The organism is Bacillus sp. AY18-3 (genome assembly GCF_008042305.1).
Lineage (GTDB): Bacteria > Bacillota > Bacilli > Bacillales > Bacillaceae_G > Bacillus_A > Bacillus_A wiedmannii.
Window position 1 is genome coordinate 1 of sequence record NZ_QKQR01000040.1, and the last position, 92127, is coordinate 92127.

The 92127-nt window shown below is 33.8% G+C and carries 84 protein-coding genes, 3 pseudogenes, 1 riboswitch and 2 other annotated features; of the genes and pseudogenes, 20 read left to right on the plus strand and 67 right to left on the minus strand.

The window, feature by feature from the left end:
• Window positions 1-48 precede the first annotated feature (48 nt).
• The 5 genes and pseudogenes from DM800_RS27305 to DM800_RS27325 form a co-directional block, all read right to left on the minus strand.
• Window positions 49-1449 carry a protoporphyrinogen oxidase gene (locus DM800_RS27305; RefSeq protein WP_147788035.1) on the minus strand — a complete coding sequence of 467 codons (1401 nt, stop codon included), beginning with the start codon at window positions 1447-1449 and terminating at the stop codon, window positions 49-51.
• Window positions 1450-1509: 60 nt separating this feature from the next.
• Entirely contained in the window at window positions 1510-2238 is a 729-nt protein-coding gene (locus tag DM800_RS27310) for an alpha/beta fold hydrolase (protein WP_147788036.1), read from the minus strand.
• A 115-nt stretch (window positions 2239-2353) separates the two neighbouring features.
• Window positions 2354-2503 (minus strand): aspartyl-phosphate phosphatase Spo0E family protein, encoded by a 150-nt coding sequence (locus DM800_RS27315; protein WP_000424361.1) that lies wholly within the window; start codon window positions 2501-2503, stop codon window positions 2354-2356.
• Window positions 2504-2669: 166 nt separating this feature from the next.
• Window positions 2670-3597: pseudogene (locus tag DM800_RS27320) on the minus strand (hypothetical protein).
• A 34-nt stretch (window positions 3598-3631) separates the two neighbouring features.
• Window positions 3632-4192: a helix-turn-helix domain-containing protein gene (locus DM800_RS27325; protein ID WP_000581036.1), complete on the minus strand. Its 561-nt coding sequence runs from the start codon at window positions 4190-4192 to the stop codon at window positions 3632-3634.
• A gap of 171 nt (window positions 4193-4363) precedes the next feature.
• On the opposite strand from DM800_RS27325, the gene DM800_RS27330 reads away from it, so the two are divergent.
• Window positions 4364-5251, plus strand: coding sequence for a DMT family transporter (locus DM800_RS27330; protein WP_147788037.1), 888 nt, complete (start codon window positions 4364-4366; stop codon window positions 5249-5251).
• Window positions 5252-5290: 39 nt separating this feature from the next.
• Here the strand turns inward: DM800_RS27330 and DM800_RS27335 are convergent, their stop codons facing one another.
• The 3 genes from DM800_RS27335 to DM800_RS27345 form a co-directional block, all read right to left on the minus strand.
• The gene (locus DM800_RS27335) at window positions 5291-5803 is read right to left on the minus strand and encodes a GNAT family N-acetyltransferase (RefSeq protein ID WP_088063334.1); all 513 of its coding nucleotides are present in this window, start codon (window positions 5801-5803) and stop codon (window positions 5291-5293) included.
• Between the two features lie 152 nt (window positions 5804-5955).
• Entirely contained in the window at window positions 5956-6882 is a 927-nt protein-coding gene (locus DM800_RS27340) for a GNAT family N-acetyltransferase (protein WP_147788038.1), read from the minus strand.
• A 52-nt stretch (window positions 6883-6934) separates the two neighbouring features.
• On the minus strand, window positions 6935-7462 hold the full coding sequence (locus DM800_RS27345) for a GNAT family N-acetyltransferase (RefSeq protein ID WP_098191264.1): 528 nt from the start codon (window positions 7460-7462) through the stop codon (window positions 6935-6937).
• 287 nt (window positions 7463-7749) lie between these two features.
• Between DM800_RS27345 and DM800_RS27350 the strand changes: the two genes are divergently transcribed.
• Window positions 7750-7932 (plus strand): DUF4021 family protein, encoded by a 183-nt coding sequence (locus DM800_RS27350; RefSeq protein WP_088081732.1) that lies wholly within the window; start codon window positions 7750-7752, stop codon window positions 7930-7932.
• Between the two features lie 47 nt (window positions 7933-7979).
• Here the strand turns inward: DM800_RS27350 and DM800_RS27355 are convergent, their stop codons facing one another.
• A complete protein-coding gene (locus DM800_RS27355; RefSeq protein ID WP_147788039.1) occupies window positions 7980-10211 on the minus strand; it encodes an MMPL family transporter in 2232 nt (743 codons plus the stop codon).
• Between the two features lie 116 nt (window positions 10212-10327).
• Here DM800_RS27355 and DM800_RS27360 point away from each other — a divergent pair, with 116 nt between their 5' ends.
• A complete protein-coding gene (locus DM800_RS27360; RefSeq protein WP_147788080.1) occupies window positions 10328-10951 on the plus strand; it encodes a TetR/AcrR family transcriptional regulator in 624 nt (207 codons plus the stop codon).
• A gap of 123 nt (window positions 10952-11074) precedes the next feature.
• Here the strand turns inward: DM800_RS27360 and DM800_RS27365 are convergent, their stop codons facing one another.
• The 6 genes from DM800_RS27365 to DM800_RS27390 all read right to left on the minus strand — a co-directional run bounded on the left by DM800_RS27365 (window position 11075) and on the right by DM800_RS27390 (window position 15095).
• Entirely contained in the window at window positions 11075-11728 is a 654-nt protein-coding gene (locus DM800_RS27365; protein WP_147788040.1) for an MBL fold metallo-hydrolase, read from the minus strand.
• A gap of 66 nt (window positions 11729-11794) precedes the next feature.
• Window positions 11795-12202, minus strand: a complete 408-nt coding sequence (locus DM800_RS27370; RefSeq protein ID WP_147788041.1) for a GNAT family N-acetyltransferase — start codon at window positions 12200-12202, stop codon at window positions 11795-11797.
• A gap of 601 nt (window positions 12203-12803) precedes the next feature.
• Window positions 12804-13274 (minus strand): DMT family transporter, encoded by a 471-nt coding sequence (locus DM800_RS27375; protein WP_147788042.1) that lies wholly within the window; start codon window positions 13272-13274, stop codon window positions 12804-12806.
• 19 nt (window positions 13275-13293) lie between these two features.
• The gene (locus tag DM800_RS27380; protein WP_370512879.1) at window positions 13294-13992 is read right to left on the minus strand and encodes a Crp/Fnr family transcriptional regulator; all 699 of its coding nucleotides are present in this window, start codon (window positions 13990-13992) and stop codon (window positions 13294-13296) included.
• A gap of 13 nt (window positions 13993-14005) precedes the next feature.
• Entirely contained in the window at window positions 14006-14431 is a 426-nt protein-coding gene (locus DM800_RS27385) for a DMT family transporter (protein ID WP_147788044.1), read from the minus strand.
• A gap of 178 nt (window positions 14432-14609) precedes the next feature.
• Window positions 14610-15095, minus strand: coding sequence for a DUF2798 domain-containing protein (locus DM800_RS27390; protein WP_147788045.1), 486 nt, complete (start codon window positions 15093-15095; stop codon window positions 14610-14612).
• A 212-nt stretch (window positions 15096-15307) separates the two neighbouring features.
• On the opposite strand from DM800_RS27390, the gene DM800_RS27395 reads away from it, so the two are divergent.
• Window positions 15308-15910 (plus strand): DUF2441 domain-containing protein, encoded by a 603-nt coding sequence (locus DM800_RS27395; RefSeq protein ID WP_147788046.1) that lies wholly within the window; start codon window positions 15308-15310, stop codon window positions 15908-15910.
• A gap of 33 nt (window positions 15911-15943) precedes the next feature.
• Window positions 15944-16885 carry a nucleoside hydrolase gene (locus DM800_RS27400; protein ID WP_147788047.1) on the plus strand — a complete coding sequence of 314 codons (942 nt, stop codon included), beginning with the start codon at window positions 15944-15946 and terminating at the stop codon, window positions 16883-16885.
• Between the two features lie 166 nt (window positions 16886-17051).
• On the opposite strand, the gene DM800_RS27405 is transcribed toward DM800_RS27400, so the two are convergent.
• The 4 genes from DM800_RS27405 to DM800_RS27420 form a co-directional block, all read right to left on the minus strand.
• A complete protein-coding gene (locus DM800_RS27405) occupies window positions 17052-17915 on the minus strand; it encodes an MBL fold metallo-hydrolase (RefSeq protein ID WP_147788048.1) in 864 nt (287 codons plus the stop codon).
• A gap of 136 nt (window positions 17916-18051) precedes the next feature.
• Window positions 18052-18867 (minus strand): Imm26 family immunity protein, encoded by an 816-nt coding sequence (locus tag DM800_RS27410; RefSeq protein WP_106383287.1) that lies wholly within the window; start codon window positions 18865-18867, stop codon window positions 18052-18054.
• 28 nt (window positions 18868-18895) lie between these two features.
• On the minus strand, window positions 18896-19558 hold the full coding sequence (locus DM800_RS27415) for an immunity protein Imm33 domain-containing protein (protein ID WP_147788049.1): 663 nt from the start codon (window positions 19556-19558) through the stop codon (window positions 18896-18898).
• 48 nt (window positions 19559-19606) lie between these two features.
• A complete protein-coding gene (locus DM800_RS27420) occupies window positions 19607-20395 on the minus strand; it encodes a class I SAM-dependent DNA methyltransferase (protein WP_147788050.1) in 789 nt (262 codons plus the stop codon).
• A 135-nt stretch (window positions 20396-20530) separates the two neighbouring features.
• On the opposite strand from DM800_RS27420, the gene DM800_RS27425 reads away from it, so the two are divergent.
• A complete protein-coding gene (locus DM800_RS27425) occupies window positions 20531-21268 on the plus strand; it encodes a ZIP family metal transporter (RefSeq protein WP_147788051.1) in 738 nt (245 codons plus the stop codon).
• Window positions 21269-21350: 82 nt separating this feature from the next.
• Window positions 21351-23051 carry a pyruvate oxidase gene (locus DM800_RS27430; protein WP_147788052.1) on the plus strand — a complete coding sequence of 567 codons (1701 nt, stop codon included), beginning with the start codon at window positions 21351-21353 and terminating at the stop codon, window positions 23049-23051.
• A gap of 408 nt (window positions 23052-23459) precedes the next feature.
• Here the strand turns inward: DM800_RS27430 and DM800_RS27435 are convergent, their stop codons facing one another.
• The 7 genes and pseudogenes from DM800_RS27435 to DM800_RS27465 form a co-directional block, all read right to left on the minus strand.
• Window positions 23460-24305, minus strand: a complete 846-nt coding sequence (locus DM800_RS27435; RefSeq protein ID WP_098134188.1) for a DUF2785 domain-containing protein — start codon at window positions 24303-24305, stop codon at window positions 23460-23462.
• Window positions 24302-25060 carry an alpha/beta fold hydrolase gene (locus tag DM800_RS27440; RefSeq protein ID WP_046955760.1) on the minus strand — a complete coding sequence of 253 codons (759 nt, stop codon included), beginning with the start codon at window positions 25058-25060 and terminating at the stop codon, window positions 24302-24304. Before DM800_RS27440 ends, DM800_RS27435 begins: the two co-directional genes overlap by 4 nt.
• A 108-nt stretch (window positions 25061-25168) precedes the next feature.
• Window positions 25169-26172, minus strand: a pseudogene (locus DM800_RS27445) (ABC transporter permease subunit).
• Window position 26173: 1 nt separating this feature from the next.
• On the minus strand, window positions 26174-27040 hold the full coding sequence (locus DM800_RS27450; RefSeq protein WP_147788053.1) for an ABC transporter permease subunit: 867 nt from the start codon (window positions 27038-27040) through the stop codon (window positions 26174-26176).
• 52 nt (window positions 27041-27092) lie between these two features.
• Window positions 27093-28364, minus strand: a complete 1272-nt coding sequence (locus DM800_RS27455) for an MFS transporter (protein WP_255447096.1) — start codon at window positions 28362-28364, stop codon at window positions 27093-27095.
• A 146-nt stretch (window positions 28365-28510) separates the two neighbouring features.
• Window positions 28511-30394: an FtsX-like permease family protein gene (locus DM800_RS27460; RefSeq protein WP_147788055.1), complete on the minus strand. Its 1884-nt coding sequence runs from the start codon at window positions 30392-30394 to the stop codon at window positions 28511-28513.
• Between the two features lie 11 nt (window positions 30395-30405).
• On the minus strand, window positions 30406-31173 hold the full coding sequence (locus DM800_RS27465) for an ABC transporter ATP-binding protein (protein ID WP_147788056.1): 768 nt from the start codon (window positions 31171-31173) through the stop codon (window positions 30406-30408).
• 387 nt (window positions 31174-31560) lie between these two features.
• On the opposite strand from DM800_RS27465, the gene DM800_RS27470 reads away from it, so the two are divergent.
• Complete coding sequence (locus tag DM800_RS27470; protein ID WP_147788057.1) at window positions 31561-32043, plus strand: DUF2975 domain-containing protein; 483 nt, start codon at window positions 31561-31563, stop codon at window positions 32041-32043.
• Window positions 32044-32146: 103 nt separating this feature from the next.
• On the opposite strand, the gene thrS is transcribed toward DM800_RS27470, so the two are convergent.
• The 4 genes from thrS to DM800_RS27490 all read right to left on the minus strand — a co-directional run bounded on the left by thrS (window position 32147) and on the right by DM800_RS27490 (window position 36801).
• Entirely contained in the window at window positions 32147-34066 is a 1920-nt protein-coding gene (thrS, locus tag DM800_RS27475) for a threonine--tRNA ligase (RefSeq protein ID WP_147788058.1), read from the minus strand.
• 44 nt (window positions 34067-34110) lie between these two features.
• Window positions 34111-34333, minus strand: a binding site (T-box leader).
• A 35-nt stretch (window positions 34334-34368) separates the two neighbouring features.
• Window positions 34369-34592, minus strand: a binding site (T-box leader).
• Between the two features lie 125 nt (window positions 34593-34717).
• Window positions 34718-35425, minus strand: coding sequence for a 23S rRNA pseudouridine(2604) synthase RluF (rluF, locus tag DM800_RS27480; RefSeq protein WP_001222161.1), 708 nt, complete (start codon window positions 35423-35425; stop codon window positions 34718-34720).
• Window positions 35426-35608: 183 nt separating this feature from the next.
• Complete coding sequence (locus tag DM800_RS27485; RefSeq protein WP_147788059.1) at window positions 35609-36229, minus strand: YdbC family protein; 621 nt, start codon at window positions 36227-36229, stop codon at window positions 35609-35611.
• A gap of 206 nt (window positions 36230-36435) precedes the next feature.
• A complete protein-coding gene (locus tag DM800_RS27490; protein WP_147788060.1) occupies window positions 36436-36801 on the minus strand; it encodes a hypothetical protein in 366 nt (121 codons plus the stop codon).
• Between the two features lie 132 nt (window positions 36802-36933).
• Here DM800_RS27490 and DM800_RS27495 point away from each other — a divergent pair, with 132 nt between their 5' ends.
• From DM800_RS27495 to DM800_RS27505, 3 genes are all read left to right on the plus strand, one after another.
• Window positions 36934-37509: a hypothetical protein gene (locus DM800_RS27495; RefSeq protein WP_088081789.1), complete on the plus strand. Its 576-nt coding sequence runs from the start codon at window positions 36934-36936 to the stop codon at window positions 37507-37509.
• Between the two features lie 208 nt (window positions 37510-37717).
• A riboswitch (glycine riboswitch) is annotated at window positions 37718-37838 on the plus strand.
• Between the two features lie 107 nt (window positions 37839-37945).
• Window positions 37946-39313 (plus strand): alanine/glycine:cation symporter family protein, encoded by a 1368-nt coding sequence (locus DM800_RS27500; RefSeq protein ID WP_000451054.1) that lies wholly within the window; start codon window positions 37946-37948, stop codon window positions 39311-39313.
• A 225-nt stretch (window positions 39314-39538) separates the two neighbouring features.
• Window positions 39539-40732 carry a S8 family peptidase gene (locus DM800_RS27505; RefSeq protein WP_046955748.1) on the plus strand — a complete coding sequence of 398 codons (1194 nt, stop codon included), beginning with the start codon at window positions 39539-39541 and terminating at the stop codon, window positions 40730-40732.
• Between the two features lie 99 nt (window positions 40733-40831).
• Here the strand turns inward: DM800_RS27505 and DM800_RS27510 are convergent, their stop codons facing one another.
• Window positions 40832-41356, minus strand: coding sequence for a DinB family protein (locus DM800_RS27510; protein ID WP_046955747.1), 525 nt, complete (start codon window positions 41354-41356; stop codon window positions 40832-40834).
• Window positions 41357-41370: 14 nt separating this feature from the next.
• On the minus strand, window positions 41371-42138 hold the full coding sequence (locus tag DM800_RS27515; RefSeq protein ID WP_060488696.1) for a DUF3891 family protein: 768 nt from the start codon (window positions 42136-42138) through the stop codon (window positions 41371-41373).
• Window positions 42139-42342: 204 nt separating this feature from the next.
• On the opposite strand from DM800_RS27515, the gene DM800_RS27520 reads away from it, so the two are divergent.
• Window positions 42343-42615 carry an HU family DNA-binding protein gene (locus DM800_RS27520; protein ID WP_001043960.1) on the plus strand — a complete coding sequence of 91 codons (273 nt, stop codon included), beginning with the start codon at window positions 42343-42345 and terminating at the stop codon, window positions 42613-42615.
• 39 nt (window positions 42616-42654) lie between these two features.
• Here the strand turns inward: DM800_RS27520 and DM800_RS27525 are convergent, their stop codons facing one another.
• The 10 genes from DM800_RS27525 to DM800_RS27570 form a co-directional block, all read right to left on the minus strand.
• Window positions 42655-43197, minus strand: a complete 543-nt coding sequence (locus DM800_RS27525) for a cold-shock protein (protein ID WP_147788061.1) — start codon at window positions 43195-43197, stop codon at window positions 42655-42657.
• A gap of 35 nt (window positions 43198-43232) precedes the next feature.
• Window positions 43233-43982 (minus strand): 4'-phosphopantetheinyl transferase Sfp, encoded by a 750-nt coding sequence (gene sfp, locus DM800_RS27530; protein ID WP_147788062.1) that lies wholly within the window; start codon window positions 43980-43982, stop codon window positions 43233-43235.
• Window positions 43983-44046: 64 nt separating this feature from the next.
• Window positions 44047-45486: an MDR family MFS transporter gene (locus tag DM800_RS27535; RefSeq protein ID WP_147788063.1), complete on the minus strand. Its 1440-nt coding sequence runs from the start codon at window positions 45484-45486 to the stop codon at window positions 44047-44049.
• Window positions 45486-45710, minus strand: a complete 225-nt coding sequence (locus tag DM800_RS27540; protein ID WP_147788064.1) for an MbtH family protein — start codon at window positions 45708-45710, stop codon at window positions 45486-45488. The genes DM800_RS27535 and DM800_RS27540 overlap by 1 nt, the downstream gene beginning before the upstream one ends.
• Window positions 45707-52864 carry an amino acid adenylation domain-containing protein gene (locus DM800_RS27545; protein WP_147788065.1) on the minus strand — a complete coding sequence of 2386 codons (7158 nt, stop codon included), beginning with the start codon at window positions 52862-52864 and terminating at the stop codon, window positions 45707-45709. Before DM800_RS27545 ends, DM800_RS27540 begins: the two co-directional genes overlap by 4 nt.
• A 33-nt stretch (window positions 52865-52897) precedes the next feature.
• The gene (locus DM800_RS27550; RefSeq protein ID WP_147788066.1) at window positions 52898-53791 is read right to left on the minus strand and encodes an isochorismatase family protein; all 894 of its coding nucleotides are present in this window, start codon (window positions 53789-53791) and stop codon (window positions 52898-52900) included.
• A gap of 29 nt (window positions 53792-53820) precedes the next feature.
• Entirely contained in the window at window positions 53821-55437 is a 1617-nt protein-coding gene (locus DM800_RS27555) for a (2,3-dihydroxybenzoyl)adenylate synthase (protein ID WP_147788067.1), read from the minus strand.
• Window positions 55438-55449: 12 nt separating this feature from the next.
• On the minus strand, window positions 55450-56649 hold the full coding sequence (gene dhbC / locus DM800_RS27560) for an isochorismate synthase DhbC (RefSeq protein ID WP_147788068.1): 1200 nt from the start codon (window positions 56647-56649) through the stop codon (window positions 55450-55452).
• A 26-nt stretch (window positions 56650-56675) separates the two neighbouring features.
• On the minus strand, window positions 56676-57461 hold the full coding sequence (dhbA, locus tag DM800_RS27565) for a 2,3-dihydro-2,3-dihydroxybenzoate dehydrogenase (RefSeq protein WP_001020440.1): 786 nt from the start codon (window positions 57459-57461) through the stop codon (window positions 56676-56678).
• 645 nt (window positions 57462-58106) lie between these two features.
• Complete coding sequence (locus tag DM800_RS27570; RefSeq protein WP_060488686.1) at window positions 58107-59309, minus strand: L-lactate MFS transporter; 1203 nt, start codon at window positions 59307-59309, stop codon at window positions 58107-58109.
• A 478-nt stretch (window positions 59310-59787) separates the two neighbouring features.
• Between DM800_RS27570 and DM800_RS27580 the strand changes: the two genes are divergently transcribed.
• Complete coding sequence (locus DM800_RS27580) at window positions 59788-59973, plus strand: YkvS family protein (protein WP_000646791.1); 186 nt, start codon at window positions 59788-59790, stop codon at window positions 59971-59973.
• Between the two features lie 58 nt (window positions 59974-60031).
• On the opposite strand, the gene DM800_RS27585 is transcribed toward DM800_RS27580, so the two are convergent.
• Window positions 60032-60331 carry an ArsR/SmtB family transcription factor gene (locus DM800_RS27585; protein ID WP_000214798.1) on the minus strand — a complete coding sequence of 100 codons (300 nt, stop codon included), beginning with the start codon at window positions 60329-60331 and terminating at the stop codon, window positions 60032-60034.
• Window positions 60332-60661: 330 nt separating this feature from the next.
• Here DM800_RS27585 and DM800_RS29420 point away from each other — a divergent pair, with 330 nt between their 5' ends.
• Window positions 60662-60835, plus strand: a complete 174-nt coding sequence (locus DM800_RS29420) for a hypothetical protein (protein WP_001142749.1) — start codon at window positions 60662-60664, stop codon at window positions 60833-60835.
• Between the two features lie 123 nt (window positions 60836-60958).
• On the opposite strand, the gene DM800_RS27590 is transcribed toward DM800_RS29420, so the two are convergent.
• The 4 genes from DM800_RS27590 to DM800_RS27605 form a co-directional block, all read right to left on the minus strand.
• On the minus strand, window positions 60959-64048 hold the full coding sequence (locus DM800_RS27590; RefSeq protein ID WP_147788070.1) for an AAA family ATPase: 3090 nt from the start codon (window positions 64046-64048) through the stop codon (window positions 60959-60961).
• Entirely contained in the window at window positions 64045-65202 is a 1158-nt protein-coding gene (locus DM800_RS27595; protein WP_060488683.1) for an exonuclease SbcCD subunit D, read from the minus strand. The genes DM800_RS27590 and DM800_RS27595 overlap by 4 nt, the downstream gene beginning before the upstream one ends.
• Before the next feature lie 15 nt (window positions 65203-65217).
• Entirely contained in the window at window positions 65218-65457 is a 240-nt protein-coding gene (locus DM800_RS27600) for a DUF2584 family protein (protein WP_000667347.1), read from the minus strand.
• Between the two features lie 183 nt (window positions 65458-65640).
• The gene (locus DM800_RS27605; RefSeq protein ID WP_046955733.1) at window positions 65641-65898 is read right to left on the minus strand and encodes a hypothetical protein; all 258 of its coding nucleotides are present in this window, start codon (window positions 65896-65898) and stop codon (window positions 65641-65643) included.
• A 316-nt stretch (window positions 65899-66214) separates the two neighbouring features.
• Between DM800_RS27605 and DM800_RS27610 the strand changes: the two genes are divergently transcribed.
• Both DM800_RS27610 and DM800_RS27615 read left to right on the plus strand, forming a co-directional pair.
• Window positions 66215-67270 (plus strand): enoyl-CoA hydratase/isomerase family protein, encoded by a 1056-nt coding sequence (locus tag DM800_RS27610; RefSeq protein ID WP_147788071.1) that lies wholly within the window; start codon window positions 66215-66217, stop codon window positions 67268-67270.
• Between the two features lie 177 nt (window positions 67271-67447).
• Complete coding sequence (locus DM800_RS27615) at window positions 67448-68080, plus strand: LysE family translocator (protein ID WP_000572331.1); 633 nt, start codon at window positions 67448-67450, stop codon at window positions 68078-68080.
• Window positions 68081-68151: 71 nt separating this feature from the next.
• On the opposite strand, the gene DM800_RS27620 is transcribed toward DM800_RS27615, so the two are convergent.
• The 7 genes from DM800_RS27620 to DM800_RS27655 form a co-directional block, all read right to left on the minus strand.
• Window positions 68152-69612, minus strand: coding sequence for a CoA-acylating methylmalonate-semialdehyde dehydrogenase (locus DM800_RS27620; RefSeq protein WP_060488680.1), 1461 nt, complete (start codon window positions 69610-69612; stop codon window positions 68152-68154).
• 36 nt (window positions 69613-69648) lie between these two features.
• Window positions 69649-70539: an NAD(P)-dependent oxidoreductase gene (locus DM800_RS27625; RefSeq protein ID WP_000719430.1), complete on the minus strand. Its 891-nt coding sequence runs from the start codon at window positions 70537-70539 to the stop codon at window positions 69649-69651.
• A 16-nt stretch (window positions 70540-70555) separates the two neighbouring features.
• Entirely contained in the window at window positions 70556-72265 is a 1710-nt protein-coding gene (locus tag DM800_RS27630) for an acyl-CoA dehydrogenase family protein (protein WP_088609407.1), read from the minus strand.
• Between the two features lie 154 nt (window positions 72266-72419).
• The gene (gene prpB / locus DM800_RS27635; protein ID WP_147788072.1) at window positions 72420-73328 is read right to left on the minus strand and encodes a methylisocitrate lyase; all 909 of its coding nucleotides are present in this window, start codon (window positions 73326-73328) and stop codon (window positions 72420-72422) included.
• Between the two features lie 18 nt (window positions 73329-73346).
• Window positions 73347-74783, minus strand: coding sequence for a 2-methylcitrate dehydratase (gene prpD, locus DM800_RS27640; RefSeq protein WP_097907488.1), 1437 nt, complete (start codon window positions 74781-74783; stop codon window positions 73347-73349).
• A 98-nt stretch (window positions 74784-74881) separates the two neighbouring features.
• On the minus strand, window positions 74882-76003 hold the full coding sequence (gene mmgD, locus DM800_RS27645) for a citrate synthase (RefSeq protein WP_147788073.1): 1122 nt from the start codon (window positions 76001-76003) through the stop codon (window positions 74882-74884).
• A gap of 675 nt (window positions 76004-76678) precedes the next feature.
• Window positions 76679-77824 carry an MFS transporter gene (locus DM800_RS27655; RefSeq protein WP_147788074.1) on the minus strand — a complete coding sequence of 382 codons (1146 nt, stop codon included), beginning with the start codon at window positions 77822-77824 and terminating at the stop codon, window positions 76679-76681.
• Between the two features lie 237 nt (window positions 77825-78061).
• Between DM800_RS27655 and DM800_RS27660 the strand changes: the two genes are divergently transcribed.
• On the plus strand, window positions 78062-78343 hold the full coding sequence (locus DM800_RS27660) for a hypothetical protein (RefSeq protein WP_060488674.1): 282 nt from the start codon (window positions 78062-78064) through the stop codon (window positions 78341-78343).
• A 79-nt stretch (window positions 78344-78422) separates the two neighbouring features.
• On the opposite strand, the gene DM800_RS27665 is transcribed toward DM800_RS27660, so the two are convergent.
• Complete coding sequence (locus DM800_RS27665; RefSeq protein ID WP_147788075.1) at window positions 78423-80954, minus strand: PBP1A family penicillin-binding protein; 2532 nt, start codon at window positions 80952-80954, stop codon at window positions 78423-78425.
• Window positions 80955-81423: 469 nt separating this feature from the next.
• Between DM800_RS27665 and DM800_RS27670 the strand changes: the two genes are divergently transcribed.
• The gene (locus DM800_RS27670; RefSeq protein WP_179955714.1) at window positions 81424-81630 is read left to right on the plus strand and encodes a KTSC domain-containing protein; all 207 of its coding nucleotides are present in this window, start codon (window positions 81424-81426) and stop codon (window positions 81628-81630) included.
• 63 nt (window positions 81631-81693) lie between these two features.
• Here DM800_RS27670 and DM800_RS27675 read toward each other — a convergent pair whose 3' ends face one another.
• The 5 genes and pseudogenes from DM800_RS27675 to DM800_RS27695 all read right to left on the minus strand — a co-directional run bounded on the left by DM800_RS27675 (window position 81694) and on the right by DM800_RS27695 (window position 84395).
• Complete coding sequence (locus DM800_RS27675) at window positions 81694-81906, minus strand: YqaE/Pmp3 family membrane protein (protein WP_078418528.1); 213 nt, start codon at window positions 81904-81906, stop codon at window positions 81694-81696.
• 208 nt (window positions 81907-82114) lie between these two features.
• Window positions 82115-82774 (minus strand): DUF6944 family repetitive protein, encoded by a 660-nt coding sequence (locus DM800_RS27680; RefSeq protein ID WP_088063293.1) that lies wholly within the window; start codon window positions 82772-82774, stop codon window positions 82115-82117.
• A gap of 210 nt (window positions 82775-82984) precedes the next feature.
• Window positions 82985-83692, minus strand: a complete 708-nt coding sequence (locus tag DM800_RS27685) for an SDR family oxidoreductase (protein ID WP_147788077.1) — start codon at window positions 83690-83692, stop codon at window positions 82985-82987.
• Between the two features lie 132 nt (window positions 83693-83824).
• Window positions 83825-84018 (minus strand): annotated as a pseudogene (locus tag DM800_RS27690) (hypothetical protein).
• A 41-nt stretch (window positions 84019-84059) separates the two neighbouring features.
• Window positions 84060-84395: a hypothetical protein gene (locus DM800_RS27695; RefSeq protein WP_001066867.1), complete on the minus strand. Its 336-nt coding sequence runs from the start codon at window positions 84393-84395 to the stop codon at window positions 84060-84062.
• A gap of 209 nt (window positions 84396-84604) precedes the next feature.
• Here DM800_RS27695 and gerPF point away from each other — a divergent pair, with 209 nt between their 5' ends.
• Entirely contained in the window at window positions 84605-84820 is a 216-nt protein-coding gene (gene gerPF, locus DM800_RS27700; protein WP_001141565.1) for a spore germination protein GerPF, read from the plus strand.
• Window positions 84821-85037: 217 nt separating this feature from the next.
• Here the strand turns inward: gerPF and DM800_RS27705 are convergent, their stop codons facing one another.
• The 6 genes from DM800_RS27705 to DM800_RS27730 all read right to left on the minus strand — a co-directional run bounded on the left by DM800_RS27705 (window position 85038) and on the right by DM800_RS27730 (window position 90380).
• On the minus strand, window positions 85038-85373 hold the full coding sequence (locus DM800_RS27705) for a YolD-like family protein (protein ID WP_088063291.1): 336 nt from the start codon (window positions 85371-85373) through the stop codon (window positions 85038-85040).
• 457 nt (window positions 85374-85830) lie between these two features.
• A complete protein-coding gene (locus DM800_RS27710) occupies window positions 85831-86238 on the minus strand; it encodes a hypothetical protein (RefSeq protein ID WP_087980344.1) in 408 nt (135 codons plus the stop codon).
• A gap of 277 nt (window positions 86239-86515) precedes the next feature.
• Entirely contained in the window at window positions 86516-86734 is a 219-nt protein-coding gene (locus DM800_RS27715; protein WP_087980343.1) for a hypothetical protein, read from the minus strand.
• Between the two features lie 457 nt (window positions 86735-87191).
• Window positions 87192-88043, minus strand: coding sequence for a peptidylprolyl isomerase PrsA (locus DM800_RS27720; RefSeq protein ID WP_088063290.1), 852 nt, complete (start codon window positions 88041-88043; stop codon window positions 87192-87194).
• A gap of 177 nt (window positions 88044-88220) precedes the next feature.
• A complete protein-coding gene (locus tag DM800_RS27725) occupies window positions 88221-89234 on the minus strand; it encodes a glycoside hydrolase family 25 protein (RefSeq protein ID WP_147788078.1) in 1014 nt (337 codons plus the stop codon).
• Between the two features lie 555 nt (window positions 89235-89789).
• Complete coding sequence (locus DM800_RS27730) at window positions 89790-90380, minus strand: hypothetical protein (RefSeq protein WP_087982465.1); 591 nt, start codon at window positions 90378-90380, stop codon at window positions 89790-89792.
• Between the two features lie 275 nt (window positions 90381-90655).
• Here DM800_RS27730 and DM800_RS27735 point away from each other — a divergent pair, with 275 nt between their 5' ends.
• Window positions 90656-90850, plus strand: coding sequence for a hypothetical protein (locus DM800_RS27735; RefSeq protein WP_060488666.1), 195 nt, complete (start codon window positions 90656-90658; stop codon window positions 90848-90850).
• A 907-nt stretch (window positions 90851-91757) separates the two neighbouring features.
• Here the strand turns inward: DM800_RS27735 and DM800_RS27740 are convergent.
• On the minus strand, window positions 91758-92127 hold a 370-nt coding region (locus tag DM800_RS27740), incomplete at its 5' end, for an ABC transporter permease (RefSeq protein ID WP_147788079.1).

Sequence of the window (92127 nt, forward strand, 5' to 3'; positions counted from 1 at the left end):
GAGGGACGTTTTATTTATTTATTTATTTATTTATTTATGTATTCTATGTTAGTTTGACGATTCATTTAATGTTGCAATTATTTCATTTGCAGTGTTCTTCCCATTTCCAATACACGCACCAATTCCGACACCGTAATATGAAGCTCCAGCTAAGTATACATTAGGATAAAGATCCGTCATTTTTTCTTGTAATATTTGAACAGCTTGATTATGTTCTAAATGATATTTCGGCATTAAATCTTTCCAATTTGTAACTTCAACTACTTCTGGTTTCCCTTTAATCCCCAGGCTCTTTTCAATATCATATAAAGCGACTTGTACCAATTCTTCTTCACTATAATTTTTAATCGTTGCATATACTGGATTTGTACTCTTATAAAACATTCTTACTAATAGCTTTTGTTTTCCCGATGTATGCTTCCACTTCCGGCTTGTCCATGTACACGCATCACAATGTAAATCACTGTTTTCCGTTACGATAAATCCTGTGCCGTCCGCCGGTAATTGTTCATCAAGTATATCAAATCCTAAGTAAATACTTATAAGAGATGAGTTTTTAAATGTATGAAACTGCTCGTTTAACTCATTAGACCGTAATAAAGTTTCTGCGATATCATGCGGAGCTGCTAAAACAACATAATCAGCTTGGATTGATTCATGATTTGCAAAGGAGATTTCATAGCGATCACCTTGTTTCCTTACAGCAGTCGTTACAGCGCCTTTCTTAACGACTGTCTCAGTCAGCATTTCTTCTAAACGATCAATAATCGTAGATAGTCCACCTTTAAATGATACGAACTTTTTGTTTCCTGCTGATTGAAACTGTTTTTTATTCTCTTCAAAACCTTTAATAATACTTCCATATTTATTTTTATAATCCAGTAAATACGGTAATGTCGATGCCATAGTAAGTTCATTCAATTTACCGGAATATACTCCTGAAAGCACCGGAGCAATTTGTCTTTCCACTAACTCTTTCCCTAAAAAGCTTTCTAAAAATACAGCAAGTGAAGTATCTTTTGTAAACTCTTTATTTTTCGTTATAAAATCTTTTAAAGCAACAATTTTCCCTTTCGTTGATACTAGCGTACTGCTAAACAATGACTCCACACTCATCGGTATCCCAAATATAGTGTCAGATGGAATTGGGTGTAAAGTATTATCAGAATGTATGTAAGAAATACCCGTTTCGTTATATACCATTTCTTCTTCTAAATTCAAATCTTTTACAAGCGGCATAACATGTTCATTACGAGCAACGATAGAATCCGCTCCTGATTCCATAATAAAATCCTTTTCTTCTACACTATGGATTTTACCACCTAAGTACTCTTCTTTTTCTACAAGGATTAAATTTAAATCGATATTATTATCCTTTTTTAATTTTTCTAAATAAAACATAGTAGAAAGTCCCGTTATACCTCCACCGATAACAACAACTGTTTTCATATGTGCTGCGCTCCTAACCGATACAATTAATAATTCCTTTATTATTATACCCAAAAGTCCTTATATTCGACTAGCAGCTTGTGCATTCTGTAAGAAATTAGACAATATATTCGAATATATTTCTGGTTGATCGTTATGCACTAAATGACCAGCAAACGGAATAACAGCAATATGAATATTATCGTTTAATTGTTTGAACGTTGTAGTAGCTGTAACTTCATCTTCTGCATCTCCCCCAGCAATACAAAGTGTAGGTATTTGAAGATTAGCTACATCACCTGTTTCATCAAATGGGTACCAATCTTTAACTTGCCACGATTCAAGTAATGCTTTCCAATCACTTTTCTCATGAATTTCATTCATATACGTTATAACTTCTTTATTTTCCATCAATTCCTGATGACACTTTGCTTCATACTCCTGAGACTCTTCCCAATTTTCTCTCTTAACCGGAAAAATACCTGAAAAAGTTAATGTTCTCACTTTATCTGGATATTTTTTTGCAAATAATAAAGCGACTAATCCTCCTAGTGAAACACCAGCTATATGACATCTATCAATTTGTAAATGTACTAACGTATCATGTAAATCCTTTACAGATCGTAGGAAATAATTCTCCAACGTCCCCCCTGATCTTCCATGTCCTCTTAAATCAGGACGAATGACTTGATAGTTTTTTTCTCGAAAAAATGTTACCTGCTCTTCATACTCTACTAAACCTGTCATACCACCAGAGTGTAAAAGCACAATTGGTTCCCCTTCGCCTGAAATGTGCGTATGTAATATCATATATCTCCCTCCTTCAAAAACAGAATATTCTATCTGTTATTAGTATATAGAATATACATCTGAATTTCCAAATAAAAAAGAACTATAACATTTTCAAATCATGCCATAGTTCTTTTTATTTTAAAAACATAAAGTAATTAATCAATTTGTCTATTTCTTGACTTAATGCCAATACTTTTTCATGTTGAATTCCGTAATCCGATACTAAATATAAAAGTTCTTCTTTCTTTATTTCAATGACTTTTTCCAATTTCACTAATTCCATGTCGTTTTACTTCTCTCTCCAATACTAAAATATATGTATTTTAGTATAGCCTATTTACATAATTAGTAAAAGTAAAATAAGCATGTAAAATCTTACAAATAAAAAAATAATATACTATCAACAAAAAATTTTAAATTTAACCCTTTATACAGATCATTAGACTTCATTATGTATTAATAACAAATCGGAATTTCTCTAATGTAATATCTTTATATTCTGGAGCTCTCTTTATATGATCAAAATAACTATATGAGAATTTAAAAACATGCCCGAAATCCCATTCAAACGCACTATAGTCTTTTAGCCAAAATTGATTTTCTGTTGGTAATAATTAAAGGTAAACGATCTATAGGTGAGTGCAAGTTAATTTCAGTATTCGGCATAAGATATTGACTAGCACGTAACACGTATACTAGTTTTAACAGTGGACGTATCCCTCGTTGGAATATATCTCTATGCCCTAAATCATACATAATATTAATTGCATGAGAAAAAGTAAGCAAATGACCAATTAAATCATGATGCGCTTCCGCTCTATAAATAATATTAAATTGCGAGAGCTCCTTTAAAATAAACTTAGATAATTGTTTCGGATTTTTGAATTCACTTTCTATCTCATCGTTTATACTTAATTGTTTTACTTCCTTCGTCGTAAAACCAATCCACGATCTACCAGGAATTGTTTTTCGAAACGATAATATAAGGTTAGTAATCCCTTCAATTGCTTGATTATTCCCCCATTTTTGTAACTCTTTCATAGCTAATAAACTTAATGCAGCATAAATGACATTATGCCCCACCCAATGAAGTTCATCAATTGTATGCTCCATTGATTTTATAATCAGTTTTTCAGCACTTTGAAAATCAATTTCTTTTTTACTATCGATGATTTCACCTAAGTTTTGATTGTTCAACATCATTTTTGTTTGAGAATACATACTACGATTTATCTCTTCTTCCATATTGTTATCTTTCATAAAAAAATAACTAGCAATTGCAGCTGCTCCGAAATGCGCATGCCAAATATCATTTGTTTGTTTTTTACACTGAGAAATAATTGAAAGACCATCTCTTAAAACCGTTTTATTTTCCATCTATTTTTCCCTCGTAATAAAAATCACTTAATACTCATCCTAAAGATGGTGTCAATACAAATAAAATATGATTGGATTCATCACTTTTATTCAAAAAGCGATGTTTCACATTTGGTGGAATACGTACAACATCGCCTTCTTCTAAAAAATATTCTTTTCCTTCTAACTCCACATACACTTCTCCTTTCATAACAACAGCAATCTCTTCTTTATCTTCATGTGAATAGTGGCTTTCCGTTGTGTTTGCTTGTTTATTTAAATCCATTATTAACATTTCAATTCGTGCTTTCATAAAATCCGGTGTTAATACATCATATACAATGTGATCATTGTTCTCCCGATACACTTTTTTTCGATCTTTTTTCTTAGAAATGAGTGAATCTGTATCAATCTCATTAATAAAAAGTGTAAATAGCGGTACATTTAATGCTTTCGCAATTAATTCCAATACACTTAAAGAAGGATTCGCATATCCTCGTTCAATTTGACTAATTAGTGAAGTACTAATTCCTGCATAATCAGCAAATTCACGAATTGTCATATTATTTTTCTTACGATAACTTAATACAGTTTGTCCGAGTCTATCATGTATCATAGTAAAACCTTCCTTTCGTTCATCATATTGCATGTTTCGTTGTCTTTGTGCTGACATAGTAAACAAAGGCAAATAATCCTTTCCTATCGCCTTAAGGACTTATATACTTACCTTTGTACATTATATCGTATTTAGTTCATTATAATAAACGAACTATCGGAGGGACAAACTGTGAAATCACCTATTCTTTCATATTGCATCTTATTTTTCGGCGTATTCGCCCTATCAACTTCAGCAATTTTCGTAAAATTGGCAGATGCTCCTGCAGCTATCATTGCTTTTTACCGTTTATTTTTTGCTGCACTGATTCTATTACCGTTATTACTATTTAATAAAAATAATCGAAACGAGCTAAAAACAGTAACAAGAAGACAATGGGGATTCGGATTCATATCCGGGCTATTTTTAGCTGCACATTATGTACTATGGTTTGAATCATTACAATATACTTCTGTAGCGAGTTCTACAGTTATCGTAACGTTACAACCTTTATTTTCAATGATTGGTGGTTACTTTCTATTTAAAGAGAGATTTACGAAAGGAGCGGTCATTGGTTGCCTCATCGCTATTTCAGGAAGTATCGTCATCGGATGGCAAGACTTCCAAATTAGTGGAGAAGCATTATACGGAGATATTTTAGCCTTTATTGCGGCCGGAATTATTACCACTTACTTTTTCATTAGCCAACATGTTCGTAAAGATTTATCACTTATACCGTATTCGGTAATTAGTTATGGAAGTAGCGCCTGTTTTCTCGGTATATTTTCCTACATGCAGCAAGAATCTTTCATCCATTACTCTACACAAACTTGGTTGTGTTTTATCGGCTTAGCATTTATTGCTACAATTTTAGGGCAAACAGTTTTTAATTGGTTATTAAAATGGATGAGTGCTACTGTAATCTCTATGAGTATTTTAGGAGAAACGATTGGAACTTGTATACTAGCGTACTTTATATTAAATGAGACTATTTCTTTACAACAAGGGCTAGGCATTACATTTATTTTTATTGGTTTAGCATTATTCTTATTACAACCAAAACTACCGAATCACAACTAACAAATAAAAAAGCATGACATTAATTTGTCATGCTTTTCACTATTCATTATGTACAATTAAACCATCAGGTCTAAAACGACTCATCATAATTTCATTAATAAACTTTCCGTGAGCCTTCAAATTCCCTACTTTTATTCCCTCTTCTACAAATCCAAACTTTTCATATAGCGATTTCGCTTTCGGATTCGTTTCTAAAACACCAAGCTCTACTCGCTCTAACATTAACCAATTATCAGCTAAATCAAGCATTTTTGTAAGAAGTGTTTTCCCAATGCCTTTATTATGATATTCACTATCTACCCCCATAAACAAATCCCCCGAATGAGATCTACGTCCTGGGCTTTGGGTTAATCCAACAAATCCAACAACTTTTCCATCATACTCTGCAACAAATTCAAATTGATTTGGCGCTAAATTACGAATTCTATTTTCCATCGCATCTACACGCATACTAGGTAAGAAAACCATATAAGGTAATACATCATCTTGTATGCATATACGATGAATTGCTCTAGCATCTTGTATTTCTACCGCTCTTAGTTTGATCTCCATATTTTCTCCCCTCCATATTCATAACAATACATTATTCATTCTAGACCCCTGGGTGAAACCCCTTCTCTTCTATATTTCTTTATGTTATTTTTACATAATCATTTCAGTATAACATCCAATTTTTGAACAGCTTATCCTTATCTACAATTTGGTTAACTTTTTACTCTATTATATAACTCCAGCAGATTTTCAATTGGAATACCATTTATTTTCATACCAGTTATATCACAATTTTCTATTTCCATATTTTTCAGATTACTATTACTTATCGCACTACCTTCCAAATCACATCTATTAAATGAAATAGGATGTTTACCTTTTCCAAGGTTTGTATCTTTAAAATGAACTCCACCTAAAGTCACAAAAGAAAATTTACTACCGGAAAGATTTAAATCGGCATATAAAGAACTTTTAAAATTTATATTTCTAAACTTTGATTGACTCACATTACAATTACTCATCTTCAGATTCATCATATTGCTACCAACAAAGGAACTGTTTTTTAAATTCACTTGATAATACTCTGTATTTGCTAGATTACAGTTTTCATATTGGCTATTTTTCATATCATTATTTTTAATCAGGTTCTCTTTAGCTGACTCTACAGTTATTCTTTTTACATAACAATACTCATCTTCAGATTTAAAAATTATTTCATAGCCCATTTTTTCATAAAAATGATGATTATTAAGTTGTCTACTGGATGTTTCGAGATCCCAAACCCTTATGCTTGGATATTCCACTTCAATTGATTTAATAACATGTGATCCAATTCCTTTTCCTTGATAATCAGGATCTACAAAAATACGATCAATTCGACCGTATGACTTACCAGAAATCGTAACTATAATTCCTCCGATTATTTTGTCATCCACTATTACCTTAAAAGAATCCAGTTCTTCGATTGAATATCTCATCATTTCAACTGAAGAATAGCCTGGTGGTTGGATGTTATAGTCAATGACATCACCTTGACCGCATAGCCATCGTTTTGCTTCTTCATCAAATGTTCTTGTCATTATTTCTGTTAACTTTTCAGCATCTAAAATTGTAGCTTTTTCTATAGATATTATTATCATTTTTGTTTTCTCCTTCATTGTTACAAACCATTAACTTTTGTGAACGAAATAGTTATCCATTTACTTTCATTTTTAAATTTTTTCCCATTATTACATATGGAACATCATTTTTACTTGGATGAAATGGCTCTAATACATCAACCCAATCTAATCTTTCATATAAAGAACGTGCCTTTTTATTGTTTATTTGTGTTGTTAAAATACTCGTTCTATTTGAAATACCTTCTAATAACTCATTATGTAATGTTGTTCCAAGTCCGTCATTTCGGTATTGCGGGTGAACTGCTAACTCTACAAATTCAAAACAATCTTCTAACCATTGCTCTACTTGTCCAAAATTTAATGATTTTCTCATTAATTGATTATAGTACTGACCTTCTAATGAGCGATAACCATAAGTAAAACCAACGACTTCATTTACCTCATTCATTGCTACTATACCTTTAAAACCTGTATATTCTATATGCCTATTTATTCGTTCGATCATTTCATTGAAACTTGTTTTCTCAAATGCTCTACAATACAATTTTGCTATATTACGAATTAGGATCTCATCTTTTTCAATGCTCACGAAATTCACCTTATTCCGCCCCCTACTAAAATATTTGAACTCTTCATCAGTTATAAAATAAAGAAAATTAAAACTTTCATATCTATTTACTATTAAACTACAAATGAACCTATATTTTCCACAAATACTTATTTTTATTTTTGAAGGCTAACTTCCTGGTTTTTATCTTAACTTCTATTCCTTGTCGTTTAAGGTTTTTATTTTACATATTACATCTACAAAATATCCATTTACATATTTCTAGAAATACAACCACATACTATACATAAATCAAATGAAATTTGGAGGATGCCTACATGAATAATAAAAATGTAAATAAAAAAGAAAATGTTACCGAAAACGCTACACCTATTCAAAATGATAATACTGCAAATCTTAATATCGAAGAACAAGCAATGAACGGCTTATATGGAATGCCAGAAACTGCTATTGAAGATGCTGATCATGCTGTAACTGATGATTTGACTTCAAAAAATTAATAAAATACATAGAAGAAAGCCAAGGAAAATATCCTTGGCTTTCTTAACTATGCATCCACCTTTTGTACTTCTTCACTCTTTCTTGAAAGCTTTCCTGGCCAAAAAGCAAAGCGACCTAGAACAACTGTAATTGCTGGTACAAGTAATGGTCTAACAATAAATGTATCTAGTAGTACACCAATTGCAGTTACAATACCAAATTGAACAAGAACTTGAATTGGAAGTGTACCTAACACTGCAAAAGTTCCTGCTAAAATTAAACCTGCGGATGTAATGACACTACCTGTTTGTATAACGCCATTTTTTATAGCATCCAAGTGATTTTGTGTCTTTCTGTTTTTCCATATTTCTGAAACCATAAAGATATTATAATCTTCACCTAAAGCAACTAGAAATACGAATGCATACAACGGTATCGCACCTTGAATGGCCGGCGCTCCCATACCATAATGAAGCAATAGCCACCCTGCTCCTAGTGCCGAGAAGAACGATAATACAACAGTTACAATTAAATAAATCATCGCGACAATTGATCGTAAGTAAACAAGTAATAATAAAGCTATAATACTAATCATTACTGGAATGATAACTGCTTCATCACGTTCCGTAATTTGCTTTGTATCATATAATGATGCTGTTTCTCCGCCAATCCATAGTTGATCTTCTGCATTACTAATCCCAGCATCTTTTAATACTTTTTCTACACTACTTTTCAATTTAGGGATTTGATCTAACGCTTCAATTGAGTATGGATTTTCAGCTAAAGAAACCTCATACATTTGTATTTGCTTATTTTCTTTACCCTCTTTTGGGTCTTTTACTGTATTTACAAAAGAAAATCCCTCTAGTTCTTCTTTAATAGGAAGCTCTTTTCCTTTCGTATCAACAACAACTTTTACTGGTGCTAGTTCTCCAGCTGAAAAATGATCACTAATTAACGTAAACCCTTCACGTGAAGGCATATCTTTTGGAAACGATTCTAATAAGTCATATGTGTATTGAATACGTGGTACAAATGAAGCCAATCCACCTAAAACAAATACAGTGAGCATAATTATTGTCCACGGTCTTCGTACTACAACATCTCCAAGTTTTTCACTAAAGGCACCTTTTGATTTTTTAACTTTTACAACTTTCTTTTTCTTTCTAACCCATTCCTCATTCATTGAAGTTGTTCTCGGTATAAATGGGAAGAATGCAGTTCTACCGAAAATTAATAATAACGCTGGTAAAATTGTTAAAGCAGCAATTCCCATTATGAATACAGCAACACTAAATGGTACCGCAAATCGATGAAAGGCACCGTAATGAGCGAGTAATAATGTTCCTAATCCAAGTACAACAGTTAACGCACTCATTATAATTGCTCCGCCAGAAGCTTTAATTGCACGTTGCAATGCTTTATATTTACTTTCTTCCTCTAACAAGTACTCTCTATATCTCGAAATTAAAAATAAACAATAGTCCGTTCCAGCACCAAACAATAATACTGTCATAATGGATATCGCTTGGGCATCTACTTTAATCCATCCGTGATCAGCTAAAAAACCGAGTGTAGGACTAATAATACCGTATGCAAAGCCCACAACAAGTAAAGGTAAAATTGCCAAAATTGGTGAACGATACAGTAAAATTAATAAGACTAATACGAGTAGTACAGTAGCAACTAACAGCTTCACATCAGCTTGACTAAATAAGCTAACCGCATCAGTTTGAATACCTACAGGTCCAGATAATCGAACATGTAAACCAGATTCACTTATTTTTTGTTTAAATGGATCTTCCTTCACCTTACTATTTACTATCTTTCTTAAATCTTCAAGATTTCCTTTTAATATATCTGTTCCGGCAGATTTATTAAAGAATACCGGTGTGACAAATGATGTACCATCTTTTGATGCGCTTTTTGATAATACTTGTTCTGGTATTGTATCAAATGGTGGTAACGTTGATTGTTCTTTTAAAGGACTGGCCTTTAATTCTTTATAAACGTCTTGTATGAGTTTATAATCCTGTGACTGTAATCCACCATCTCTATACCATACTACTAATAAAGGATTCCCTGCATTATTCGGAAACTCTTTTTTCATAAGTGCTTCCGCTTGCTGCGACATAGCTGTTTCAGGTAAATTTTTCGGATTCGGTTCTTTTGTACTATTTACTTGTGGTAACGTAAATGAAAGTAATAATGTAATAAGAATCCATACTGATAAAGTTATCCATTGTGTATGCTTCCCTGCTACAAGCCTCCCTAACATATGTAACGGGTGCTTTTTCATAAAAACCCACCTTCCTTTTCTCTTCCACTATTAATTATATATACCGGTCGGTTAATTAATCAAGAATGAATAAAACTTTGTGTTATAATTATCTCAACAATACATGTCAGGAGCGAATAGATTTGGAACAAAAACAACGTCCTCTCGGAAGGCCTCGTCAAAATAAAAATACAAAATCTACAAAAGAAACCATTTTGGAAGTGGCAACTCGGCTATTTCTTACTCAAAATTATCAAGTCGTTTCCATGGATGAAGTCGCAAAAGTTTGTGGTGTTACGAAAGCAACCGTCTACTATTACTATTCAACAAAAGCAGATTTATTTACCGCTACTATGATTCAAATGATGATACGTATACGCGAGAATATGTCTCAAATCCTTTCTACAAATAAGACTTTAAAAGAAAGATTATTGGACTTCGCTAAAGTCTACTTACACGCAACGATGGATATTGATATGAAGAATTTTATGAAAGATGCAAAACTATCATTATCTGAAGAACAATTGAAAGAATTAAAAGACGCTGAAGACAACATGTATGAAGTATTAGAAAAAGCACTCGATAACGCAATGCAAATTGGAGAAATCCCAAAAGGAAATGCTACATTTGCTGCTTACGCTTTCGTTTCTTTATTATCAATGGGAAATTTTAAGGATGAGAACCATAATGATATTCCTTCAAATATAGATAACTTAGCAAAAGAAATCGTTTCTTTTTATTGGAACGGGTTAGGTCATTAATATTAAATAGATTTTCTTGAATAAAAGAGCATGTTTGAATTTTTTCAAACATGCTCTTTTATTTATTTACTATTAATTAGATTATACTTCAGCTCAGTTTAATAAAAAATTCCTCTTCAACTTTTACAAATTTTGAATTTGAATCTTTATATTCTCCTTACTTAATCCCCCATGGTAACAAACTACCGATTCAATATCAAGATTTGAATACCTCTTCAAAGACTGCTGTGCTTCCTTAACATTTAAAGTTGTTGGGACGTGAATTCCTCCTAACTGTCCATTCACACTATACATAGAATCTCCTGCAATAAGGGTTTTACTTTGTTTCAAATATAAACTAATATGACCTGGAGTGTGTCCTGGGGTATATAGAATTAGTATCCCACCGCAATACGGAAGTTCTTGCCCATCAATCACAATATCACTCACTTTTCCTTTTGGTGGATTCTTTACTTGTTCATCCTTCAGTAAAGGAAACTCCCCTTCAATATAAGGTTTATCTAGCTCGTGCGCATAAACTTTAATATCACTTACACCATTCTCCAATAAATCAGGAAGGCTACCTATATGATCTATATCCTGATGTGTCAAAATCACAACTTTTAGCTTATCAAAAGATACTCCAACTCTCTCCATCTCTATTTGTATATCTTCAAATTGTCCAGGGAAACCAGTATCTATTAACACTGCCATTTCATCATCCCATAAAAGAATTGGGTGAATAATAAATTCTTGAAACTCAAGTTGTAACATTTCTACCCCTTTAGCAATCTCCATATAGTCAGTCTCCTTTATGATGAAGTTTGAAAATATGCACAAGTACATCGGAAATATAAAGCCACACTATCTTTTAATAGGTTTTGTCATCCCAATAGAGAATGCCTCAAACCCTTTAGATTCATAATAGGATTGCAATTTTCCCACACACATAAGTTGAGGAATAACCTTATTTAGTTCACAGTGCTGGATTAATCGTTCTACGATTTCTTTTCCAATACCAATGGACTGATAATCTTGCAATACACATATACCACAAATAACGCCTGTTATTACACCATCTGATATAATACGCCCCATCCCTACTAATTTCTTATCATCAAAAGCATAAATTGCATACCAACTTTGTTTACACATTTGTTCCAATTCATTGAGCGTTAATTTAAGAGAATTCCATCCTAAAGATTCATATAACGCTAATAATCCATTGAAATCTGTTGGGTGTTCAATTGTGTAATTTATACTATTATTCATGTAAATACTCCTTATCCTATCGTTTGTTTGTATTTCATAAAATTACCCTAATATGAAATTACCTTTAACAAACTTCCATAAGAACAAAATAACTCCTTCTCAACATAAAATAAAAAGAAGTTAACCTCACATCAGTTAACTTCTTTTATATAAATCTATCATTATTTTATCAACCAAAAATCATACAACTACAGACGATAAGAACAAACAAAACTAATAAACTATTTGAGAAATAACCCATAGAATACTACCCCTTTATTTCATTATGTAAAAGATTTTAACATAAAATTATTTACAACATAATAACTGAAAAAGACATTGCATGCGTTAGTTATATATGTTTAGTAATATTTTATTTTTGGTCATATTCTTCTTGCCTAAAGCGACTTCTTATACTCCAATACTTAAGTTCATATAACCTCAAAACAATATAAATAAAGAAGACCTCGACATATCGATGTCTTCTTTTCAACTATGCTAATTGCTAACTCATGTTTTTTATTGAATAGATATAAAACCTTTACAAACAGGGCATATAAGTAAGGCATTCTCTACTACATAAATATTTAATCAGATCATTAACACCTTTCCTTTATATTCTTTAAATCTCATCCTCAGTTATTTTAATAGATTTCTTATTCGAAAAAAGATTTTTAAAAATTCCTATCCCTATAATTAATAGACCTATACCAACTAATTTATTTATTTGTAATGGAATGCTCTCCATTCCAAATAATCCAAATATATCAATGCATAACGCAACTACTAATTGAGTTATTAGACTAATGAGCACCGTATATGCTGGACCTAAGCTCTTTATTGCACCCATTATACAAATAATTAATCCGATACCAAACAACCCACTTACATAAAACAAATAATTTGTAGTGTAAAAATTAACGCTTATACTTTTCTCTGTAATGATATAAAATAGCACTGAACTTATAAGGCCTATTCCAAGAACACATGTAGTTGTTAACCACTGCCCTACATTTTCATTCACTTTCGTATTAAAAACAGATTGTAAGCTAATTAATATTCCTGCTAATATAGCTAAACTAAATCCAATCAAAATCTTCCTCTCCCTTTCATTACTCATAAATATTATCTTTAGCAACTTCCTTCATTTTAAAAAAGTCTTTAATTACAATAACTCCATTTCTCTTTTCAATTAATTTTTCTTTATAAAATTTTTGTAACACCCGAATTACGTGCCGATAACTTACTCCTATAAAATCCGCAATACTTGATATCGAAGTTGCATCCAAATCTTTTTTATACATATTCCCGTTACTATCAGTAGAAATAGAAAGTAAATAACTAGCTACACGTACTTCTACTGGATAAAGTAAATTAAGTGCTGTAAAACGAGTCGATATTTTTAATGTGTTTGCAATGTTTTCAAGCAAGAAGTTCATAAATATAGGATCATGTAATAACTTATTTCTAATTACAGCATGAGAAATAGAGATGGCTATAACATCTGAACAAGCTTCAACGACATTATGCGCTTTGCTATTTTGTATTAATTCAATATCACCAACAACTGCCAATGGATTGATAAAACGAAGGATCAGTTTCTTTCCCTCTGGTGTAATCGTATAAACTTTTACTTTACCTTTAACAACAAAATATAAACGATCCATTGCGTCATCTATATTGCAAATAAGCTCGCCTTTTTCAAAATGATTTACTTGCAAATAAGCTGTATCTATTTCTGAAAAAATTTCAAGCATTTTATTAGTTTTCAAATAATGGATAATTAACTCTGATCTATTCCCCACTTTCATTTCCTCCTTTCATTTACATATTAAATACAACAATACCTATAATCATTACTATTGTTCCCACAATATGATATCTCTCCATCTGTATCTTTTTTATTTGAAATAATCCTTTCATCTCAATAAGAGTTGCTGTTAATAATTGAGCAACCATAAGTGTTCCCGCTGTTAATGTAACTCCCATTGCATGTATCGCTACTGTTTCTGCACAAATGATTAACCCACCGAGTGCACCAGCTACTAAATATATTTTTTTCACATCCTTCAAATCCGCTATTTTCTCTTCTTTCTTTAACAATAATATTGTTGTTGCAATAATGAATCCAATTAAATGCGTAATAATACTTGTCGACCATATACCGATATGTGAACTAAGTTTCGCATTAAATGTGCCTTGAAGTGTAATAAATACGCCAGCAAATACAGCAAATACAATACCTTTCAAAAAATCATCTCCTAACCTTCTATTTCTGACTTAATTAAACGCTATAATCCTATAAAAGCAAAAGGACAAATGTCACATCAGTATGAAAATAGCTACAAATGAACAATAAAAAACACAACTCAAAATATTTGAGATGTGTTTTTTACTTTATCGTTATATAATATTTTAATAATTATAACTACGCTATATTAACAGGTTTATTCTTCATAACAAACTTTCCAAATAAGAAGCGCACAAGTGGCCCCATAATAATTAATTGTAATGGATACGCCAAAATGAAATTTTTAATGAAAATTGAAAAATACATCGATACAAATGAGTTTCCTTGTAATCCACCATGTAAATACATCATAGCCATTCCGTAAAAAGACATAAAGAAAACCATTCCGATTACCATAGCTGTCGCCATCGCAACTATAATATTTATTTTCTTCGATTTATCAAACGGTAACATGAATACAAGTTTTTTCGCACAAGGTCCAACGATACATATTTCAATTAATAATGCAATAATGAATCCAATTATTAGTTCTAATGCGATCTCCTTAATATGAATTGGCCCTCCTGCTCCATTCAGTAATAAATTATAAAACGTCATTACAATAACCATCCCAAGGCACATCATCATACCAAATTGGAGGTTTTCCTTTCTTGTTGTTGGCAATTTCTATCATCCTTTCTGTTTAAGTCATTGTCATTATATCGATTATGGAAACCTCTTCGTAAGTGAACATTTTGTGAACAAATTTAAAGCGTTATCATATATTCACTATACTTTCTGATCAAATTCTCACTCTTACTTATAAAGGTTTTATATATTTCAATGTTGAATTACTAAATTTAACATTAAAATACATTACTACTAGGAGGATAACCATGAATGACATAGAATTTTACGTATACCACATCGTTACAAGGGAAAAAATGAATATTGGACAAATCATTCATTTCGATAAAAATCAAACGAATACCCTCTTTCATTTCTTTTTTGAAAGGGAACATTTGAATTCTAACGGTGAAGATCCCATGCAAATTTTAAAAGAACATTATACAAATGAAGAATTACATATAAATAATGAAAATGCTAAAGTAGTTATGAATTATATGGATCAAACAATTAGAGCCGTTAGAGAAACGATTGTAGAAATGGTAAGACTACAAGAATTCCCTGAATACCCTTCAAGAATATCTTGTTTATATGCTGCAAAGAGCTATGAAGATGCTTTAAAATGGAAAGCATTATTTGATTCTTACAATCGAGAAGTTTTGCAGATTGTTAAACTACGAGTAATTGGAAATTGTTTTGAAGGTGACGGAAATCTTTTACCGAAAGAAGATGGTATTCCTTTCTCTCAAAAAATTGAACAAGCAAGAGAGTATTGGAAAGGAACTGTAAATAATGAACTTCCGGAATTACTAATAAACGGAAAAAGTGAAGTGGTGGAAATCATTGATGATTTTTCCACAATTCATATTTAATTCCTTACTAAATCATATAGGATGGGGATTACAATGAGGGAAAAAGTGTACTTCAATCATGATGGTGGTGTAGATGATTTAATTTCACTATTTTTATTACTCCAGATGGATAATGTCAAGCTTACAGGTGTTTCAGTTATCCCTGCAGATTGCTATTTAGAACCAGCAATGTCTGCAAGTCGCAAAATTATTGATCGCTTCGGCAAAGGAAATATTGAAGTAGCTGCATCAAATTCCCGTGCAAAAAACCCATTTCCAAAAGATTGGCGGATGCATGCATTTTATGTAGATGCTTTACCCATTTTAAATGAGTCTGGAAAAGTTGTAACACCCGTAGCAGAAAAACCTGCACATCATCATTTAATTGAAACTCTACTACAAACTGAAGAGAAAACAACTTTATTATTTACAGGGCCTCTTACCGATTTAGCGCGTGCACTATATGAAGCACCTGTAATCGAGGGGAAAATTGAGCGCCTTGTTTGGATGGGAGGAACATTTCGTACTGCCGGCAATGTACATGAACCAGAACATGATGGAACGGCTGAGTGGAATTCGTTTTGGGATCCTGAAGCAGTAGCTCGTGTGTGGGAATCAAAAATTAAAATCGACTTAGTAACGCTAGAAAGTACAAACCAAGTTCCATTAACTATAGACATACGTGAAAGTTGGGCAAAAGAGCGTAAATATATTGGTGTTGATTTTCTTGGTCAATGCTATGCAATGGTACCTCCTCTCGTTCACTTCTCAACGAACTCAACTTACTATTTGTGGGATGTATTAACTGCTGCGTTTGTCGGAAACACTAGCCTTGCAAAATCACAAACGATTAATAGTATTGTTCATACATATGGACCTAGCCAGGGGCGTACGGTGGAAACTGTTGCTGGACGACCTGTAAATGTAGTATATGATGTAAACCACAATGGATTTTTTAACTATATAACTGAATTAGCGAAGAAAGCTTCCACTTGAACCACTATCTATATGAAAAATAAATAGAATGGCATTATTTCAGACGATAAACCCCATATTTAGAATTTGTTTGAAACTACATATTTAACTATTGAAAAGAGTATTGAATTAACTTTCAATACTCTTTTTATGCAGTTTAATTATATTTGATTAGTGTAGTGTCTTACTAATTATTCATTTCATAACCATTTACAAAAAACGTAATTGTTTCTAATTCATCTTCATTTAATTCTCTATTTACGTCTCGTTTATACGCTTCCTTTATGTTTTCTTCATCGCCTTTATGAATTTCTGTATAAGTTCCTACTGTTTTTAACAAATGCATTTCTTGTAAAAACTCATCCCGACTTATAGCTGTCCCATGAGAAAGAATATAAGTTTCAGCATCAAATGACTCCAATTCTTCGATTAATTTGAACGTTCGTTTCGTCGTATAGTTCCATTTTGAAGAAAAGATATCTGCATATATACAGTCTCCTAAAAATAAAATCTTTTCTTCTTTCACGTAAATAACAACTGAATCATGTGCATGATCTCCGCCGACATGTTTTAACACGCATGTCACTTCACCAAGGTCTAATTCAATTTGATCCTGGAACGTTAAGGTCGGAGGAATAATTTTAATATTTCTCGCTTTTTCTTCAAACTCTTTTTTAATACAATCTGCACAAAATGCAATTTCAGTACCATCTTTTACGCGTGCGTCCAACGCTTCATCTGTCCATTCATAAGATACTAGTGGCTGCATTTCTTTCTTCGTTTCTGCATGCGCAATAGTTAATGCATCTTGTAGTACAGGCAACCCAAAAATATGATCCCAGTGCCAATGCGTTAATGCTACGAAATCAGGACTTGATACATTCTGTTCTTTTAGCATTTCTAAAAATAATTGTGCATGTTCTTCTGAATTCCCTGCATCAATCATTAAATTTTTTTCTTGTCCAACGACCATTCCTAATATAGGTCTATCTGTTTCAGAAACAGGTGTCATATACCAAAATGAGTTTCCTATTTTTTTAATTTGCTGCATAATTAGCTCCTCCATTTATTAATAATCAGTTTAAACAAATATATGTATGCCACTTGATAGATTATAGCTAGTGTTATTGAAATCTTTATCCAGCGAAAAACGGGATAATTATCAAAGGACAGAATAGATTATCGTTTTAGTTCCAATTTTTTTCGTTTCTATAATGTTCTCTTTCTATTGGTGATAACATTTTTGCAATGTTAGGACGTTTGAATGGAGATAATAAAATTTCATCAAAATAATCTTCTTTATAATATACATTCCAAGGTATAAGTCCATAATATGCATTTGCTAACTCAAGAAGAGTACCATCACTATAACTCATCGAGCCAGCAACACCAAGTCCGCTATGTTGCCAAGGAATTTCGTCTATATTAATCCTAATATCTATATTCCCTACTACCTTCCAATCACCCTTGTCTAATGAACTTGAAAGCAATGTTAGTATAGAGATAAAAGGATGATTTGAAATCTTTTCTACAGCTGGGATAGTCTCAGTATTCAAATTAAATAATCCACAAACCGGACTACCATATGACTTCCGTAATACCTGCCCAAATACATATGTATCATCTCTAAGATTCAGTAAAAATATGTCTCCCGCTTTCCACTTTTGCTTTTTAGGACGTTTGTGAGAAAGGAGTTTGTGTCCTGCTTCTGTAATTTCTACTTCTGAAATCGTTTCATTTATTAATCCATTAATAATTACAGCAATCTTAAGTATAGTAAATGCATTCGTTGTACGAATTACTACCTCACTAGAATCTTGACTAAAATCAATACGCTTGTATAAATCTTTTTCTATTTCGTTTCTAAGTATTTTACGAAACTGTTTTAATGCATCATAGTTTGTTTCAACTTTTAATATCTCTGCCAAGTCCTCCGTAATAAAAAAGTATGAGGTTGTAGCATCTGGAAGAAAAATATCTATTTTACCTAATGAGACAATCATGTATAATTCACCCACTCAAAAATAATAATTACTGATTTTCTTTAACACGTAGTACCTTCTCCTTTCCATTTAAATATACATCCCAATCATAGTCTTCAATTTTATAGAATCTACCTTCATCATTTCTTTCATATGCACATAAAGGTGGTTCCTCAAGAAAGTTTAAAATAGAATCATCCATATTCAAAATGACTCCAATTGAAATAATTTGAAAGTTTTTAGGATTATTGACATAGTCATCACTTTCATAGCCACTTAATATTGACCAACCAGAGTCACCTTCTTCTCTTGAACCCTCATTAAGAATAAAGTTAAATTCTCTTTTTTCAAGTACATCATCACTAACAATTACCTTCGTATCAAAATAAAAATCCCAATCTTTTGAAGCTGGATCATTATATTCCGTATCACATATATTTTCAATTCCAAATGAAATTTTATCACCTATTTTTAAATCTAAACGATATGGCTCATTGATCAGTTCCCCTACAAACTTTTTCTCATTTCTTTCAGTGATTTCCACCCACATTCGTTCACCATGAAACCCATCTTCGTCTTCGATTTTAGTTACAAAAATTAACTTTACCAAATCTCCAACCTTTAATTTCTCCAAAACTTCTGAGCTAGGAAGATAGAATGTATAGGGCGCTTCTTTATTTATTTCATAAACATTATCTAAGTACCAAGTCATCTTTTTCTCTCCTTAAAAGCTTTTCACACTCATATTTTAAAAATAACACTATTTTTTCTTCCGGCAAACTACTACCATAGAATAGCAGTCTTCCCCTAACTCATTTCCTTCCCAATCATTATATATATGTAATAATTCAAAACCATTCACTACTAATAATCTTTCTAACTCCTGTGGATACGTATAGCGAAGATCAATCGTTGTTTTCAGTTCTTCTACTTGCATATCACCCTCATAAAATCTTCTTGTTGTTATGTAATGCTGTATTTGCTGAATTGAATCGTATGTCATTTCAATATATAGATCGCATTTTCTTTCCTTTTCATCACTAATAGTTGTCCAATATTCTTCTGTAGATGGTTGTATTAATTCTTCTTTTGAAGGAAAACGTGTATCGAATATAAATATACCATTATCAGCTAACACATGATGAATAGATGTTAATAACTTATTTTGATCTGTATTCGTAAGAAAGTGTTGAAATCCATGACCAACCATAAATGCTAACAGAATTGTTTCTTCAATCTTTAATTGTAAACAGTCTTGTTGTAACCATTTTACTTTTTTACAATCCATAGATTTTCTCTTTGCTTCAGCAAGCATACCTTCATGTATATCTACACCAATCATTTGATATCCGTTTTCTATAAATGGAATTGTAACCCTTCCTGTTCCGCAGGCAATATCTAGAATCCATTCATTTTGTATATTTAGTTTTTGTGCCCATGATAGTAAGAACGGAAAATCTGACAGACTTTTATTTTCTATATCATATCGTTTTGGATTTTCGTATTCAGATAGACTCCATTTTGTTTGCAAACGTATTCCCCATTTCATATTTCCACTTAAGTTTAATATATAAATTATAACGAATTATTAGTTTTTTCTCTATAATCAAACATAATTACTTGGACTAATCTAACTTTCCTTTTCGTAAGCTAAAAATAAGTGGAAGAATCGGAGTGTGATACGATGGAACGATTATGGATTCCAATGATTGTTACGTTTTTTTCATTTGGTGGATTACTATTAGGCGGTGCTGTCGGCATTGCTACGCGCCAACTAATTGAAGAAAAAATGCATCGTTTATATGCATTATGTGGCGGAATTTTGCTTGGCCTTTTATCCCTTGAAATTATTCCTGAAACATTTGCAAGCTATGAAATAATTGGGCCTATACTTGGTATAGCTATCGGTATTTTAGTTATGAGCTTATTAGATAACTATTGTCACCATCCAATGATACATAAAAAAGATCAACAAGCGTGGCAAACTTTCCTTTTTCTTTCTTTTGCTATATTTATTCATAATTTGCCAAGTGGATTTGCTTTAGGTACAGCTTTTATTAATCATGCTGAATCTGCAGTTCCTTTTTTAATAGCAATCGTTGTTCACCATATTCCTGAAGGATTAGCTTTAATTATCCCCTTTCTCTTTACAAAGCATAAATATATTTCATTTTTACTAACAACTTTATTACTTTCACTTATTCTCGGTACCGGTACTGTTTTTGGTATTTTGATGGAAGGAAAAGCTCTTCATCTACAAGGGCTCATTATGGGAAGTGCTATCGGTTCCCTTGGCTATGTTACAATTCATGAAATGCTTTGGAAAGCAAAGAGACAGCTCTCTTTCCTGACATTTTTAACATGGGCAACTAGTGGATTTTTACTAATAACAGTATTTACACTATTCGCTGGTCATCATTAAAGATAATAATATAATCATTTGTATATTTTTCCTTTTTCTCCAAAACATAATAGTATCTACCTAATTATAAGGAGGAAAAATTATGTTTGGGAAAACAGCGGGTGAAGCTCTAGTTGACCTTTTAATTGACTGGGGAGTAGAACATATATACGGAATGCCTGGAGATTCCATCAATTCTATAATTGAAGCTTTACGAAAAAAACAAGATAAAATCAAATTTATTCAAGTGCGCCATGAAGAAGCTGGTGCACTTGCAGCAGCTGCCTATGCGAAATTAACAGGGAAACTCGGCGTTTGTATGGCAATCGCAGGGCCCGGTGCTATTCATTTATTAAATGGTTTATATGATGCTAAACTCGATAAAGCCCCTGTTCTAGCAATTTCAGGTCAAGTAGAAACAGATTTACTCGGGACGGATTTTTTCCAAGAAGTAAACTTAGAAAGATTATTCGATGATGTTGCGGTATATAACCAGCGCATTATGTCAGCAGAACAGTTGCCTGCTGTCGTGAATCAAGCGATTCGAATGGCTTATACGAAAAAAGGTGTATCTGTTCTTACGATTCCAGATGATGTTCCGAAATTCGAAGTAAAAAGTGGTGCTCGTGTTACAAATACTTCTTTTACATTACCTGAATTATTTCCGCAAGAAGAAGATTTACATGCTGCAAAACTCGCAATAAATGAAGCGAAAAAGCCTGTAATTTTAGCTGGAAAAGGTGCGAAACATGCGAGAGAATCTTTACTTACTTTCGCAGAACACATCGGTGCTCCAATCGTACTTACATTACCAGCTAAAGGAATTATTCCTGATGAACATCCACTTTGTATCGGTGGATTAGGATTAATTGGAACGAAACCTTCTTATGAAGCAATGAAACATGCGGATACTTTAATTATGATTGGTACATCCTATCCGTTCACAGGTTTCTTGCCCGAAAAAGCAAAAACAATTCATATCGATACTGATCCTGCCCAAATAGGAAAACGTTACGTAACAGATATTGGCTTAGCTGGTGATGCTGATAAAACATTAAAATGGTTAATTGAAAATGTAGAAAAACACGAGGACCATTCCTTCTTAGAGCATCATCAAGAAATGATGAAAAAGTGGGAAGAAAAATTACACAATCAAGAAGAAGATTCTTCTACTCCAATTAAACCACAACGCGTTATGCATGCACTGCAACAAGTAGCTCATGATGATGCAATATTATCAGTCGATGTCGGAAATGTAACAGTATGGACAGCAAGGCACTTTCGTATGACAAATCAGCAATTTATTATTTCTAGCTGGCTCGCAACACTTGGCTGCGGTTTACCTGGTGCACTTGCTGGAAAAATTGCTTTCCCGGATAAACAAGTATTTGCGGTTTGTGGTGACGGTGGTTTTGGAATGACAATGAACGATTTCGTAACAGCTGTTAAATATAAACTACCAATCGTTGTCGTCGTTTTAAACAATAATAAAATCGCCATGATTAAATTCGAACAAGAAGTTATGGGGAATATCGAATTTGGTACAGACTTAACAAACCCTGATTTTGCAAAATACGCAGAGGCGTGCGGAGGTATTGGATACCGTGTTGAGAATGTAGATGAACTACTTCCTGCTTTCGAAAGTGCGGTAAAACAAAATAGTCCGTGTATTATTGATGTAGTTGTAGATGTAAATGAAGCACCAATGCCAGCAAAAATCACCTTTGGTCAAGCCGCTGGTTATACGAAGCATATGATAAAAGAATTATTTGAAGAAGGTAAGATTGATTTACCACCACTTTAAACAAAAAAAGATAGCTGAAAACGATTTGTTTTATTTAGAACCAAGAAATAGGTATTTAGCATATGTATATCAATAATAGTTATATAATGTTGCACATTGTATAGACGAAAAAGAAGAGGATAGACAAAGCAGAAAGTATATGCATTATCTATCCTTTTTGTACTACATATGACCTCATTTACTAAAACAACATTTTTAGACCTTATTGAACTAACGCATGCGTTAGTTCAATAAGCATTTTTTCACAATCTTTACAGAAATGCTACCCTTTAGTTCAATGAGGAAAAACTGCCTTAATTGCAGCCCTTGCCTCTCCTTTTGTGCGTGGTGGGTGGTACTTCCATTTTACCAATGGATGGTTTCTTCTTGTTTTTCTTGACATAAAAAGGGGCCGGCCCCTCTAACCCTTTAACTGAAAGAAAACCTGTTCAAAATTGCCTCAGTACTAAGTATGACAGTGTTAAGCTCATTCCCTCGGCTATCTTTTCCCCTTCTGAAATAGAGACTGCGTAAAAAATTTTTGCTGTTCACGCGAGCAATCACCTGACTGCGACTTCTCGGCAAATTGCAGCATTGCGCTAAGCCGCTAATCCAATCAGCGATTTCTTGATGTGGAAGTAACTCTTTGTCAATCATCGTATCCACGATGTTTACCAACCGCTCATCATCCTCATCGCTAAAAATGTGTCTACCATTATGAAGCATGCCAGAAATAGCGACAAGAACCTCACGCAGCATTGCGACGCTGCTCTCCTCGCACTGCACCAGCTCGACAAAAACATCCGCACCATGAGACGCGCTGTGAGCCCAGCCTCCTACTGAAATGTAACCTCGCAGATCCTTCTCCTCTTTATAATAACGGAGCATCGCATGTATTAATTGCTCAATTTCCGCTTGATTAAAAAATGGATTCTGTCTGTGACGTTGCACAATCAAAGCGATAGGTAAAGCAGAGAACGTCCTTGTAAAAACTGACTGATCATCCTCGCTACCAATACTATAGAACAAATGGTTCTCATCAGTCAGAACAGTTAAGAGGCTTCGTAACTCCTCTTCACTGAATCTATTCTCTTCTCTAATCCACATATAAAACATCGAATAAATCAGGTTATCCCGTAATTCTGGCTGAGGATCGCCAATATATTGAAGTAACAAAGGTAAGAAATCTTGATGCTGCTCACCTTCGCGTAACTGATACTCATCCTTCTCAATTCTTTGCAAATCCAGCATCAATTTAGTCCTTGTATCGCTCATTTCCCCATCTCCTTCAACATTAACATAATCTCCTCTATAACAACTTCTGGCTCATCATGATGAATATAATGTCCACTTCGACTAGCAATCCGGTACTTGCTTGACGTTGATAGCCATTGGAATTCTGCTTGGAGTCTTTGCTCAATTTCCAATATTTCTTGAGATGGCCATCCCTCTTCAACATTGTCAGGTAAACCTCTTGTAATAATTACAAGAGGGAGGTTACTTTGCTTTGAATGATCAACGATTTGCTTATAACTTTGTATTTTATCAATCTTCTCACTATTCAACATAGGATTCTCGTAATATTCCCTATTTCTTGCAAGCAGATTTTCGGGTAGAACCTTTTCATAGGCAAGTTCTTTATATTCCGGTGCAGCGTCAACCAAAATCATACCGCAGATGTTCAGTGGATAAAGGCTGGCATATAATCTAGCGACCAAACCACCAAAAGAATGTCCTACCAATATATAGGGCTTCTCCACTTCAAGCGCTAGCAACAATTCGTTTAGCTCCTCGACTAGATTATAGCAAGTCGTCGGGACGGATGCGACTTGACTCCTGCCAATACCCGACCTGTTATAGGAAAAGGTTGATGTTTCTTGCGATATTCGGTCTTGGACTTTTTTCCATGTCTCATAACTATCGCCTAACCCTGCTATGAAGATTACGCTTGGAATACTGTTACGTGAATATTTATTTAATAGTCTGTGGTTATCACATATATCAATTATCTTTTTATTTTGTATAGTCACTTTTAATCACCCAGTTCAATTATAGGATTTACACTATCGATATTCCCATAATAATTCGATTATTATTTCTTTTAAAACTTTACTGTTTTTTAACTTCAGCTATCTTTTTTATTTTTGTACCTCTCTATAGAAAGAAAAATCATTCACATTAGTTTGTATTCGTTTCTCTTCCTTTACTTCTTTATCCTTGCTCTTAAGTATTTTTATATTTCCTAGTTTAATCGCATCTTGCATACTATTACTAACTAGATTTCCCGCTAAAATTGTCATACTATAAAAAGCAATTGGTATAAGTACAATCCATGTATGTGTAGTTAAATGGCGGAAGTTTTGACCAATTAGGCCAGTCCATTCTTTTGTTACACTATCTGGATCCATTCCACTGAAGGTTATTGTTCCACCAAAAAATAATTGCAACAAACCAAGGTGTAAAAGAAGCAATAAAGTACTCACAAATTGTTGGGCTACTAATAAAAGAAATGGTGGTAACATATGCGGCCATATATGGCGCTTCAACCTCTGCCATTTACTCCCGCCGAGAACAGTAGCTGCCAACATAAATTCCTCTTTCTTAATACGTTTTACTTCTTGCGCTACATATAGCATAACTGTTGGTACAGCAAAAAATACAAGAACTATAATTTGAAATGCCACCCGCAAATACAACGGCACAACTTCCGCTCCACTGTCAAACGTTAAAACTTCATTTAACATAAAATAAGAAATCATGACCATTGGTACAATACTAAAAGGATCAAAAAATGATGAAATAACTGGAAAAGAACGTTTACCATACATACCAAGAAGTAAACCAACTCCCCTCCAACTATAACTCGTAAAATCGCTATAATTATACTCGCTCCAACTGTCCATTTCGCGCCTTCTATTATTAATTGAACAATGTCGCGGCCTTTCACATCACTTCCAAACCAAAATTTACTTGATGGCGAAAATGGAGCTGCCTCTAGTTCTCCTTTTTCGTTATACATCATCGTAAGTTCGCGAATATTCCCATCAAAAAACACCGTATATCCAATACTAACAATCATTAGTACACTTAAAAAAGTAATACCTATCCAAAATCTCACATCTCTTTTTACAACTTGCCACATACTACACACGCTCCTTTATCACATTTTGCAAGAGTGTATGTAATATACGAAATAGTATAAAAAGCGGTACGTATAATATTACTAGACTCACTGTAAATATTTCTAATTTAGAATTTTCTTTTACAAAAACAAACATACCATATGTATTAAATATCCATTCAATAATATATAAATTGGAAAGCATAAATAATATATTTGTTTTCGCATAATAAATTGTCGTCAATAAAACATTTCTTGAAATATGATGTGTCAAAATATGCTGTAAGCTTAATCCTTTACTCTTGGCAAACAAACTATAATCTTTCTCTAACTCTTCTTTAAATCGTAATAACAACAGTTTAATAAACAATAAAGTTGTTGGTATTGTAAGACATATGATCGGTAACAAACGTATTCTTTCTTCCCCTAATCCAGCCAGTTTGACCGACATAAATCCTGTTTTTTGAAAAAGAATTACGACAAGAAGTTTTGATACTAATATAAGTAATATATCCGGTATACTCTCCAGCGTAAGAAAAACCCCGTTCCATATTCTTTGCTTCATATGAGAACGCTGCAATACCCAAACGACAAGTACATACGCTATAAGCAAAGATAGTAAAAACGCTGAGAGAAATACAGTCATTGTTTCAATATAATGAATCCATATTTGCGGAAATAATTTTCTTGAGTCCCGAAATCCATATGTTATTTCACCCGGTTGAAGTAACTTCCCTCCAAGAAATACAATCGTGTTCCAAAAAACAATTAAATCAATTTGCAATCCCTTAAATAAACGTGGCAGTGCACCTAGGCAGATTATGCATAAAATAGCAGCTACTAGCTGTAAACAAGTAACCCCCCACCATTTAACAATTCGCATCAACATAACGATTTCTCCTTACTATCCGATAGAATATTCAGAAATAAAAAACCAGATATTACATCTCTTCAGCTATACTTTGCATCCGCTTCTTCCCACTAGGTAAAATAGCTTGATATAAACACGTAACTAAAAATAATAAACCAAATAAAATAATATACAATGTATCTGCACGAATCCATTTCGGGAACAGCATCGCTATCGCACCAAGAGATAAAAGTTGAAATCCTGTCGTTAATGGGCTAAGTAAACTTTGAACGCGTCCCATAAATGATTCTTCTACAATTTCATACATCCAGCCCATGATTGCAACATTAATAAATGGTAAAAAGAAAGTCGCAAAAGCGATACATACATAAAAAGACCATACGTAGTTTACAAAGTAACACATACCGAAAAAGACCCCTGAGCCCGCCATACCAAATACAATAATAGGTTTGGGTGCATATTTCTTACCTACACTTGTTGCTATTATACTTCCAATTAGTAATGAAACCCCTCCAACTACACCGCCTACCATCGCTAAACTTTCATACGTTGCTGGTGCTAATTTATATTTTAATATGTAAGTTGTTGATACGCTTAAAATACCATTCAATAATCCAAAAACGATAAATCCTAGAAGTAATTTTTTTAAAGTTTCATTTTGGTATATATACTTGATCCCTTCTTGAAACTCTGTTATTAACATCTTCAAATTAACTTCTTTCCATTTTGTTCTCCCATTTGGCAAACGAACTTTTTCTGGAATGGATATCGTTTGAATCAAAATACCACTCATAATAAAGGTGAGCGTATTTACTAAAACACTCCCATAAACTCCAAAAGTCCAGTACACCATCGTTGCAATTCCTACACCAAATAAAGCATACAAACTATTTATCATTTGATTAATCCCTGCTGCTGCGCCATATTGGTCTGATTCAACTACTCCCTGTATCATCGACTGTTCTGATGGAGAGAAAAATTGTATACATGCATTTTCCAAAAATAAAAATATAAAGACGAGTATAATCATTCCGTAATAAAGCGAAATTAGAATTCCGATATTACAGAGCGAACAACATATGTTACTTACCATACAAATACGCTGTCTATCAAAGCGATCCACTACTGTCCCTACTAATAGAAAAAAGATTAATGCAGGTAATGCAATCATAATTTGTGTCATCGTTGCGTAAACTGGTTGCTTTCCGTATTGATCTAACAAGTAAAACATTAAAGAAATTCCAGCAATCATAGAACCGAGTCGCTCTAAAATATTTGCTAGAAAAAAACGTGCGTACACTTTGTTGCGAAATAACTGTAACATTTCTTTCATACTTCTTATCCTTTCTCTCGACAAAATAGTATTATTTTAGTCATTTCTTGGAAGTTACATTATATTTTTCGACCATTATCCAATCTTTTCCTTCTTTATAAAAAACAAAAAAAGAGCCCTTGTTTTCTAAACAAAGACTCTTTTCATATCATAAACTATTTAGCTACCTCTTCTTTCGGCATTACCATACCTTTGTAAAGTTGAACAGTTATCCAGTAATAGATGAAATAAATGACTAAGAAAATCCCTATCGGCACCCACACCTTTACAAACGGGTCAACTAATATAAAGCTAAATAAGTTAAGCCCTACTAACACGTGGGAAATTCCAATAATCGCTGGGAAGATAAATAAATATGAAATTTCTTTATATATACTTTTTGTTAACATACTACGTCTCACACCGATTTTTCGTAACATTTCATAACGGCGTACGTCACGAGAAGCACCTGTTAAAATTTTGAACATAAGAGAACTTGCCATCATCGCTAAAAAGGCAATCCCGAGGAAAAACCCCATAAACATTGTTCCGCTCATGAAACTGTTCATAAACTGATAAATTGTCATTTTCGTAAATAAGTCTACTTTTGCACCTGTTGTTTTTTCAATTTGTTCTTTTTGTCTCTTGTCTATTTCAATTAACAACGGTTTATATTTTTTCATATCATCTACTTTTGCTAATGTTACACTATGTTCCGTTCCTTGAACTGCTTTGTAGTGTTCTTCATCAGCAATTCTTACAGGTTTTCCGTTAAATTGATTATGTGTAATTTGTATTTCTCTTACAACCGCATCTTCCCAATCCCTTGGCATACGAGGAAGTTTATTGGCTGCTTCAGGAGCTTCCAAAGCAGAATAAACAGGTTCAGTTAAAGGTTCAGCCACACGTTTACGAGCAGGTTCTTTTAAAGTTTTTGTATCAAAGTGGTCTGAAACAAGTGGTGGTTTCTCAGTTAAGTCGTTACGTAAATAATAAACCGCTTCTCCATCTACTTTATACTTATACTTGCTTTCTTCCACAATTTCCATTTCTTTTAAGGCTGCTTTATCTTGATCATTTGGATCATGAATTACGACATCATATACACGAGAGAAGTCTGTCATAATACCTACATTTTTTTGGAACGCCATCCCTGCCGTCATCGCACCTGCACCTAATGCAATTAACATCGCTACGGTACCTAATACTCTCGATAAACTATTTACTCGAAAGCGTAGCTGTGCATATGTAAAACTATTTAAGCCCGTTTCATTTCGTTTTTTATTCCCTTTAATTTTCATCACAAAAAATGGAAGCAATGAACTAAAGATAAAATATGTTCCGAGTGTTGTAACGATTGTCGCTATTATAAAACCAAGTTCAGCAAACATTTTTATATTTACCATAAAATAATATCCTGTACTTACTAGTAATACACCAAGTACAGTCATTATAATAATGCGAGTTTTACTTTTCTTCACTTCATCTAGTGTTTCATCTTCACGTATTAATTCTAATTCTGTTTTACGTAATAAACGGATGCTATTCATTAAACCAGTAATAAAAAATAGTATTAAGAAGAAAATAGCTGTAACTAAGATTGCTGGTGTATATACAGATGAATAACTACCTTTTGCTGAAATTTCCATACCATTCATTAAAAAGTTTCCTGCTACACTTGCAAGTAACATCCCTACTAAGATCCCGATAATAATACTGACAATACCCATACCGAATGTTTCAATAAATAATAACTGTGCTACTTTTTTCTTTTTCGCACCGAGCATCATGTACATACCGAGTTCTTTTCTTCTTAATGTGAGTAAGAAAGAATTGGCATATATAATATAAAATACAGTAATGAAAGATAATAGTATGGCACCTACCCAAAATACGAGTCTAATACTACCAATAAGACTATTATCCTTCGTAAATTCACTATTCATCGCCATCGTTTGGAACATGTAGAAAATACTAATACTAATAACGAGACCAATAAGTAACACCATATAATCTTTTAACATCTTTTTCATACTATGACGTGATAATTTGAATAACATAGTCTCGCCCCCTACTTAGACTCAGCAGCTGAGCCCATATGAGCGAGCACACCTAAAATGTCTTGATAGAAATTTTCTCGTGTTCCTTGACGCTTTAACTCTTTATAAAGAAGACCGTCTTGAATAAATAAAATACGCTCACAATAACTCGCACTAAATGCATCGTGTGTAACCATCAAAATACTTACATTGTGATTTTCATGTAAATCTTGCATCGCTTCTAATAAGCTTTTTGCATTTTTACTATCAAGCGCACCAGTCGGTTCATCTGCTAATACGATTGCTGGATTATGTACTAAAGCTCGTGCTGCCGCCGTTCTTTGCTTTTGTCCACCAGAAACAGCAGTTGGATATTTCGTTAAAATTTCAATAATCCCTAATTTCTTTGCAACCTCATTTACCTTCCCCGTAATCTCACTTGAAGGTACGCCTTGCAGAGAAAGTGGTAAAGCGATATTTTCATAAATTGATAAGTTTTCAAGTAAGTTAAAATCTTGAAAAATGAATCCTAATTTTTGAGATCGAAAATCAGATAATGCATTCCCCTTCATAGAAGTAATATTTGTACCAGCTATTGTCACGCTACCACCTGTCGCTTGATCCAGCGTACTAATCACATTAAGTAGTGTCGTTTTGCCAGATCCAGAAGGACCCATAATCCCGACGAATTCTCCTTCTTTAATACTTAATGACACACCCCTTAACGCTTTTGACTGATTCTCATTTCTTTTCCCATACGTTTTTTCTACACTTTCTACAGTAACTACATTTGTTGACATCTCTTTCACTCCATCCCTTTTGTATAAAATTAATTTCTCACATATTTCTTATCTTTTTCTCATGTAAATCCTTAATAATTTTTAAATTTTTCAATCAGAAAGGATTACACGAGTTACGTAAACCTTTTTCCTATTCCATATTCTCACTTTTCTAAAACTCGTTCCTTCGATTTCGCTTACATTTACCTTACATTTTTGTAAGGTAAAAATATTACAGACCACTTTATAAGGGAATTTTCTTTGTAATGAAAAAGGCTTTTATTTTCATCAAAATTAATAGGATACATAAATAACAATAATAATAAGTTAAAAAACAATATAATTTTTTTTAAAACGATAAATTATATGATAAAATCATGTTGTCATTAAATAAACGAGGTGCTTTTTATGAAACAAGTTACAACACTCTTTTTAAAACTAGCTATTGTTTTTATAGGTATAGTAGTACTTGCATTGTGCATATTTTTAGTTCCTAAAATCGGGAATTTCGCTGGAGAATTGTATCCAGCTATTGCTTATATGAAATCTCTCGTTTTAATCGATATGTACGTAGCGACCATACCTTTTTACTTCGCTCTGTATCAAGTTTTTAAACTTTTAAGTTATATTGATAAGAACAAAGCGTTCTCGGTATTATCAGTAAAGGCTTTAAAAAATATAAAATACTGTGCCCTCACTATCGGTATCATATACATACTAGGTATGCCACTCTACTATCTAATGGCAAAAAAAATTGATCCTCCAAGTTTTATACCAATTGGATTGATCATTATTTTCTCCTCTATCGTGATTGCTGTTTTTGCTGCAGTTCTCCAAAAACTCTTACAAGAAGCCATTAATATAAAATCAGAAAATGATTTAACGGTATGAAGTGAAATATATGGCAATAAATGATGAAGGGATAGCGATTAAGCTATCCCTTCATCATTTAAATTCAGTAATACATGTTAATGGTGTATTTTCTTATCAATCTCTATTTCTTATTTTTTATTTCCTCTTTTATACTCTCCACAAACCCATTTAGTTCAATAACTTCTGACTGGTCTTCACCGTATTTACGTACATTTACAGATCCGTTCTCCATCTCCTTATCCCCAATAACAAGAACATAAGGAACTTTTTGCATTTGTGCTTCTCTTATTTTATATCCTAACTTTTCATCTCGTACATCTCTTTCAACACGAATACCAGCTTGTGCTAATTTATCCGCAATCTCATCCGCGTATTGTACATGGACTGCATTCGAAACTGGAATGACCTTCACTTGAACCGGTGCCACCCATGCCGGGAATGCACCTCCAAAATGCTCAATTAATATCGCTAAGAAGCGGTCCAGAGATCCTAATACTGCCCTATGAATGACAACTGGTCTTCTCTTTTCATTCTTCTCATCTATATAATTTAAATCAAACTTCTCCGGCATTTGGAAATCTAGTTGGATTGTCCCGCACTGATGACTTCTATTTAAAGCGTCTTTAATATGGAAGTCGATTTTCGGTCCGTAAAATGCACCGTCACCTTCATTTAGTCTATATTTATAATTCAATGAATGTAATACATTTTCTAATGCCTCTTCTGCTTGCTCCCACAACTTATCATCACCCATTGAATCTTCTGGACGAGTAGAAAGCTCTACTTCATATTCGAATCCAAAAGTTTTATAAACGTAATCAATTTGCGCCATTACGGATTTAATTTCATCTTCAATTTGTTCTGGAGTTACAAATAAATGAGCATCATCTTGGCAGAAAGTACGAACTCTTAATAATCCGTTTAAAGCCCCGCTAAATTCGTGTCGGTGTACTTGACCGAACTCACACATACGAATTGGCAATTCGCGATAAGAGTGTAATTTATTTTTGAACATTAACATATGTCCTGGGCAGTTCATTGGTTTTAATGCGAAACTTTTATTGTCTACTTCAGAGAAATACATGTTGTCTTTGTAATGTCCCCAGTGTCCTGATTTCTCCCATAATTCTTGGTTCATCATAAACGGAGTACGTACTTCTTGATACTTATACTCTTTTTGAATTTCTCTTAAAAATGCTTCTAATTCATTACGAATAATTTGTCCTTTCGGTAAATAAAATGGCATTCCCGGAGCCTCTTCAGAAAACATAAATAACTCCAGCTCACTACCTAATTTACGATGATTTCTTTTTGCTGCTTCTTCAACGAAATGTAAATACTCTTCTAATTCTTTTTGAGAAGAGAACGCAACACCATATATACGCTGAAGCACTTGATTGTTACTATCACCTCGCCAATATGCACCAGAAACGTGAGTTAATTGGAATGCTTTCAAATATCCTGTTGACGGTAAATGTGGTCCTCTACATAAATCTACAAATTCACCTTGCTTATATAGTGTTACACTTTCCCCACTAGGGATCGCTTCTAACAATTCTAATTTCAGGTGATCATTCCTTTCTTGAAACAATTTTTTTGCCCCTTCTCGTGAAACCTCAACTCGCTCTATTTTTATATTTTCATTTATAATTTTTTTCATTTCTTTTTCGATTTCCGGTAAATCTTCTACGTTTACACTACTCGGAAGATCCATATCATAATAAAATCCATTTTCAATAACAGGTCCTACACCAAGGTTTACATTACCATGCATTCTCTTTACAGCTTGCGCTAAAATATGTGCCGCAGAGTGTCTTGCAATTTCTACCCCTTCATTTGAATCTATAGTAACGATTTCTACTTCCGCATTTTCTTCAATATTTCGGCGTAAATCATATAACTGATCATTTACTTTCCCTGCGACTGCTTTCTTTTTTAAACTACTGCTAATGGATCCCGCAATTTCTTCTAAAGTAATTCCTTTTACAAATTCTTTAACGCTTCCATCCGGAAATTTCATTTCAATCATCTGTTCTTTCATTTTTCATCTCTCCATTTCATAATAAAAAGCACACTCATCCCTAAAATAGGGACGAGCGTGCTTTTACCCGTGGTTCCACCCAGATTCCCATTGTAAATATACAATGGCTTCTTTTACGGTAACGTCGTTTACACGGCACTAGATACTTAATTTCCCCAGTGCAGCTCTAAGGTGGTAAGTTATTTTTCTGCGTTAGGAAGTTCTCAGCTTTCCTTCCTTCTCTGTATAACCGGATAAAATAACTCGTGTCCTTTTCTTCGCTTATTATGAAATTGAATACAAAAAAGCATATTCATCCCTAAAATAGGGACGAATATGCTTATATCCGTGGTTCCACCCAGATTCCCATCACAAAAAACATAATGGCTTCTTTTGCGATAACGTCGCTTACACGGCACTAGATACTTAGTTTCCCCAGTGCAGCTCTAAGGTGGTAAGTTATTTTTCTGCGTTAGGAAGTTCTCAGCTTTCCTTCCTTCTCTGTATAACCGGATAAAATAACTCGTGTCCTTTTCTTTGCTTTTAAAAGTACATCCATTAATTGTTATTTACTATATCTTATTCATTTTATTTTTGCAAGTGTTTAAAAATGATTTTTTATTAAATAAAAAAAGAAACCAAAAATAGATTTTTGGTTTCCTCTTCTCAATTTTACCAATCTTGTGGTTCGTAATTTAAGTCTGAAAATAGACGTCGTTTCTCTTTCTTCGATAAATCTCTCCACTGTCCAACAGGTAAATTATTTAATTCTATATTCATAATTCTTGTACGCTTTAAAGTGTATACTTGATAACCTAAAGCTTCACACATACGACGAATTTGACGATTCAACCCTTGAGTTAAAATAATTTGGAATTCATATTTTGATAACTGTGTTACCTCACAAGGAAGCGTTTTCGTTCCTAAAATTTTCACACCAGCTGCCATTTTCTCTAGAAAATCAGGTGTAATTGGCTTATCTACTGAAACGATATATTCTTTTTCATGTTTGTTTTCAGCACGTAAAATTTCATTTACAATATCACCATCATTCGTTAATAAAATTAAACCGTCTGAGTCTTTATCAAGACGTCCAATGTGACTAATTCGTAATGGATGATTCACTAAATCGATAATATTACCTTTTACAGCTTTTTCACTCGTACATGTAATACCTACTGGTTTATTTAAAGCGATATATACGTGATCTCGAGCAATACGAAGTTGCTCTCCATTTACGCGTACATCATCACCTGGATTTACTTGGTCACCAATTTTTGCAACCTTACCGTTAATAATTACTCTTCTCTCATTAATTAGTTTATCTGCTCCACGTCGAGACGCTTTTCCAGCTTCACTAATAAATTTATTGATACGCAAATTAGGCACATCCTTTTCAAAAAAATTCAAGCTCACACTGCTTCTACCGTACAATACAAAAGGGTAAGCCTTCTATTATAACTTAAATATATTAACATGAAAGGGTATATAACGTCTTCTATTAATTACTCGTTTATAAGAAAATATCTTTATTATACATTCATTTATGCACGTTTTGTACACTTAATATACAAGCCACTCTTCCTTACATATAGCTTGTTTACCTCTTATATTTTTTAAATCATCATGAATATTAGCTAGTTTAAACAACTCAGGGAAAATCTCTTCTACATAATTTTGATGCGTCATTTCATCTTTCCAATAAGTTAGCACAATGTAACGATTTTCAGTTTTTAAAGACTTCCCAATAACTCCACCTAACATCCCTTTTGCATTTTTCATCCCTTTATTCCAAATTGTTTCTTGTTTATGTAAGAAATACTTTTCCTTTCCCACCTTTACATCACATATAGCAACTCTTACGAATGTTCCTTCTGTAACTACGTCTTTCAAAGGCATATCAGTTATATCATACAACGTTTGAAACAATTCAATTTCACATGAAAGAAACGTATCCTCTTGATTACTATTTAAATAAATGGTATCGTGAGCAGCATTCATAAATGATTGATACGCACTTCTATCTTCCCATAAAGTAAATACACATGCCTCATCCTCATACCATCCACCAAATTGCCCATGAAATCCATCTAGCTGCTGTATAGCTTGCCATTTTTCTTGTGCTTTTGAAAATAACTCTTTTTTCTCTTCTTCCACTTTACAGTAGATTGTTTTTATTAACATTTTTAACTCCCCCTTAAGATATAATTTACCTTCCACTTATAATTTTCAGTTTACATAATATTTTTATAATCTCCTCATTACTCTTTATGTGCATATAGAACTAATCATATTTATCACTATATCTATCAAACCATCTATCTGATTTTATTTCAAATAATTCAGAATCAAAAGAAAAGATGTAACCCTTAACGAATTACAACTTTATCTTATCTCCCTTCCTTATTCACCTTTTGTTCAAATAAATAATATGTAATTTCTCCTGGATAATGTAATACAGTTACCTTCCGCTCCTCTTTTTTAAAACTAACAGTATGTCCGTTTTCCCCTAAGTTCTCCCATCCACTAGCCTTTGTAATAGGCATTACACTTATATATTTATACTCCTCTTCCTTATCATCGTTAATATGAATTGCTGACATTGGTACTGGAAAATCTTCAATTTTAGATTCTTTGTCTAAATATATAAGTGTAAATAAACCAGCTAATAACACAACCGTTGAAATATTTGAAACTAGTTTTCTTCTATTCATTTTCACTAAAAACCCTCTTTTCTCACATATTACTTTCATTATTTTACCAATATTAATTATTCACGTATATAAAAAATATAATTTAAATTAATTCCAGACTATATTCTCTATTATTAACAATATTATTGTTATATATTATAATTAGAAGATATTTATTTTTGGAGGTATTACCCATTGAAGAAATTATTTTTTAATAAATGGACAATCGTTATTTCTATTTTTATTATTACCTGTACGATTTTCTACACAACTAAAGATAAAAATAATAACGAAAAAACTACCGTAGAAACAATTGATACAAAAAGTTTTAAAACTAAATTACAACCAAAAATTGATGAATTAACTACAAATTATAATGACATCATCGAAAAAGATTGGTTGCCTACCTGGGAAGAGATTAACACGAACGGAGATTCAGTAGACAGAGATAAACTATTAGTCACAATGACTGCTATTTCCAAACAATATGAAAAAATCATGAACGAAATAGACACTGTGAAAATTAAAGAAAATATATCGGAAGTACAAATACAAGAACAACTAATTTATTTCACAACTGAATTTAAGACTGCTTCTAAATTTATGAAAAACGCAGCAAATTTAATTATAGACGGAGCAAATAACTCTACTCTATCCAATGAAACAATTGAAAATACTAAACATGCTTTAGGACTTGCGGACCAACATATTGTCCTCGCTTTATCTACGTTAAATGAAGTTGAAGTTAAATTAGGACTTGCAAAAAAATAAAACTGGTTACTATTTTAAAATAAAAAAAGATTGCAATTCATATTTTGTCTGTCTATAATGTTTTTATTGATTTACAATCAATATTTTTATAAATTTTATAATTCGGATGAACCATTCAGGAGAAGGTCTATTGATCTACCGACGGGGCAAAAAGTTGCTGAATCAACTTTGAAACTCTCAGGTCTTGTTTACAAGTAGAACTGCATGGGGACGAATCTCTGGAGAGACTCCCTCTCGCTTTTATATAGCGTGGAGGAAAAAGAGCACCGAAGGAGCAAATCCGCTACTATAGCGGATAATCTCTCAGGTAAAAGGACAGAGACAAGCGAAAGAAAATGCCGATTTGTATCGGTTTATTTTTCTATCCCTTGTTTCTCCAGAGACCATTTCATTTACTTGAAGTGGTTTTTATTTTTTCATAAAAAGGAGAATACAGATGGAGACAGTAAGTACAGTATTAGAACAAATCAATCACTATGTGTGGGGATTACCAACGTTGTTGTTACTCGTTGGTACTGGTATCATTCTCACAGTGCGTTTAAAAGGATTACAGTTTAGTAAACTATTATACGCTCACAAACTAGCTTTTAAAAAATCAGAAGATACATCTTCCTCTGGAGATATTAGCCACTTCCAAGCACTTATGACAGCTATGGCGGCAACGATAGGTATGGGGAATATAGCCGGTGTTGCAACTGCTGTAACGATCGGTGGACCCGGTGCAATCTTTTGGATGTGGATTACTGCTTTGTTCGGTATGGCAACAAAGTATGCCGAAGCAATTCTTGCGGTGAAATACCGTGTTAGTAATGAAAATGGTGAATATTCAGGTGGACCAATGTACTATTTAGAACGTGGTTTAGGTAAGAAATGGCTTGCTGTTTTATTCGCTATATTCGGCACAACTGCTTCTTTCGGTATCGGTAATATGGTGCAATCTAACTCAGTTGCAGAGGCAATGCGAATTAATTTCTCTTTCCCTCCTGCTTTAACTGGTATATTTATGTCGTTTTTAATCGCCATTGTTATTTTAGGCGGTGTGAAAAAAATCGGGAAAGTGACAGGATATATCGTTCCTATTAAAGCTTTCTTTTATATCATTGCTGGGCTTATTATTATTTTCTATCACTACGATCAAATTCCAGAAGCATTCTCACTTATTTTTTCTGGCGCATTCAATGGGACTGCAGCTGCTGGTGGTTTTATTGGCGCAACAATTGCATCTGCAATTCAAATCGGAATGGCGCGCGGTGTATTTGCAAACGAAGCTGGTTTAGGGAGTGCCCCTATTGCTGCAGCTGCCGCAAAAACTGATTCACCTGCAAAGCAAGCTTTAGTTTCTATGACTGGTACTTTTCTAGATACGTTTATTGTATGTACCATTACAGGGCTAGTATTAATTACTACAGGTGCATGGAAATCAGGTAAAACTGGCGTTGAAGCGACAACACTTGCGTTCCAATCTGTATTTGGCACTGCTGGTAGTATGATTCTTGGTATCGCAATTATATTATTTGCCTACTCTACTATTTTAGGATGGTCGTATTACGGCGAGAAGTGCGTGGCTTATTTATTTGGAGAAGGTGCTGTTAAATATTATAAAGCGATCTTTATTGTCATGATTGCTATTGGGGCTAATTTAAAACTAGGTATCGTATGGACATTTGCTGATATTGCAAATGGACTTATGGCGATTCCAAACTTAATTGGCCTTATTGGGTTAAGTGGTATTGTTGTTGCTGAAACGAATCGCTTTTTACAAGCAGAGAAATTGAAAGAAAGTCATAAAAAACAGGCAAGTTAATATAAAAAAAGGAATGACTCATACATAATGAGCATTCCTTTTTTCGTTTTCTAACTCAGTAAATGTCATGAAAAATATATTTATATCGATCTTTCCCTTTTTTATTCCACTAAAAGTTTTTCACATAAATGACATAAATCGTATGGTCTAACTATATAGTTGAAAAGGAATGTGACATTAAAGTGTCGCCGAAAAACTCATCCAAGAAAAGGGAGGAAAAATCTTTTGAAAAACAAAATCATTGTTTTCCTATCTGTTTTATCATTTATTATTGGTGGTTTCTTTTTTAACACAAATACTTCAAGTGCTGAAACATCATCTACTGATTACGTCCCTAACCAATTAATCGTTAAGTTCAAACAAAATGCCTCTTTAAGTAATGTTCAATCTTTTCACAAATCTGTCGGTGCTAACGTTTTATCTAAAGATGATACGTTAGGTTTTGAAGTCGTTCAATTTTCAAAAGGTACTGTCAAAGAAAAAATAAAAAGTTATAAAAATAATCCAGATGTGGAATATGCAGAACCGAATTATTACGTTCACGCCTTTTGGACTCCGAACGACCCATATTTTAAAAATCAATATGGATTGCAAAAAATTCAAGCTCCACAAGCTTGGGATAGTCAACGAAGTGATCCTGGTGTAAAAGTAGCTATTATTGATACAGGAGTTCAAGGTTCACACCCTGATTTAGCTTCGAAAGTAATTTACGGACATGATTATGTTGACAACGACAATACATCTGATGATGGTAATGGTCATGGTACGCATTGCGCTGGAATTACTGGAGCACTTACGAATAATAGTGTTGGAATTGCTGGTGTTGCCCCACAAACTTCAATTTATGCCGTCCGCGTATTAGATAATCAAGGAAGTGGTACTCTTGATGCTGTAGCGCAAGGGATTAGAGAAGCTGCTGATTCAGGTGCAAAAGTAATTAGCTTAAGCTTAGGCGCTCCAAATGGTGGGACTGCTTTACAACAAGCCGTTCAATATGCATGGAATAAAGGCTCTGTTATTGTTTCAGCTGCTGGAAATGCTGGAAATACAAAAGCTAATTATCCTGCTTATTACAACGAGGTGATTGCAGTTGCTTCTACAGATCAATCAGATAGAAAATCTTCATTTTCTACTTATGGTAACTGGGTAGATGTTGCAGCACCAGGTTCAAATATATATTCCACATATAAAGGAAGCACGTATCAATCATTAAGTGGTACATCTATGGCAACACCTCATGTTGCAGGAGTCGCTGCTCTTTTAGCAAATCAAGGATATAGCAATACACAAATCCGCCAAATTATTGAGTCAACGTCTGATAAAATTAGTGGTACAGGTACGTATTGGAAAAATGGTAGAGTCAATGCATATAAAGCTATACAATATGCTAAACAATTACAAGAAAATAAAGCCTCTTAAGAAATAATGTAAAACTTTAATCAGTGATCTGCCATTAGTACGGGATAAAATAGAAGGAGAGACTTTTACAATTAAAGGCTCTCCTTCTTACAAACTATATTACTCCCCCTCCTTCTGCACCATATGTAAATACAGTACAAAATCCGTCATTGTCGACGAATGACCGAGTTGACGGATCATCGCTGTTATATTTCCTCTATGATATGTACCATGATTTACGACATGTTGTACTAACTCTAAAATTGAAGTTTCTAATTTCCCTGCATATGGATTTTCGATAACAAATACAGCATTCACGTCTTGTATTGTAATTAAAAAGTCTTTATATTGATTTGCCATGTTTTTAAACATTTTTTCTAATTCATGTAACGATTTAGTTTCGATTTGTTTTCGTAAATTTTCTCGGTCTTGTATTGCTTCATTCATACTTTTACCATGCAATATGTGTAACCACACTTGATCTGTAATATAAATATGCGCAAAAGTATCCTTAATTGATGGAAATACACTCTGTATCTTTTCGCTAAAGATTGTCTCATAGCTTGGTAACTCTTTTAATCGATTGAATAATCGCGTATTAGCCCAATCATGGTAATCAAACTGTTTTAACATGTACTCTTTCAATCTAAATCGCCTCCTTATTGTACGAAACGAATGTTTTGTTTCTCCATTTCCGATTCTCTATCAGCTTTTGCAATCCCTTTTTCTTCAACTACATGTTTATTTATAGTTTTATATTTTACATACGTATGAAATTCCGTTTGAAATGGAAACGGTGTAATCCGTATTGTTTCCTCGTCCACCCATTCAGCTTGAATAGGTTTCTCCACCTTACTATTAAACATTTCCGTTCCTTCAAAACCACCTTTAAACAAATCAATTTCATCTTCCTTTTCTACGCCAGGTTTATTCATACACACATATAAAGAAAGTTCATCGCAAAACTTTAATAATCTGTAATGTTTATCGAACATCGCAAATTGTTCTTTCGTTAACGTTTTCAAAATTCTTTTTTGTCGTTTCAATTCATGTTTATAAAAAGACATCATTTCTTCGTCTTCGTCATTTAATGAAAATGATAAAAAATGTTTACTACAAAGTAATGCTCCGTATGGATTCGAATCTTCAATTTCATTCAAACCAATCGTATAAAAAACAAAACGCAATGAACTTGGACAATCCATAAATGTATATGGAATATTTTTAGCATCATTCAAAATTGGTACTTTATCAAGTTCTATCCATCCTCTATCATGCTCATATATTGCATCAATTGTCTCTTTTAAGTATGTTTCATCTTCAAAAAAATCTTCTTTTATATGCTTTGCAATCTCTCCAGCTAAAAAACCATGATCATGTTGACGAATTAATATACTTTCATTCTCATTTTTTTCACGAAAAATCATTCATATACTCCCCCTCATCCTCATATTACAGCATTTTCTATACATCAATTCTTAATTAATCCCTAATTATTAGCAGGGATTCAGTCTCTGACAACGAAATTAACATAACTATATAGTATTCTTTCTAACCATATAAATAGCTTTCTCTATACTATCCATTATACTAAAACATTCATTCTAAAAAACTTTTTATGAGGTGAAAACATGAACAAAACAGAATTAGTTAAAAACGTGGCACAATCCGCTGATATTTCTCAAAAGGAAGCTTCTGCAGCGGTACAATCCGTATTTGACACAATTGCTACTGCATTACAATCTGGCGATAAAGTTCAATTAATCGGCTTTGGAACTTTTGAAGTGCGCGAAAGATCTGCTCGTACAGGACGTAATCCACAAACTGGCGAAGAAATTCAAATCGCTGCTGGTAAAGTTCCAGCATTTAAAGCTGGTAAAGAGTTAAAAGAAGCTGTGAAATAAATAAGAAACCAGCCATTTTATAGGCTGGTTTCTTATTTTCTATTTAAGCAGATTTTTTATATTCTCTGCATGATATACTTCACAAATATAAAATATGCATTTGCAATTACTTACAATTTGATATTTTCTAGTTGGATACACATTCGCCGTAACAGAGCATCCATCAAACAATTCAATAATATTCCCACATGGCTGATATCCTTCGTATAATACGTTTCTTCTTACTTCCATCTTTTCTATAAGTTTTTCAACTGGAATATTTCCACTCTCTAATTCACTCTTAATTGTATTTGGTAAAAACGAAGTGTCCGCAAAAATTAGATTCTCAGATAACACTTTTCCTTTATAACTAACATTGGATACACGGTAAAGAAATGTTCCGTTTTTATCAAAGAAATTCTTTGCTTCTTTCGGGATGTACTGTCTATCAAGTACCTCTTGTTCGAGAATTTCAAACTGAACTGTATCATTCAAAAGCTTTTCTAAAGCATGAATAGATGATGTATCTCCAGAAAATAAAATATTTTTAATTGCTTGTACATTATAAGTGAATTCATTTGTTCTATTTTCCGCTACTAACATGAGGAACACCTCTTCTATAAGATTTTTTATTTAACTTATTTATAATTTAAAAGCGCTACTGCGTCTAACTGTGTAATTTCAGTTACTTCTTTACTAAATATTGCAATTGAAGCCATATAATCTGCACTTGGCCTTATATTCTCCATCATTGTATTTTCTACTAACTCTTGCCTATCCTTAAAAACTAACAAATTTGGAGGATCATTTGGAGCTGATACAGTAATACCTACTGGTGAAATCATTAGTCCTTCACCTGTCGCTTTTAGTACCGCTTCTTTTCGAGTCCAATATGTTAAAAAACCTTCTATTTTCTGTTCATTAGGTAACTTCATAACTTGTGCTATTTCAATGTCTGTTAATACGCCCTCTGCCATTTTCATAACATCTACATTTGGATTCATTTGTTCAATATCAACGCCTACAGGTGCAGACTTTGTAAATGCAACAACAACCCACTCACCCGAATGTGAAACAGATATTTGCGGCATTCCTTCTGGTAATTGTGGTCTACCATGTTGTAACTTACATACAGGGCACATTCGATTAATCGGTACTTGAACTGGCGACATAGAAAGGATCTTTCCAAGAACTAATCTACTAATTACACAACCTATTATAAATCGTGCACGATCTGCCGAATGATGATATGAATTTGCTTTCTCTCGTTCAACATCATTTAGTAAATTGTAATGCCATGATTGTAAATCTGAAATTCTTGCCCACCATATTTGACAACTATTCTCATTAAGAGTTGGTACAGAATCTACAACTTTACTCTCTATCATGTAAACTCTCTCCTTCTAAAAAACAATATCATTTTATTTCAAAAGATTATTATTATTCTATAACTTATTCGTTTACAACTTCTTTTTCTTTTTGTAATATAGGTAACGGCTTTTTCTTCTTCTTTGCCATTACCTCTTTATCAGAAATACGTAAAGAAAATAGTAATGCTACGAGTAAAAATATTGCTGATCCAATTAACGCAGCTTGATATGGTAAGAAATCTGACTGAGCATTATTTTGTACACTATTATTTCCAAAACCGGCTAGTATACTAGCTAAAACTGCAACTCCTATCGCTGAACCTAATCGATTTTGCACATTAAATATAGTCGTAGCTCTCCCCATAGAAGGTGGCGTGATATTATTAAATGCAGAAAATTGAACTGCTCCAACAGACTGACCTAAGAAAATACCGATACCAAACAATAATGCCCGAATTTGCCATGGGTTCGTATCGTGATTTACAAAACTTAATAAAACAAAGATAATCGCCGTACAAATTAATCCAATAGAAATTACCTTTCGAGCTCCTAGTTTCTTATATGACCATGGCACAATCTGTGACGATATCATTAACCCAATCGCCTCTGGGAATGTCGTAAGACCTGATTCCAATGCGGAAACCCCTATTACATTTTGATACATAAGTGGAAAAACAAATAACATTCCTAGTAAACCAGCGGATGAAAACAATGAAATAAGACTCATTTTTCTAAAGACTGGTTCTTTTAATAAGCGTAAATCTAACATCGGTTGCTTTACTCTAAGTTCTACAATGATAAACAATGTAATGAATACAATCCCAGTTATTCCAGTACTTATAATCTCTGAAGCCCAGCCTTTTGACGGCCCTTGATTAAGTGCATAGATAAGCATCGCGAATCCTGGTGCTGAAAGAACAAAACCGAGAGAATCAAAGCGACCAGCTGATTTTTCAATATGCTCTTTTAAAAATAGTAGACCGAATAGTAATGCTACGATTCCGAACGGTAAATTAATATAAAATGCCCAGCGCCAAGACATTTGATCTACAAAAAAACCGCCAATAATTGGTCCTACTGCCGGTGCTACAGCAATTGGCAACACAATAAACCGTGAAATTTTCGGCCTTTCCTCTGGTGAAAATGTTCGGAATAACATCGCCATCCCAACTGGTGTTAAAAGCCCCCCGCCAGCACCTTGCATGATGCGAAAAAGATTCAATGAAGTAATATCATTCGCTATTCCACATAATGCAGACGCAGTTGTAAATACGAAAAGAGCGGTTAGAAATACTCTTTTCGTACCGAAGCGATCTCCTAACCAACCAGAAATCGGAAGAAAAACAGCTAAGCTAACTAAATACCCAACATTAACCGTCCCCATTGCAGATGGAGGCACTTGTAGTTCTTTACTTATCGTTTGGAGTGCTACATTCACAATCGTTGCATCCATCGCAGCCATAAACATCGCTGTTATATATACGATGCTTACAACTACTTTTGGATTTATTTTTGCCTTCATTATCGTTTTCCTACTAATATTTTTTCGCCCACTTGATTACTTTTCGGATTCAAATCTTCCCAATTATTTTCAACATATTTTAAACAATCATTCCTACTAGCCTCTTCATGCACGACATTCCAACCAATAGGTACATCAAGAAAGACAGGCCAGAGAGAATACTGGCCCTCCTCATTTTTTAGTACTTTATATGTGTAATTATCATTTTCAAACGGATTCGTCATACTGTACTTACCCCTTTCTTATCCTGCAAATATTTCGCTAATACTTGTCCAATCTCTGTAAGTGGTCCTGGTTGACATAAATCTTTATGTCTACAATCAATATCGTGTTGCACAATTTGCCCCTTTAAATAATTTAGCCACGTATTTGGTGAGATAGGATCAAACCAGTCTGGTATAACAGTAGATCTAAAGAATAAAATATCTCCGTTATAAACTTTCGGTACATATTTCCCTAACAATCCTACCGAATTTACATATGTTTCTTTCAAATTTAAAATCGTCTCTTCTTCAAGACTTGCTAATGCACTTCCATCTTTACGAAGTATTTCTACTGCACTTTCCATCGTAAGTGGTTTACCATCCATGTTATCTGGATCGTATCCACCTAAAGCAAGTAATGCGATTAACGCTTCTTCTTCAGTAGGTGCTTCCGTATTCGGTAAGAAGTGACCTGGATAAGAATCCAGCATAACGAGTAATTCTACTTCTTCCCCTTCATTTTGCAGTTGCGCCGCCATTGCATGCACAACATTTCCTCCGAGCGACCAACCGAGTAAACGATATGGTCCGTGAGGCTGTACTTCACGAACGTGTTTTAAATAATCCGCCGCCATCTCCTCTAAACTTTTTGGAAGTTCTTCATTTTTAGCAATACCACGTGCTTGGACACCGTAGATTGGATAATCTGTTCCTAAAGATTTCATAAGTCCTGCATAGCACCAACTTAATCCACCTGCTGGGTGTACACAAAATAGTGGTAATTGGTCTCCGCTTGCTCGTAATGGAAGCAACACATCAAGTGCACTTTGTCCATTTCCCACTTCAAGTCTTTCAGCAAGACCCGCAACAGTAGGTGCTGCAAATAAAGTTCCGATATTTAGTTCGATCCCAAGTGCTTCTTTAATACGACTCATAAGCTGCACTGCAAGAAGTGAATGGCCACCTAGATCAAAGAATCCGTCATCAATTCCAATTTGCGGCACACTTAAAATTTCTGTAAACAAGTCACATAACATTTCTTCTTGCGGTGTTCTTGGTCCACGACTAGAAGATGATACGATAAATTCTGGAGCCGGCAATGCCTTTCTATCTAATTTACCGTTTGGAGTTAAAGGCAACTCATTTACTACTACAAAAGCGTATGGAACCATGTAATCTGGTAAACTACCTCCAGCATACTTACGCATTTCATTCGTATCAATCATTTCATTATTTGATGCGACGATATAAGAAACTAACCGTTTATCCCCTGGTTGATCTTCCCGTACAATAACGGCTACTTGCTCAACTTTAGGATGTTTCATTATTACCGCTTCTATTTCCCCTAATTCAATTCGGAATCCACGAATTTTTATTTGATGATCTGCACGTCCTATATAATCTAGCGTCCCATCTTGACGCCAACGTGCTAAGTCCCCAGTACGATACATTCTTGTACCTGGCTTACCAAATGGATCTGCAATAAAACGTTCTGCTGTTAAGCCTGCTCTTCCTAAATATCCACGAGCAAGCCCTGCACCTGCAACATACATTTCTCCAACTACTCCAGGTGGCACCGGTTGTAAATAGTTGTCTAACACATACACTTTAAGATCAGGTATACTACACCCAATTAAACTGTTTGCTCGTAAAGAGACGATTGTTTCATCTAATTCAATATAACTAACATGTACTGTCGTCTCCGTAATACCGTACATATTAATAAGTTTTGGTGCGTTATGAGAATGTCGACAATACCAATCTTCTAATCGACTTAGCTCAAGTGCTTCTCCTCCAAAAACAACATATCGTAAAGATAATTTTTGGCCAATTTCTTCATTTTCACGATCTGCTTGCATCAATTGATAGAACGCTGATGGAGTTTGGTTTAAAACAGTTACCTTTTCTTTAACAAGAAGTTGTAAAAATTCTTTCGGCGAGCGACTTACAGTATGTGGTACTACGACTAAACGCCCACCATATAATAAAGGTCCCCAAATTTCCCAAACCGAGAAATCAAAAGCATATGAATGAAACATTGTCCATACATCGTTCTCGTCAAATTGGAACCAATGATCAGTTGCTCCTAAAAGTCTTACTACATTTTGATGAGGTATCATAACGCCTTTCGGTCTACCAGTTGAGCCTGATGTATAAATAACATACGCAATGTGCGAAGGAGATAACTGCTTCATGCGCTCCATTTCATCAATATTGTCTTCACTATATTTCTCAATTTCCCCTATTACTTTCACATCATCAACTAAAATTTTCAGTTCCTCATCACATTCAATTTCCACATCTGAATTTGTTAAAACACATGATGGTTTCGCATCGTGGAGCATAAATAAAATACGATCTGACGGATAATCCGGATCTAACGGAAGGTATCCCGCACCAGCTTTCAGAACAGCTAGTAAGCTTACAACCATATTTAAAGATCTCGGCATCGCTAAAGCAACGAGTTGATCAGGGCCTACTCCATTTGCTATTAGCAATCGAGCTATTTTATTCGCTTTTTTATTCAACTCTTCATAAGTTAACTTTTCATCTTCAAAGACGACAGCAATAGAATTTGGATTTATATGAGCCTGCTTTTCAAATAATTGTGGCAATGTCATTTCTGGTACAATTTGAAAACCACCATTCCACTTTTCTAACACTGTATTTTTCTCTGCTAAAGTTAATATTTCTAATGTGCCAATTGATTGGTCCGGATGTTTCGCTGCATCATCTAATAACAAAATAAATCGTTCAACTAATTTTTGAACTGTTTCACGTGTATATAAATCCGTACTAAATTCTAGTAACCCATTTAAGCCGTCTGGCGTACCATCAACTCCGTTACCCTCGCTAATTTCAAATGTTAGATCAAATTTCGCAGAACCAACACTTTGGATTTCAAGGTTCGCTTCTATATCCGGAGCATCAAACGTTGCTTCTGGCGTATTTTGGAAAGCTAACATAACTTGAAACAGCGGATGACTATTTCGAGTACGTACTGGATTTAACACTTCAACGAGACGTTCAAATGGAACATCTTGATTTTCATAAGCTGCAAGATTTGATTGCTTCACTCTATTCAATAATTCTTTAAAGCTTGGATCTCCTGATGTATTTGTACGTAACACTAATGTATTTACAAATAAACCGACTATGTCAGAGAGTGCATCTTCATTTCTTCCAGCAATCGGACTACCAATTGGTATATCAGTACCTGCACCTAATCTTGTAAATAGCGCACTAAGTCCTGCTTGCAACACCATAAACAAACTAACTCCGTTTTTCCGTGCAAGCTCTACTAACCTACTATGCATACCCGCATCTATTTGAAAATGAATTGTTTCTCCGTGATAACTCATTTCAATTGGACGCTGGTAATCTGTAGGTAACTCTATTTTATCTGGTAAACCTTCTAACTCTTTCTTCCAAAAATCTAATTGTGTTGAAATAAGACTTTCTGGTGTAGTTTCATTACCGAGCAGTTGTTGTTGCCAAAGTGCATAATCTGCGTATTGAACTGGAAGTGTCTCTAGCTGAACTCTGTTACTTTGACATCGTGCTTTATATGACGCTGTAAAATCTCTCGTTAACGGTTGTAATGACCAGCCATCCCCTACAATATGGTGCAATAGAATTAGTAATACATGTTCGTTTTCATTCACTGTAAATAGTTGCAGACGAACTGCTGGTTCAACATCAAGGTTAAAACTATATCTTACCGCCTCTACAAGCACATTTTCTAACTCATCTTTACATGTTTTTGTTATTATCATTTCTAGATTTAAATTTTCCATATCTAAAATTTTCTGATAGGAACTACCTAATACGTTAGGGAAAATCGTTCTAAGCGTTTCATGTTTCTCAACTACATCATAAAAGGCACCTTGCAATGCTTCCTCGTTCAACTTTCCAGAAATACGAACGACTAATGGAATATTATAAGTAGGACTTGGACCTTCTAAACAATTTAAGAACCATAACCTGCGCTGTGCAAATGAAAGTGGAACTTCATTTGGTCTACTTACTTTCTTAATAGCTGGTCTTGCAGTTTTTGCTTGATCCAATTGTTTCGCCAGTTCAGCAACAGTTGGCGATTCGAATAGTTTTCCTATTCCTAATTCAACACTTAACGTTTCACGAATTCTTGCCATTAGACGAGATGCAAGAAGCGAATGGCCACCCATTTCAAAGAAATTATCATCAATGCTAATGCGAGAAACACCAAGTACTTCTGCAAATAAATCACATAATATTTCTTCTTTCGGATTTCTAGCAACTCTCTCCTTGTTCATTTCATTAAAATCAGGAGCAGGTAATTTCTTTCTATCAACCTTACCATTTGGCGTTAATGGTAATTCTTCTAGCACAACAAATGCCGATGGCACCATATAATTCGCTAAACTTTCTGAAACATAAGAACGAATTTCTGAAAGGTTAATCCCTTCATTCCCTTCGGCAACGATATACGCAATGATTCGTTTATCATTTGGGCGATCTTCCCGTACCATTACTACCGCTTGTTGAATATATTCATGTCGTTGTAATACCATTTCAATTTCAGCTAATTCAATTCGGAAACCACGAATTTTAATTTGATGATCTGCGCGGCTCATGTACTCTAACACACCATCATTACGCCATTTCACAAGATCACCTGTGCGGTACATGCGCTTCCCTGGTTTTCCATAAGGATCTGCAACAAACCGTTCAGCCGTTAACTCTGGTTTTCCTAAATATCCGTTCGCAAGCCCTTCCCCTGCAATATATAATTCACCAATTAATCCAGGTGGTACTGGTTGTAAACCTGCATCTAATACATACACGTCTGTACTCCAAATTGGCTTTCCAATAGGAGGTATACCAATTTCATTTTCATCAATGTTCATGACAGTAGACCAAATAGTCGTTTCAGTTGGTCCATATAAGTTTGTAATAGAGCAACCTAATTCTTTTAATATATTTGCTAAATGGGCTGGAAGAGCTTCACCACCAACGAGCACATTTAGCCCTTGTAGCCTTTCTGGATATTCAGTTACTAACGCCTGCCATAACGTCGGTGTAGCTTGCATAACTGTCACTCTTTCTTCTTGTAACAGTGCCGTTAACGCAGAAGGCTCTTGAATTACCTCTTTTTGTGCAATTGTTAAACTTGCACCACTAATAAGAGGTAAATAAATCTCTAGAGCAGAAATATCAAACGCAAATGTTGTAACTGCTACTAAATGATCGTTCTTATTTAGTGAAAACATATCGTCCATAGCCAATAGAAAGTTACTTAAAGCTTTCATAGGAACAATTACACCTTTTGGATTTCCGGTTGAGCCTGAAGTGTAAATTGTATACGCAGGCTTTAAAAATGAATCATCATTTCTAAATGGTAGATTCCTATGAGAATATGCTTTTAATGCTAGTTCTGTTTCTTCTCGATCTAATTCGATTTTTTTTATATCATTTTCTATAACTAAAGTAGATGAAACAGATGAATGTGTGATGATATAAATTGGTTTTGCATCATTTACTATATAATTTATTCGCTCAGCTGGATATTCTGGATCTATCGGTAAATACGCTGCACCAGCCTTTAAAACTGCTAGCATACTAACTACCATTTCTATTGACCTTGGAAATACTAAAGCTACAGACTGATTTGGCCCTATTCCTTCTTCTACTAAATAGTGCGCTAGTTCATTCGCCCGTTCATTTAGCTCTTTATACGTAAGGTCTACTCCGTTACACGTAACCGCTATTTTATTTGGATTTTTTTGTACTTGTTTTTCAAATAATAAAGGTAGAGTGATTAAATCCTCAGCTTCCTTAGTTTCATTCCATTCGAATAAAACTTTATGATTTTCTTCTGGAAGAGTAATGTTTATATTTCCAATCGACACGTCTTTTTGATAATCATTTATCACTAATTCTAATACATTCATAAATCTCTCTTTATGCAATGCTAGTTCCGTATCACTATATACTAACGGATTCGCATCAAAATGAATCATTAGCTCATTTTGATCAAAACGTTTATATACATTTATCGATAAATCATCGACTGGTCCTGCTGATAAATTATGTGTAATACCACGATTCCCAGCAAAATTAAGCCCATAATCAAAAGGCATCACATTCACTAACGGCCCGAATAACCTTTGATTTTCACCTAGTAACTTTAAGTCTCTTCTTAATTCCTCATGACGATATTTATGATGACGACGTACTTCTCGAATCTCTTTAGAAACTTGCTGTATGCATTCCGCAAGAGTTATATTTGGAGTTACTGTAATACGAAGTGGTACTAAATTCATTACCATGCTCGGTGTATAAATAGATGCAGAACCGAGACGCCCCATCATTGGTAAACCTAAAACAATATCATTTGCACCTGTTAATTTATGCATGTAAATACTTGTTACAGCTACAATAAATTCCGGCCAATTTGTTAAAGAAACATTGATATCTTCTAGTAAAGTTTTCGTGCTAGAACTGGATAAATAAGCTGTTTCTCGTAAAAATCCATTTGATGTTCTCGGCGCTCGTTCTGCTAAACTTATGACATCCGGTTCATCTGCAAACTTTTCTAACCAAAAAGTACGATCTTCCTGAAATTGTTTAGACTCACGATACTCCATATCTTCTTGTACAATTTTTGCAAGAGAACCAAATGGCTTTTCATTCTTTCTTGTTTCTTCTATAAGTGATGTATACTCTTTCGCTACCTTTTGGCTTAGAAGTGAAAATCCATAGCCATCCATCACAATGTGATGGATGCGCTGATACCAAATGAAACGATTATTTTCAACTTGAATAAGTGCTTCAGTAAATAAAGTATCTCTTTTCAAATCGACTGGCATAGATAAATCATTTTTCATCCATACTTTAGCAGCTTCTTCAGGATTTTCTTCTTTACGAACGTCAATAAAATGCATATGAAACTGTAATTCTTCAATAACTTGCCATGGACCAATTTCATCCTCTTCGAAGCGAACATGTAGTGCTTCTGCTTCTGTTACAACTTTACGTACTGCTAATTCGAAAATTTCTTGATTAATATTTCCGTTTATTTCAACATATTCCCCAGTATTATAAATCGGATTAAGCGGATCTAATTGCTGTGCAAACCACATACCAGTCTGCGCAGATGATAACGAATGACGAACCTTTTGACTATTAGGCATTCTTTACTACCCCTTTATTATGTAGTCTATTTGTTACAGCACCTGTGCTGTCTGTGAAGATAGTAAACTGTACCAATAGGAAACAGTTGGACGTTCTGCTAAATCTGCAAAAGTTATTTCTTTCCCTTCGCGACGCCACATCTCTACTAAACTCATAATTCTGACCGAATCAAGTCCTCTATTTAGTAAGTCCTCATCAATATCAATACTCTCTACTGGCTCACGAAGTAGTTGTGCAACTAGTTCATGCACTTCCTGTAAAGTGATTCCTTCACTCTCATCACTTTTTACACTTTGTAAATCTTTTAACAGTAAGTTTGTTGATGTCGTTACTGCACATCTATTAGATGCATACTCCAATGCTTGTTTATGATGGTCTATTGAAAAATCAGCAACTGCATCTGCTACAAAAAATGGTTCTATACTATCCATAAATGCTTCGCAAGCTGTTAAAAGGCAGCCGATATGCGCATAAATACCGCAAATAATAAGTTGATCTCTTCCCTGTTCATTTAAAATTTCTAATAGATTTGTCTTTTTAAATGCACTATATCTCCATTTTGTTAAGAATATATCATCTTCATTAGGAGTAAGTTCATCGACAATTTTCTTTTTATCTGGTCCAGCAGGAATACCGTCACCCCAGAAGTCTTGTAATAATCCACGTTGTTCTAACGTTTGTCCACCTGGTTGTGCAGTATAAACAACTGGTATACCAAGTTCCTTACATTTTTCTCTTATCACCTTAATATTTGAAATGAGTTCTACTTTTGGTGATTCTTTATCGCTATATGCATCAAGAAAATATTCTTGCATGTCATGGATTAAAAGAACCGCACGTTTCGGATCTGGCGTCCAGTTCACTTTATTTTTTGGTAGTTCTGATTCAACTGGCATTTTGTATACTGAAATAGATGGGATAGCCATCTAATCACTTCCTTCCAATTTTTATTTTTTTATCGCTTTACCGTAATAAGTTTTTCCGTAATGACTTTACGTAACTCTTTTTTGCTTACCTTTCCAACACCTGTTTGCGGGAATGAATCAATAAATTCAATTCGATCTGGAATCTTATAAGCCGCTATACCCCGTTCTCTTAAAAACATTTTTAATTCACTTACTGTCGGAGCTTGTCCACGAGCTATTACAAACGCACAAGTACGTTCTCCTAAATAATCATCAGGCATTGATACGATGGCTACATCATGTACTGCATCATGTGCTAATAAATGATTTTCAACTTCTTCCGCAGCAACTTTCTCGCCACCACGGTTAATTTGATCTTTATCTCTTCCTTCTACAATGATGTAACCTTGTTCATTTACTTTTACAAGATCACCTGTGCGATAAAATCCATCCTTTGTAAATGATCGTGCATTATGCTCTTCTGCTTTATAATAGCCACGAATTGTATAGGGCCCTCTTGTTAATAAACTACCTACTTCACCAGGTTTTACATCGTTATCATTTTCATCAACAACCCGTACTTCATCGAATGTAGACATCGGTCTACCTTGTGTATGAATAATGATTTCTTCCGGATCATTTAATCTCGTGTAATTTACTAACCCTTCTGCCATACCAAACACTTGCTGTAACGTACATCCAAATGTAGGGCGAATACGCTTTGCAACTTCGGCACTAAATTTCGCACCACCTACTTGAATCACTTCTAGGCTCGATAAATCGTTATTACGGGAAGATGCAGCATCAAGCCAAATCATTGCTAATGGTGGAACGAGCGCTGTAATCGTTACTTTTTCTTTTTCTATAAGAGCAAATGCCTCATCTGGACTCCCTCCAGTTGCTAACACTACTTTTCCACCCGCATAGAAAGTTCCAAATGTCCCTGGAGAACTCATCGGGTAATTGTGTGCTACTGGAAGAACTGCCATATAGACACTTTCTGCATTTAAATTACAAATTTCAGCGCTAACACGTAAACTATAAATATAGTCATCGTGTGTTCTAGGAATTAATTTAGAAAGTCCTGTTGTCCCTCCTGATAATTGGAGAAACGCAACATCACTTGGCTGAACTTCTGGTAATGGAACGGGATCTATATACAGATCACTTATGTTCACAAACTCTTCTTCTTCTCCCACTACAATTACATGTTGTAAAGTTGGTACTTTCTCTTTCACTTCTCTTGCTAGTTTTCGATAATCAAAGCCGAGAGCCTTATCTGAAATAACGTAAGCACTCGCCTCACCAAACTCACAAAAATAACTAATTTCACTGCTTCGATGTGAAGGTAGTGCAAAAACAGGAAGTGCTCCAATTCGAAATAGCGCAAAGCATATTTCGAAAAACTCGATAATGTTGGGTAACTGGATTACAACCCGGTCCTCTTTCTTTATTCCTAAATTCAGTAAACCTGAAGCTAAGCAATCTACTTTTTTATCAAGCTCACTATACGTCATATGCATATTACCACTTACAACTACAATTTCATCTCCATACTTTTCAGCACGTTCTCTTAACAACGAACCAAATGTTTCTCCAAGCCAACATCCTTCTTCTCGATAACGATTTGCAAATTCTTCTGGCCATTCCGTGAAACCTGATAACATTATTTCTTCCCCCTATTTTTCATTCAGCGAATTATCTCTTAATCCTAAAGCCTTCAGCATTGTTTGGAACTTAGCTGATGTTTCTGCTAACTCATCTTCTGGTTTTGACTCAGCAACAACTCCTGCTCCTGCATATAAACGAAGTGTATTTTCTTGCACTTCAGCACAGCGAATTGTAACAATCCATTCACCATCTCCATTTAAATCGCTCCATCCTAGCATTCCTGTAAAGAATTCACGGTCAAATGGCTCAATTTTTTGAATCGCCTCTCTCGCTTCTTCCATCGGTGTTCCGCAAACTGCTGGCGTAGGATGAAGAGCAATTGCTAATTCCAAAGAAGTAGTATTCGGATCCTTTAGTTCACCTTTCACTTCAGTAGACAAATGCCACATCGCTTCACTATGAATAACGGATGGTTTTTCCGGAACATGTAATGTATGACAGTATGGACGAAGCGCAGCAGCAACCGCTTCCACTACTACCGCATGTTCATGTAAATCTTTCGGAGAAGAAAGTAATTCCTCTGCTCTTCTCTTATCTTCTACTGGATCATCACTACGTGGTCTTGAACCAGCTAACGGATTAGAAATAACTTGCATACCATTACGTGAAACGAGTAATTCAGGACTTGCTCCAATTAATGTTTTATTACACTCGTTTTCATCTTGCGGTAAATTCACAGCAAATGTATAACCACGCTTATTATGCTCTGCTAATTCTCGAAGAAGTTTTTGCTTATCAATCTTTTCGGAAGATTCAACATCTAATGATCTGGATAGAACGATTTTCTTTAAATCGCCGTCCTGTATTTTTTTAATCCCTTGCTTTATACCATTCATATAAACTTCAGGATCTGGTACAGGCGTCATTTCAAATGCCAGTTTCTCATTTCGTTTTATCTCATTTGTTGTCTCTAACTGTAAACGCTCAGTAATTCTACTATGTTCTGGTACGATAAGTTGAACTTCTTTTCTACGATCAAAAGGCAAAGCACCAACAACGATAGGGTTCGGATTTCCAGCTTGTTTTGCATTACGTAATACCGCTTGTACAAGTTCTGTAAAACTTTCAATTTCATGATGTTTTACTGTAGTAAACTCTCCTTCTGCCAATATCGTTCGAGTTGGTGAAGCAAAAAAGAACGAAGATTCAGTTTTATAATCTTCTAATAATTTTTCCGACAGTTCCTTTACGGCTATAAGTTCATTCATAGTATTAAAACCTCCTGAATTTTTTATTAAACTCCTAATGTAGCTCCGCCATCGACACATAAATTGTGCATTGTAATATGACTCGCTTTATCAGAGGCTAAAAACAATACTGCTTCAGCAATTTCTGAAGGTTGTGCAATTTTTTGTAACGGAATACCGAGTCTATATGTATTTTGAGAACCAGCAATTATATTTTCAGCTCCATTCTCATCAGCCCATAATAATCTTTGCATTTCAGTTTCAGTAGAACCTGGAGAAACTAAGTTACAGCGAATATTGTATGCTGCAAGTTCTAACCCTAAACATTTCATAAACATCGTCGTTGCAGCTTTTGATGCAACATACGCAGCCATCTCCATTCTCGGAGTATTTGCCGCATTTGAGCCAACTGTAACAATTGCCCCTGACTTTCTTTGCATCATATATTTACTTACTGCTCGGCACATATAGAAAACTCCTGTAGAATTTACAGAGAATGTTTTATTCCAATCTTCATCACTTAAAGAGTGAATCGCTCCCATACGTAAAACCCCTGCAACATTTACTAATATATCTATCGGTGCTATATCATTTTCAATCCGTTCTACTACTTCTTCAACAGCGGCACTATCACTCACATCTAAACGAAACGTTTTCACACGTGTTTCATTTAATTCATTTTGATTTAAGAGTACGTTTAACCCCTCTTCAGTTTGATCAGCCCCAATAACTGTAGCTCCTCTTTCTAAAAACATGTTTGCTACAACACTACCTATACCTTGCGCTGCACCAGTTACTAAAACCGTTTTCCCATCAAATTCCCCTATGTTCATTTCCTCTATCCTTTCATATAAAAATTAATCCAGTTTAACATCATTAATGATAACGATTTTCATTATCAATGATGATGTTAAAAATAATACACTTACTAAACTAATTGGTCAAGTGTACTTTTCATCAAAATATTATTCATTGATAATGTTTTTCATTTAACATTCTTACATCGAAATGATAATCTTTCTCAATAAACTTGTCAACCTATTTTTATTTTTCAGATAAAATATCTTAGTGATTCTCAATACAATTACATCTAAAAGCATTAATAAGTACTTACATTACACATTTAATTCATACTCCTCTTTTTAAACTTGTAGAAGACTAACTGTAGATACCTTCATTTACAAAGCCTTATCAAAAACTCAAGTATATATTTTCTCAACATTTTTCTGAAAATACCGAGAAAATATATCTTGCAATTATTGATGTATGTCTTGTTTATATTTTAAGATTTAATACGTATTTCGGATATAATGTATCATTTTTCAATATTCCAATATAATCCAATTGGGTATTTCACTCGCTTTTTTGTCTCGAAAATCCCAAAGATTATATAACCTCCTTGCAATCATTCATAAAAAAAGCACCCTATTTAATAGGATGCTTTTTCGTATTTATAGTGTGATAGAAGATTTATATACTTATGCTACGCTGCGATACTCTTCTTCTTGTTCTTTTTTCTGCTTAGGTGCTTGAATTAAAATTGCGATAACAAATGATACGACACATAATACACCGATCACCATGAAGGTTGGTTTGAATCCACCTAGAAGTGCACCGATAAAGGAACCTGCAAGTGCTCCAAATCCAAATCCTTGATACACAATTCCGTAGTTCTTACTATGGTTTTTCATACCGTAGAAATCACCAACGATAGCTGGGAAAATAGTGATATTTCCACCAAAGCAAAACGCTACGCTTGCTACACATACGAAGTAGATACCATAATTTAAATCTACGAAACTTAAAACCAAGACTGAAGCTGCCATAACAACAAATGTACCAGTAACGATTTTTAAACGGCCGATTTTATCTGATAACGGTCCTAAAATAATACGACCTAATGTATTGAAGATTGCAACCATAGCCACCGCATTAGCTGCTGTCGCTGCGCTAAGCCCTACAAGTTGAACACCAATGTCTTTTACCATACCAATTAAGTATAAGCCACTCATACATGATGTAAATAACATAATAAATAATAAGTATACTTGTTTTGTGCCTAACATTTCTTTCGTTGTATATTCCTGAGTTTTTGTTTCATGAACTGCTCCTTGATCTGCAGCTTGATGGATTAAACAAGCGCCAATTACAATCATAGCTGTAACAATTAAACCCCAGTATATAAACGCTTGTGATACACCAACTGATTCAATTAACTGTGCGTTAACATATTTAAAGATTAAGCTACCTGAACCATATGCAGAGACAGAAATACCAGCAATTAAACCTTTACGCTTTGGAAACCACTTTATTAAATTGGATAGTGAAGTGATATATGCTGTACCATCTGCATAACCTACAACAACCCCTGCTAGTACATAAAGCAATATTAATGAGGAAGCTTGTGAACTAAGTATTAATCCTAGTCCTAATGCTAGTCCAGCTATCATAATAAGTTTACGAAGTCCCCATTTTTCTTGCAATTTACTCGCAAATAAAGTCGAAAACGCTAAGGAAAGACTAGTAATTGAGAAAGTTATAGCAACTGCGTTAAGACTCCAACCGTATTTACTAACTAAAGGCTGATTAAATAAACTCCATGTATAAATCGTTCCAAGTCCCATTTGTACTATGACTGTACCAAGGACAACAAGCCATGGATTAACATTTGATTTTTTCATACCTTTCCGCCTCCTCTTTCTATTTCAATGCTATTCGCTAAATTTTCTTTTTTTATGTTCATATTGGCCACCTCATTTGATTTAACACCTTCATTGTATAAGATCTTTCTGTTTATGTAAGCACTTACAAGATAGAGCGTCAAAAATATGGAATCAGTTACAGAAAACGAAGGACGAAATACAAAAAACGAATTATTAAATACGTAAATAGTTATTATTATGTTTTGCATCCATACGACTTACAGCTGTTTTATCATCTTCTTTTATAAAAATTATGTCTCAAGTTATATGATGGCTAGATTACAAAAATTCGATTTTCCTATACAACAAAAAAACTATTTTTACACTATAGTGCACTTTATTTTTTATAAAATAAAAAATATTTTATTGATAAATAAAACTAAATATTCACTAATATATCTATACGTGGTTTAATATATATAATAAAAAATATTTCTGTCTTTAATGAGGAGGTACTATGAAAGCAAACGTAGGGGATACTATACTTTTTCAACGAAATAATTTAAAGATTACAGGATCTGTATTAAAACTTTATACTGAATCGGTCTTAGTTGAAATTACAAATGTAAGCGGTGGTACTTTTGAATTTGATCGAACGATTGTAAATCATAAAAACTATAAAATTTTAAATACGAATACATAAAACAACAAAAAATAGCCCCTGCTCACCAGCAGGGGCTATTTTATATGAAAATAATTCATTAGTTTATATATCCTAAAACACTTACAATCTTACTCGCTTTTAAATTATTAATATGATAATAAATTTCTAAACCTCTTCTCTCAGCTCGTAACACTTTACCTTTCATTTTTGATAAATGTTGCGAAACAGTCGATTGTGGAATATTTAGTAATTCTGTTAATTGTGTTACATTACAAGTTTTTCTCGTACTTAATTCATTTACAATTTGTAATCGGATTGGGTGCGCCATAATTTTCAAAATATCTACATCTTCTTCTGAAACTAAACTTTTTCTCATTTCACTCGTATATGTTGTCATAAGACATTCCCCTTTTATATGAATTCCTCTTATTTAGATCTATTTCCAAAATATTTAAAACTCCGATGTGAAACCTTTATATAAAAATAATAGAATTTTAAATTTTTAAAAACAGAACGAAATACAATTCACTTTATTTATTTGGTACATATACATAATACAATGTTAATATGTGCTCTATGTGAAGTTAGCATATATTTATAATGAAGATTTTTCAAACAATTCACATCTAACTATATACTCCCTCCTAACACTATCCAGTGATTTTAACATATTTTAGGCGTTTGTATATACTATCTACAAAATAAATGTTGTTTAGGGGGATTTCAAATGCCAACAATGTTACAAGAAGAAGTTGAAGAAGCTCGTGAAACATATGTCAGTCGTATCATATTAGTCAGTGGATCAGCTTTATTTTTAGTAGGTGGTGTTATATCGGCAATTTCGGCTTTTAAAGCTTATAATCGTTTGGAAAATACACCGCCTTCTCCAGATAACTCGTAGGTGAATTGTTTTATATTGAATAACAAACAAATGCCACCTCTATTAAGAGATGGCATTTGTTTTATCATAAGTTCTATACTAGAAACCCGCAAAGAATGCTTTAAGTATGAATTACACTTGAACTTACTTCACCACAAACCTCGTCTGACTACACCCATCCTTCTGTTTCGTTACTTCTAATACAGCCGGCATTGCGTTTTTCAGCTCTTGAACGTGTGAAATGACACCGATAAATCGGCCTGATTCTTGTAAGTCAATTAAGGCGTCTACTGCTTTTGTTAATGACTCCTCATCTAATGAACCAAAACCTTCGTCGATAAACATCGTTTCGATGGAAATACCGCCTTCATACGCTTGAATGACGTCTGCCATTCCGAGCGCTAAACAAAGTGATGCATTAAATTTCTCGCCACCAGATAATGTTTTTACATCGCGTGTTTGGCCAGTATATGCGTCGTATACATCTAAGCCTAATCCACTTTGACGATTTCTCTTTTCAACTCGTTCACTTCGTTTTAAATAAAATTGTCCATTTGATAATTTACGTAAGCGTTCGTTTGCAATTTGAACAATTTGTTCTAAATACTCAATTAAGATGTAACGTTCAAATGATATACGGCTTTCGTTATCGCCTTTCATTACTTCATATAAGTCAACAAGTTCCTGGAAAGCTTTTTCTTCCTCATGAATTTGTTCATCAATACGCCTAATATTTTCATGTAAATCAGAAATATATGTTACCGCATTTTGCGCACGTTGACGTTTTTCTTTAATGATATCAAGATTGATTTCTAAATCTTTTATATGTTCACCTAAAGCTGTAATATCCATATACTCTTTATCTTTTAATTCAGCACGTAACTCTTCAATTTGTTTTGCAAGTACTTCAAGAGATGAATAATAGCTTTGAATTTCTTTTTGTAACATATCCATCTCAGCATCACTTAATTTAGCTTCTTTATACGTAATTTGATCGGTAAATCCGCTCTGCTCAAGCTCTTTCATAAAGCGCGTAAACGTCTCTTCTTTCTTCAATTTTGTACTTTCAAATTGATTAGAAGCACTTTCCTGTTCTGCTTGAATACGTATATTTTCATTTTGCCAATGTTGATACGCTTCCTGCACTTTCTTCCATTCGTCCTCCATTAATTTGAGTTCATGCATAGCTTGGTCAAACTGGACTTTCCAAGCTTGGACTGTTTGTAAGTTTTCAGGAATATTTTTCTTATCATGTTCATATGACGTACGAAGCTGCATACACTCCATTTCTGTACGGTGCTGTACTGTTTCTACCTCACGCTTTTGTTTCTGAAGTGCATCTACTTTTTCTTCTACACTCTTTATATTCACAGCAGTTTGCTTACGCGTTTCTTCACTTGCTTTTAGCGTATTTACTTCAGTTGCTAATTGTTTTCCTTTTTGAACAAGTGCACTGTATGTTTCAACTAATTCCTCTGAGCGATAGCCTCGCTTCTTAACCTCCTCTATTACCTGTTCATATTGTAGGTGATAGAAATTCCATTTCTCCTCTAATTGAACATGTAATTTTTCAGCAACATTTTTCTTTTCTCTTAAATCATTTAACTCTTTTTCATCGATCGCATTACTTTGCTCTGTAGCTTTTTTCGGATGGTTCGTACTACCACATACTGGACAAGATTCGCCATCATGTAGATGAAGAGCTAATATACCAGCTTGTTCACTTAACCAGCGACGTTCCATATTTTCATATGCGTTAACTGCCAATCGCATCTTATTATATGCCGCTTCTTTTTCTTTCTCGAATTTTTGCTTTTCTTGCCAAACATCATATGCTTGCTTTAAAACTTTGGCATCTTCTCGCATATTCGTTAGTTCTTCTACTTTAGCTACATATTGCTCAAGTGCTCGTTCTAATTGCTGTAATTCATCAGACATTAGCTGTTTTTGATTTGTATGCTCATCTAATTGTCGATCTAAGTTTTGCATACTTTCTTTTAATTTCCCTATTTGAATTTCTGCACTTTGTAAATTCAACTGTTTCTCAGCTAATGATGCAATAATCGGTTGTAATTCTTCTAATCTTTGAACAAGTTTTTTTGCATTTTCTCTCTCAGGTTCTTTATTCTTTACCGCTTCATATTTCTCCTGAGCAAGTTCAAAGCTTTTCGTTACATTTTCTTTTTTAGCGATTATTTGTTTTAATAAACTTTCAGCCTTCTGCTCATTTTGCATTGCTTCTTCGTACCATTGTTCAAATGGTAATAAGCGCTTCGCCTCTTCCGCACGTTTAAAAGATTTTTCTTTCATTTCAATAACGGTACGATTTTCTTGTAAAGTGTTATATTTCTCATTCTTTTGTTGTAAATCTATAAATTTCTCATTTATGGATTTCGCTGCATGAAAACGTGTTTCAGCATCCTTTAATTGCTTCGTTTGAACATCTTGTTCTACTTGTAATTGCTCCACCTCTGCCTTATACACATCTGTTTCTTGTTCTAATGCTTCTACTACTTGATGCGTGTTTACATGTTCTTGTTCCACCAATGTCTCTAATAATGCTCCATCGCGGATTGGTAATTTGAAAACATTACGGAAGTATAGCTCTCGCTCTTTCTGTTTTTCTTGTAAAACGTCTTTCCATTGTTTTCGTTTTTGATCAAGTAACTCACGCATTAACTTATAACGATCCGTTTTAAAAATACGACGTAAAATTTCTTCTTTGTTTTCTGTCTCAGATGTTAATAGTTTTCGGAATTCCCCTTGTGGTAACATAACAATTTGGCTAAATTGATGTTTACTTAAACCAATTAAATCTTCCACTTTTTTATTTACATCCGTTACATGGAAACGATCAACAGCTGGAACATTCTCTTCATCAATCACTTCATATAGTTCTACTGCATGTCCCGTAATTGTCTTGTTCCCTTGTTTTTTATGTCCAAGTTGTCGTTTTATTTCATAACGTTTCCCTTTTAACTGAAAGGTTAGTTCTACACTTGTATACATATTATCATCAGCAAATTGACTGCGAAGCATGCTCGTATCACTACGTTCTTCTCCGCTTGCCTCACCATATAACACATAACAAATCGCATCAAAAATCGTTGTCTTTCCAGCTCCTGTATTCCCAGAAATGGCGAAAATACGATGATCTCCAAGATCATTAAAATCGATTACTTCTTTCTGTTTATATGGCCCAAATGCTGTCATAATTAGTTGAATCGGTCTCATCCTCGTTCACCTTCCCGTTCTTGCACTGTTTGTAGTACTTCTACAAATAGACGTTCTTTCTCTTCTGATAAATCTAAGCCTTTCATTTCTTTATAAAAAGCCTTTAATAACGATAAATCATCCGTTTTATGTCTTGAAACAGTTACTTCATTTGACTCTGTGAACTCTCGTCTTTGAATAGATCTTTCAACATGCATTGCATTTGGATATACAGATCTTATTTTTTCCATTGGCTGCAAGACAGGATTTTCATCTAATAATTTTACAAACACATAATCTTCACTTACTGGATGTTGTAATAATTCATCTATTTTCGCTTCTACTGTTCGCATTTTACGACGTGGTGCAAGTAACCTTTTTTCAATTGTTGCTTCACCTTGCTCGTCCAGTTCCACAATATAATATCCTTTTTTATGTTTTTCTTCAGAAATAGAATATGCAAGTGGAGAACCTGAATATCGAATTGTCTCATTACGTACAAAATGCGCTTGATGTAAATGTCCAAGCGCTGTGTAATGAAACTTATCAAAATAATGACTATTTACGTATTCAGCACCACCAATTGAAAGTGGTCGTTCTGCATCACTTGTATTCTCTTCCGCTTCTCCCGCAGAAGTTACAAATGCATGACCAACAAATACGTGTCTTGCTTCTTTATCCATTGTTTCAGAAAGCTCATTCATAAAAATACGCATCGCATCATCATGAGAACGTACATCTTCGTTTTTCAAAACATGTCTAACTATGCTTGGATCCGCATATGGAACGAGATGGAAGTGAACCTCGCCATATTCATCATTTAATATAATTGGCTCATATGGAAATTGAAATTGTCCCACAATAAATAATCCTTGTTTCTTCATTAAACTACTTCCAAAATGAATACGATCTGGACTATCATGGTTTCCTGCAACCGCAATAACTGGTGTTTGTAAATCAATGACTATTTTTTGTAAAACATCATTTAATAAGTCTACTGCTTCCGTAGGTGGAATTGCTCGGTCATATAAATCCCCTGCAATAATTACGGCATCTGGTTTTTCTTCTTCAACAGCTTGTACAAACTGATCTAATACAATCTTTTGATCTTCAGTCATATACACGCCATGAACGAGCTTTCCTAAATGCCAATCCGCTGTATGAAATAACTTCATAGTTTCCTGCTCCTTTTAATTTACTGATTTTAGTGATACGAGTTGATAGTTTATTGTAGTTTTTCCGTTTTCCCACTCTAACTTTTGTATCATTGCACTACCAATTCTTTCTTCATTTGATTTATATAAAGGCAATATTTCTTGAACTGTAAATAAGTGATAACCATCCAATTTTAATTGAAATATGTTTTCTTCTATATGTAATCTTACTTCTTTTTCATTTGAAATAATTTTTGTGTGCATCTCAAATTTCATGACAGATACAACCCCTTTTTCTAATCTCTACACTATTAATAGTATATTGGCTATGCAAGATTGACAAGTAAATACACGGCAAAGTACACACTTTTCTACCGCTATATGTTTTTTATTTTTATATATAATACGGTATGTGAAATTTTATTTATTGTAAAAATAAAAATGTCTAATGTGACATCTTTATTTTTGTATAAAGTCTTTCATTACATAATATAAAACTGTAATGAAAACGATCGCTACAAAAAATGAAAATACTGCGATAATGTACCCATCCTTATTTAATAAAATGCAAAAAGAAATAGATATGATAAAAATCGGAAATACAAGTCGTACTTTATCCTTCACTTCCTCTGTCGTATCTGTATGATGAAAATACTGCGTTATCCCTATCATTAAAGAAGACAAAATAATCACCGACAATAGTAAAGGTCCTGGCATTCCGATTTCTCCTTTCTCTATTTCTAATGAAAAGCAATTTTTCTTTCATCATAATCACTTCAAATACTCTTTTTGAAGTAATTATGCACAATTTACACATATATAATAGCGTGTTTATCATGATAATTTCAAATAATTACAATTACAGTAATGTTGTAATATTCATTTTCAACCTTCAAAATCCTGCAAATATAACTCGTCAAAATATGCAGTGTCGAAATTAACACGCACCGTCAAGTTTAGACAAAATTTATAAAGGACATTTCAGTACGTATCAAGAATTAAGAATAAGAAGATATGTAAGGGAGGATGAATTATGACTGAACACGTTTTATTTTCTGTTAGCGAAAACGGCGTTGCATCAATTACTTTAAACCGCCCAAAAGCACTTAATTCTTTATCTTATGACATGTTGCAACCAATTGGGCAAAAACTGAAAGAGTGGGAAAATGATGAGCGAATTGCGCTTATCGTATTAAAAGGAGCTGGCACAAAAGGTTTTTGTGCAGGTGGCGACATTAAAACTCTTTATGAAGCACGTTCGAATGAAGCTGCATTACAGCATGCGGAACGTTTCTTTGAAGAAGAGTATGAAATTGATACATATATTTATCAATATAAAAAACCGATCATCGCTTGTTTAGATGGAATTGTAATGGGTGGTGGTGTCGGTCTTACAAATGGTGCGAAATATCGAATTGTAACGGAGCGTACGAAATGGGCAATGCCAGAGATGAATATCGGATTCTTTCCAGATGTCGGTGCTGCTTATTTCTTAAATAAAGCTCCAGGTTTTGCAGGCCGATATGTTGCTTTAACAGCATCTATTTTAAAAGCTGCTGACGTATTATTTATAAACGCTGCTGATTACTTTATGACATCTGATTCCTTACCAAATTTCCTTACTGAACTTGAAAATGTAAATTGGCATAAAGAAGATGATGTACATACTAATTTAAAAGAAGTTATTCGTACATTTGCAACTGCTCCAAAATTAGAAAGCGAGCTTGCTCCTTCATTAGAAGAAATGAATACTCATTTTGCTTTCGATACAATTGAAGAGATCGTCCATTCATTGGAGAAAGACCAAAGTTCCTTTGCTTTAAAAACGAAAGAAACACTATTATCCAAATCCCCTATTTCGTTAAAAGTAACATTAAAACAGTTTATTGATGGACAAAATAAGTCCGTTGAAGAATGTTTCGCTACTGACCTTGTACTTGCTAAAAATTTCATGAGACATGAAGATTTCTTCGAAGGAGTACGATCTGTTGTCGTTGATAAAGATCAAAATCCGGATTATATATATAAGCAGTTAAGTGATGTTTCAGAAGAAGATGTAAATCGATTCTTCAACTTACTTAACGCATAAGTGGTGGGGCGCCCGTTCATTCGGGATAAACATGAGGCTATATAGTAGTGGAATTTCACTACTATATAGCCTCTTTCTCATTTAATAATTTTTAATAAAATTTAATTTTATTAAATCAAAAATGTGTGCTACACTATTTTTAATCAAATATTCTAAAAATAAAAAGGAGGAGCAACTATGATTGAAAATTATTTTCTTTTCATCATTATGTCTATTTGTCTTATTATTTTACCCGGTCCTGATACTGCAATGGCGACGAAAAATACATTGGTTGCCGGTAAGGTCGGTGGAGTGAAAACAGTGTTCGGTACATGTGTTGCACTTTTAATTCATACTTTAGCAGCAGTAATCGGACTTTCCGCAATTATTGTAAAGTCAGCTCTTTTATTTTCTATTTTCAAGTACGTTGGAGCTCTGTATTTAATTTATATTGGCATTAAAGCCCTTTTAGCGGTAAGAAACAAAGAAGGCTTTGATACGAACGATATATCTTTAAATAATGAAGATGAACACACTTCTTGCTTTCGCCAAGGGTTTCTTACGAATTTATTAAACCCTAAGGTTGCAGTCTTCTTTTTAACCTTTTTACCTCAATTTTTAAATCCAAATCATAATACGTTTATTCAACTTCTCGTAATGGGTCTTACTTACCTCGTATTAACAGTTATTTGGTTCGCTTTTTATATATTTTTAATTGATAAAATTAGTGCTTTTATGAAAAAACCGAGGACGCAACGTTATATTCAAGGCTTAACAGGAATCGTCTTAATTGGTTTTGGTATTAAACTAGCTTTTGAAAAAAATAATTAACAAGACGAAAAACACCACATCTTCAGAGTGGTGTTTTTCATTTAACAACTGTTTTGGCTGTTTACTCTCTATTAAAACCAGCGCTCTGTTACAACTTTTTTACGTGTATAGAATTGAACACCATCTGTACCATTTGTACCTAAATCACCAAAGAATGAAGCTTTATTTCCTGCAAATGCGAAAAATGCCATTGGTGCTGGAACATTTACGTTTACACCGATCATACCAGCATCGATATTATCACGGAACGTTTGTGCATGTTTACCATTTGACGTATAAATAACCGCGCCATTTGCAAATTTAGATTGATTTGTTAATTTAATACCTTCTTCTAAATCTTTAACTCGTACAATGCTTAATACTGGAGCAAAAATTTCATCTTGCCAAATTTTCATTTCTTGATTTACACCATCAAAGATTGTCGCACCTACAAAGTAACCTTCTCCAACTTCTTCCTTAATTTTGCGACCATCAACTAATAAAGTTGCTCCATCTGCTACACCGCTATTAATATAGCCTAATACGCGCTCTTTATGAGATTCACGAATTAATGGTCCAACATAATTATCTTCGTGGAAACCGTCACCTACTTTTAACTTCTTCGTCTCTGCTACTAGTACGTCGATGAATTCATCAGCAATTTCATCAACTACTGCTACTACTGAACATGCCATGCAGCGCTCTCCACTACTTGCGAATGCAGATCCAATTACACCTTGCACTGTTTTCTCAAGATTGCAATCAGGCATTACAATCGCATGGTTTTTTGCACCAGCTAACGCTTGTACACGTTTCCCGTGTTTCGTACCTGTTTCATACACGTAACGAGCTACCGGCTCAGATCCAACGAATGAAATAGCTTGAATATCTTTACTTTCTAAAATGCTATTTACAACATCTTTTCCGCCTTGTACTAAATTCAATACCCCTTTTGGAAAACCAGCTTCATAGAATAACTCTACAAGTCGCTCTGCTAAAAGTGGCGTTCTTTCCGATGTTTTTAATACGAACGTATTACCGCAAGCAATTGCAAGTGGGAACATCCATAATGGAATCATCATTGGGAAGTTAAACGGTGTAATACCAGCAACAACTCCAATTGGGTAGCGCCAAATCGATCCATCAATGCCGCTAGCAATATTCGGAAGAGCTTGTCCCATCATTAAATTTGGTGCTGATGTTGCAAGTTCTACCGCTTCAATCCCTCGCTGCACTTCACCAGTTGCATCCGTTAATGTTTTACCATTTTCTAGCGTAATGATTTTAGCAAGCTCTTCTTTGTTTTCTTGTAAAAGCTGTAAATATTTATATAATTGTCTTGAACGATTCGGAACTGGTACTTTAGACCATGTTTCGTATGCTGCTTTTGCCGCTTCAACAGCTTTTTCAACATCTTCTTTCGGAGATAGCGGAACGTAAGCGATAATTTTTCCAGTCGCCGGATTCGGAACTGCTTCTACTTCTGTACCAGTAGATTCTACCCACTCACCATTAATATGATTTTTTACTCGTTTAATTTCAGTTGTAATCATTATATTCTCTCCTTTTTTATGATGTATATAAGTCTATTATTTTTGATTAGAAATTAACTGTTCACTAACTTTCTTATATAAAGCAGCCATATCGTTTTCACCATATCCTGCCTCACTTGCTTCTTCATATACGTTTAATAGCATTTCGCTTACTGGTAAGTGAAGTTCGCTTTCTTTCGCTAAATCTACTGCAAATCCTAAATCTTTCTTTAATAAATTCACAGTAAATCCTGGATCGTAGTTTTCAGTTGCAATGAAACTTTTATAATTACGCTCATAAATTCTACTTTGACCGTAACTTACATTTAAAATATCAAACATTTTATCTAAATCCATATTATTCTTTTTCGCTAATGTTAAAGCTTCACTCACACCAGCTGTATAAAAACCAATTAATAGGTTATTAATTAATTTAACTGTTGTGCCACTATCAATCTGCTCACTAACATGGAAAACATTCGCACCTAGTACGCCCATGATAGATTCCGTTTTCTCATATACTTCTTTCGATCCACCAACCATAAACGTTAATGTACGGTTTTCAGCTCCAATTACCCCACCACTAACAGGCGCTGCTAAAAAGTCTACTTTCTTTTCCTTTGCAGCTTCCTCTAACTGTTTGTTTAATTGTGGAGATACAGTACTTGTATCAATTAAAACTACATTCGAGTGGCTATTTTCAAATAATCCTTCTTCCCCAAAATACACCGCTTCAACAGCGCGAGGTGAAGGTAAACTTGTAAAAATCACATCGCATGTTTCTGCTAGTTTTGAGATTGATAAGCCAATAATTCCTCCTTCATTTTCAAAGGAAGCTTCGGCCTCTTTATTTAAATCCACACCGTATACTGTGTAACTCGATTTAACTAAATTTTTAGACATCGGAAGACCCATATTACCTAAACCGATAAAGCCAATCTTTTTCATATCGCTTTCCTCCTATTTACACAATATACTTTCCACGATTTATAATAGCTTTCGCAATTTCTCTCTTTTTTGTAAATACGTTCGTGTATAAAGGCACTAATAATTGACGAATTTCAGCTAAAATTACGTGTCTATCTTGTTCTTCTGTGACAGCCGCTGCAAGTATAGAAATCGCTGCTTCTTCTACTTTACGATAGCCTTCTTCACAAATAACATCAGTTATCATTTGTTTCGTACGCTCTTTCTCTTCACCATTTTTACTAATTGCTTTACTCGTGCGTAAAAATGCTGATTCCATGACGTACACGTCCGTTAACATATTTGATAATACACGTGAATATTCTTGTTCTTGGTCAATTTTTAACCCTGGAGTTTTAGAGAGCGTTTTCAAAGATTGTTTCAACAATTTTTTCGCTAATAAAATGTAACGATGGTTTCTTTCAACATTTGCTACATCAACTTCTACTTCAGTATCTTCAATTTGTTCCATTTGCTTCATTAACATTTTAGCAACTGTTAATCTATTAATTTCGTTTGTTCCTTCAAAAATACGACTAATTCTAGCGTCACGATATAATCGTTCTACCTCGTACTCTTGCATATAACCGTAACCACCATGAATTTGTACAGCTTCATCTACGATATGACCAAGTGTTTCAGAAGCATTTACTTTATTAAGTGCACATTCAATTGCAAATTGAGACATTTTCTTCATAAGATCTTCATCACTCTCATGAATTGCTTCATCAATTACACCTGCTGTACGGTAGGCTGCACTTTCTGCTCCATATGTAGCAATGATCATATTTGCAATTTTCTCTTGAATCATCGTAAAATCTACTAATTCCGTTTGGAACTGTTTTCGCTCTTTTCCATATTGAACCGACAAACCAATTGCTTGTTTTGCTGTTCCAATATTTCCAAAAGCCAGCTTTAGTCTAGCAAAGTTAAGAATATTAAGAGCTACGTGATGCCCTTTTCCAACTTCCCCTAAAACATTTTGAGCAGGGATGACAACATCTTCTAAAATTAGGGTAGCCGTTGAAGAACCTTTAATCCCCATTTTCTTTTCTTCTAGTCCAATGGATACACCTTCACATGTTCTTTCGACAATAAACGCTGTCATTCCTTTATTTGTCTTCGCAAAAACAACGTATACATCTGCCATATGAGCATTTGTAATCCACTGCTTCTCACCATTTAACTTCCAAGCAGTACCATCTTCATTTAATACTGCACTTGTTTTTGCACTTAAAGCATCAGAACCAGCATTTGGCTCAGTTAAAGCATAAGCCCCAATCCATTCTCCAGACGCAATTTTCGGCAAATATTTTTCTTTTTGTTCTTTCGTTCCGTAATATATGTAAGGCAATGTACCTACACCAGCATGTATATTAAAGGAAACACTAAATGCACCAGCGTATCCCATTTTTTCTGCTACAAGCCCTGAAACTGCCTTTCCTAACTCAAATCCGCCGTACTCTTCTGGGACTTCGATACTTAATAATCCAAGTTCTCCAGCTTTCTCAAATAATTGACGAGAAATTTTATAGTTATGTTGTTCTATATTCTCCATTTGTGGAACAATTTCTTGTTTAACGAATTGTTCTGTCGTTTTTGCGATTAAATCTTCATCTCCTGAAAAATCTTCTGGCGTAAAGAAAGTATAATTCACATCTTTATTAAGTGAAAAAAATTCATCCCACGGTAACTTTGTTTTCTCCATCTGAATCCCCCTATCATTTCGGCCTTACTTGCTACTACGTATGCTCGTCTACGATGAGTGGAATTTCTTATTTTTGAAAACAGAAGGCGATGAATTGTCACATCAAGCAGTTCGTTTTGCCAAAGATGTATTCTCATCGCCTTAGTTGTTTTATCTATTGATCCTCTGATAATACTGTTTTTGCAATTCCAGTATCTAGTTCTTCAAAGTCATGATATGAAATTGTTTCATATAACTCACTTCTCGTTTGCATACTTGAAAGTGCATCTTTTTGAGAACCTGTTTCCTTAATTAAAGTAAACACATTCTCATATGCTTTCGCTGCAACACGAAGTGAAGTTACAGGATAAATAACCATTTGGAAGCCCATATTCGCAAATTCCTCTGCACTATAATACGGCGTTTTCCCGAACTCAGTCATATTCGCAAGTAAAGGCGCATTTACTTTACTATTAAATAGACGGAACTCTTCTTCTGATTGAAGTGCTTCAGGGAATATTGCATCTGCACCTGCTTTTACATAGGCGTTCGCTCTTTCAATCGCTTCATCTAAGCCTTCTACACCGCGAGCATCTGTGCGTGCCACAATATATAAACTTGGTGCAACTTCTTTAATCGCTTTAATCTTTTGAACTAACTCTTCTGTAGTAACAAGTTTCTTACCATTTAAATGTCCACATTTCTTCGGTAATTGTTGATCTTCAATTTGAACAGCCGCAACTTTTGCTTCCACCATTTCTACTGCTGTTCTCGCTACGTTTAATACACCGCCAAATCCTGTATCAATATCAACAAGAACTGGTAAATCTGTAGCTCTTACTAGATCCCTTGCTCTCTCTGCTACTTCAGTAGACGTCACGATTCCTAAATCTGGTATACCTTTACTTGCAGTATAAGCAGCTCCCGATAAATATAAAGCTGAAAAACCTGTATTTTTCGCAACAAGAGCAGCCATTGCATCATGAGCACCTGGAATTTGCAAAATCCCATTTGCTTCTACTAAAGCTCGGAAGCGATTCGCAAACTCCTCTTGTGTTGACTGTTTATTCACAACCCAAGCCATTCTAAATTCCCCCTATTATTAATTTAAGAATAGATCTACAAATTCGTTTACATTCATATTTTCTAGTTTTTCTTCATTTAGACAAACTTCATGAATTTGTTCTTGTTGCTTACTAGAATAATGACCTGCCATATTTGCAGTGAATTTTTGAACAACTTTTGGAATTGCTTCGTCTCTACGGAAACGGTGACCAAGTGGATATTCACATTCCACATTTTCTGTTACAGTGCCATCCTTGAAATGAACTTGAACAGCGTTGGCGATTGAGCGCTTGTTCGGGTCAAGGTAATCTAAACTGTACTGTTTGTTTTCAACAACAACCATCTTATTACGTAATTCATCTACACGTGGATTATTTGCTACTACATCCTCATAATCATCCGCAACGATATCTCCTTTTAACAAACCAATTGCCGTAATGTATTGTAAGCAATGATCACGATCAGCTGGGTTATTTAATGGACCTTCTTTGTCGATAATACGAATTGCTGATTCATGAGTTGTAATCGTAATACGATCAATTTCATCTAATCTTTCTTTAATTTCTGGATGTAATTTCACTGCACACTCTGCAGCTGTTTGTGCATGGAACTCTGCTGGATATGAAACTTTAAATAATACATTTTCCATTACATAAGACTCTAATGGTCTTGCTAACTTTAATTCTTGTTTATTGAATAATACATCTTGGAATCCCCAGCCTGGTGCAGATAATGCTGTTGGATATCCCATTTCACCTTTTAGAGCAGTCATTGCAAGATGAACACCGCGGCTTGTTGCATCACCTGCTGCCCATGATTTACGTGAGCCTGTATTTGGTGCATGACGATATGTACGAAGACTAGAATTATCAATCCATGCATGTGATAATGCATTAAAGATTTCTTCACGTGTTCCGCCGAGCATTTTTGCAACTACAGCAGTTGTTGCTACTTTTACGTATAATACATGGTCAAGACCAACACGATTCAAACTATTTTCTAAAGCTAGTACACCTTGAATTTCATGTGCTTTAATCATCATTTCTAATACTTCACGTACTTTTAATGGTTCTTTTCCTTCTGAAATACGAACACGGCTAATATAATCTGCAACTGCTAAAATACCACCTAAGTTATCAGATGGATGTCCCCACTCTGCTGCAAGCCAAGTATCGTTATAGTCTAACCAACGGATCATACATCCGATATTAAATGCACCTTTCACTGGATCAAGCACATATGACGTACCTGGTACACGTGTACCATTCGGCACGATCGTTCCTGGTACAACTGGTCCTAGTAATTTCGTACACTCTGGATATTGTAGTGCTAAAATTCCGCATCCAAGTGTATCAAGTAATACGTAACGAGCAGTACTGAATGCTTCTGCGCTAGTTACCTCTTTATTTAATACATAATCCGCAATTTCTTCTAATAATGCATCTTTTTGTTTAATTTCATTTGTTTTAATCATACTATTCTTCCCTTTCTGTCGAAAATTCGTTATTATTAATGATGGGTGTCGGTCAAACACCCATCTAGCGGGCGGCGCTAACAACTCCCCAGTTGTTCTTATTTACTAAGTACATGTCGCTCGCCAACATAATTTACACGTGGACGGAACAATCGATTGTTCGCATGTTGCTCAATTACGTGCGCGCATAGTCCTACTGTTCTAGAGCTAAAGAAGATTGGTGTGTAAAGTTGAATTGGAATACCAAGCATCCAATATACTGGAGCTGCATAATAATCAAGGTTCGGATAAATTCCTTTTTCCTTCTCCATAATCTTTTCTCCAGCTTCACACATTTCATATAGTGTATAATCGCCTTTTACATCACATAACTGCTTTAAAGCTTCCTTCATCATCAGTGCTCTTGGATCCATCTTCTTCATATACACACGATGTCCAAAGCCCATAATTTTTTCTTTGTTATATAGTTTCTTCTGTAACAACTCTTCAAACTTTTCAACATTACCAGCTTCTAAAAGCATGTACATAACCGCTTCGTTTGCACCACCGTGTAAGCTACCTTTTAAAGATGCAACTGCACCTGTTAAAGCACCATATAAGTCCGATTGCGTTGATGCAATAACGCGCGCTGTAAATGTAGAGTTTGGCATTTCATGTTCACTATATAAAACAAGGGAACGATCAAAGATCTTCTCCTCAAGTTCAGTTGGTTTTTTACCTGTTAACATATAGAAGAAATTCGCGCTATATGATAATTCTTGAAGAGGCTGAATTGGCTCTTCATTATTTAAAATATGATAGCTATTCGCTACAATGTTTGGTACTTTGCTCAATAATTTGTACCCGCGGCTTTTGTTTACTTCTAACGAGCGGTTTTCGATATCATTATCGTAACCAGCTAATGCGGACACACCTGTACGCAATCCATCCATCGGGTGCGTCTCTTTCGGTAATGCCTTTAATACGTTGAATACACCTTCTGGTACCGCGTATTCTTTTTTTAATTTCTTTTCAAGTTTTGCTTTTTCATCCTCATTCGGTAGATGTTCTTCCAATAAAAGGTGCACAATATCTAAATACTCTTTTGTTTTTGAGAGTTCGATTAAATCATACCCTTGAATTACAATTTCACCTTTCACTGTGTCAAGAAACGAAATTTTCGTCTCCGCTGCCACTATACCATCTAATCCCGGGGAAAATTTTTCTTCAGCTTTCATCATTATTTCCTCCAATCCTAATAGATCTTCGTGCACATAACTGTAAGCCTTTACAAAATCGTGAAACTACATTTCTATTTCAATGTATCAGAGTTTTTAGAAGATTTCAATTTATTTTATAATGATAAGTTTCCTATACTTTTACCGATGTAACAATACAATTTTTCAAAAATAATTTTCATATTTTATAAAGAAAGGACAGACTTCTTTGTTCGCCTTATTAAAACAAAATATAAGGATGAATCAGAAAATCCTACAGAACATATCATTCTCCCATTTTTTTAAGAAAATAAAAAAAACGAGTTGTACACATATACAACTCGTTTCTTCATAATATTTATTTCACTATCTCTTCAATATAATTCTTATATAAAACTTATTTACTTTTAAAAAAGTTATTATTTTACATAATTAAATTAAATTCCTACGTTTCCCCGTACTAACCTACAACTAAATGATAGTTTTGAAAGTGCTAAAGATCATCAACATTCAAAAAAAAAAAAAAAAATAGAATGTCTCCTTCCTTAACTTACATAATTTACCGCATAGTTTCCTAAAGACTATTCCTAAAGAATATCCAGGCTGAATTGGACTATTAACATGCTATATTCAGAATTCTTCCTTAAACCATTGTAGAGCGTCATGTTCAATTAAAATTTTGATCTTTGTTCCTCTCGTTTACGCAAATTCTTTTTTACCTAATCGCTGTTTTACAAAAATGACAAAAATAATGAAAGCGATTAGTCCTGAAATTGCACTACCTGCAAATAAAATACGGTAACCGAACATTTGCGAAACAACTCCAAGTAAAATCGTACCAAGTCCAATCCCTAAATCAAATGCGGTAAAGAATGAAGCGTTAGCAACTCCTCTTTTACTCGGATCAACAATTGTAAGCATCGCTGCTTGTAATGCGGGCTGTGCTGAACCGAATCCAACACCGTATAATGCAGCTGCGATAACTACCCCTATTAAACTATTTGAAATCGTTAATACAACTATCGCGATAATCGTAATACATAGTGCCGGGAGTATAATAAATACTTCTCCATACTTATCTAATAGTTTTCCTGAAATTGGTCTTACAATCGTTAAAGCAACTGCATATACAAGAAAGAATGTCCCAGGATTCACATCGATTGAAGATGCAAATAGCGGTAAAAACGTCGTAATTCCTCCATATGCAAATGATAAAAAGAAAACTACAATTGTAATGGAGAGAACCGATTTTTCAAACAACTGCATTTTCCCTTTTTCTTTTTGTGGTGTGAATGGCATTTTCGTCATGAACGATAATAGGACTGCCATAAAGGATAAAAGAGTTGCCAACAAGAATAGGCCGTGAAATGAATAATGTTGTACAACCGATAATCCAATCATTGGGCCGATCGCCATTGCAATTGTCATAGCCATCCCGTACCAACCCATACCTTCACCACGGCGTGAATCTGGAATAATATCAGTTATTGCTGTTCCAACAGCTGTTGTAGAAACAGCCCATGTCACGCCATGAATAACCCGTAAAACAGCTAAAAGAACAATAGTCGATGCTAAATTATAAGAATACATCGTTATCCCAAAAAAGACGAGTCCGAAAATAATAAAAGATCTTCTCCCATATTGATCTAACATTCCTCCGATAATCGGTCGTATTACAACTGCTGCTATTGTAAACATTCCCATCATAAGTCCAACTTGTGATTCATTGCCGCCTATCTCTTTAATAAAGAGCGGGAGCGTTGGTACAAGTAAATAAAATCCTGTAAATAAAAATAACATTGCGAAAGTCATTTGAATAAATGATTTCGTCCATAATCGTTCCATTAAAATTCCTCCATAAACACGTATATTCTTGCAATTAACACCTCCATTTTACATTTTCTTAGTCCCTTTTCCCTCCGTAAATAGACGTAACTTTTTATAATAAATGGTCCACCATCAATATAAATTGGTCTTACAACTTTATAAGTATACATTGGCCTAAAGTCCTATCTATATGTACCTTTATACGCGTGAAAAGAATATACTACTTTATTATCACAACTTAGGAGTGATTATGTTATGTGGGTATCTTCAAGAGTAACAGCCGTCGTTCCTTCGACTCCTGGGATACACGTTCCAGCCGTTCATACAGCTAGTTCCGATGTAGGAATTGAACTTCCTGCAACTTGGCAACAATATCAAATTCCAGGTCAAGTTACTCCCTCATTTTGGCATCATGGCGCACATCCAAGTAGTACTACCTTTTACAACCCCAGTTATACTCCATTGCCTCAGGCTCAAGTTTTTTATCATTTTCCATCAATTTATTTTCAAAATTTCTACGGTACTTTTAACATTTAAATTTAAACGATAAAAAAGCACTTAAGATTGTAATTTTTACAAATCTTAAGTGCTTTTTTGTACTTTTTATTAACTTCTCTTATTGTCCATTATTGACAGGGACTTCTCCTGCATTCCCGCCAGTATCTGGTTGTGTGGTCGCTGGAGGTGTTGTATTTCCTTGACCTCCTCCATTATTTGCTGGAGGTGTTGTATTTCCTTGACCTCCTCCATTATTCGCTGGAGGTGTTGTATTTCCTTGGCCTCCTCCATTATTCGCTGGAGGTGTCGTATTTCCTTGGCCTCCTCCGTTATTCGCTGGAGGTGTCGTATTTCCTTGGCCTCCTCCATTATTCGCTGGAGGTGTTGTATTTCCTTGGCCTCCTCCGTTATTTGCTGGAGGTGTCGTTCCTTGGCCATTTCCATTATTTTGTTCATTTTGTTTCTTTTCTTCTTCTTGTTTCTTTTGTTCTTCTTTCTTCTTAAGTTCCTCTTGTTTCTTTTGTTCTTCTTGTTTTTTCAGTTCTTCTTGTTTCTTTAATTCTTCTTGCTTTTTCTCTTCTTCAGTTTTTTGCTGCTGATCTTGTTTTGGTTGTTCTGTCGTGTCCGGTACGCTCGTATTTGGAGAAGAATCACGTTTTTCACCTTTTATACGTAACTCACTGCCTTCTTGAATTACACTACTAGGCATTTTAAAGCGTGATTTATCCGTAGCCATTTCACTCATCATTTCTTTAAAGATCAGTTGTGCAATTTTCGTATTTTTACTACTAATATACTCGTCTTTACCATCTTTCATATATCCAGTCCATACTGCCATCGTATATTGCGGCGTATAACCTGCAAACCAACTATCACGAGTTGCACTTTCCGGAATATTAAATTTCGCTAATTGTTTTGAATCATAGTTTGTTGTACCTGTTTTTCCAGCTACATCTAAAGAACTTATATTTGCCGCTGTACCAGTACCTGATGTTACTACTGAGCGAAGCATATCAGTAATCATATATGCTGTAGAGTCAGCTATAACTTGTTTTGGTTTTTGCTCAAAACTTTGTGATTTTCCGTCTGGATAAACTATTTTCTTAACAAAATGCGGTTTTGCATACTTTCCACCATTACCAAATGTCGCATAAGCACCTGCTATTTCAGTTGGTGATACTTCGTTTGTACCAATCGCTGTAGATTCTTTCGGTGCTGAATCAAATGTAATACCTAATTTCTCAGAGAACTCCTTTGATTTATTAAGTCCTACTTCTTTTGCAGTTTTAACTGCTGGAACGTTACGTGACATTTTTAACGCTTCACGCATAGTAATTGGGCCTAAATGACTTCTGTCAGCATTTCGAAGTTCTTGTCCAGTTGAATATTTAAATGGAGAATCATCAATTTGATGATACGTAGCCCATTTTAAGTATTCAATTGCAGGACCATAATCAAAGATTGGCTTCATAGTTGAACCAGCTGCACGATCTAATTCAATTGCCATATTATGCCCTTTAAATACTGCTTTATTTTCACCACGTCCACTACCTATAGCACGAACCTCACCTGTTTTCGTATCCATAAATGTGAAAGCACCTTGGAATTTATCATTTGGATAATTAATAATATTTTCATTTAAAATCTTATCAGCAAATCGCTGTGCTTTCGGGTCTAATGTTGTATAGATTTCTAAACCATCTGATCCAATATTTACATCTGGTATTTCCTTTTCTACCTCTTTAACTACTGCATCCATAAATGCAGTATGTGGCATTGCTTGAAGTTCCGTTGCTGTCTTAAGTCCCTTTGTCACTTCAACTTTCGAAGCTTCTTCCATTTCTGCCTTCGTAATATATCCATGTCGATTCATTAATCCTAGTACAACATTTCTTCTTTCTGTTGCCCTTTGAATATTTTCCGTTTTTGTTGGATCATAGTTATTCGGTGCTTTCGGTAAACCTGCAAGCATCGCAACTTCTGGTAATGTTAACTCTTTCAATTCTTTACCATAGTAGTTTTGTGCTGCTGTTGCGATACCGTATGAACGGTTTCCTAAGTTAATTTTATTTAAATACATTTCTAAAATTTCATGTTTTGAATATTGTTGTTCTAGTTTATACGCTAAATATATTTCCTGAACCTTACGTTTTGATGTTTTTTCCATCGATAAGAAGTAGTTTTTAATAACCTGTTGCGTTATTGTACTTCCACCTTGTGAACCGTAATCTCCTTTAAGACTCACCAAAACAGCACGGGCAGTACCTTTAAAGTCTACTCCGCTATGCTCGTAAAAACGTGCATCCTCTGTTGCTAAAAATGCATTTTCTACTAATTTAGGAATTTGATCATACGTAACATTCGTCCGCTTTTCTTTTCCGTATTCATATACCAAATCGCCATTTTTATCATAAATTTTTGAGGATAACGGATTAACAAGTTTTGCTTTCTCAAGTTTTGGTGCATCCTTAATCATTACAAAGAAGGTAGCAACCCCCGCCACTAAACCAACAATACCAAGTAATAAACAAGTAATTAAAAACTTACGAAAGAACGATGTTTTTCCTTTTGGTTTTTGTGTTTTAGAAGCTGGCTGTTTTTTCTTTTTAACTTGTCGTCGCTCCTCTCGAGAACGATAATTTTCTGACATGTTACTTTCTCCTGCCTTTCAATTCTCCCGTTGATTTACTTAAAAATATTGAGGTCACTTTCTAAAATGAATTTAATTAAGAAAGTATATTGACCTGGAGCATTCAATATTTTCCTAATTCACAGATTATAAAATTTAGAATACTTCTTATACAAAGTATTTTCACTTCTATTTTTCCTAATAATGCTGCCCCTTTAAGCATAGAATGTAAAAAGTGAATTTTTAATACCTCGTATAAATAATATACCTTTTTTTCAAATGGTCAATATTTTCTTATTTATAAATCAAAGGTGAAATAAAAATAGCACAACGATATGTACTTCGTGTGAACTTCCTTATAATTACGTATAACGAACATTTAATATATTGCATATAAGTATCATACCTCTTTAATTATAAGGATTTCAACATCCCAACCCCAACATCTACAAGAAATTATAAAAATTGAAAAGCAAGGAGTTGCGTAATAATGGAATTATCTCCCGTGATTTCAAAAAGTATAGTTGCTGTTGGCTATAATCCATTTTCTATGATTTTACGTATTCAATTAAAGAATGGAATGTATGATTTCTTTAACGTGCCTGAAAACATTTACACCGGTTTATTAAATGCACATTCTAAAACGAATTATCACAATACTTATATTAAAAATTCTTTCCGCTATACTAAAATTTAAACTTAAACGAAATGAAAAAAGAAAGGAGGTAATCCCCCTTTCTTTTTTCATTTCACGACTCAGCTATCTTCTATTTCTCTTATTCATGTCATCATATGCTTGAATTTGTTTTTTTAATCGCCGATCTGCTTTTTTATCGTGTACAACTAAAATCGCATGTATAACCCCTGGAACCCAAAATATTAATGTTAATATGAAATTAATTATTGCTTGAAATGGTTTTCCACAAAATAATACGGCTACAGGTGGAAGTAGAATTGCCAACAAATACATCATCGCTTGAAAACTCCTTGTTTTGTATTTTTTATCTCTCTTCTTTTCATACGCTCACAAAACCAATTATTTTTATATTTCATAAATTCCAATTAAGCATGAAAAACTTTTCTACTCTTATATATTCTATTCAAATGCCTAAAAACCTACTACTTCAATCTTACCACGTATGTAAAATTAAAATCCCCCTTCCTTTATCAAATGTGTATTTTCATATTTTTATTTTTTCTAATCTGTCTTCTTTCTCTATTATAGTTAATCCAATCGCAGAAATAATAGTTCCTATTGCTTGTATCCAAATACCAATGAGTGCTATTATCTTCTCATTCTTCTTATCAACCATACTACCTTCATTTTCTATTTCGTTCTTTGATACATTAATAATACCTTGATACGCTTGAAGTCCAGCACCTAAACTTTGCAAAGAATTACCTAGTATTATAATTCTCTGTATTGCTTTCATCTGAAGTAAAGCTGCTTCTACTCCTAAAAAAGCACCAATCGATTGTAAACTGTTCCCGATAATTATGAGATAATCATTCTCTTTCAATTGTTTATTTATATTAAAATATGTTCCTATTACATTTGATATATTCCCTAATGCTAATAATTCAATGCCCATTTTATCAAGCATTTCACTTTTATTCTCCAAACACATATTTTGATTTTCTCTTTCAGCTTCATTTCCGGTATCATTACTCGCTATTATTTGTAATATATAACCGAGGGCTTGTAATGAGCTTCCTACAATTACAAGATCTGATTCAACTTTCTCTTCTCCAATAAATCCTCTTGTCGTCCCAATAGCCGCAGTAAGATTTCCTCCTACTTGAAACCATGCTCCTGTCACTTTTAAACCGCTTGGATTCATTTTTATCACCTATTTAGAAATTTTCTAGTGCTTTTTTCGCCATACACAAATGACATCCTTTATCTCATATTTATTTTCTATATGTAATTTTGTGCATTCTAAAATGTGTTAATCATACAAAAAAGCACCTTTAAGGTACTTTTTTTTAGACAAAGCGTATATCACTGAAAATATGCTAATTAAAAGATACGTATACAATTCAAAATATATTTACATACATTCTGGGCATGTCAATGAAGCTCCATTTTTATCTATTGTTATATTTAATATATATTGAATCGCATGATGTGACCACATTTCAGGTGTGGGTGATTCATTTACATACTGTGGTGCACATGAATACAGCATTGGGCTCCTAATACTTCCGCCCGGATCTAAAGCAACTACAGCCATACCATAGGGTAATTCAAGTGCCATAGATTTCGTGATACCTTCAATTGCAAACTTTGAGGCACAATATGGCGCCAGCTCAGCTTCTCCCTCTCGGCCCCAACTAGAACTCATATTAATAATCATTCCTTCTTTCCTAGCTACCATCGCTGGGACAAATGCCCTAATTACATTTACTACACCATTTACGTTTACATTCATTACATTTTCGAATTCTTGAGCTGTTACTTTCCACAGTGGCGCATTTTTATTAACAATCGATGCATTATTTATTAACAAGTCAGGTGCTCTATATCTATGAAGTATATAACTCGCCCAATTACTTACTTGCTGGGAGTCTGAAACATCGATTATTTGAAAATCATGTATATTACCGTAATATTTTTTCAATTCTTCAACTTTATCTTTTGAACGTCCACAGCCATATATATTCCATCCCAATTCATGAAATCGATCAACCATTGCACGACCTAATCCTTGCGTCACTCCTGTAATCATTACAACTTTTCCAGTTTCGTTTCGCTGCATATACCTCTCCTCCTTTATAAAATTTTACACTCTCCCTTTTCATTCAGCCATTTACTAAAGTATCAACTCATTTCATACTTTAGTAGGAGTTTTTATGTAAGCAAAAAGAGTAACCATAACAGTTACTCTTGCTTATATATCAAAAAAGTCATTATTTATTTCGTTATTGCTTTTATATTTCAGCTTCTCTTTCCCGCATTTCTCACACAATATATAAAAGTTACACCTAGATTACCTCTTTTAAAATCTTCATTATCCTTAATAAAACCATATTTATGCTTACAGTGAGATTCATCTAAAAAAATTTTAAACCATTTTTTCAACATAGAACAGTTAACCTCTATGAAAGAATCTTCATCTATTCTGATTACCGATTTTTATTTAAATTCTCAATCTCATTTTGCAACTTTTTGAATTGTTCAAAATGCATAGTGATAGATTGACTATTTCCATAATCAACACTATGCTTCACAAATAAAACACCAGTGTCATGAAAAATTGCTTCCAGTTCTTTTCTGATGGATACTTTCATTATATGTGCTGTTTTAATAGCCGATAAAATTGCAATTTCATTAAACTTTAATTTTATTTCATTTGGACAAAATGCTTCTTCAACCAATATAACTTCATTGCTATAAATAAGTGCAACAAGATTACTTGATTTTGCATCTGTTAAATCTACTTTTTTTATAACATTATTCATTACATTTTGCCTCCTTTGATTTTGTATATATTAATTATACAATTGTTTTTTAAAATTAATCGACCTTACATTAATTTTAACATACTTTTATTGTAGGATTAAGCTACACTTCAAACGTTTTACTATTCCACAATTTTTGTTACATGAACCATTTGGACTATAAGGCCATATAGTAATGTTAACAAATGATTGTAAAGCGGGTGAAAACTATGCCCTCAGTTGTAGGGAATTTAGTTGTACAAAATAGTAACGGTTCATTTAACTTAGGCGATTTCTACAACGTTTCTCCGAAAGAAAATACGAAGGCTTATAATGGATCTGGTGCTTCAAACGTTGGTTTTGTTGTTAATACTTTTAATGGCGTGAGCGCGACTAATACGTTTGATTCTGACCTTGCAGATCAAAACCAAGTGGGTACAGCCTAATCCTATTTTTTCATCGTTCTGTTTAGGAATTTTAAATTTGTCTATACTATAATTAGGCTGTTACACAGCTATTATTGATTTTTGGAGTACCCTATCTTTTTCTCCCTTTCCCTGGGGCTCAGCAGCTAGTATGAAGCTAGCTGCTTTTTCGTTTCATTATTTATATCCCTCATCTAAAATAACGTAAAGGAAGCTAAAATTGAAATTTCAGCTTCCTTTACGTTATTTCAATAATATCAGAAGTATTAAATACGTAAGTTTTATAAAATGCGTCCGTACATATTACAATGCGCTTTAGCGGGTTTATATGCACTACTGTCATATAACTTGTAAGGATGTAACCATCTTCAAAATATGTCACCAATATTTCTTTCTCAGACAATAATGACGTTAATAATTTATCAGAAATTCTCTCTTTTGCTTCGTTTGTTAAGAGCGGTTTTTGTACTTTAAACTTCTCTCCAATAACCTTTCGCAAACTTAACAACTGTTCCGACATTACTGTAAATGGAACCCATTCTCTTTCTATTTTCTGCACCTTTACATCATTCATTTCTTTATCTCCTTGATCATTTATCCATTCAATTTCACACATAATGGTACTCAATTATTCTTTCATAATGCTAGGCTCATATTTATCCGGCATTAACAGGTAGTGAAGCTCCTACCTCAAAATCCGCTATATGCGAGGAGGTAAGACGAAAATCAACTGCCCGTTAACGCTTAATTGGTGAAAGCTAATAAATAACGGACGATGAACACCCTGCTTATTAAAGTTTCACTTTATTTCTTATTCGTATACTATCTACACATACAAGAACATTCGTTCTAATTATACACGAACTTACGTTCTTTTGGAATGATTTAAATTATATTTTTATCCATCATTTATTTTTTCTTCATCAAGTGAGCTTTTCACTTCTTATATAATAGGCCGTCCACATATCAACAGAAAAAGCGACTTCATACAAAGTGAAGTCGCTTTTTTCTAATAACGTATATTTCCATATTTACTTTTCTATCCTGACAAGCGTTCTTTCCGGGATACAAATCTCATCTATATTAAAATGATTTATTTTTAATTTTAATTCTCCCACTCGTTCCTGATCTTCATCACCAACCCAACAACTGAATAATTCAAAATAGTCCCCCTCATTTAAATAACCTTCCATAATCGAGCATAAAGCTAATAGCTTTTTTTTAGCTTCTTTCTTCTCCTTTTCACTTTGCCACTCAACAAGTTCAATGCCCCAGCTCGTTGAAACTTCATACGTGTAACTTGTTTGAAATTGAAACTCTTGTACAATTTCAAGCATACTTTCATCTGAAAAGCACGACCCAAAAACAATTACATCATTAGAATCTGGATCCGTTAACGGAATTTCTACATTGCACCCTATATAACTTGCTAAACTCATTTTTACTCCTCCAATATTCATATATAAAATACTTTATATGAATATTTATCTACTCGAATATAAAATCCCTGCCTAAACTAAAACGTTTTAATTTTTCAAGTTTATTAACCAACTATAAATGAAAGCATATATTATAAAGAACGAACTCACAAAATTTAAGGAATTTATAACGAACCACAATTCATTCCTTATGAATTTCTATGAAAAGAGAGCAATTTAAACACTCTCTTTTCGTACATAATGTATAAAACTATTTATAAATAATTGCCCCTTATTATTACATATATTTTGGTTGTACTATTATATGTAACTCCCTCTCTGTTACTGCTTTTTTTGGGTTACGAAAATACTCTAATTCGTATTTTAATACTTCATACTCAACCATCCCAATCTTGATCCCTTTCGTTTCTTTTAAAATAGCTAATAAGTTGCTTATATCTTCATCATACGATTCAAAAACCTTCCCTCCACCTTCTCTTTGAAAAATTACTTTCATATTTTCTCCTCCTACGTAATATATTTATCTATTAAATAATTTCTTTAAAAGCATTCTTTCCTCTGAAAATTTCATACTAAAAAGAACATTCTTTTTTAGTAGAATGCTCTGCTTTTCACTTCATTTAACATCAATATTTTTTCAATACTATTGTATGTTTCATTCTGCAAATTATGTTTATCCACTTCAATAAAGAAAAACTTAAATCACTTCAGGTTTTAATTAGCCCGCGCCAATCAGACTACATGCAAATAGTGGAATGAAATTAAGCAAACGAAACATTATAATATCAACATTCTATGAAGCATTGATCATTCCAATTTTTAAAAAATACATAAATTCCCATTGTAATTCTTAATATTTAAATGTAATATTATATTGTCTTACTATCTATTTATAACACACACACTAACTAGAAAAGGGAACCTATATAGGTTCCCTTTTCTAATTACAATCATTATTTCTTTTCTAGAAATTCAAATGTATTTTTAAATTCTTTATCATTCACTTTAATACCAGCATCTTTCAATAAATCATTAACTACTTGCTGTTTCCATTTACCTGTCGTATCTTGTAGTCTTTGCTGTTCTAAATCTTTACGAATTTGATCTTTTACTTCATCAAATGGCTTCAATTCTTTTTTATCTGTCACTTTAATAATATGGTACCCGTAAGTTGTTTTTACTGACTCACTTACTTGTCCTGCATTTAATTTATATGCAGCTTCCTCAAATTCTTTCACCGTTTGCCCTGGAGCAAAACCAGTTATTTCCCCACCTTGTTCTTTTGAACCAGTATCCTCTGAATATTGCTTCGCTAAAGCTGCAAAATCTTCTCCATTATTTACTTTCTCTTTCACTTCTTTAGCAGTCTTTTCATCTTTCACTAAAATGTGACTTACCTTCATTTCTGGTTTATAGTTATCTTTTACATCTTTTTCTGTGACAGTCGCTTTAATCGCTTTCTCAAATGCGATTTCTGGCTTCATTTTTTCTTTTAATTCATCTTCATTTTTCAATCCAACTTGCTCTAAAGTCGATTTGAAGTTGTCACCCATTTTATCTTTTGCTTCTTCTACTTGTTTTTTTGCTTCCTCATCTGAAACTTTATATTTATCTAGCAACGCCTTACTTAACACCATTTGGTATAAAGTACTTTCCCCATATTTTTGCCTTAATTCTTTACTTAACTCTTTCTCTGTAACATTTCCTACTTTTGATGTTACTACATTGTCTGAGGAACCACATGCCGATAATGCCAGTAGTACGCATGAAATAATTGTTCCTAAAAATAGCTTTTTCTTTTTCAATTCAAAATACCTCACTTTTATTATTATATAAGAATAACTATACAATGTACTTGTGTTAACAATGTGTTTTCCACATGTAATTCATTTCATTTGAATAAACTATGTATCTTGTTCTTTTTTGTTCAAATATTAAAGGTCATCTTACTATTTATCAGTAAAATGACCCTTTACGTATTCCTATAGATTCTTAATAGTTACATGTTCTTCCAGTATCCAATTATTTTGCCCGATATCTACTGCATTTTTGGCTCTTCCCCACACACGAAAAGATTTTGATCCATCAATATTTCCTTTATAATTTATACATTCAGGCTCTGCATAATAATTCACTCCATACCCAACAGGATATTTTGAAACTGCATAAAACCATTCTACATCAAAATGTTTTACATATACCCACTGTTTATCATTGCCTAAGCAAATCATATCTTTATCTGCGTCTTCCCAATAACCATGTAAGACTAAATATGGATTTTTTTGAGTGATTGTACCTGTAAACTGAGGATTCGTAGGATTTTCATATACGTTTATGCCATATCCATCAGGATATTTTGAAACTGCAATACCAATACCATTTGATTGCTGTGTATTCTCTTTGTTAAATTGAATAGATTGATTTACTTGATCCGAACCTATAAACCAAGAAAGCGACTTATTTCCTATTAATTGATTTAAATCACATTTCCCAATACCAGGAACATTTCCCGCATCAGTATATTGCCAAATATCACACGGATATGCTGGCTTATTTCCTCCATAACGAGGAATCCATACAAAATCAACTTCAATATTATGTGCTCCAAATGATACATACGTGTGATGCCCCACGTATAGCCCTACTTTTTTCGCACCTAAACGGCGTAATTCATCTATAAACGCTTGTGTCCCCCCTTGCATATCCATCATCGTTTGAATTTCTACGTCCACCACCCAAAACTTAGCAGATTTATCGCCACGACTCCAAAAATCTTGTGCCTCTTTCCTTGCATCAGCAATAGATATAAAGCGACAAAATGCATAATTACCAAATGGAATACTGCGTTTCTTCATTTCATTCACATAATTTTGATACATAAAATCTACCGTATTCGAGCCATCTTGAACTCTAGCAATAACTAAATCTAGCCGAGATGCTGCAATATCCCAATCAATAGTTCCATTCCATTTTGAAATATCGATAATATACCCCACTACAATTCATCCCCTTTTTAATATCATATTCAAAGCTTGTCTTATTGAAAGCCCCTTATGCCTAATACTAGCTATCTATAATATAAATAAGGAGAATCTATATTATTTTTCAAAACATATAATCTTTTAATTAAACTTCCACTAATTTTATTTATTTTTCATACAGCTCATTCACAAATTCGAGATATGCACTATCATCTATTAGTAAATAATATCAATTAATTAACCTTTCATTAGCGCTATTATTAGAAACGTTTTCATTATTACTACTCATCGATATTAATCTTCTTTAGACTAATAAACATATGTATGACAGCTAACTTACTGTGTTTCTTGCGATTATTCTATATTCACGAAAATGATTTCCCTCACATTTCTTATATATTTTCAATTCAAACAGACTACTTTTACATACTATATGAAATTCTGTAACTCTTTCATCAGTGGCAGTTTCGTTCATGATTCACAGCTTGTTAACCTGTAATTAGCTAGACAAAGTAACGTTTATGCATACAAAAAAGACATTTTCTATTAATGAAAATGTCTTCTTACAATTTAGTAAAACAGTTTTGGTGTCAACTCTGTATTTTGTAATTGTGCACTCTCACCGCTCGGAACACAGCTTGTGGAGAATAAAATTGGGATATCACAAATGTCATCGTTCATTACATCATGAAATACATTTGCAGCAACACCAGTAAATGTTTGACATAAATTTGAAATATCATCATTAAAAAATTGAATCACTTGCGCAGTAAAAACTGGAAAGACAACATTTGATCCACCAGGAAGCTGCGGCTGTACAACAACTTGTTCAAAATAAGGATTATTTTCTAACGCCACTTGAAATAAATGAGCAATTTCAAATGCATCTAGTGGACATGGAAGTGGATTTACAATGTTATTTTCATTATTAGTTACAATAACTGTTACACTTACATTCCCAAATTCTACAAAAGATTTTAGAAGCGTTGCTAACGCTATCGCTTTTTCATTACTTAACGCATGCACTAAAATAATATAATTCCCGCCAACTGGAATTAGCGGACCAACTGAAACAGTTGGATCAGCACCAATTGAATTTTTTAACTCATTGAAATATGTGATCCACGGTGGTGAAAGCTGAGCTTGTACATTTTCTTGCACTCTTTCATTACCTCCTAATACAATTCTTACTACTATAATATGTATCAAGGAAAAAAGTGTATTAGATAAATTACTTATTTTTTGCTTTTACCTATTATATCGATTAAACATTTTATAGAACATTCTCAGTTTCCTATGCATTTCCCACATTTTCACCACGGCATAAAACCCCATATTATTATCAACTCAACTAAAATTTCATATTATATTAATACGCCTTTATAATCTGAACGAAAAAGTGCAGAATAAGATGCTGCATATGAGGAGCTGATTTTATGAAAAAAAAACCTATCGTGGTTAAAGTTCCACCAAACTCAAAACTAAAAATCACATTTTTCGGTCCATGTAACGAGGTAATTACAAATGTTTCTATAATTAACCAACTTTCCACACCTAAGTGTCAAACTATTACGCAATATCCAAACTATAAGAAATACGAAACTGAAGTACGATCATTATCCAGTTGTTAATCCATTCTATTCACAATCCTTACAATTTGGTTAGCTCCGCGACGACGGGAATAGACCAAAATTACTCATTTCATGTTATTCCATTGATAATCTATTGATTTTTCACACGTTTTTATTAACCGAGCATATATTATCGTATGGAAATTATCCACTCATAAAACCTATCTTTCTTTAGAGCGTACTTTTTATGTATGCTCTTTTTTTCATTTATCTCTCATTCTGTACACATAAACCTGCTCACTTTTATATTTCACGGGCGATCAACCTATCTGCTGCTTATAAACAATTTAATCAATGTGTAATCAACAATACTCCTTTATTTATTATACGTTCACTATTCTGTTAAATTAGTGTATTGATTCAATCATCATTCATTAATATATTCCCCTTCTAAATTGACCAAATATGTATTAAAATTCTTTATATACTCAAGGAGGTCAAAAATGTTCAAGTTGCATCCCATACTACTCATCTTAGGATTTATTTTATTTTTATATAGTGTAATCGTCTTAATGTTTTTCCTTTCTATACAATAGCAATACCTACACAAACCTATGTTAAATATGTAATTTCTATATAGTAAAGAAAAAGCCCGTAATTATACGGCCTTTTATGTATTAATAAATTTAGATATCTTTTCTATTCCATAAGACTACTAGCAAATGTAATGCCTAAGAACTTTCACAACCATGTTACTTGTTTCGTTGTACTCTTTTTATTACCTGCAGAATATCTAATACTCATAATAAGCTAGCACTTTCAACCTTACATCCTAGCATGTGAAATTCTCCTGAAACAAACTATATTTAGCCTATTTACTTATATATTTTAGAAAAATAATAATAATCCCCCACCATTTGGTGTAGGGGATTAACTAAACCTACTGAAAAGTATTTTATTCTCTTCGTTATTTAATTGGAGAAGGAAATCTTGCAGCTTCAAAATGAACCGTATTCAAACCATTAACATTTTGAACAATTACTCCGGCAACACTACTCTCAGCAAAAACTTCAACTGAATCCCCTGCTTCTAATTGAAGAATAGACGTTACTGAAACATCATTGTTAAAAAATACACCAGTCCCAAAGAAATCATTATCAATTGCTATTGCTGGATTTCCATTCACACGAATCTCAACTCTAGCTCTGTAATTTACATTAAAATCATTTGGAGAGAATGTTATATTCCCTAATACACTATATACCCCTTTAGTCTTCGGAATAAAAATAGATGTTGCTGCATTATATTCATTCGCTAAATCAACCTGTTCCGGAAAA

Bases quoted from the DNA above. Each gene is read 5' to 3' on its own strand.
- DM800_RS27735 (WP_060488666.1), top strand. From the start codon at position 90,656: ATGAAAAAAAAACCTATCGTGGTTAAAGTTCCACCAAACTCAAAACTA.
- dhbC (WP_147788068.1), bottom strand. From the start codon at position 56,649: ATGAATGAACTTATAGCCGTAAAGGAACTGTCGGAAAAATTATTAGAA.
- DM800_RS27310 (WP_147788036.1), bottom strand. From the start codon at position 2,238: ATGATATTACATACGCACATTTCAGGCGAAGGGGAACCAATTGTGCTT.
- mmgD (WP_147788073.1), bottom strand. From the start codon at position 76,003: ATGATGAAAGCTGAAGAAAAATTTTCCCCGGGATTAGATGGTATAGTG.
- DM800_RS27355 (WP_147788039.1), bottom strand. From the start codon at position 10,211: ATGAAAAAGCACCCGTTACATATGTTAGGGAGGCTTGTAGCAGGGAAG.
- DM800_RS27460 (WP_147788055.1), bottom strand. From the start codon at position 30,394: ATGTTATTCAAATTATCACGTCATAGTATGAAAAAGATGTTAAAAGAT.
- DM800_RS27370 (WP_147788041.1), bottom strand. From the start codon at position 12,202: ATGAATAATAGTATAAATTACACAATTGAACACCCAACAGATTTCAAT.
- DM800_RS27615 (WP_000572331.1), top strand. From the start codon at position 67,448: ATGATTGAAAATTATTTTCTTTTCATCATTATGTCTATTTGTCTTATT.
- DM800_RS27600 (WP_000667347.1), bottom strand. From the start codon at position 65,457: ATGAAATTTGAGATGCACACAAAAATTATTTCAAATGAAAAAGAAGTA.
- prpB (WP_147788072.1), bottom strand. From the start codon at position 73,328: ATGGCTTGGGTTGTGAATAAACAGTCAACACAAGAGGAGTTTGCGAAT.
- DM800_RS27430 (WP_147788052.1), top strand. From the start codon at position 21,351: ATGTTTGGGAAAACAGCGGGTGAAGCTCTAGTTGACCTTTTAATTGAC.
- DM800_RS27655 (WP_147788074.1), bottom strand. From the start codon at position 77,824: ATGGAACGATTATGGACGAAATCATTTATTCAAATGACTTTCGCAATG.
- DM800_RS27705 (WP_088063291.1), bottom strand. From the start codon at position 85,373: ATGAATGATGTAAAGGTGCAGAAAATAGAAAGAGAATGGGTTCCATTT.
- DM800_RS27335 (WP_088063334.1), bottom strand. From the start codon at position 5,803: ATGGAGATCAAACTAAGAGCGGTAGAAATACAAGATGCTAGAGCAATT.
- thrS (WP_147788058.1), bottom strand. From the start codon at position 34,066: ATGAAAGAACAGATGATTGAAATGAAATTTCCGGATGGAAGCGTTAAA.
- DM800_RS27340 (WP_147788038.1), bottom strand. From the start codon at position 6,882: ATGATAATAATATCTATAGAAAAAGCTACAATTTTAGATGCTGAAAAG.
- DM800_RS27660 (WP_060488674.1), top strand. From the start codon at position 78,062: ATGTGGGTATCTTCAAGAGTAACAGCCGTCGTTCCTTCGACTCCTGGG.
- DM800_RS27365 (WP_147788040.1), bottom strand. From the start codon at position 11,728: ATGGAGATTGCTAAAGGGGTAGAAATGTTACAACTTGAGTTTCAAGAA.
- DM800_RS27485 (WP_147788059.1), bottom strand. From the start codon at position 36,229: ATGTTAATAAAAACAATCTACTGTAAAGTGGAAGAAGAGAAAAAAGAG.
- DM800_RS27520 (WP_001043960.1), top strand. From the start codon at position 42,343: ATGAACAAAACAGAATTAGTTAAAAACGTGGCACAATCCGCTGATATT.
- DM800_RS27590 (WP_147788070.1), bottom strand. From the start codon at position 64,048: ATGAGACCGATTCAACTAATTATGACAGCATTTGGGCCATATAAACAG.
- DM800_RS27625 (WP_000719430.1), bottom strand. From the start codon at position 70,539: ATGAAAAAGATTGGCTTTATCGGTTTAGGTAATATGGGTCTTCCGATG.
- DM800_RS27555 (WP_147788067.1), bottom strand. From the start codon at position 55,437: ATGTTATCAGGTTTCACGGAATGGCCAGAAGAATTTGCAAATCGTTAT.
- DM800_RS27665 (WP_147788075.1), bottom strand. From the start codon at position 80,954: ATGTCAGAAAATTATCGTTCTCGAGAGGAGCGACGACAAGTTAAAAAG.
- DM800_RS27465 (WP_147788056.1), bottom strand. From the start codon at position 31,173: ATGTCAACAAATGTAGTTACTGTAGAAAGTGTAGAAAAAACGTATGGG.
- DM800_RS27420 (WP_147788050.1), bottom strand. From the start codon at position 20,395: ATGAAATGGGGAATACGTTTGCAAACAAAATGGAGTCTATCTGAATAC.
- DM800_RS27595 (WP_060488683.1), bottom strand. From the start codon at position 65,202: ATGAAGTTATTTCATACAGCGGATTGGCATTTAGGAAAGCTCGTTCAT.
- DM800_RS27540 (WP_147788064.1), bottom strand. From the start codon at position 45,710: ATGACGAATCCGTTTGAAAATGATAATTACACATATAAAGTACTAAAA.
- DM800_RS27630 (WP_088609407.1), bottom strand. From the start codon at position 72,265: ATGGAGAAAACAAAGTTACCGTGGGATGAATTTTTTTCACTTAATAAA.
- DM800_RS27425 (WP_147788051.1), top strand. From the start codon at position 20,531: ATGGAACGATTATGGATTCCAATGATTGTTACGTTTTTTTCATTTGGT.
- DM800_RS29420 (WP_001142749.1), top strand. From the start codon at position 60,662: ATGCCAACAATGTTACAAGAAGAAGTTGAAGAAGCTCGTGAAACATAT.
- DM800_RS27675 (WP_078418528.1), bottom strand. From the start codon at position 81,906: ATGATGTATTTGTTGGCAATTCTACTTCCACCTGTAGCCGTATTATTT.
- DM800_RS27525 (WP_147788061.1), bottom strand. From the start codon at position 43,197: ATGTTAGTAGCGGAAAATAGAACAAATGAATTCACTTATAATGTACAA.
- DM800_RS27315 (WP_000424361.1), bottom strand. From the start codon at position 2,503: ATGGAATTAGTGAAATTGGAAAAAGTCATTGAAATAAAGAAAGAAGAA.
- DM800_RS27500 (WP_000451054.1), top strand. From the start codon at position 37,946: ATGGAGACAGTAAGTACAGTATTAGAACAAATCAATCACTATGTGTGG.
- DM800_RS27405 (WP_147788048.1), bottom strand. From the start codon at position 17,915: ATGCAGCAAATTAAAAAAATAGGAAACTCATTTTGGTATATGACACCT.
- DM800_RS27685 (WP_147788077.1), bottom strand. From the start codon at position 83,692: ATGCAGCGAAACGAAACTGGAAAAGTTGTAATGATTACAGGAGTGACG.
- DM800_RS27550 (WP_147788066.1), bottom strand. From the start codon at position 53,791: ATGGCTATCCCATCTATTTCAGTATACAAAATGCCAGTTGAATCAGAA.
- DM800_RS27585 (WP_000214798.1), bottom strand. From the start codon at position 60,331: ATGACAACATATACGAGTGAAATGAGAAAAAGTTTAGTTTCAGAAGAA.
- DM800_RS27570 (WP_060488686.1), bottom strand. From the start codon at position 59,309: ATGAAAAAATCAAATGTTAATCCATGGCTTGTTGTCCTTGGTACAGTC.
- DM800_RS27515 (WP_060488696.1), bottom strand. From the start codon at position 42,138: ATGATTTTTCGTGAAAAAAATGAGAATGAAAGTATATTAATTCGTCAA.
- DM800_RS27670 (WP_179955714.1), top strand. From the start codon at position 81,424: ATGGAATTATCTCCCGTGATTTCAAAAAGTATAGTTGCTGTTGGCTAT.
- DM800_RS27395 (WP_147788046.1), top strand. From the start codon at position 15,308: ATGAATGACATAGAATTTTACGTATACCACATCGTTACAAGGGAAAAA.
- DM800_RS27450 (WP_147788053.1), bottom strand. From the start codon at position 27,040: ATGTTGATGCGAATTGTTAAATGGTGGGGGGTTACTTGTTTACAGCTA.
- DM800_RS27620 (WP_060488680.1), bottom strand. From the start codon at position 69,612: ATGATTACAACTGAAATTAAACGAGTAAAAAATCATATTAATGGTGAG.
- DM800_RS27380 (WP_370512879.1), bottom strand. From the start codon at position 13,992: ATGAAAGTGGGGAATAGATCAGAGTTAATTATCCATTATTTGAAAACT.
- DM800_RS27610 (WP_147788071.1), top strand. From the start codon at position 66,215: ATGACTGAACACGTTTTATTTTCTGTTAGCGAAAACGGCGTTGCATCA.
- DM800_RS27325 (WP_000581036.1), bottom strand. From the start codon at position 4,192: ATGATACATGATAGACTCGGACAAACTGTATTAAGTTATCGTAAGAAA.
- DM800_RS27695 (WP_001066867.1), bottom strand. From the start codon at position 84,395: ATGAATAATGTTATAAAAAAAGTAGATTTAACAGATGCAAAATCAAGT.
- DM800_RS27680 (WP_088063293.1), bottom strand. From the start codon at position 82,774: ATGAATCCAAGCGGTTTAAAAGTGACAGGAGCATGGTTTCAAGTAGGA.
- DM800_RS27535 (WP_147788063.1), bottom strand. From the start codon at position 45,486: ATGAAGGCAAAAATAAATCCAAAAGTAGTTGTAAGCATCGTATATATA.
- DM800_RS27715 (WP_087980343.1), bottom strand. From the start codon at position 86,734: ATGAAAGTAATTTTTCAAAGAGAAGGTGGAGGGAAGGTTTTTGAATCG.
- DM800_RS27435 (WP_098134188.1), bottom strand. From the start codon at position 24,305: ATGAGCGATACAAGGACTAAATTGATGCTGGATTTGCAAAGAATTGAG.
- DM800_RS27710 (WP_087980344.1), bottom strand. From the start codon at position 86,238: ATGAGTTTAGCAAGTTATATAGGGTGCAATGTAGAAATTCCGTTAACG.
- DM800_RS27410 (WP_106383287.1), bottom strand. From the start codon at position 18,867: ATGATTGTCTCATTAGGTAAAATAGATATTTTTCTTCCAGATGCTACA.
- DM800_RS27305 (WP_147788035.1), bottom strand. From the start codon at position 1,449: ATGAAAACAGTTGTTGTTATCGGTGGAGGTATAACGGGACTTTCTACT.
- DM800_RS27350 (WP_088081732.1), top strand. From the start codon at position 7,750: ATGAATAATAAAAATGTAAATAAAAAAGAAAATGTTACCGAAAACGCT.
- prpD (WP_097907488.1), bottom strand. From the start codon at position 74,783: ATGATTAAAACAAATGAAATTAAACAAAAAGATGCATTATTAGAAGAA.
- DM800_RS27415 (WP_147788049.1), bottom strand. From the start codon at position 19,558: ATGACTTGGTACTTAGATAATGTTTATGAAATAAATAAAGAAGCGCCC.
- DM800_RS27580 (WP_000646791.1), top strand. From the start codon at position 59,788: ATGAAAGCAAACGTAGGGGATACTATACTTTTTCAACGAAATAATTTA.
- DM800_RS27470 (WP_147788057.1), top strand. From the start codon at position 31,561: ATGAAACAAGTTACAACACTCTTTTTAAAACTAGCTATTGTTTTTATA.
- DM800_RS27400 (WP_147788047.1), top strand. From the start codon at position 15,944: ATGAGGGAAAAAGTGTACTTCAATCATGATGGTGGTGTAGATGATTTA.
- dhbA (WP_001020440.1), bottom strand. From the start codon at position 57,461: ATGAACATAGGGGAATTTGATGGGAAAACGGTTTTAGTAACTGGTGCA.
- sfp (WP_147788062.1), bottom strand. From the start codon at position 43,982: ATGATAGAGAGTAAAGTTGTAGATTCTGTACCAACTCTTAATGAGAAT.
- DM800_RS27545 (WP_147788065.1), bottom strand. From the start codon at position 52,864: ATGCCTAATAGTCAAAAGGTTCGTCATTCGTTATCATCTGCGCAGACT.
- DM800_RS27605 (WP_046955733.1), bottom strand. From the start codon at position 65,898: ATGCCAGGACCTTTACTATTGTCGGTGATTATTTTGTCTTCTTTAATG.
- gerPF (WP_001141565.1), top strand. From the start codon at position 84,605: ATGCCCTCAGTTGTAGGGAATTTAGTTGTACAAAATAGTAACGGTTCA.